This is a genomic window from Halalkalibacter flavus (genome assembly GCF_036663575.1).
GTDB classification, from domain to species: Bacteria; Bacillota; Bacilli; order Bacillales; family Bacillaceae_D; genus Halalkalibacter; species Halalkalibacter flavus.
Genome location: NZ_JAWRVK010000012.1, coordinates 1 through 113,652 on the forward strand (window position 1 = coordinate 1; position 113,652 = coordinate 113,652).

121 protein-coding genes, 4 riboswitches and 1 other annotated feature are annotated in these 113,652 nt (G+C 37.7%); of the genes, 91 read left to right on the top strand and 30 right to left on the bottom strand.

Annotated features, from left to right (window positions below; translation table 11 throughout):
• Positions 1-246: 246 nt before the first annotated feature.
• Positions 247-1,479 (bottom strand): aminopeptidase, encoded by a 1,233-nt coding sequence (locus tag SAY88_RS09825; RefSeq protein WP_332631448.1) that lies wholly within the window; start codon positions 1,477-1,479, stop codon positions 247-249.
• A 122-nt stretch (positions 1,480-1,601) separates the two neighbouring features.
• Positions 1,602-1,645, top strand: a riboswitch (PreQ1 riboswitch).
• A 232-nt stretch (positions 1,646-1,877) separates the two neighbouring features.
• Here SAY88_RS09825 and queC point away from each other — a divergent pair.
• The 4 genes from queC to queF are packed head-to-tail and all read left to right on the top strand — an operon-like array spanning position 1,878 to position 4,187.
• Positions 1,878-2,546: a 7-cyano-7-deazaguanine synthase QueC gene (gene queC, locus SAY88_RS09830; protein ID WP_332631451.1), complete on the top strand. Its 669-nt coding sequence runs from the start codon at positions 1,878-1,880 to the stop codon at positions 2,544-2,546.
• Complete coding sequence (queD, locus tag SAY88_RS09835) at positions 2,543-2,968, top strand: 6-carboxytetrahydropterin synthase QueD (RefSeq protein ID WP_332631453.1); 426 nt, start codon at positions 2,543-2,545, stop codon at positions 2,966-2,968. Before queC ends, queD begins: the two co-directional genes overlap by 4 nt.
• Complete coding sequence (queE, locus tag SAY88_RS09840) at positions 2,965-3,672, top strand: 7-carboxy-7-deazaguanine synthase QueE (protein ID WP_332631454.1); 708 nt, start codon at positions 2,965-2,967, stop codon at positions 3,670-3,672. Before queD ends, queE begins: the two co-directional genes overlap by 4 nt.
• Positions 3,673-3,689: 17 nt before the next feature.
• A complete protein-coding gene (gene queF / locus SAY88_RS09845) occupies positions 3,690-4,187 on the top strand; it encodes a preQ(1) synthase (protein ID WP_332631457.1) in 498 nt (165 codons plus the stop codon).
• Positions 4,188-4,412: 225 nt separating this feature from the next.
• Here the strand turns inward: queF and SAY88_RS09850 are convergent, their stop codons facing one another.
• Positions 4,413-5,234 carry a UTP--glucose-1-phosphate uridylyltransferase gene (locus SAY88_RS09850; RefSeq protein ID WP_332631458.1) on the bottom strand — a complete coding sequence of 274 codons (822 nt, stop codon included), beginning with the start codon at positions 5,232-5,234 and terminating at the stop codon, positions 4,413-4,415.
• A gap of 260 nt (positions 5,235-5,494) precedes the next feature.
• Between SAY88_RS09850 and SAY88_RS09855 the strand changes: the two genes are divergently transcribed.
• A complete protein-coding gene (locus SAY88_RS09855) occupies positions 5,495-6,775 on the top strand; it encodes a UDP-glucose dehydrogenase family protein (RefSeq protein ID WP_332631461.1) in 1,281 nt (426 codons plus the stop codon).
• Positions 6,772-7,722 carry an NAD-dependent epimerase/dehydratase family protein gene (locus tag SAY88_RS09860; protein WP_332631464.1) on the top strand — a complete coding sequence of 317 codons (951 nt, stop codon included), beginning with the start codon at positions 6,772-6,774 and terminating at the stop codon, positions 7,720-7,722. The genes SAY88_RS09855 and SAY88_RS09860 overlap by 4 nt, the downstream gene beginning before the upstream one ends.
• Positions 7,723-7,866: 144 nt before the next feature.
• Here the strand turns inward: SAY88_RS09860 and SAY88_RS09865 are convergent, their stop codons facing one another.
• The 4 genes from SAY88_RS09865 to SAY88_RS09880 all read right to left on the bottom strand — a co-directional run bounded on the left by SAY88_RS09865 (position 7,867) and on the right by SAY88_RS09880 (position 14,015).
• The gene (locus tag SAY88_RS09865; protein WP_332631466.1) at positions 7,867-9,786 is read right to left on the bottom strand and encodes a glycosyltransferase family 4 protein; all 1,920 of its coding nucleotides are present in this window, start codon (positions 9,784-9,786) and stop codon (positions 7,867-7,869) included.
• Positions 9,783-10,880 (bottom strand): CotS family spore coat protein, encoded by a 1,098-nt coding sequence (locus SAY88_RS09870; RefSeq protein ID WP_332631469.1) that lies wholly within the window; start codon positions 10,878-10,880, stop codon positions 9,783-9,785. The genes SAY88_RS09865 and SAY88_RS09870 overlap by 4 nt, the downstream gene beginning before the upstream one ends.
• A 112-nt stretch (positions 10,881-10,992) precedes the next feature.
• Positions 10,993-12,918, bottom strand: a complete 1,926-nt coding sequence (locus SAY88_RS09875; protein WP_332631471.1) for a glycosyltransferase family 4 protein — start codon at positions 12,916-12,918, stop codon at positions 10,993-10,995.
• Between the two features lie 5 nt (positions 12,919-12,923).
• Positions 12,924-14,015 (bottom strand): CotS family spore coat protein, encoded by a 1,092-nt coding sequence (locus SAY88_RS09880; protein WP_332631472.1) that lies wholly within the window; start codon positions 14,013-14,015, stop codon positions 12,924-12,926.
• 297 nt (positions 14,016-14,312) lie between these two features.
• Between SAY88_RS09880 and SAY88_RS09885 the strand changes: the two genes are divergently transcribed.
• The 3 genes from SAY88_RS09885 (at position 14,313) to SAY88_RS09895 (ending at position 15,898) form a co-directional block, all read left to right on the top strand.
• Positions 14,313-15,314, top strand: a complete 1,002-nt coding sequence (locus tag SAY88_RS09885) for an AimR family lysis-lysogeny pheromone receptor (RefSeq protein WP_332631473.1) — start codon at positions 14,313-14,315, stop codon at positions 15,312-15,314.
• 5 nt (positions 15,315-15,319) lie between these two features.
• Positions 15,320-15,487 carry a hypothetical protein gene (locus SAY88_RS09890; RefSeq protein ID WP_332631475.1) on the top strand — a complete coding sequence of 56 codons (168 nt, stop codon included), beginning with the start codon at positions 15,320-15,322 and terminating at the stop codon, positions 15,485-15,487.
• 159 nt (positions 15,488-15,646) lie between these two features.
• Entirely contained in the window at positions 15,647-15,898 is a 252-nt protein-coding gene (locus SAY88_RS09895; RefSeq protein WP_332631476.1) for a hypothetical protein, read from the top strand.
• 210 nt (positions 15,899-16,108) lie between these two features.
• Here the strand turns inward: SAY88_RS09895 and SAY88_RS09900 are convergent, their stop codons facing one another.
• From SAY88_RS09900 to SAY88_RS09910, 3 genes are all read right to left on the bottom strand, one after another.
• Positions 16,109-17,392 (bottom strand): ATP-binding protein, encoded by a 1,284-nt coding sequence (locus tag SAY88_RS09900; RefSeq protein ID WP_332631478.1) that lies wholly within the window; start codon positions 17,390-17,392, stop codon positions 16,109-16,111.
• A 133-nt stretch (positions 17,393-17,525) separates the two neighbouring features.
• Complete coding sequence (locus tag SAY88_RS09905) at positions 17,526-18,041, bottom strand: manganese efflux pump (RefSeq protein ID WP_250096334.1); 516 nt, start codon at positions 18,039-18,041, stop codon at positions 17,526-17,528.
• Positions 18,042-18,135: 94 nt separating this feature from the next.
• The gene (locus SAY88_RS09910) at positions 18,136-18,372 is read right to left on the bottom strand and encodes a hypothetical protein (protein ID WP_431308855.1); all 237 of its coding nucleotides are present in this window, start codon (positions 18,370-18,372) and stop codon (positions 18,136-18,138) included.
• A 117-nt stretch (positions 18,373-18,489) separates the two neighbouring features.
• On the opposite strand from SAY88_RS09910, the gene SAY88_RS09915 reads away from it, so the two are divergent.
• The 3 genes from SAY88_RS09915 (at position 18,490) to SAY88_RS09925 (ending at position 20,710) form a co-directional block, all read left to right on the top strand.
• Positions 18,490-19,611, top strand: a complete 1,122-nt coding sequence (locus tag SAY88_RS09915) for a cysteine desulfurase family protein (protein ID WP_332631479.1) — start codon at positions 18,490-18,492, stop codon at positions 19,609-19,611.
• Between the two features lie 71 nt (positions 19,612-19,682).
• Complete coding sequence (locus SAY88_RS09920; protein ID WP_332631480.1) at positions 19,683-20,327, top strand: nitroreductase family protein; 645 nt, start codon at positions 19,683-19,685, stop codon at positions 20,325-20,327.
• Positions 20,328-20,419: 92 nt separating this feature from the next.
• Complete coding sequence (locus SAY88_RS09925) at positions 20,420-20,710, top strand: hypothetical protein (RefSeq protein ID WP_332631481.1); 291 nt, start codon at positions 20,420-20,422, stop codon at positions 20,708-20,710.
• 171 nt (positions 20,711-20,881) lie between these two features.
• Here SAY88_RS09925 and SAY88_RS09930 read toward each other — a convergent pair whose 3' ends face one another.
• Positions 20,882-21,469 (bottom strand): hypothetical protein, encoded by a 588-nt coding sequence (locus tag SAY88_RS09930; protein ID WP_332631483.1) that lies wholly within the window; start codon positions 21,467-21,469, stop codon positions 20,882-20,884.
• A 293-nt stretch (positions 21,470-21,762) separates the two neighbouring features.
• On the opposite strand from SAY88_RS09930, the gene SAY88_RS09935 reads away from it, so the two are divergent.
• The 4 genes from SAY88_RS09935 to SAY88_RS09950 all read left to right on the top strand — a co-directional run bounded on the left by SAY88_RS09935 (position 21,763) and on the right by SAY88_RS09950 (position 26,888).
• Complete coding sequence (locus tag SAY88_RS09935; protein ID WP_332631485.1) at positions 21,763-24,600, top strand: 2-oxoglutarate dehydrogenase E1 component; 2,838 nt, start codon at positions 21,763-21,765, stop codon at positions 24,598-24,600.
• A 15-nt stretch (positions 24,601-24,615) separates the two neighbouring features.
• The gene (odhB, locus tag SAY88_RS09940) at positions 24,616-25,875 is read left to right on the top strand and encodes a 2-oxoglutarate dehydrogenase complex dihydrolipoyllysine-residue succinyltransferase (protein ID WP_332631487.1); all 1,260 of its coding nucleotides are present in this window, start codon (positions 24,616-24,618) and stop codon (positions 25,873-25,875) included.
• 149 nt (positions 25,876-26,024) lie between these two features.
• Positions 26,025-26,225 carry a DUF6501 family protein gene (locus SAY88_RS09945; protein ID WP_332631489.1) on the top strand — a complete coding sequence of 67 codons (201 nt, stop codon included), beginning with the start codon at positions 26,025-26,027 and terminating at the stop codon, positions 26,223-26,225.
• A gap of 60 nt (positions 26,226-26,285) precedes the next feature.
• A complete protein-coding gene (locus tag SAY88_RS09950; protein WP_332631493.1) occupies positions 26,286-26,888 on the top strand; it encodes a DedA family protein in 603 nt (200 codons plus the stop codon).
• A 134-nt stretch (positions 26,889-27,022) separates the two neighbouring features.
• On the opposite strand, the gene SAY88_RS09955 is transcribed toward SAY88_RS09950, so the two are convergent.
• A complete protein-coding gene (locus SAY88_RS09955) occupies positions 27,023-28,615 on the bottom strand; it encodes an ABC-F family ATP-binding cassette domain-containing protein (RefSeq protein ID WP_332631496.1) in 1,593 nt (530 codons plus the stop codon).
• Between the two features lie 148 nt (positions 28,616-28,763).
• Positions 28,764-29,021, bottom strand: a complete 258-nt coding sequence (locus SAY88_RS09960; protein WP_332631499.1) for a hypothetical protein — start codon at positions 29,019-29,021, stop codon at positions 28,764-28,766.
• Between the two features lie 86 nt (positions 29,022-29,107).
• Here SAY88_RS09960 and recQ point away from each other — a divergent pair, with 86 nt between their 5' ends.
• From recQ to SAY88_RS09985, 5 genes are all read left to right on the top strand, one after another.
• A complete protein-coding gene (recQ, locus tag SAY88_RS09965) occupies positions 29,108-31,219 on the top strand; it encodes a DNA helicase RecQ (protein WP_332631502.1) in 2,112 nt (703 codons plus the stop codon).
• A 101-nt stretch (positions 31,220-31,320) separates the two neighbouring features.
• Complete coding sequence (locus SAY88_RS09970) at positions 31,321-32,166, top strand: DegV family protein (protein ID WP_332631505.1); 846 nt, start codon at positions 31,321-31,323, stop codon at positions 32,164-32,166.
• A gap of 32 nt (positions 32,167-32,198) precedes the next feature.
• Complete coding sequence (ytxJ, locus tag SAY88_RS09975; protein WP_332631507.1) at positions 32,199-32,537, top strand: bacillithiol system redox-active protein YtxJ; 339 nt, start codon at positions 32,199-32,201, stop codon at positions 32,535-32,537.
• A 325-nt stretch (positions 32,538-32,862) separates the two neighbouring features.
• The gene (locus SAY88_RS09980) at positions 32,863-33,063 is read left to right on the top strand and encodes an SCP2 sterol-binding domain-containing protein (protein ID WP_332631616.1); all 201 of its coding nucleotides are present in this window, start codon (positions 32,863-32,865) and stop codon (positions 33,061-33,063) included.
• A gap of 38 nt (positions 33,064-33,101) precedes the next feature.
• Complete coding sequence (locus SAY88_RS09985) at positions 33,102-33,185, top strand: hypothetical protein (protein ID WP_332631618.1); 84 nt, start codon at positions 33,102-33,104, stop codon at positions 33,183-33,185.
• Between the two features lie 39 nt (positions 33,186-33,224).
• Here the strand turns inward: SAY88_RS09985 and SAY88_RS09990 are convergent, their stop codons facing one another.
• Positions 33,225-34,763 carry a hypothetical protein gene (locus SAY88_RS09990; RefSeq protein WP_332631509.1) on the bottom strand — a complete coding sequence of 513 codons (1,539 nt, stop codon included), beginning with the start codon at positions 34,761-34,763 and terminating at the stop codon, positions 33,225-33,227.
• A gap of 165 nt (positions 34,764-34,928) precedes the next feature.
• Here SAY88_RS09990 and SAY88_RS09995 point away from each other — a divergent pair, with 165 nt between their 5' ends.
• From SAY88_RS09995 to SAY88_RS10005, 3 genes are all read left to right on the top strand, one after another.
• Complete coding sequence (locus SAY88_RS09995) at positions 34,929-35,816, top strand: DUF4349 domain-containing protein (protein ID WP_332631511.1); 888 nt, start codon at positions 34,929-34,931, stop codon at positions 35,814-35,816.
• 76 nt (positions 35,817-35,892) lie between these two features.
• Complete coding sequence (locus tag SAY88_RS10000) at positions 35,893-36,351, top strand: divergent PAP2 family protein (RefSeq protein WP_332631513.1); 459 nt, start codon at positions 35,893-35,895, stop codon at positions 36,349-36,351.
• Between the two features lie 479 nt (positions 36,352-36,830).
• A complete protein-coding gene (locus SAY88_RS10005) occupies positions 36,831-37,025 on the top strand; it encodes a hypothetical protein (protein ID WP_250096351.1) in 195 nt (64 codons plus the stop codon).
• 205 nt (positions 37,026-37,230) lie between these two features.
• Here the strand turns inward: SAY88_RS10005 and SAY88_RS10010 are convergent, their stop codons facing one another.
• The 3 genes from SAY88_RS10010 to SAY88_RS10020 form a co-directional block, all read right to left on the bottom strand.
• Complete coding sequence (locus tag SAY88_RS10010; protein WP_332631516.1) at positions 37,231-37,752, bottom strand: hypothetical protein; 522 nt, start codon at positions 37,750-37,752, stop codon at positions 37,231-37,233.
• 164 nt (positions 37,753-37,916) lie between these two features.
• A complete protein-coding gene (gene bshB2, locus SAY88_RS10015; RefSeq protein ID WP_332631517.1) occupies positions 37,917-38,585 on the bottom strand; it encodes a bacillithiol biosynthesis deacetylase BshB2 in 669 nt (222 codons plus the stop codon).
• A 16-nt stretch (positions 38,586-38,601) separates the two neighbouring features.
• Positions 38,602-38,949 carry a YojF family protein gene (locus tag SAY88_RS10020; RefSeq protein WP_332631519.1) on the bottom strand — a complete coding sequence of 116 codons (348 nt, stop codon included), beginning with the start codon at positions 38,947-38,949 and terminating at the stop codon, positions 38,602-38,604.
• 141 nt (positions 38,950-39,090) lie between these two features.
• Between SAY88_RS10020 and SAY88_RS10025 the strand changes: the two genes are divergently transcribed.
• The 9 genes from SAY88_RS10025 (at position 39,091) to SAY88_RS10065 (ending at position 45,181) form a co-directional block, all read left to right on the top strand.
• Complete coding sequence (locus SAY88_RS10025; protein ID WP_332631521.1) at positions 39,091-39,462, top strand: Rossmann-fold NAD(P)-binding domain-containing protein; 372 nt, start codon at positions 39,091-39,093, stop codon at positions 39,460-39,462.
• A 37-nt stretch (positions 39,463-39,499) separates the two neighbouring features.
• Positions 39,500-40,060: an NAD(P)-dependent oxidoreductase gene (locus SAY88_RS10030; RefSeq protein WP_332631523.1), complete on the top strand. Its 561-nt coding sequence runs from the start codon at positions 39,500-39,502 to the stop codon at positions 40,058-40,060.
• 35 nt (positions 40,061-40,095) lie between these two features.
• Positions 40,096-40,893, top strand: coding sequence for a S1C family serine protease (locus tag SAY88_RS10035; RefSeq protein ID WP_332631525.1), 798 nt, complete (start codon positions 40,096-40,098; stop codon positions 40,891-40,893).
• Positions 40,894-41,005: 112 nt separating this feature from the next.
• Positions 41,006-41,572, top strand: a complete 567-nt coding sequence (locus tag SAY88_RS10040; protein WP_332631526.1) for a hypothetical protein — start codon at positions 41,006-41,008, stop codon at positions 41,570-41,572.
• Between the two features lie 66 nt (positions 41,573-41,638).
• Positions 41,639-41,944, top strand: a complete 306-nt coding sequence (locus SAY88_RS10045; protein ID WP_250096358.1) for a metal-sensing transcriptional repressor — start codon at positions 41,639-41,641, stop codon at positions 41,942-41,944.
• 82 nt (positions 41,945-42,026) lie between these two features.
• A complete protein-coding gene (gene copZ / locus SAY88_RS10050) occupies positions 42,027-42,233 on the top strand; it encodes a copper chaperone CopZ (RefSeq protein ID WP_332631528.1) in 207 nt (68 codons plus the stop codon).
• Positions 42,234-42,332: 99 nt separating this feature from the next.
• Entirely contained in the window at positions 42,333-44,771 is a 2,439-nt protein-coding gene (locus tag SAY88_RS10055; RefSeq protein WP_332631530.1) for a heavy metal translocating P-type ATPase, read from the top strand.
• Positions 44,768-44,905, top strand: a complete 138-nt coding sequence (locus SAY88_RS10060) for a hypothetical protein (RefSeq protein WP_332631532.1) — start codon at positions 44,768-44,770, stop codon at positions 44,903-44,905. Before SAY88_RS10055 ends, SAY88_RS10060 begins: the two co-directional genes overlap by 4 nt.
• 69 nt (positions 44,906-44,974) lie before the next feature.
• On the top strand, positions 44,975-45,181 hold the full coding sequence (locus tag SAY88_RS10065) for a YwbE family protein (RefSeq protein WP_332631534.1): 207 nt from the start codon (positions 44,975-44,977) through the stop codon (positions 45,179-45,181).
• 61 nt (positions 45,182-45,242) lie between these two features.
• Here the strand turns inward: SAY88_RS10065 and SAY88_RS10070 are convergent, their stop codons facing one another.
• Complete coding sequence (locus SAY88_RS10070) at positions 45,243-46,664, bottom strand: hypothetical protein (RefSeq protein ID WP_332631536.1); 1,422 nt, start codon at positions 46,662-46,664, stop codon at positions 45,243-45,245.
• A gap of 176 nt (positions 46,665-46,840) precedes the next feature.
• Here SAY88_RS10070 and SAY88_RS10075 point away from each other — a divergent pair, with 176 nt between their 5' ends.
• From SAY88_RS10075 to desB, 14 genes are all read left to right on the top strand, one after another.
• Positions 46,841-47,269 carry a MarR family winged helix-turn-helix transcriptional regulator gene (locus SAY88_RS10075; protein WP_332631537.1) on the top strand — a complete coding sequence of 143 codons (429 nt, stop codon included), beginning with the start codon at positions 46,841-46,843 and terminating at the stop codon, positions 47,267-47,269.
• 17 nt (positions 47,270-47,286) lie between these two features.
• Positions 47,287-48,687, top strand: coding sequence for an MATE family efflux transporter (locus SAY88_RS10080; RefSeq protein ID WP_332631538.1), 1,401 nt, complete (start codon positions 47,287-47,289; stop codon positions 48,685-48,687).
• A 231-nt stretch (positions 48,688-48,918) separates the two neighbouring features.
• A complete protein-coding gene (locus tag SAY88_RS10085) occupies positions 48,919-50,037 on the top strand; it encodes a DEAD/DEAH box helicase (RefSeq protein ID WP_332631539.1) in 1,119 nt (372 codons plus the stop codon).
• A gap of 111 nt (positions 50,038-50,148) precedes the next feature.
• Positions 50,149-50,249, top strand: a riboswitch (purine riboswitch).
• A 98-nt stretch (positions 50,250-50,347) separates the two neighbouring features.
• Positions 50,348-51,685 (top strand): 5'-deoxyadenosine deaminase, encoded by a 1,338-nt coding sequence (locus tag SAY88_RS10090; protein WP_332631541.1) that lies wholly within the window; start codon positions 50,348-50,350, stop codon positions 51,683-51,685.
• 35 nt (positions 51,686-51,720) lie between these two features.
• Positions 51,721-52,116, top strand: coding sequence for a gamma-glutamylcyclotransferase family protein (locus SAY88_RS10095; protein ID WP_332631542.1), 396 nt, complete (start codon positions 51,721-51,723; stop codon positions 52,114-52,116).
• A 160-nt stretch (positions 52,117-52,276) separates the two neighbouring features.
• Positions 52,277-52,666, top strand: coding sequence for a hypothetical protein (locus tag SAY88_RS10100; protein ID WP_332631543.1), 390 nt, complete (start codon positions 52,277-52,279; stop codon positions 52,664-52,666).
• Positions 52,630-53,385 carry a GerAB/ArcD/ProY family transporter gene (locus SAY88_RS10105; protein ID WP_332631619.1) on the top strand — a complete coding sequence of 252 codons (756 nt, stop codon included), beginning with the start codon at positions 52,630-52,632 and terminating at the stop codon, positions 53,383-53,385. Before SAY88_RS10100 ends, SAY88_RS10105 begins: the two co-directional genes overlap by 37 nt.
• Positions 53,382-53,789 (top strand): Ger(x)C family spore germination protein, encoded by a 408-nt coding sequence (locus SAY88_RS10110; RefSeq protein WP_332631544.1) that lies wholly within the window; start codon positions 53,382-53,384, stop codon positions 53,787-53,789. Before SAY88_RS10105 ends, SAY88_RS10110 begins: the two co-directional genes overlap by 4 nt.
• A complete protein-coding gene (locus SAY88_RS10115) occupies positions 53,759-53,929 on the top strand; it encodes a Ger(x)C family spore germination C-terminal domain-containing protein (RefSeq protein WP_332631545.1) in 171 nt (56 codons plus the stop codon). The genes SAY88_RS10110 and SAY88_RS10115 overlap by 31 nt, the downstream gene beginning before the upstream one ends.
• A gap of 120 nt (positions 53,930-54,049) precedes the next feature.
• Positions 54,050-54,364 (top strand): hypothetical protein, encoded by a 315-nt coding sequence (locus SAY88_RS10120; RefSeq protein WP_332631547.1) that lies wholly within the window; start codon positions 54,050-54,052, stop codon positions 54,362-54,364.
• Positions 54,365-54,373: 9 nt separating this feature from the next.
• Complete coding sequence (locus tag SAY88_RS10125; RefSeq protein WP_332631548.1) at positions 54,374-55,498, top strand: GerAB/ArcD/ProY family transporter; 1,125 nt, start codon at positions 54,374-54,376, stop codon at positions 55,496-55,498.
• Positions 55,495-57,096, top strand: a complete 1,602-nt coding sequence (locus tag SAY88_RS10130) for a spore germination protein (RefSeq protein WP_332631550.1) — start codon at positions 55,495-55,497, stop codon at positions 57,094-57,096. The genes SAY88_RS10125 and SAY88_RS10130 overlap by 4 nt, the downstream gene beginning before the upstream one ends.
• Positions 57,093-58,283, top strand: a complete 1,191-nt coding sequence (locus tag SAY88_RS10135) for a Ger(x)C family spore germination protein (protein ID WP_332631551.1) — start codon at positions 57,093-57,095, stop codon at positions 58,281-58,283. Before SAY88_RS10130 ends, SAY88_RS10135 begins: the two co-directional genes overlap by 4 nt.
• 64 nt (positions 58,284-58,347) lie before the next feature.
• Positions 58,348-59,445: a Delta(10) desaturase DesB gene (gene desB, locus SAY88_RS10140; RefSeq protein WP_332631552.1), complete on the top strand. Its 1,098-nt coding sequence runs from the start codon at positions 58,348-58,350 to the stop codon at positions 59,443-59,445.
• Positions 59,446-59,558: 113 nt separating this feature from the next.
• On the opposite strand, the gene SAY88_RS10145 is transcribed toward desB, so the two are convergent.
• Entirely contained in the window at positions 59,559-60,278 is a 720-nt protein-coding gene (locus SAY88_RS10145) for a 3-ketoacyl-ACP reductase (protein ID WP_332631553.1), read from the bottom strand.
• A gap of 175 nt (positions 60,279-60,453) precedes the next feature.
• On the opposite strand from SAY88_RS10145, the gene SAY88_RS10150 reads away from it, so the two are divergent.
• Both SAY88_RS10150 and rbsK read left to right on the top strand, forming a co-directional pair.
• Positions 60,454-60,936 carry a GNAT family N-acetyltransferase gene (locus tag SAY88_RS10150; protein ID WP_332631554.1) on the top strand — a complete coding sequence of 161 codons (483 nt, stop codon included), beginning with the start codon at positions 60,454-60,456 and terminating at the stop codon, positions 60,934-60,936.
• 33 nt (positions 60,937-60,969) lie between these two features.
• Positions 60,970-61,845 carry a ribokinase gene (gene rbsK / locus SAY88_RS10155; RefSeq protein ID WP_332631555.1) on the top strand — a complete coding sequence of 292 codons (876 nt, stop codon included), beginning with the start codon at positions 60,970-60,972 and terminating at the stop codon, positions 61,843-61,845.
• A 46-nt stretch (positions 61,846-61,891) separates the two neighbouring features.
• Here the strand turns inward: rbsK and SAY88_RS10160 are convergent, their stop codons facing one another.
• Together SAY88_RS10160 and SAY88_RS10165 are read right to left on the bottom strand one after the other, a co-directional pair.
• Positions 61,892-62,395: a DEAD/DEAH box helicase gene (locus SAY88_RS10160; protein WP_332631556.1), complete on the bottom strand. Its 504-nt coding sequence runs from the start codon at positions 62,393-62,395 to the stop codon at positions 61,892-61,894.
• Between the two features lie 93 nt (positions 62,396-62,488).
• Positions 62,489-65,092 (bottom strand): SNF2 helicase associated domain-containing protein, encoded by a 2,604-nt coding sequence (locus SAY88_RS10165; protein ID WP_332631558.1) that lies wholly within the window; start codon positions 65,090-65,092, stop codon positions 62,489-62,491.
• A gap of 272 nt (positions 65,093-65,364) precedes the next feature.
• Positions 65,365-65,510: riboswitch (FMN riboswitch) on the top strand.
• Positions 65,511-65,705: 195 nt separating this feature from the next.
• On the opposite strand from SAY88_RS10165, the gene ribD reads away from it, so the two are divergent.
• From ribD to SAY88_RS10195, 6 genes are all read left to right on the top strand, one after another.
• A complete protein-coding gene (gene ribD / locus SAY88_RS10170; RefSeq protein ID WP_332631560.1) occupies positions 65,706-66,791 on the top strand; it encodes a bifunctional diaminohydroxyphosphoribosylaminopyrimidine deaminase/5-amino-6-(5-phosphoribosylamino)uracil reductase RibD in 1,086 nt (361 codons plus the stop codon).
• A complete protein-coding gene (gene ribE / locus SAY88_RS10175) occupies positions 66,792-67,448 on the top strand; it encodes a riboflavin synthase (protein WP_332631561.1) in 657 nt (218 codons plus the stop codon). It abuts the gene before it with no gap.
• Positions 67,449-67,469: 21 nt separating this feature from the next.
• Entirely contained in the window at positions 67,470-68,690 is a 1,221-nt protein-coding gene (locus SAY88_RS10180; RefSeq protein WP_332631562.1) for a bifunctional 3,4-dihydroxy-2-butanone-4-phosphate synthase/GTP cyclohydrolase II, read from the top strand.
• An 81-nt stretch (positions 68,691-68,771) separates the two neighbouring features.
• Entirely contained in the window at positions 68,772-69,239 is a 468-nt protein-coding gene (gene ribH / locus SAY88_RS10185) for a 6,7-dimethyl-8-ribityllumazine synthase (RefSeq protein WP_332631564.1), read from the top strand.
• A 241-nt stretch (positions 69,240-69,480) separates the two neighbouring features.
• On the top strand, positions 69,481-70,410 hold the full coding sequence (locus SAY88_RS10190; RefSeq protein WP_332631566.1) for a manganese-dependent inorganic pyrophosphatase: 930 nt from the start codon (positions 69,481-69,483) through the stop codon (positions 70,408-70,410).
• 308 nt (positions 70,411-70,718) lie between these two features.
• Positions 70,719-71,075: a GNAT family N-acetyltransferase gene (locus tag SAY88_RS10195; protein ID WP_332631568.1), complete on the top strand. Its 357-nt coding sequence runs from the start codon at positions 70,719-70,721 to the stop codon at positions 71,073-71,075.
• Positions 71,076-71,101: 26 nt separating this feature from the next.
• Here the strand turns inward: SAY88_RS10195 and SAY88_RS10200 are convergent, their stop codons facing one another.
• Positions 71,102-71,626, bottom strand: a complete 525-nt coding sequence (locus SAY88_RS10200) for a DUF309 domain-containing protein (protein ID WP_332631569.1) — start codon at positions 71,624-71,626, stop codon at positions 71,102-71,104.
• A gap of 194 nt (positions 71,627-71,820) precedes the next feature.
• On the opposite strand from SAY88_RS10200, the gene SAY88_RS10205 reads away from it, so the two are divergent.
• The 3 genes from SAY88_RS10205 (at position 71,821) to SAY88_RS10215 (ending at position 74,190) form a co-directional block, all read left to right on the top strand.
• Positions 71,821-72,588 (top strand): segregation/condensation protein A, encoded by a 768-nt coding sequence (locus tag SAY88_RS10205; RefSeq protein ID WP_332631570.1) that lies wholly within the window; start codon positions 71,821-71,823, stop codon positions 72,586-72,588.
• The gene (gene scpB / locus SAY88_RS10210) at positions 72,585-73,172 is read left to right on the top strand and encodes an SMC-Scp complex subunit ScpB (protein WP_332631571.1); all 588 of its coding nucleotides are present in this window, start codon (positions 72,585-72,587) and stop codon (positions 73,170-73,172) included. Before SAY88_RS10205 ends, scpB begins: the two co-directional genes overlap by 4 nt.
• 106 nt (positions 73,173-73,278) lie before the next feature.
• Positions 73,279-74,190 carry a superoxide dismutase gene (locus SAY88_RS10215; RefSeq protein ID WP_332631573.1) on the top strand — a complete coding sequence of 304 codons (912 nt, stop codon included), beginning with the start codon at positions 73,279-73,281 and terminating at the stop codon, positions 74,188-74,190.
• A gap of 59 nt (positions 74,191-74,249) precedes the next feature.
• On the opposite strand, the gene SAY88_RS10220 is transcribed toward SAY88_RS10215, so the two are convergent.
• Both SAY88_RS10220 and SAY88_RS10225 read right to left on the bottom strand, forming a co-directional pair.
• Positions 74,250-75,827, bottom strand: coding sequence for an alkaline phosphatase family protein (locus SAY88_RS10220; RefSeq protein ID WP_332631574.1), 1,578 nt, complete (start codon positions 75,825-75,827; stop codon positions 74,250-74,252).
• A gap of 18 nt (positions 75,828-75,845) precedes the next feature.
• The gene (locus SAY88_RS10225; RefSeq protein WP_332631575.1) at positions 75,846-76,526 is read right to left on the bottom strand and encodes a DUF421 domain-containing protein; all 681 of its coding nucleotides are present in this window, start codon (positions 76,524-76,526) and stop codon (positions 75,846-75,848) included.
• A 249-nt stretch (positions 76,527-76,775) separates the two neighbouring features.
• Here SAY88_RS10225 and SAY88_RS10230 point away from each other — a divergent pair, with 249 nt between their 5' ends.
• The 10 genes from SAY88_RS10230 (at position 76,776) to SAY88_RS10275 (ending at position 82,460) form a co-directional block, all read left to right on the top strand.
• Complete coding sequence (locus SAY88_RS10230) at positions 76,776-76,979, top strand: DUF1657 domain-containing protein (RefSeq protein ID WP_332631576.1); 204 nt, start codon at positions 76,776-76,778, stop codon at positions 76,977-76,979.
• An 85-nt stretch (positions 76,980-77,064) separates the two neighbouring features.
• Entirely contained in the window at positions 77,065-77,268 is a 204-nt protein-coding gene (locus SAY88_RS10235; protein ID WP_217228442.1) for a DUF1657 domain-containing protein, read from the top strand.
• 86 nt (positions 77,269-77,354) lie between these two features.
• Positions 77,355-77,792 (top strand): hypothetical protein, encoded by a 438-nt coding sequence (locus SAY88_RS10240; protein ID WP_332631577.1) that lies wholly within the window; start codon positions 77,355-77,357, stop codon positions 77,790-77,792.
• Between the two features lie 14 nt (positions 77,793-77,806).
• A complete protein-coding gene (gene spoVAC / locus SAY88_RS10245; protein ID WP_332631578.1) occupies positions 77,807-78,286 on the top strand; it encodes a stage V sporulation protein AC in 480 nt (159 codons plus the stop codon).
• 3 nt (positions 78,287-78,289) lie between these two features.
• Entirely contained in the window at positions 78,290-79,306 is a 1,017-nt protein-coding gene (gene spoVAD, locus SAY88_RS10250) for a stage V sporulation protein AD (protein WP_332631579.1), read from the top strand.
• Positions 79,303-79,653: a stage V sporulation protein AE gene (spoVAE, locus tag SAY88_RS10255; RefSeq protein WP_332631580.1), complete on the top strand. Its 351-nt coding sequence runs from the start codon at positions 79,303-79,305 to the stop codon at positions 79,651-79,653. The genes spoVAD and spoVAE overlap by 4 nt, the downstream gene beginning before the upstream one ends.
• A gap of 13 nt (positions 79,654-79,666) precedes the next feature.
• Positions 79,667-79,873 (top strand): DUF1657 domain-containing protein, encoded by a 207-nt coding sequence (locus SAY88_RS10260; RefSeq protein ID WP_034631763.1) that lies wholly within the window; start codon positions 79,667-79,669, stop codon positions 79,871-79,873.
• 14 nt (positions 79,874-79,887) lie between these two features.
• Positions 79,888-80,748 carry a DUF421 domain-containing protein gene (locus SAY88_RS10265; protein ID WP_332631581.1) on the top strand — a complete coding sequence of 287 codons (861 nt, stop codon included), beginning with the start codon at positions 79,888-79,890 and terminating at the stop codon, positions 80,746-80,748.
• Positions 80,749-81,035: 287 nt separating this feature from the next.
• Positions 81,036-81,515, top strand: a complete 480-nt coding sequence (locus tag SAY88_RS10270; protein WP_332631582.1) for a DUF421 domain-containing protein — start codon at positions 81,036-81,038, stop codon at positions 81,513-81,515.
• A 138-nt stretch (positions 81,516-81,653) separates the two neighbouring features.
• Positions 81,654-82,460 (top strand): potassium channel family protein, encoded by an 807-nt coding sequence (locus SAY88_RS10275; protein WP_332631583.1) that lies wholly within the window; start codon positions 81,654-81,656, stop codon positions 82,458-82,460.
• 52 nt (positions 82,461-82,512) lie between these two features.
• Here SAY88_RS10275 and SAY88_RS10280 read toward each other — a convergent pair whose 3' ends face one another.
• Positions 82,513-83,178, bottom strand: a complete 666-nt coding sequence (locus tag SAY88_RS10280) for a DUF421 domain-containing protein (protein WP_332631584.1) — start codon at positions 83,176-83,178, stop codon at positions 82,513-82,515.
• 139 nt (positions 83,179-83,317) lie between these two features.
• Here SAY88_RS10280 and SAY88_RS10285 point away from each other — a divergent pair, with 139 nt between their 5' ends.
• Positions 83,318-83,527: a DUF1657 domain-containing protein gene (locus tag SAY88_RS10285; protein WP_332631585.1), complete on the top strand. Its 210-nt coding sequence runs from the start codon at positions 83,318-83,320 to the stop codon at positions 83,525-83,527.
• A 60-nt stretch (positions 83,528-83,587) separates the two neighbouring features.
• Here SAY88_RS10285 and SAY88_RS10290 read toward each other — a convergent pair whose 3' ends face one another.
• Positions 83,588-84,217 carry a hypothetical protein gene (locus SAY88_RS10290; RefSeq protein WP_332631586.1) on the bottom strand — a complete coding sequence of 210 codons (630 nt, stop codon included), beginning with the start codon at positions 84,215-84,217 and terminating at the stop codon, positions 83,588-83,590.
• Positions 84,218-84,433: 216 nt separating this feature from the next.
• Here SAY88_RS10290 and SAY88_RS10295 point away from each other — a divergent pair, with 216 nt between their 5' ends.
• Positions 84,434-84,649: a DUF1657 domain-containing protein gene (locus SAY88_RS10295; protein ID WP_332631587.1), complete on the top strand. Its 216-nt coding sequence runs from the start codon at positions 84,434-84,436 to the stop codon at positions 84,647-84,649.
• 58 nt (positions 84,650-84,707) lie between these two features.
• Here the strand turns inward: SAY88_RS10295 and SAY88_RS10300 are convergent, their stop codons facing one another.
• Positions 84,708-85,070, bottom strand: a complete 363-nt coding sequence (locus tag SAY88_RS10300; RefSeq protein WP_332631588.1) for a DUF4363 family protein — start codon at positions 85,068-85,070, stop codon at positions 84,708-84,710.
• An 89-nt stretch (positions 85,071-85,159) separates the two neighbouring features.
• Between SAY88_RS10300 and SAY88_RS10305 the strand changes: the two genes are divergently transcribed.
• A complete protein-coding gene (locus SAY88_RS10305; protein WP_332631589.1) occupies positions 85,160-86,023 on the top strand; it encodes a DUF421 domain-containing protein in 864 nt (287 codons plus the stop codon).
• A 54-nt stretch (positions 86,024-86,077) separates the two neighbouring features.
• Here SAY88_RS10305 and SAY88_RS10310 read toward each other — a convergent pair whose 3' ends face one another.
• The gene (locus tag SAY88_RS10310; protein WP_332631590.1) at positions 86,078-86,791 is read right to left on the bottom strand and encodes a DUF421 domain-containing protein; all 714 of its coding nucleotides are present in this window, start codon (positions 86,789-86,791) and stop codon (positions 86,078-86,080) included.
• A gap of 205 nt (positions 86,792-86,996) precedes the next feature.
• Here SAY88_RS10310 and SAY88_RS10315 point away from each other — a divergent pair, with 205 nt between their 5' ends.
• The 12 genes from SAY88_RS10315 (at position 86,997) to SAY88_RS10370 (ending at position 100,191) form a co-directional block, all read left to right on the top strand.
• Entirely contained in the window at positions 86,997-88,145 is a 1,149-nt protein-coding gene (locus SAY88_RS10315) for a D-alanyl-D-alanine carboxypeptidase family protein (RefSeq protein WP_332631591.1), read from the top strand.
• Entirely contained in the window at positions 88,138-88,731 is a 594-nt protein-coding gene (locus tag SAY88_RS10320) for a nucleoside recognition domain-containing protein (protein ID WP_332631592.1), read from the top strand. Before SAY88_RS10315 ends, SAY88_RS10320 begins: the two co-directional genes overlap by 8 nt.
• On the top strand, positions 88,732-89,265 hold the full coding sequence (locus tag SAY88_RS10325) for a spore maturation protein (protein WP_332631593.1): 534 nt from the start codon (positions 88,732-88,734) through the stop codon (positions 89,263-89,265).
• 190 nt (positions 89,266-89,455) lie between these two features.
• On the top strand, positions 89,456-90,067 hold the full coding sequence (locus tag SAY88_RS10330) for a DUF421 domain-containing protein (protein ID WP_332631594.1): 612 nt from the start codon (positions 89,456-89,458) through the stop codon (positions 90,065-90,067).
• A gap of 11 nt (positions 90,068-90,078) precedes the next feature.
• Positions 90,079-91,371: a voltage-gated chloride channel family protein gene (locus SAY88_RS10335; protein ID WP_332631595.1), complete on the top strand. Its 1,293-nt coding sequence runs from the start codon at positions 90,079-90,081 to the stop codon at positions 91,369-91,371.
• Positions 91,372-91,597: 226 nt separating this feature from the next.
• Entirely contained in the window at positions 91,598-93,013 is a 1,416-nt protein-coding gene (locus tag SAY88_RS10340; RefSeq protein WP_332631596.1) for an NAD-dependent succinate-semialdehyde dehydrogenase, read from the top strand.
• Between the two features lie 142 nt (positions 93,014-93,155).
• Positions 93,156-93,884 carry a pseudouridine synthase gene (locus SAY88_RS10345; protein ID WP_332631597.1) on the top strand — a complete coding sequence of 243 codons (729 nt, stop codon included), beginning with the start codon at positions 93,156-93,158 and terminating at the stop codon, positions 93,882-93,884.
• A gap of 80 nt (positions 93,885-93,964) precedes the next feature.
• On the top strand, positions 93,965-94,492 hold the full coding sequence (resA, locus tag SAY88_RS10350) for a thiol-disulfide oxidoreductase ResA (protein WP_250094788.1): 528 nt from the start codon (positions 93,965-93,967) through the stop codon (positions 94,490-94,492).
• Positions 94,493-94,507: 15 nt separating this feature from the next.
• Positions 94,508-96,139, top strand: a complete 1,632-nt coding sequence (gene resB / locus SAY88_RS10355; RefSeq protein WP_332631598.1) for a cytochrome c biogenesis protein ResB — start codon at positions 94,508-94,510, stop codon at positions 96,137-96,139.
• Positions 96,140-96,217: 78 nt separating this feature from the next.
• Positions 96,218-97,408: a c-type cytochrome biogenesis protein CcsB gene (ccsB, locus tag SAY88_RS10360; RefSeq protein WP_332631599.1), complete on the top strand. Its 1,191-nt coding sequence runs from the start codon at positions 96,218-96,220 to the stop codon at positions 97,406-97,408.
• Positions 97,409-97,693: 285 nt separating this feature from the next.
• Entirely contained in the window at positions 97,694-98,407 is a 714-nt protein-coding gene (locus tag SAY88_RS10365; protein WP_250094791.1) for a response regulator transcription factor, read from the top strand.
• Between the two features lie 2 nt (positions 98,408-98,409).
• Positions 98,410-100,191 (top strand): ATP-binding protein, encoded by a 1,782-nt coding sequence (locus SAY88_RS10370; protein ID WP_332631600.1) that lies wholly within the window; start codon positions 98,410-98,412, stop codon positions 100,189-100,191.
• A gap of 58 nt (positions 100,192-100,249) precedes the next feature.
• On the opposite strand, the gene SAY88_RS10375 is transcribed toward SAY88_RS10370, so the two are convergent.
• Positions 100,250-100,423, bottom strand: a complete 174-nt coding sequence (locus SAY88_RS10375) for a hypothetical protein (RefSeq protein WP_332631601.1) — start codon at positions 100,421-100,423, stop codon at positions 100,250-100,252.
• Between the two features lie 13 nt (positions 100,424-100,436).
• A complete protein-coding gene (gene metE / locus SAY88_RS10380; RefSeq protein WP_332631602.1) occupies positions 100,437-102,716 on the bottom strand; it encodes a 5-methyltetrahydropteroyltriglutamate--homocysteine S-methyltransferase in 2,280 nt (759 codons plus the stop codon).
• Between the two features lie 124 nt (positions 102,717-102,840).
• Positions 102,841-103,028, bottom strand: a riboswitch (cobalamin riboswitch).
• Positions 103,029-103,269: 241 nt separating this feature from the next.
• Here metE and SAY88_RS10385 point away from each other — a divergent pair.
• From SAY88_RS10385 to SAY88_RS10415, 7 genes are all read left to right on the top strand, one after another.
• Positions 103,270-103,857, top strand: a complete 588-nt coding sequence (locus tag SAY88_RS10385; RefSeq protein ID WP_332631603.1) for a cob(I)yrinic acid a,c-diamide adenosyltransferase — start codon at positions 103,270-103,272, stop codon at positions 103,855-103,857.
• Positions 103,858-104,069: 212 nt separating this feature from the next.
• A complete protein-coding gene (locus SAY88_RS10390) occupies positions 104,070-104,981 on the top strand; it encodes a VanW family protein (protein ID WP_332631604.1) in 912 nt (303 codons plus the stop codon).
• Between the two features lie 176 nt (positions 104,982-105,157).
• Complete coding sequence (locus SAY88_RS10395) at positions 105,158-106,633, top strand: spore germination protein (RefSeq protein WP_332631605.1); 1,476 nt, start codon at positions 105,158-105,160, stop codon at positions 106,631-106,633.
• Between the two features lie 14 nt (positions 106,634-106,647).
• Positions 106,648-107,760, top strand: coding sequence for a GerAB/ArcD/ProY family transporter (locus tag SAY88_RS10400; RefSeq protein WP_332631606.1), 1,113 nt, complete (start codon positions 106,648-106,650; stop codon positions 107,758-107,760).
• Positions 107,738-108,844 carry a Ger(x)C family spore germination protein gene (locus SAY88_RS10405; protein ID WP_332631607.1) on the top strand — a complete coding sequence of 369 codons (1,107 nt, stop codon included), beginning with the start codon at positions 107,738-107,740 and terminating at the stop codon, positions 108,842-108,844. Before SAY88_RS10400 ends, SAY88_RS10405 begins: the two co-directional genes overlap by 23 nt.
• 90 nt (positions 108,845-108,934) lie before the next feature.
• On the top strand, positions 108,935-109,858 hold the full coding sequence (locus SAY88_RS10410; protein ID WP_332631608.1) for a peptidoglycan DD-metalloendopeptidase family protein: 924 nt from the start codon (positions 108,935-108,937) through the stop codon (positions 109,856-109,858).
• A gap of 76 nt (positions 109,859-109,934) precedes the next feature.
• On the top strand, positions 109,935-110,324 hold the full coding sequence (locus tag SAY88_RS10415; RefSeq protein WP_332631610.1) for a hypothetical protein: 390 nt from the start codon (positions 109,935-109,937) through the stop codon (positions 110,322-110,324).
• 45 nt (positions 110,325-110,369) lie between these two features.
• Here SAY88_RS10415 and serA read toward each other — a convergent pair whose 3' ends face one another.
• Positions 110,370-111,992, bottom strand: coding sequence for a phosphoglycerate dehydrogenase (serA, locus tag SAY88_RS10420; protein WP_332631611.1), 1,623 nt, complete (start codon positions 111,990-111,992; stop codon positions 110,370-110,372).
• Between the two features lie 75 nt (positions 111,993-112,067).
• Positions 112,068-112,292: a binding site (T-box leader), on the bottom strand.
• A gap of 185 nt (positions 112,293-112,477) precedes the next feature.
• Between serA and SAY88_RS10425 the strand changes: the two genes are divergently transcribed.
• Entirely contained in the window at positions 112,478-113,530 is a 1,053-nt protein-coding gene (locus tag SAY88_RS10425) for a M14 family metallopeptidase (protein WP_332631613.1), read from the top strand.
• The last annotated feature ends 122 nt before the right edge of the window (positions 113,531-113,652 follow it).

The following is a 113,652-nucleotide window of genomic DNA, read 5'->3' on the forward strand; positions in this document are numbered from 1 at the left end:
GGGATTTTTTTGATTGTAGTTAAATCAATTTCCAATTTTCTAGTTTTAGGGTGTTGACATATTACCGCTGTGCTAAAGTAATAAGTTTTTAAAACATATAAGATTAATATGTTTTCGCGATTATAAATACCAAAAATTTCGAATATTTACAACATTTTTTACATAGTTTATGTTAAAAATTATGAAATCAAACTAAAAACAGCAATCCCTTGTTTGAAGGATTGCTGTTATATCTAAATGATTTTATCAAAACGCCCAATTCCCATCGTGGAAGATCGGTTCACGCTTTCCGTCTTCGTACACTCCATCGATGTTCATATCCGCTGAACCGATCATGAAGTCAACGTGTGTTAGGCTTGTGTTTAAACCATTTTGTTCGAGTTCTTCCTTGTTCATGTCTTTTCCCCCTTCAATGCAGAATGCATAGGCTGAGCCAATAGCTAAGTGGTTTGATGCGTTTTCATCAAATAGCGTATTGTAAAAGAGGATATTCGTATCAGAAATAGGTGATTTATGCGGGACGAGGGCTACCTCTCCAATAAAACGTGCACCTTCATCGGTGTCTAGCAAACGCTTCAATGTTTCATATCCTTCTTCTGCTTTAAAATCAACCACTTTTCCGTCTTTAAACGTAAGGGAGAAGTTATTTATGAGCGTTCCGCCGTAATTTAATGGCTTCGTACTAGATACGGTTCCATTTACACCCGTTTTCTTAGCTGATGTAAAAACCTCTTCTGTTGGCATATTTGCTACAAACTGGACCCCATCCTTATTCACGCTTCCACCACTTACCCATAAATGAGTTTCAGGTAATTCAATTACTAAATCTGTTCCTTCAGACGTGTAGTGAAGAGCATGGTAGTGCTTTTCATTTAACGCATTCATTTTATCATCAAGTAATGATAGATGCTCTTGCCACGCTGAAACAGGATCGGCTTGATTAATACGAGTGGCTACAAAAATTGCTTCCCATAATTTTTCAACGGCTTTCTCTTCAGAGTCTTCAGGGAATACTTTTTTTGCCCATCCTAAAGAAGGCACTGCAACGATAGACCAGCTAATTTTGTCAGACATAATGTATGAGCGGAAACCTTCCATTGCTTTGCCGCTTGCTTTGTTTGCATTTGATACTCGTTCAGGGTCTGCATCTTTTAATAAATCTGGGTTTGATCCGGTAATGCTTAAGAAAGCAGCTCCATTTTCGGCCATTTCTTCATAGCCTTTTGCCACCCATTCTGGAAACTCATGAAACGCTTCATCTGGCGCTAGCTCATATTTTGTTTTTGTTAGCTCTTCATCGTTCCATTCAACATGAACATTTTTTGCGCCAGCTTCATATGCTTTTTTTGCTACCGCACGAACGTATTCTGCAGCATTTAAAGGTGTTCTAACGACAAGTGTTTGCCCTGGTTGAATGTTAACTCCGACTTTCACCGCAAGTTCTGCATATTTTTCTAAATTCTCTTGAAAGGTTGACATATCATCAGTCCTCTTTTCTATTATGTATAAATTTACCTGCATTATCTATTTTATCAACTTTGCAACTATGTGAAAAGAATAGCGACATAGAATACTTTTGTGATATTATATAAAGTGGAAAAAGACAAGAGGTTCGCAAACTCCCTCTATAAAAAACTAAGGTGTTAACTGTACAGCCAAAAGAGTACAGTTTTCTTGTCGTTTATAAAAAGACAATATTTTGTTCGTAATTAGAATAGGTACTTTCTAATTACGCTATTCATAATGTCCCCTAATAAATAGACAATATGAGTGGAGGAGAACAAATATACCCGTTTGGAGTTATCGAATGCTCTTTCTTCAAGAAGAGTTTATGTTGAAGTTCGACTGTAAACTTTTAAAAAAAGGAGAAATGAGACATGAGAAATGAAAAAGCGGTCGTTGTTTTTAGTGGTGGTCAAGATAGTACTACTTGTTTATTGTGGGCTCTTGATCAATTTAAAGAAGTAGCAACAGTTACTTTTGACTATGGACAGCGCCATCGTGATGAAATTGAATGCGCACGTGAGATTGCCGAAGAATTAGAAGTTTCCTTTCATGTACTTGACATGACTTTAATAAACCAACTATCAGCTAACGCTCTTACTAGACATGATATAGAGGTAAAAGAAGGGGAGAACGGAGAACTACCATCTACATTTGTTCCTGGTCGTAACCACTTATTCTTATCGTTTGCCGCAGTATACGCACAAGCTATTGGAGCACGACATATTATTACCGGTGTATGTGAAACAGATTTCAGCGGATATCCTGATTGTCGAGATAGTTTTGTTAAATCATTAAATGTCACGCTAAATCTAGCAATGGATGAGCAATTTGTCATTCATACACCGCTTATGTGGTTAAATAAAGCTGAAACATGGAAGTTAGCTGACCAATTAAATGCGCTTGATTTCATTAGAGAAAAAACATTAACTTGCTATCATGGTATACGTGGTGATGGATGCGGAAACTGCCCATCATGTGATTTGCGCAAGAATGGGTTAGAAACCTACCTTTTGGAAAAACAAAGGGGGATTGACGTATGATGCAGCAATTCTACCCTCAGGTGCCTCACACGTATCGCTATGAGTTAAATAAAGATATGCATGTAGCAGCTGCTCACTTTATCCCAAATGATGCAGCGGGCCAATGCAAAAATATGCACGGACACACATATTTTATTAATATTACAATTGGTGGAGATACTCTAGATGATTTAGGGTTTCTCATTAATTTCAAACGAATCAAAGAAATCGTTCATAAACGCTTTGATCATACTGTTTTAAATGATCATCCTGAATTTAAAGAAGTATTTCCGACAACGGAAAGAGTAGCTGAGCAAATTTGGAATGCTGTTCAAACAGAGTTGCAAACTCAGGTTAACAAACCGAATTGCCTGCAAGTTGTCGTTCGTGAAACACCGACTAGTTATGTCGTTTATCGGCCGAAACCGGAGGAGTTAGCATGAAGATTCCGGTAATGGAAGTGTTTGGTCCAACGATACAAGGGGAAGGGATGGTCATTGGTCAAAAGACGATGTTTGTTAGAACTGGTGGCTGTGATTATTCCTGTTCCTGGTGTGATTCTAGCTTTACATGGGACGGATCTTCCAGAAGTGAGTTATTGGAAGCAGAGTCAATTATTGAGCAATTAAAACAAATCGGTGGTGATTTATTTTCCCATGTAACGATTTCAGGAGGAAATCCTGCGCTGCATAAAGGCATTGCAGAACTTGTGGACCTTTGTCATGAACAAGGCTGGAAAGTGGCAATTGAAACGCAAGGATCTATTTGGCAAGCTTGGATGAAAAAAATTGACGATATCACCATATCACCGAAGCCGCCAAGTTCATTGATGGAAACCAATTATGAAAAGTTAGATTTGTATGTAAAAGAACTTGTAGATAGAAATGTAAGTTTAAAAGTGGTGGTCTTTGATGATGAAGACTTTTGTTTTGCAGAAACCATTCATTTACGCTACCCACATATACCGTTTTATTTACAAATTGGCAATGAGGACGTAGCTACGACAGATGATCGTGCTTTGTTGTCTTCATTATTAAAACGCTATGAATGGTTAATTGAAAAAGCGACAAAATCGCAAGTTATGAATGATGCAAAGGTATTGCCACAGCTTCATACCCTCATTTGGGGAAACAAACGTGGCGTATAAAGAAGGAGAGAAAAACTATGAGTGGAAGAAACAAAGAAGAACTAGAAGGGGTAACGTTACTTGGAAATCAAGGGACAGCCTATGACTTTTCTTATAACCCTTCTGTCTTAGAAGTGTTTGAAAATAAACATCAAAATCGTGATTACTTTGTAAAATTTAATTGTCCTGAGTTCACATCATTATGCCCGATGACGAATCAACCAGACTTCGCTACAATCTATATTAGCTATATTCCTGATGTGAAGATGGTTGAAAGTAAGTCATTAAAACTATATTTGTTTAGTTTCCGTAATCATGGTGATTTTCATGAAGATTGCATGAATATTATTATGAATGACCTCATTGAGTTAATGGACCCTCGCTATATTGAAGTATGGGGCAAATTTACTCCACGTGGTGGAATTAGCATAGATCCATACACGAATTATGGTAAGCCTGGTACTAAGTATGAAAAAATGGCAGAGTATCGAATGATGAATCATGATTTGTATCCAGAGACAGTTGATAATCGATAATGCTAATTCGACTTAAAAGTGATGAAATTGGCTGACCAGAATATTTATGAAAATGTAAGCATGACCAACTAAATCCGTGATTAGAGTACCTTTTTGGAAAAAAGGTACTCTTTTTAAGACAAAAATAAATTGACTGGCGACATATCAGTGGAAGAATTTCTTCTTTTATATCCCTAACATTTAAAGTAATAAGGGTTAGATCTAGGCGATGACTCTTTGTATTTATCAATCAGTCCCTAGACTCTTCATCATCCGCATTTGCATTAATAAATTGTAATAGTCATCTCCAGAACCGATATCGTATCGTTCTCCTTTTATCTCATAGCCATAACTCTTACTTGTTTCGAGCATCTCTTTCAGAGCGTCAGTTAACTGAATTTCACCGCCGCTTCCTGGTTTTGTTTTAGATAAATACATAAACACACTTGGGTCTAATACGTAACGACCAATAACCGCTAAATTTGATGGTGGAGATGTTTTTGGTTTTTCGACAAGGTCGTTTATCTCATGTAATTGATTTTTGAATGGTGTTCCACCAATAACTCCATAGTTTTTTAATGATTCCTTGTGAACTTCTTTTACTCCAATTACATTTGACTGGACTTCATGATAGGCGTTCATTAATTGCCCAATGACAGGCTTTTCTTCTATAAAGATATCATCGGGTAGAAGAACAGCGAAAGGTTCATCGTTAACAAATGGTTTCCCTAAGCGAATGGCATCACCAAGCCCTCTTGCGACAGGTTGACGAACAAATTGAATATGGACATCTGGAACAGAAATCGATTTTATTAAATGACTTTTATTGTTTCTTTCCAAAAAAGTTTCAAGTTCTAGAGATCTGTCAAAATAATCTATGATCATATTTTTGTTTCTTGAAACAATAATTAATATCTCCTCGATGCCTGAAGAAATAGCTTCTTCAACTATATAATGGATAGCTGGTTTACCATCAATAGGGAACATTTCTTTTGGAACCACTTTTGTAATTGGGAGGCTTCTCGTACCGTATCCTGCTGTTGGAATAATAGCCTTCTTTACTTTCATTTATTTCCCCCCTATACTTATGACTTTTTTATCCTATTCGGTCAAGCAAGGAAGAGAAAGTTGTCTTACGGAATTAAACTTATAAACATAGTATTTTTTATAGAATTGGGTCTTTTCGAAAGATGTCAGTTAAACATTAATTTGAAGGTAACAAAGGAAGTAGACGAATGTTTATTTTCCTATAACTAATTCACTACTTAGGCCCTTTTTCAATAATATATATAAGATCAATTTAATTTCTGTTAAGAGGAGTCGACGTTATGGATGTATGTGTGATTGGGGCAGGGTATGTAGGTTTGACAACCTCTACTGTATTGTCAAATTATGGACATCAGGTTCATTGTGTTGATAAGCAAAAAGAAAGAGTAGAAATGCTAAGAAGAGGCGAGATACCTATTTATGAACCAGGGCTTGAAGAAATGCTTGTGAAAAATACAAAGAAAGGCAATTTGTTATTTACGACAGACTTAGCAACAGCTGTAAAAAAAAGTGATTTAATCTTTATTGCAGTTGGAACTCCACAGGACAATGATGGGAGAACGGACCTTCGTTTTTTTGAAGGTGTTACAAACGAGCTAGCTCCTTTAATAGATACGTATAAACTCGTTATTACGAAAAGTACTGTGCCTCTTGGGACGAATGAAGAGTTGGAGCGAAAACTAATTGAAAAAGGTGTATTAAAAGAAAACTTTGACGTTGTTTCTAATCCGGAATTTCTTTGTGAGGGTACAGCTATCCATGATATGCTTTATCCAGATAAAATTGTTATAGGAGTTAAAGAACATAGGGTTGTACAAACATTACAAAAGCTGTATCGCTTTATTGATGCCCCGTATATCGTTACTAGTCTAAGTGGGGCGGAAATGATTAAATATGCCTCTAATGCTTTTTTAGCAGTGAAAATATCGTTCATAAACGAACTTGCGAAAATTGCAGATGTTTATGATGTAGATATTACAGATGTAGCACTAGGAATTGGTATGGACCCAAGAATAGGTCATCATTTCTTACAAGCAGGGTTAGGCTATGGCGGCTCATGCCTACCAAAAGATTTGTCTTCCCTAGAACATCAATCAATCAAAAAAAATATTACCCCGCATCTATTACAAGCCGCCCAAACAGTAAATAACAGTATCATAGACCATTATATTGCTAAACTCGAAAAAGAAATTCCCAATTACCAAAATAAAAAAATCACTGTATGGGGTGCCACATTTAAGCCGAATACAGATGATTTAAGGCATTCTCAAGCAATTAAATTAATTGACCGACTTGTAAAGGAAGGCTCTCAAATTCATTTATATGATCCGATCGTGTCTCCGGACATTCACAATACGATCACATACAAGGATATGTATGACTCGATTAAAGATTCAGATATCCTAATTATTGCAACTGAATGGAAGCAATTTATCGAGGCAGACTGGAAGAAAGTTAGTGCACAGATGCGTGGTGACATAGTATTAGATTGTCGAAATTGTCTCCAACCATATAAGCTGAGAAAAAATGGATTAATGTATTTGGGGGTAGCTAGACCATGAAAATACTAGTTACGGGTGCAGCAGGCTTCATCGGATCAAATCTAGTCGAAAGGTTACTTGAGGATCAAAAAGTGGAGGTGATTGGGATTGACTCATTTATCGGTCCTACTCCAGAAAACATTACGAGACAAAATCTAAAGTCGTTATTAAATCACCCGCGTTTTACCTTTTATGAGGAAGATCTTTTAAATGTAAATTGGAGATCATATCTTACTGATGTAGATTATGTGTTTCATTTAGCTGGGATGCCTGGAGTTCGTTCCAGTTGGGGGCCAGATTTCCAAAGCTATGTAACGAATAATATAGATGTAACACAAAGGTTGCTTGAAGCAAGTAAGCATTTTCCTATAAAGAAATTTATTTATTCATCAACCTCTTCCGTCTATGGAGAAAAAACAGGGAAGGTGTCTGAAGATGCAATCTTAGAACCAATGTCTCCTTATGGCATAACCAAATTAACGGGAGAATATTTATGTCATGTTTATCGTCAAAGTTTTAGGGTTCCTACTGTTATATTAAGGTATTTCACAGTCTATGGTCCAAGGCAAAGGAGTGATATGGCCTTTCATAAATTTATTAAAAATATGATGACAGGCCAACCAATTACCATCTATGGAGATGGCAAACAAACTCGCGATTTTACTTTTATCCGAGATTGTGTCATTGCAACTGCATCTGTTTTACACGCAAAAGGAGTCATAGGAGAAACAATTAATATCGGTGGGAAAGAAAGAGCGTCAGTTTTGGATATTATTTACGAATTGGAAAGATTATTAAATAAAAAAGCAACCCTTCATTTCGTTGAAGCTGCAATTGGAGAACCAAAGCATACGTGGGCAGATATAAAAAAAGCGGAAACACTGTTAGAGTATAGGCCAAAAGTTGATTTAAAGACAGGGTTAACGGAAGAGGTTAAATATCTTGAAAGGATCTATTCTAATATTTAAAAAAGAAAAAAGTCAGCGTGGAAAGAGGGCACTAAAAGGGTGATTTTCCCTTTTCAGTGACCTTGCAGCGTGCGAAGCCATTGCTCGGGGTTATTCCAAAAGGTCAAAACCGTCTGGAATAACCCCTTCTGACTTTTTCGTGATTTAGAGGCTCCTTCTGCGCCTATGATTACGTTGTCTTTTAGACTCTAATTTTTGGAAAAGTTTAGCTGTAGTAATGTCATTAACTGTTTCAATAAATTCTTTTTTCTTCTCAGTTGGAGAATTTTGACTCTTCAGAAGGCTGTAGATATCGGCCATGACGGAATTCACTGCATCTTTATCATCATCTTTATCTGCTTCGGCTTTTTGCTGAACCCTTGCTAATAAGATATCTAACAAGTCTTCTTGTTTCGGTAGTTCGGATAAAAATAGTTTCCGCAGCCGCCTCTTTCTTGATAAAGGATTCTCCGAGAGTTCAATGACGTTTGACTCTGAGGAATCCTCATCATCCGAAGCGACTTGTTCATTTAGATCTGCAATGACGTCCTGGATAGGAGTAGCCTTTTCCTGAGAGGATAACGAAACTGCAGCATTCACGAAAGAGTCTTCGTCATCGGAAGCAACTTGTTCATTTAGATCTGCAATGACATCCTGGATAAGAGTAGTACTTTCTTGAGAGGATAACGAAACTGCGGCATCCTCGAAAGAGTCTTCGTTATCCGAAGCGACTTGTTCATTTACATCTGTAATAACGTCCTGGATAGGAGTAGTCTTTTCATCAGAGGATAACGAAACTGAATCAGTCTCAAAAGCCCCTTCGTCATTTGAAGAAACTTGCTTATTTAAGTCCTCAATTACTTCATCTAATTGCGATGGGTCAATAGAGTTCAACTCTGTTACTTGATCCACTTCTTTAATCGCAATTCCTTGTATGATTCTATTTTCAACCTCATCCCACACACTTTGAATTTCATCAATTACTCGATCCCATGTGTAGTGTTTTTCAGCTAGCTTTCGACCGTTAGAGCCTAGCCTTTCACAAAGAGAAGGGTTAGAAAGCAAATTAGTGAGGTGTTCGACAAATGGTTCTGGTTGCTCAGGATCATTGATTACAAACCCATTTTCATTTTGGTTGATAACTTCTGCATTTCCACCTCTATTGGTCGTAATGATAGGTAGACCTGAAGCCATAGCCTCATAATGAACCCGTGCTAGAGGCTCTTGCCATTGAGAGGTACAAACAAAAACATCTGAAGCGGCAAACCATTCTTGAATTTTAGTAGGGTGGACAAATCCAGTATTTATGACTGGGATAGGTAAACGTGCTGCAAGGGCACGGACATAGCCGATATAGTCCGTTACTTCATTAACACTAAACCATTTACTCCCAACAATAACAAGAGCCGCATCAGGATGTTTTTTAGCTACATCAGGCATTGCACGAATAAGAACATCGACACCTTTATTTGGAGAAAGTCTACCTGCAAATAAAATCACTTTTTTGTTTTCGAGATTATGTTCTTTACGAATCATTTGCCGCATTTTTTTTGCTTGATCTGATTTTGGTGGAACGAATTGGGAGATATCAACTCCGGAATAGATCGTTTTTAATTTGGCTTTTGCCTTTGGGAACCGATCTGAAATGGTGCGACCAATATAATCACTGACTGTGATTATTTTATCTAGTTCTTCAACCACTGAGGTAGCTTCTTCTTGATCTATTTTTTCAGGCTTGAACATATCATTGTGCATACTCAATATTATTCTAGCATGTGGGGCCGATTCTCTTACTGGGAGAACAAGTTTCGGTCTATTAAAGATATGAATCACATCAAACGTATTATCATTAAGAAATTGTTTGACTCCTTCACGGTATACTTCAACGAGTCCACCAGGTTTTCTAACATAACGAATGTTGTTAACTGTTTCATCTTCGGGAAGAGAAGAATCTGTTGTTCCTAAGATGGTTAGGTCGTGTTTATTTTTTAAATGAGAAGAGACGCCGTCGATATAGGTTTGGATTGCTCCCCCCCTAACTGCTGGAACCGGAAGCTTTTCAGTACAGATTAATAGTATCTTCATTCCGTAAATGCTCCTTTCCATTCTTTCAGCTCTTCTAACACGGGCCATTTTGATTGATCGAGTTCAATAATATTCTTAACGACAGTATTTACTTCTTCATTTAGAAAAACGGTAGGGTTATAGGCCATATCTTTTACTTGTAAATAAAATTCATTTGGTAGACACATGTCGATCCAAAGAATATGATAAAGATCTTTATCAATTGGATTTGTTTCATGATATGCTTCAATCATGCCCTTTATCCATTCTAAGTCCCAAGCTCCAAGCTTTTCCATTTGATTTGTTATTAACTTTCGTAAATCCCTTATCGGAAGGTCATACGCAACACCGTCTAAGTCAATTAGCCAAACTCCGTCAGGTCCAAGCTGACCATTTGCCCAACCATAATCTTGATGGACCAATCCCCATTCTTTATTACCTTTTTTTACTAACTTGTCATAATTAGAACTTTCTAATTGACTTAAAGCTTTCTTTGCTTGATCTTCAAACATGTCTAACACAGAAAGAATGGTTGAACTAGCCGGCATTTCTGGATAGGCAGTTGTGATATCCCGAAACCAGTTCATTTTCTTAATCATCTTTTCATATTTCTTTGGCCAACGATAAAGTCGGGATGGTTTTTCTGTTCCATAAGGAGGCTCATATCCTTTTGAAAGGCGGTGAAAATCTCCAAGGCCAGCGCAAAGTAATTTTGCTCCTTCTAAATCTTCCGAGGCTTTAGTGAGGTTAATCCATTCGGCTATAAACCAAAGCTTTCCACCCATTTCAACATAGTCGTCCCTAGTTTTTGTCTTGAAAATAGGCGGAACTCTAGCACTCTTTTCTTCAACTAAATAAGCCTGTGCGCCAAGACTAAACAAACTTCTTGTTGGACGCCGATGTAAGACCTTTAAACTAAATGGGCCACGATTTGTTTCTATCTTCCAAATCAGTCCCCCTTTATCGGCTTTTGTTGCAATAACCTCAAGGTTGCTAACAGTGAGATCGTAATGTGTCAATACTTGATATGCCATATCTTCAATATAGGAAGGTACATAGGAGTCGTCATTTAATGTACCGTCTACATCCCAAGGTGTGATGAGTTTTTCGGACATTTTTTTCCCTCCATTCCTTTTATCATTACTAAGGTATTCATCTATAGGAAATTCGTATAGATAAGCACCTATTTTAAATAAAAGAAAGGAGGGATTTTGAACTGTTTTGCATTTATGAAGATGAATGTCTTCTTTTGTACAATTTACTAAGCAATTTCGCTGTTGTTAACGCGTTTATTTGATCGAATAGCTCTTTTGAATTTTCTTTAGGTTGAGGTAATGAATTATTGTGAAGTAGATTATAAACTTGGCTGAATCGATCTTTGTCTGCTGATTTTTTGCTTCGTTGTTGTAGATTATATAACTCAGTAGCATTTCGCTTTGTTACGAGCTTGGATTTAGGACGAAGCGTTCTTTTTCTAGTTCTTTTCCTTCTTTTATTAAGATTCTCTAATATTGCTTTTATATCTAGCAAGTTGTTGAATGTCATATCATCTGAATATTGTTGTTTGGACATGTTGTTTACTAAGTCAAGTATATGTTGTACAGTCGTTTGTTCATCGTTATTTGTTAAATAAATTTCTTCTAGATTATCTAGGAGATTAGACTGTTTATCTGTTGCGTTATCTACAACATCGTCTTCAAGTGAATTGTTGTCAGAACCGATTTCTGAAGTAGGGGTTTCTTCAAAAGTAGGTTCAGAACCGATTTCTTCTTCTGAGTCCCCTAGGTTATCTATCGTAGAAATCTCTTCAATAGCCTCTTCGTTTTCAAATACACTTTCATTTTTTACTTGCAGATGCTCAACTGTAGAGCTGTCCTCAAGAGTGGGAGTGCTAACTATTGCCACTTCTTCTTCGGATTCTGCAACATGTTGCTCTACAGGATCAACGGTGCTCTCACTGTTGCTTTGTTCTTCCGAGATTACAGGAATATTGTTTTCGATCTTATTTTTAATGTCATCCCAGACACCGGAAATATCAGATATCACTCGATCCCATGTAAACTTTTCTTCAACTAATTTTCTACCGTTCAACCCGAGCTTTTTCGAAAGTTTAGGGTCTGAGAGAAGCGGAATGATAAGGTCCGCGAAAGCTTTCGGATCCTCAGGCTGTTCAACAACAAAGCCATTTTCATTTGGTGTAATGACTTCGGGATTTCCACCACGTTTTGTTGTAATGACAGGAAGTCCAGAAGCCATTGCTTCATAATGTACTCTAGCTAGTGGCTCTTCCCATTGAGAAGGGCAAACAAATACATCGGCAGCTGCAAACCATTTTTGAATTTCACTAGGAGCTACAAAGCCTGTATTCACAACTGGAATAGGAAGCCTAGAAGCGAGCGCGCGCACATAGGCAACATAATCACTGACTTCATTCACACTAAACCATTTACTTCCAACGATAACAAGGGCTGTATCAGGATGTTTTTTTATAACCTCTGGCATTGCTTGAACAAGGACATCTGCTCCTTTATTTTTTGAAAGTCTTCCGGCAAATAAGATAACCTTTTTTCCTTCAAGATTGTGCTCGTTTCTAATTGCTTGTCGCATGTCTCGAGCATCTTTTGAATGAGGGGGAGCAAATCGATTGATATCTACCCCTGAATAAATGGTCTGGATCTTTGGGGCGGCTTGAGGAAATAAATCAGTAATTGCTGTACCAATATAATTACTAATTGTAATAATTTTATCGAGTTGTTCTATGGCAGCGGCGGCTTCCTCTGGTTCAATTTTTTCCCTTTTAAACATGTCATTGTGCATACTTAACACAATACGAGCGTTTGGTGCACATTCGCGAACGGCAAGGACCAATCTTGGTCTATTAAATATATGGATTAGATCAAAAGAGTCTGGTTCGCTTTGTAAAAATTGTCTTACACCATCTCGATAATCCTCAAGTAAGCCTCCAGGAGTACGGACATAGCGAACATTGTTTACTTTCTCATCCATTGGCAATGAAGGGTCAGAAGAACCGAGAATGGTAAGTTCATGTTTTTTACTTAAACTTGAGGATACACCATCAATATACGTTTGAATTGCCCCGCCTTTAACTGCAGGTACAGGCAGCTTTTCTGTACAAATCATTAATATCTTCATGTTGATTAAACCCCTTTCCACTCCCTTAGTTCTTCAATTGCTGGCCATTTTGATTTGTCTGTTTCGGCAATCGTATTGCAAAGGGTCTCAACTTCAGTGTCTAGAAAGACCATAGGCTCATAGACCATTTCCTTTACATTTTTGTAAAACTCATTTGGTAGTGACATGTCTATGAGAAGTATTTCATATAGTGCATCTTCAATTGGATTGGCTTCGTGGTAGGATTCAATCATACCTTTCATCCAATTGACATCCCAGTATCCCATATCATCCATCTGCCCGGTAATAAGTTTTCGTAAATCCCTTATTGGTAGGTCATACGCGACACCGTCTAAGTCGATAATCCACATCCCATTCGGTCCCATTTGTCCGTTTGACCAACCATAATCTTGGTGGACTAATCCCCAAGCTGTATTTCCTCGTGCAGCTAACTCATAATATGAAGATTGTTGTAATTGTTCATAAGCTTTTTTTGCTTGTTCTTCAAACATATCAACATGGGCTAAAATTGCTTTACTAGCTGTCATCTCTGGATAAACGTTGGCGATGTTTCGGAACCAATCCATCTTCTTTATTGTCTTTTCATAAGATTTAGGCCAACGATGAATTCGCGAAGGTTTTTCAGATCCTTTTGGAGGGACATAGCCTTTTGATAAGCGGTGAAATTCTCCTAGCGCATGACAGAGTAATTTTGCTCCTTCTAAGTCATTGCCAACTGGGTAAAGTGGTTCGACCCATTCAGCAACAAACCAAAGCTTTCCTCCCATTTCAACATAAATTTCTCCTGATTTTGTTTTGTACAAGGGAGGCACTCTAGCGCCTTTTTCTTTCACTAAATACTCTTGAGCTCCAAGACTAAAACGACTTCTTCCAGGACGTCGGTGTAAAATTTTTAAGCTAAATGGGCCTTTATCTGTATCCATTTTCCAAATTAGGCCACCTTTGTCCGCTTTTGTTGTGATAACTTCAAGATTACTTACTTTTAGGTCGTAATGAGTTAAGACAACTTCAGACATATCCCAAATATATTGCGGTACAAAAAAATCATCTTCAAGAGTACCATCTATATCCCAAGGCACGATAAGTTGTTCTGACATAATAATCCCTCCAGTTTCAATTAAGGTCACTAGTACCATATTCATAAAAAGACGCAATCGTATAGATAAGCACCTAACTATGTAGAAAAAGCATGATTATTGTGGAAAAAATAGGTAGGACATTAGTTTAATAAAATACTAGACTATTCAATTAAACAGGGATAAAATGTTAATTGAATAATAAATAAGTTCTGAATTTTTGAAGAAGATTAATAATTTTTTAGACCTTAATTGACTTAAGTAGATAAGGTAGCATATATTTGGATTAATAAATATAATATAAAGGTATGATAGCTAATGGTTATGAAAGAGATTACTGCAGAAACTTTTAGTGAAATTGACAATCTAGAAGAGTTTGTAAACAGCGTAGATCCTAACTCTTATTTAGCTAGAGTATCACTGGAATTCTTAGTCATTAATAGTAAATCCGATTTAGTAGAAACGTTAATTGGTAGATTACTAGATAGCTCTAGTGAGGAGAGTAGGGAATGGGCAGAGGTTTATAAGATTGATCACCTCGTCTACAAACAAGAAATGAATCTGATCGAAGCTATCCAACAGTTAACGTATACAACCGTAAGAGCTCCAGAACTCTCAACATTAATTAAAGTCTTTCAGCTATATAATTATTCAAGTCAGAAAGAATTCGAAATGATTGCTTCATTAAGCGAATTAGTGAATGCAGAGATCTGCAGGTTAGAGGAAGGGTTTATGAAGACATCGTTGTTGTGCCGTTATATGGTTACAATGCAAAGTGTCTATTTACATTTAAACGATGTAGAGAAGTCGAGAGAATGTGGGGAAAACATTGTTGAATTTGCCTTGACACCTACAATGAAATCTGTAGCTTTACTTGGACTAGCGAATTCATATATTCTAAACGATAAAGCGCAAGCAGTGAATTATTTTAAAAAATCGTTAGCTCTTTCTGAAGAACTTAAACATGAGGCATTAAAAACAGTTATAAACAAAAATTTAAACTTTACTTATTGTTATTGGAAAGAGTTAGAAAGCGTCAATTTAAATTTCATGAAACTATCTAACTTAGATAATAAACAAGAGTTTGCATATTATTTAATTCAGAGTGGCAAACCAGATGATGCTCTAAAATTGCTTGATGAGATTGAATCTAAAATAGTCAATGATTACTTAAAAGCCTTTAATTATTATTATAAAGGCTTAATATCAGGAGATAGAGTTTTTTTTGAAAAATCAAGTAGGTTTTTTGAACTGTCTGGAGACTTTTATTATAGACAACTTGCTACTAATGAGTTGGATAAGATAATTAAAGGGAGATGAGCCAATTGAAAAGATTAATCATTAGTATGTTAATTTTAGCTATTCTAGTAATTGCAATTCCTAAAACTGATTTCGCAGCACCATCCGATTATATAAGGATAAATAGTGAGCCTGTTGAGATAGCTGCACCAAGTGATTATATTCGAATTAATTCAATTAATGCTGTAATGTAATGAGATTCAACTATTTAAATACATAATTTTAAATCCATCTAAATTAGATGGATTTTCTTCTGCCAAAAGGACAGATTTCCTTAAATATTTCAATCCTTGATTCCTCCTATCTAAACTATTATGATTATAGTAAATTTAGTATGGAAGAAGGTAAGGTCGATGAATATCCCTAAATATCCGATGGATTTTAATGATAGCATAAGAAGTAAGAAAACTAGTGAGGAAGACCTTAATCATAAAATTAACGCTGAAATAGAAAAGATGATCCAGTTTATGCATGAGAATCATACTAACAATCATTCTGTCGCTTTTGAGGATGTATTAATTATTATCGATCGAATATATGAGGATGATGACAGTTATTTTGAGATTTCTGTTGCAAAACAACATAGTAGAGGAATTGTTAGATAAAAAAGTTAACTTCTTAAGTATGTAAAATTAAACAACAACATGGTAAATAGAATGTAACAGGAAAAAAACAAGTGAAAGTCTCATTGGGCTTCCACTTGTTTTTTTTTTTTTTTTTGTAAGGAACTGGTAATAACATTGCTATTTCCGAGGCAAGCGCAGGAATTGATAAAAATGGACAGAATATTCTGCTGTTTGTCGATTGCTCTGTTTTTAATTGTTTGGTGTATGTAAGGGCAATTCAATGGTAAATGTTGTCCCGGTTCCTTCCTGACTTTCAACTGTTAGTGAGCCCTCATGTGATTCAATGATCTTCTGACATACTAACAAGCCAAGGCCAGTTCCTTTTGGTTTCGTTGTGTAAAAAGGCTCTCCTAATTTCTTTATGTTTTCTTTAGAAATTCCGGGACCTTCGTCCTTTACGGAAAGAATGACATGCGAGTCGGTCTTTTCTACTGTAATCGTGATTGTACCTTGATTCATTACTTCAATTGCGTTTTTAATTAAATTAATTAGAACTTGCTTAATTTTGGTGTCCTCACAATAAATACAGAGGTTATTCGTTTTGAATTCAGTAAAAATGGAAATGTTTTTTATAATAGCTTGAGTTTCTAATAACATTTTCACATCATTTATAAGCGGCAGAATTTCATGTGAATGCCGCAAGTCTGAATGAGGTTTGGCTAAAATAAGCATTTCATTGGAAACTTGTTCAATTTTATCTAGTTCTTCTTCAATAATCTTGTAATATATATCTTTGTTAGTAGATTCTTTAATAAGCTGAAAGAATCCTTTGATAGACGTTAAAGGATTTCGTATTTCATGAGCTATACCAGCTGCAAATTGACCTGCCATTGATAGTTTTTCAGAACGGATCATCAAATCTTCTGTCTTTTTCTCACGTTTGATTTGCTCATAGATAGAAGGGAAGGCAACCGATTTTTGATCTCGATTATAGAGATTAGATGGTACTAACGATGTATCCGTCATAAAATATTCATGGTAATATAACATATCTTCAAGCATGGCAGCAGATAATTTTTGACCATCATAAGCACAAACCATTAATGTGTTATCCATCTTCTTTACGAATTCGTTACAAGTGCATTCATACGCTTTAAGTAGCTCAGCTTGAACATCGTAACTACTATTAACATTTCCCCATATTCGTATAGGTTTCTTAGATTGCAAGAAAGGCTTTATATACTGTCGGTAGTTCCGAACGGTTTGCTCGATACCATCTTGAAAACAATAATAATGATCTGCATTCAAAAAAAGTATTTGATCGGAGTGCTGTTTTGTTTCTAACAAAGGAATCAATTTATTCATATGTTCTTTTGAATCAATAAATACGATCTGTTGGTCCTTATCTAGACCTTCTTGAATAAAACTGATAGCATTATTTACGTATGCATCTAATTGACTATAACTATAAAGTATATGACAACCTGAAGATAGACGTAAGTTTGAGGTTAATTCAAAATCTCGTGAAGACATACGAAAATTATTCCTTTCCATTTAAGCCTTTTTATTAATAGTAATAGTTTGTAAAAGAATTGTCTAACTAATCTTATAAAGAGGTTACCCCACAAGGTATGATTTTAACCTTTTGGGATAACCCCTAAAATTGTTAAAAAAGTAGCTTGCTTATGCCTAGCAAAAGGAAAAGGATACTCGGAATATAGGCCATATATCGAATAATAAATCGACTTTTGATTTCGTGACCATGGATGACACCGATGATAAATGCGAAAAAGATTATCATTCCTGCCATTGGTGCAAACCAAAATGAACGATCCGACAATCCGGCTTGAATGCCGTATCCGAAACTATCAACATTCATTAAAAGTGCGATCATCACGAAATAAGAACGTCGATAAAGAGGTATTTCATAGATAAGATTAAACACTGCTATTCCAATAAGAAGTATTCCTGCCATCGTTTGAATAATCGAAGTAGGAACTAAATCACCGATAAACCGCCCAATGCCCATGGAAAAGAAAACGACAAAAGCTGAAAAAAGGGCAATCATTGCCACGACAAGTAAAGGAATACGGATTTTCTTTAGTCCAAATAAAAATCCGATTGCGAAGGCGTCAATGCTAACAAGCATGGAGAGAAGAAGAAGCAAAATAAAAGCAAGCATATACTCACCCCAATGAAAGTCGTTCAAGTAAATATATGCATGCCTGTCTTGTTTAGAATCGCGTGGAAAAAATAGGTGAAAAATTGGGAACTGGCTATTTGTAGCCGTTTTGCAATTCTTGAGCAACTGCATATAGAAGTTGTTGATATTCAGAAGGGTTTTGAAACTGTATCGGTTCCCAGTTTTTCTTTACCCAAGCAAGAAGTTCATGACCACTTCGAAAGGTACGGTCACTTGTATCAAAAGTCTGAAGCTTAAAGATGCCATCTTTGGGTTCAACAGTAACGTAACATGGAACCTTACTTTCGTTTGATTCTAATTTCATCTCCACATGAATCAACTCCTATTTGAGTTTTCTTTAGCGTGTTTCGAAAACGAATAGTTATACATGATGTACCTCAAGCTGATACACTGTGGTTATGAAAAGAAAGCGGAGGTTTAATAACTAATGAAACAAATTTATTTAGATTACAATGCGAGTACCCCCCTTATGCCAGAAGTGGTTGAGGCTATGACACCTTTTTTAAGCGAGCACTATGGAAATCCATCGACGAGTCATTTTGCTGCAGTAGAAGCAAAAAAAGTAGTTGAAAAGGCAAGGGGACAAGTAGCAAGCCTAATTGGAGCTCAAATGGAAGAGATTATCTTTACTAGTGGCGGGAGTGAATCGAATAATCATGTAATTAAGAATGTCTTTGAAAAGTATCAAAGTAAGGGAAGGCATATGATTACGACAACAATTGAACACCCGGCTGTACGTGAACCATTACGGTATCTTGAGAAATTTGGGGCAGAGGTCACTTATGTGGATGTAGATCAATTTGGACAAGTTTCTGTAAAAGAGATAGAGAAGGCCATTCGTCCAGATACGATTCTGATCACAGTTATGCATGCGAATAATGAAGTCGGGACGTTACAACCGATTGAAGAGATAGGGGAACTTGCTCGTGAAAGAGGGATTCTCTTCCATACAGATGCAGCACAATCTATAGGGAAAGTTCCTGTCGATGTAGAACAGCTACATGTTGACTTTTTATCAATAGCTGGACATAAATTGTATGCGCCAAAAGGTGTAGGTGCACTTTATATACGTAAGGGTGTGAAGATTGATCCGTATATTCATGGAGCGGGTCATGAGAACGGCATGAGGGCAGGGACAGAAAATGTTCTCTTACTCGCAGGACTAGGAGCTGCGAGTGAAAGTGCAAGTCGTTATTTAGAGGAGGGGACAGATATTCTTAAGCAAAAAAAATATTTCCTTTCATTGCTTAAGCAAGCTTTTCCTCATCAAATTCGAGTGAATGGCCATCCCGACGAATGTTTGCCAAACACTTTAAATGTGAGTTTTGCAAATAGGATCGGTCAGGATATATTGGATGCAGTTCCAGAGGTTGCTGCTTCAACCGGATCAGCTTGTCATTCAGGTGAGGTGACATTATCACCTGTTTTAAAAGCGATGGGCGTAAAACCAGAGGATGGAAAAGGAACAATCCGTTTTAGTCTTGGCAGGAATACGACAAAGCAACAGTTAGAAGAGACGGTCAGGTTACTTCAATATCGATTAGGATAAGCATTTAATTTTACAGAAAACGTATTTCTTCGATAGTATAACAGGTACAAGAATAAAAGGAGTGTCACATCATGTCTATAAGATTACGTCAACAAGAAAAAAATGTTTTGGATAATATAATGGAAGAACGTCATTCGGTAAAACATTACGAGTCTAATTATAAGATCTCAAAAGCAGAGCTTGAGGAAATGCTCACAGCAGCGATTACTGCACCATCTGCTTGGAATTTACAACATTGGCGGTTCTTAGTTATAGAAGATCAAAAGAAACAAGAGGAGCTCCTCCCTATTGCTTATTACCAACAGCAAATTGTAGATGCATCTGCTGTAGTTGCCGTGTTAGGAGATTTAGAAGCAAACAAAGAAGCTGAAGGAGTCTACCAAGAAGCTGTCAAACAGGGATTCATGTCTGAAGAAATAAAAAATACACTCGTTGATCAAATCAACGGAGCGTATAAAAGAGGGGGCAGCTTTGCTCGAGATGCGGCATTTCTAAATGCATCGTTAGCGGCAATGCAGTTTATGCTAGCAGCAAAATCAAAGGGCTATGATACTTGCCCAATCGGTGGCTTTAAACAACAGGAATTTATTAATAAATTTCATGTGCCCGATCGCTTTACACCTATTATGCTAATTACTGTTGGGAAAGCTGCAAAAGAAGCGTATCCTTCCTCAAGAAAAACATTGGACAAGATAGTTACGTACAATTCATTTTAAATTATAGTTCAGAGGTTGGCTAGTTCATAGAGAACCAGCCAACCTATAAATAGTTTGATTTAGAATAAGAGTTAGAAAGTGAGAAAAAGACAATGATTGATTTGACGTTTGAAAAGTATACAGAATGTACGTTTTCTAATTTACGAATAATTGACTCATATAATGTTCAACAATGGAAACATTATATTGTTACATTTGAAGGAAATACCCCTGAGGGATTACAGGAGCCAGAAGCACTTGTTATTGTAGGACAGTCAAATGACATTTTACAAATTATCTTACGAGAAGAGGGGTGTGATTCTCCGCTATTTCAATTTACAGAGAATGAAAAGAATCAAATTTCAAATTGGTTTCAAGCGCATCGGAATCATCAACCTAAATAAAGAGGGGGGGTGCAAAAAGTCCGAAACAGCGGAGGCAATGGCTCCGTTCACTACGCGCCTTGAGAGGAGAAACCCACTCCTCTCAAGGCTTTTAAAAGATGTAGCGACTACGCTCATTGCTTCGGGGGTGTCTCAAAAGGTCAAAAAACAAACCTTTTGAGACACCCCCTTCTAATTTTGTAAAGTTTTGAAATAGTCGACTACTGCGGAGGGATCTGACTGCAAGTCCATACCCAATTTCTTTAACGCTTCTTCATGCGTACGTTGAAAAAGAGACTCTTCATGTTTAATCATATGCGTCCAAGATTGAAGCGACTCTTTTTCCTTCTTGTTTAAGTGAGCTTCAATTGAAAGGCAAATAAAAGAACGACAAACGGAGTTTTTAAATGAAGGGTCAAGTGAACACCCTTTTTCATATTTGAAATATTGACAAACCGAATAAGCATGTCGTAGGTCATCTGCTGCTAATTTTGAAAGTGACTCTTTGTTTGCAATGTGTGCATAGTCAGGGTGCACTTTTGCTTGAACTGTTATATGAAATGGCGAGATATGAGCTTTGGGATGTCGTAATATATGATTTTGAAAAAAGACTTCATCTCTGTTTATCATTTTAGCAATTTCAAGTAAGTAAAATGTTGGACTATAAGAACAACATCCGACTTTTGGAATGTTGTTACTTGGTGGTTGAAAATATTCATCTTCACATTGTAGGCATGCAGAAGAAAGGATTTGTTTGTTGATTTTGTCGAACTGAATCATTAATTTCATTCCTTTTTTTGAAGACTAAATAAAAAAGTGAAAAAAATTCCTTTTTTTATGGAAAAACTAGATTTTCTTTAAAAAAAGATTTACACTTTTTAGTGTAGAGTACTTCTAATTTCTACTCTTTATATTGTAACGTTCTTTGTCAAATGAGTGAATGAAATAAATCTATGAATAAGTAGATATATTCTTTAACAAATGTGACAATTATGTTAAAATGGTAATGAAAGCGTTACAATTATAAAAATTCATAGATTTAACTTGAAGTTAAACTAGGAGGTAATCATCTTATGTCAAGCAAGGGGCACAAAGCGGAAGAGCCATGGCAAGGGTTTCATGGTCCAAATCTTGGCGTAGCAATTGAGCTTTACGAAGAGTATTCCAAAAATCCAGAAGCTGTAGAAGAAGATTTGCGAGAATTATTTGATATTTGGGGTCCACCACCTTCAGAAAATGAAAGTAAACCAAGTGCTACCCCAGATGTTTCTGCTGCCTCACCTAATATGGTTAGGAATTTTGTCAATGCAGTTAAGTTAGCGGATATGATTCGAAGAAAAGGGCATTTAGTTTCAGACACAAACCCGATTTTCAAACAATCAGGATATCCTCAAATTTTAGAGTTGAGTCACTATAATTTAACTGAAGAATTCTTAAAGCAAGTACCTGTTGATATGATCTGTGAACATGCACCAGCACATGTAAAAAATGGGTTGGATGCAATTAACTACTTAAAAGAAGTTTATACAAAAACCACTGCATTTGAATTTAACCATGTTCATGATATGGAAGAAAGAGAGTGGTTAATTAAAATGGTTGAGTCTGGTATGTATGTACCAAACTTAACAAAGCAACAACGTCTTAATCTTCTGACAAGATTAACGCAAGTAGAAGGTTTTGAAAAGTTTGTACATCGTACGTTCGTAGGTGCAAAGCGCTTCTCAATCGAAGGATTAGATATGTTAGTACCAATGCTTGATGAAGCTGTTCGCGAAGTTGTTCATGAAGGAACGCAAAATGTTCTTATTGGAATGGCGCACCGTGGACGATTAAATGTGTTAGCTCATACGTTAAGCAAACCATACAAGATGATCTTCTCTGAATTCTTACATGCACCAAGTAAAAATTTAGATCCAGCTGGAGTTTCAGCAGGAATAAATGGTTGGACAGGAGATGTAAAGTACCATTTAGGTGCTGATCGTCAAATTAGGGAAGAGAATACAGCTGAAGCTACTGTATCACTAGCAAATAACCCAAGTCACCTTGAATTTGTTAGTCCAATTGTTGAAGGGTATGCAAGAGCAGCTCAAGAAGTAAGGACTTCAAAAGGTTTCCCTGAACAATCGGTTACAAAAGCGTATTCTGTCTTAATCCATGGAGATGCAGCGTTTCCTGGTCAAGGAATTGTTACAGAAACGTTAAACCTTAGCCGATTAAATGGTTATCAGACTGGCGGGTCTCTTCATATAATAGCAAATAACAACATTGGATTCACAACTGAGACATATGATTCGCGTTCTACTACATATGCCAGTGATCCAGCGAAAGGGTTCGAAATTCCAATTGTCCACGTCAATGCGGATGATCCAGAAGCTTGCTTAGCTGCAATCCATTTAGCTGTTCAATATCGCAAGCGTTTCAAAAAGGATTTCCTCATCGATTTAATTGGCTACCGCCGTTTTGGTCACAATGAAATGGATGAACCTGCTGTGACACAACCGGCAACATATAACATTATTCGTAAGCATCCAACAGTACGTTCAATTTATGCAAATCAGCTTACAGAGAAGTCAGTTATTGATAATGAGTATGGAGATAAGTTAGATAAAGAAACTCAAGATTACTTACAATCTCAATATGATGATGTGATTGCCAACAAATCAAATCAACCAAAAGAGATGTCACCACCTGATTATGTCGTCAATGGCTTACCTAGAGTAAAAACGAGCGTTCCATTTAATACGCTTAAGGAAATTAATGAAGATTTGTTAGCTTGGCCAGAGACATTTAATGCAAATGTTAAGCTTGAGAAAATTTTAAAGCGTCGTCTTCAAGCATTTGAAGAAAATGCAAAAATCGATTGGGCGTTAGCAGAAACGTTAGCGTTTGCTACGATTTTACATGATGGTACTCCAATCAGGTTAACAGGGCAAGATTCAGAGCGTGGGACGTTTGCTCACCGTCATTTAGTGTTACATGATCGTGAAACAAATGAAGTGCATACTCCATTACAGACGTTTGAAAAAGCAAATGCATCATTTGCAGTATACAATAGCCCGCTTTCAGAACAAGCGGTTGTCGGTTTTGAGTACGGTTATAATGTGCAAGCTCCAGAAACGCTTGTTCTATGGGAAGCTCAGTTTGGAGATTTTGCAAACGGAGCACAAGTTATGTTTGACCAATGGATTTCAGCAGGTCGTGCTAAGTGGGGACAAAAATCTGGTCTTGTTGTTTTATTACCGCATGGATATGAAGGTCAAGGACCAGAACATTCAAGTGGTCGTGTTGAACGATTCCTTGTTCTAGCAGCAGAAAATAACTGGACGATTGCTAACTGTACGTCAGCAGCACAGTATTTTCATATTTTAAGAAGACAGGCAAAAATTCTTGAAAAAGATTCCGTTCGTCCACTTATTATTATGACGCCAAAAAGCTTGCTCCGGAATCAAGTTGTTGCTTCTTCACATGTTGAGTTTACAGAGGGAGAATTTAAGCCTGTATTTGAGCAAGAAGGGCTTGGTCAAAAACCAGAACAAGTAGAACGACTTATTTTATGTAGCGGTAAGATAGCGATTGATCTTGCTGATCGTATTGAAAAAAATAGCGATCAAAACTGGGATTGGCTGCATATTGCACGAGTAGAAGAGTTATATCCATTTGCGAAAAAGCCAATTAGAGAATTGTTCGCTCGTTTCAAAAATGTAAAAGAAATCGTTTGGGTGCAAGAAGAACCAAAAAATATGGGGGCTTGGCCATATATCGAATCTCGTATTCGTGAAATTACACCTGAAGGAACAGCCGTAAGTTACATCGGTAGAACGCATCGTTCTAGTCCAGCAGAAGGTGACCCAGTCGCACATAAAAAAGAGCAAGAACGTATTGTAACAGAGTCTTTGACACGTAAACAATAAGAGGAGGCCTTTTCCGTGATTGAGATTAAAGTACCAGAACTTGCAGAGTCGATTACAGAAGGAACCATTGCTCAATGGTTAAAACAAGTTGGAGAGCACATTAACCAAGGTGAATATATTGCTGAACTTGAAACTGATAAAGTTAATATTGAAATTGTAGCGGAGCACTCTGGTGTTATTAAAGAATTTAAAAGAGAGCCAGGTGACACAGTTGAAGTTGGTGAAGTAATTGCAGTCATCGACGAAAGTGGTAGTGCTGTAGGTGAAACGAAAACCGAAGCTGTTCAAGAAGAGCCTAAAAAAGAAGCGGTACCAGCAGCAAAAGCAGAAGTAGAAGCAAGTACACCATCTTCTACAGACCGCCCGCTTGCATCTCCTGCAGCTAGGAAGTTAGCGCGTGAGAAAGGAATCGATTTAAGTACGGTATCAACTGGTGACCCGTTAGGTCGTGTCCGTAAGCAAGACGTGGAATCTCATGGAACAAAGGCTCAGGCAACACAGTCTGCATCTGCTCCTTCAGCACCTAAAAAGAGCCCTAGCCCTGCAGCGCCTGTTGCGTCTGATGACTCAGCTAAGCCAGTAGAACGAGTGAAAATGACTCGTCGTCGTCAAACGATTGCAAAACGTTTAGTTGAATCACAGCAAACAGCAGCGATGTTAACAACTTTTAATGAAGTTGATATGACAGCAGTGATGGATGTTCGTAATCGCCGTAAAGATGCATTTGTTGAGAAAAATGGTGTGAAGCTTGGCTTTATGTCTTTCTTTACAAAAGCAGTAGTAGGCGCGTTAAAGGAGTTCCCATTACTAAATGCTGAAATTCAAGGCGATGAGTTATTAATTAAAAAATACTATGATATTGGCTGTGCCGTATCAACAGATGAAGGCTTAGTAGTTCCTGTCCTGCGTGATGCAGATCGCTTAAGCTTTGCAGGAATCGAAAAAGGAATTGGTGAACTAGGTAAGAAAGCACGTGATAATAAATTATCAATTGCTGATTTACAAGGTGGTACATTTACGATCACAAATGGTGGTGTTTTCGGATCACTAATGTCTACACCGATCTTAAATGCGCCTCAAGTTGGAATTTTAGGAATGCATAAAATTCAATGGCGTCCTGTAGCTCTTGATAAGGAACGTTTTGAAAATCGTCCAATGATGTATATTGCTCTATCATACGATCACCGTATTGTTGATGGAAAAGAAGCTGTAGGATTCCTTGTAAAAGTTAAGGAACTTTTAGAAGACCCTGAATCACTTTTACTTGAAGGTTAAATAGAAGAAAGAGGCTGACTTAGGTCGGCCTCTTATTTTGGTTAAATATTAAAGTTTCGTAACAGCTACGTAAATAAGTTGGCAATTTTTTAGGATAGTCAGTATAATGGAAGCATACATATAGAATAGTGGAAAGAGAGTTGAGTTTTTTGATACATCAAACATGGTCTAATAAACAAACGATCCGCACGATTGAGTGTGTTCATACAGATGCGAAAAAATATATGGTTAACCGTGCATTAACAAAAGGGAAGTCTTACGAATTAAAGAATGAAACAGACGAGTTTTATTTTGTAATTGATAATACTGGGAAAATTGGCGGTTATTATAAAGATTACTTCAAAGGATAAGGCAGCGGTTGCTGCCTTTCTTTTTCTTAATGGGACAAGAAAACAAGGAGGAGGTGTTCGATGGATACATTGATTTTTATTGATTTTATTAAGCAATATGGCTACATTGCATTGTTTTTTACTGTAGCAATTGGCTTGTTTTTCTTCCCTGTACCAAATGAAGTATTGTTAATGAGTGGTGGCTTACTTGCAACAACCAAACTATTAGATCCTGTTCCTACTTTTCTTGTCATTTTTAGTAGTATTATTTTACATGGAACGATCCTGTATGTTATAGGGAATGCAGTGTACCAACATTCGAATTTTGATAAGAAAAGTCAATCAATCTGGCATTCTCGTGCTGAAAAAGGAAGAGAGTTACTAGATCAATATGGTCTCAAAGCCGCTAGCTTTAGTTATTTCTTTCCTTTTATTCGTCATGCAGTCCCATTTAGTATTGGGATGTCAGGCATTTCGTATCGCCTTTTCGCTATGATTGGTTTTAGTTCTGCATTTATATGGTTATCAATCTATTTCTTCATTGGTTATTATTATGGCTCTTCAATCAAAGATTGGAACAGTTTTATCCAAAATTTAATTTATACATTATTTGCCCTATTTACCATTGTTATTGTTGTGCAAGTAATAAAAAGACGAAAACAGCAACAGCGCCGCATGCTTTAGTTTATAAAGCGTGACGACAGCTGTTTTCTTTTTGTCTAACCATGTATTAAATCTCATTTAGATGAGCGTCCATTATAAGATCTACTATTTAATTTAATAAGAAAAAGGATGACTCTAAAGCCATCCTTTCAACCTTATTTCTTTGTTGTTTCTAAATATTCATTAAATGTCATTTGCTTATCAATGACACCATCAGATGTTAATTCAATCACGCGGTTTGCAATTGTTTCATTAAATTGATGGTCATGAGAAGTGAAAATCATCGCACCTTTGTAATTTATGAGCCCGTTGTTCACCGCTGTAATAGACTCTAAGTCTAAGTGGTTGGTCGGCTCGTCAAGAAGAAGAACATTTGCACCGCTAAGCATCATTTTCGATAGCATACAGCGAACTTTTTCTCCTCCAGATAAGACGTTTGCTTTTTTCTTGACTTCTTCCCCAGAGAAGAGCATACGTCCAAGGAATCCACGTAAAAATGTATCACTGTCATCTTCAGGTGAATATTGGCGTAGCCAATCAACTAAGCTTAAGTCACTTCCTTCAAAATAAGCAGAGTTATCTTTCGGGAAGTATGCTTGCGACGTTGTGATGCCCCATTTATACGTTCCACTATCTGGTTCCATTTCTCCAGTTAAAATTTTAAAAAGAGCGGTTTTGGCAATTTCATTATCACCGACAAGGGTAATTTTATCTTCTTTATCCATCGTAAAGCTGACATTGTTAAGGACTTTTTCACCATCAATTGTTTTTGTAATTCCTTCTACACGCAATACATCATTTCCAATTTCACGTCCAAGAGAAAAATGAACATATGGGTATTTACGTGATGATGGTTTAATGTCATCTAGTTCTATTTTATCAAGCAATTTTTTTCTTGAAGTTGCTTGTTTAGATTTTGATGCATTTGCACTAAAGCGGGCAATGAAGCTTTGAAGTTCCTTAATTTTTTCTTCTTTTTTCTTATTTTGGTCTTGTGCCATTTTTTGAGCAAGTTGACTTGACTCATACCAGAAGTCGTAGTTCCCAACATAGATTTGGATTTTGCCGAAATCTAAATCAGCAATATGTGTACAAACCTTGTTAAGGAAGTGACGGTCGTGTGAAACGACGATAACCGTATTCTCAAAGTTAATAAGAAATTCTTCTAACCATTCGATCGCTTTAATGTCTAAGTGGTTGGTCGGCTCATCTAATAGAAGCACATCTGGTTCTCCGAATAATGCTTGAGCAAGAAGCACCTTTACTTTTTCAGAACCTGTTAAGTCAGCCATCTTCTTTGAGTGAAGTTCTTCCGAAATACCAAGCCCTTTAAGAAGAATAGCAGCTTCAGATTCTGCTTCCCAACCATTCATTTCTGCAAATTCACCTTCAAGCTCTGCGGCCTTAATACCATCTTCATCAGAGAATTCTTCCTTCATATAAATCGCATCTTTTTCTTGCATGACTTGATACAGGCGAGCATGTCCCATAATTACTGTTGTTAAAACTTCTACTTCTTCGTACTCGAAGTGGTTTTGCTTTAACACAGCAAGTCTTTGTCCTGGCTTCATATGAACATCACCTTGCTGTGGTTCAATTTCACCTGAAAGAATTTTAATAAAAGTTGATTTTCCAGCACCGTTTGCGCCAATTAATCCGTAACAATTTCCTGGTGTAAATTTAATATTTACTTCATCAAATAACTTGCGGTCGCCGTATTGTAATCCAACATTTGTAACGGTTATCATAAATATGTATGCCTCCAATGTCCATAATCGAATGAATTATACCATTCATTGTGGACAAGGGGCTAGTATTCTAACGATATTTTTGAAATAAACCTACTTTTGTCTTTACTCGACCGATGATTTGGATCATGGTACGATGGAAGGTGTGTTATATATACCAGAAAAAATAAACGGCTAATCCAGCTATTGTTGCGAGCATCGTAATGGTTAGCAGTTTCGTTGACCGCGTTGTATAGTTTACAATGATCGCTCCTAAAAGAACAGCGAAGTAAAGCGAAAAGTCCAGAGGGAACAAACGAATCGCTGTAACAAATCGTTCACCTGTAAATAACATGATGAAAACAGGTGCAAACATAATTAATGAAACAATGATTAAACAGAATGTATTTTTTTGTTTTAATGTCATGTTCATGATATCACCTCAGAGTGTTATTCATTTATAAAGTGTCCAACGATCACTTTCTCATTCAAAATAGAAAAGAGGAACTGTTGATGGAGAAAAATAAACTGCAGTTAGCGCAGGAAAAGTTGAAATCGATATATGGATATGATCAATTTAGAGATGGACAAAGGGTCATAATCGAACAAGTGTTAAATGGCATTGATACAATTGGTATCATGCCGACAGGAGGTGGAAAATCACTATGTTATCAAATTCCTGCTTTAGTTTTGCCTGGAGTTACGCTTGTGATCTCCCCGCTCATTTCATTAATGAAAGATCAGGTTGATGCCTTGAATGAGTTGAATATACCTGCGACGTATTTAAATAGTACATTAAGTGCAAGTGAAGAGAGTGCCCGGCAATCGCGTATTAAGGAAGGCCATTACAAACTTGTCTATGTCGCTCCTGAGAGGTTGAATCATCCATCTTTTCAACATCTGCTTGAGCACATTTCACTCTCATTAGTTGCCATTGATGAGGCGCACTGTATGTCTCAATGGGGGCATGATTTCAGGCCAAGTTATTTATCTATTTCATCATGGCTTGATGAGTTATCTCAAAGAGTTACAGTCTTGGCATTAACGGCAACAGCGACAAAGCAAGTTTGTTTTGACTTACAACAATTTTTACATATCGATAAAGAAAATGTGATAACAACTGGCTTTGAACGAACGAATTTAACATTCCAAGTAAAAAAAGGAGTAAGCAAACAAAAATTCATGTCTTCTTTCTTAGCAGCAAGAAGGAATGAATCGGGGATTATCTATGCTTCAACAAGAAAAGAAGTTGAGCAAATTTTTGACGAACTGACATCAAAAGGCTTTGATGTTGCTTGTTATCATGGAGGAATGTCTGAGAGTCAGCGCTCAGCTAATCAAGAGGCTTTCATACATGATGAAGCTAAAATTATTGTAGCAACAAATGCTTTTGGAATGGGTATAGACAAGTCGAATGTACGGTATATTCTTCATTACAATTTACCGAGGACGATTGAGGCTTACTATCAAGAAGCTGGAAGAGCAGGGCGTGATGGAGAAGCAAGTGATTGTGTTCTATTATTTAGCCCACAAGATGTTAGAACCCAATCCTTCTTAATTGAACAATCTGATCGTACGGATGATAGAATGGAAATGGAATATAAAAAATTGCAGCAAATGACTGGATTTTGCCATACGGAACGTTGTTTGCAACAATATATTTTACACTATTTTGGTGAAGATACTAATAAGACTTGTGGAAAGTGTTCGAACTGTGTTCAAGCAGGTGAGAAGGTAGATCGAACGAAAGAAGCTCAGATGGTTTTTTCAACAGTTAAACGAGTGAGAGAACGTTTCGGAAAAACGATGATTGCTCAAATTCTAGTCGGATCATCAAATCAAAAAATTAAACAATTACAGTTAAACGATGTTTCAACATATGGTTTAATGAAGGATTGGACTCAAAAAGATGTGGCTGAATTTATTGACATTTTAATGGCGGAAGAATATTTACGAGCAACGGGAACTTCATACCCAACGATCGAATTAACAGAGAAAACGTTGCCAGTATTAAAAGGTGAGGAACAACTTTTTATTACTGAAACGTTAGCACAAGTAGAGCCACAAGAACAAGATGATGTTTTTGAAGCATTACGTCAATTGCGTAAGCAGCTCTCTACCGATAGCAATATACCTCCATATATGGTTTTTTCAGACCGCACTTTAAAAGAAATGAGTCGATATATTCCTGTAACGATGGATGAGTTGTCTGAAATTTCCGGTGTCGGTGAACAAAAAAAAGAGAAGTATGGACAAGCTTTTTTAGAGGTATTAGTACAATTTAAAAATAATCAGCCTGTATTGAGTGAAAGACAATCGAAAAAAAGCAGCGGTGCTTCAAAAAAAGGGCAATATTTAGAAACCGCAAAACGTTTTAAAGAAGGTGCATCAATCGAGCAGTTAGTTGAAGCCTTCTCTTTAACGGAGCAGACGATTGTCAAACACTTAATTCGTGCAGAGCAAGAAGGAATAGAGTTACATTTAGCTCAATTTGTAAAGGAGGAACATCGCTTCCTTATAAATGAAGTAGCAGCTGAGGTAGGAACAGATTTTCTTAAGCCAATTAAAGAAAAGCTCCCAGACCATATCACGTATCAGGAAATCCGGTTCACTTTAGGAAAGTAATAACGGATAGGTACAAAGTTTTATGATATGATGAGTCGGAATAGGGAATTTTATGTAATTTTTTCATAGACGTCATGAAGCTATAAAAGGGGAATGTAGAAATGACAATTAAGATCGTAACAGATTCAACTTCTGATTTAACGAAAGATCTTATTCAAACTTACGGGATTGAGGTTGTCCCATTATCTATTTCAGTAAATGGACAAACTTATTTAGATGGGATCGATATAACAAAAAGTGATTTTGTGAAATTATTGACTTCATCTGAGGAGCTTCCAAAAAGTTCGCAACCTTCTGTTGGTTATTTTGAGGAGACATATCTTCGGTTATTAGCCGAACCTGATACAACACACATCATATCAATCCATCTTACGGAAGGAATGAGTGGTACATTTAATTCTGCAAGAACGGCAGCGGATATGATCGGAGAAAATGTAACGGTTATTAATTCACAGTTCATCTCTCATGCATTAGCTTTTCAAGTGATTGAAGCTGCAAAGATGGCTAGCGATGGACATAGTGTCGAAGAAATTGTTGCCAGGTTAGAAGAAGTTCGTGAGCATACTTCTTTATATTTAATGGTGGATACATTAGAATATTTAGTAAAAGGGGGTAGAATTGGCCGAGGCAAAGCATTGCTTGGATCCATCCTGAAAATCAAGCCAATTGCCTCTCTGGCTGATGGAGTATATACACCCGTGAACAAAGTACGTACTCATATACAAATGATTGAATATTTTAAGAAACAATTCATCGAGGAAACATCGTCATTAAAGGTAAAGGCAGTCGGGATTGCTCATATTGAGGCGGAATCACTGGCAAATAAATTGAAAGATGCATTACAACTGAAACAAATCCCAGTGACAATTACAGAAACGTCTCCTATTATAAGTACACATACAGGACCTGGAGCAATTGCACTTATGTATTATTCAGAAAAAGACTAAATATATATAATTGGAAAGGATAGAACAAAGTTATGAGTATTCGCGAACTAATTAGTATTGACGACTGGAAAGAGCTTTATCAATCATCAGGAGAAAAGCCTGTTTTACTGTTAAAGCATAGTACAACTTGTCCAATTAGTGCTGAAGCATTCAAAGAATTTCAAGCGTTTCAAAAAGGAGCAGAGAATGAATTTAATTATGCTTTAGTAAAAGTGATTGAACAACGTCCTGTATCTAATGCCATTGCAGAAAAAACAGGAGTCAAACATGAATCACCTCAATGTTTCCTTATAAAAGAACAAGAAGTAACGTGGGTGGATTCACATTGGTCCATTACAAAGAGAGCGATTGAAAAAGCTATAAACCAATAATGAAAAAGAGTGACAACATAGGTAAAGCTATGAATCACTCTTCTTTTTTTGACTTGTTTTAGCCATTTGAATATAAGTAAAAATTAAACAACCAGTTCCAAGAAACGTACAAACATACTGTAAAATTCTCATCGTATCCAAACAAAACACCTCCGATGGTCTCATTGGAACGAAAAAGAGAATAACTCCCTTTTTCTGATCTTTCTACATGGTTTTACTATATCTAGAATGAATCGATCTTATTCGTTAAAACAAAAAGGAATCGCTTATTAGCGAATAAAGAGTAAGGAAAAAGAGTGATAGGAGGATGATGAGATTGAATGCGGTGGGGGAACTAAGAGAGTTGATTGAAAAAATGAATAATCATCCTGAGTATATTAGCAAAAAGAAGGACCGTGTGTTCCAATTTGATTTAAAGGATGAGGGTACGATTCAAGTTGTACTAAGAGATGGAAAAGCAAACTTATATGAAAGTCAAGACGAGGAAGCGGATGTTACATTGCAATTATCGGAAAAGATCTCTTGAAATAGTTAGCAGATGAACGGAACACTACAGTAACATTTATGACAGGGAAGGTAAAATTAGATGGAAAGATAGGATTGGCATTAAAGCTACAAGAAGTTGTACGGGTGTATCAAAAAGTATAATAAATAAGAGACGAACATGTCGTCGTCTCTTATTTAATGTTAAGCAAAAAGTAATGCGTAAGATACGCCAATAACGCCAATAATCGCTAAAATATAAACAGGCTTAATTGGCATCTCTCCATCTTTTTCCATAGCTTTCCCGAACATATAGAAAACAAGTGGGTGTACTAAAAATGGCATAGAAAAGATAAAAGGAATGAGTAAAGCTGCATCCGTACCAAACATCTCACCTTGAATGGCAGCAAATAATCCAAAATGGGAAATGGCCGATGTTTGCGCCATAGCTGTATATTCAAAAGACATTGTACTAAAGCTTAAAAGCGCTAATCCCCCAAAAACGGCACAAATTTGCCAACCAAATGAAAATTGCATTAGAGCTTTTACTTCTTTTCGATCATCCCCATTGGCTTTACGTAAATTTAAGAGAGCTAAAATCGTTAGTCCGATTCCAATTGCTACAATGATGGAAGAAGGTCCAATCCATAGAGAGCCGCGCTCAGCACTGATTGCAAGTACTGAAAATACAAACACATGTCCAAAGAATGGAATATTAATCATAATTGGTGCGCGTTGAGCCGCAACTTTTCCAAAATCTCCTGCAGTACAAGCTCCTGTTAAACCAGAATGAGAAAGAGAACCAGCCATACCAGGTGCTAAGTTTCGCGTGTTTGCTGTTTTAGCAATAAGCATAATTAAGGCAATTCCCCCAAACATCCAAAAAAGTTGTCCGAAAAATCCATACGCTAATACAGAGTTCATCCCTTGAATTTCAAAGGCATCACTAATGCGAGACCCTCCAACCATGAAGTTCGCCGCAAGTACAACTGGAATCCCGGCAAAAAGTAGGGCACGTATAGTTGGACCAAATGTCCAATTGTGGAAAATTGCACCGAGGGCAGCTGAAATCATCATAGCGAAAAAGATTTGCGGTAACGCAATAATGGAAACAAATGCCTGAGCAACATAAAAGGAAATAAGTAAAACGACAATGATTAACCCAAGTTCTAGCAAACCTTTCCGAATATACAAATGCTTATTTCTTATGGTAGCTTTATTATCGATTAATATTACAGCGATAATGAGACCTATATAAGCAATAAGAGGATTATAGACAGCCAGCCCTTCAGCAGCCTGTCCCTGTAAGAGCATTCTGGTAAATCCTTCAATTCCAAGCAATAAGAAGAATGCACGAACAATGTAAAAGAATTGAGTGCGTGTTGTTCCAAGAATTGTTTCTTCATCTGATGGAACGACAATGTCAGAGACTTCAAGCTCCTTCTTGCTTAGAATTTTTCGTAACTCCTGTCCTCCAACAAAGAATGATACCGTTAAAGCAATAATGGTCGTACGAGCCATTAAATCAACAAATGGAAACTCAACTAATCCAGGTGTAGCGATTCCGACAGAAACTAAAAGAAAACCAAGCAATAAGCCGAAGATAACAATAATAAGTACAGGAGAAAATCTTGTACCAGCTACAATTGTTCTTGATATTAGTACCATAGGAACAAGGAAAAAGAGCAAAATCCAAAATTGATTTAAGACTTGTAAATGAGTAATTTGATCAACAATTTCCATGAAAGTAACTCCTTATTTATTTTTGCTTTTAAAGCTTACCCCATAATGGTGCGGGGAGTAAACTTTTGTAAGCCTATACATGAATTTAACAGAATAGTAAATTAACCAAGTTGAAACCATCTAGTAGCTCCAGTCGTCTCATGTGTAGATTTGGAGGTGTGTATAATGGGAAAAATAAAGGGTTTCCTTGGAATTGTTTTTTTAGTATTGGTTATAAGTGCTTGTAGTAGTCAGGAAGAGGTAAATGATTTGGCTGTAAGTGACCAAGTATTTGAAGAAGCAGAAGTTGCAACTTCTTCCGAAAGCATGAATATGGATAGAGGAATACTGAATCAAGTAAGTACAAAAGCAGCAGAGCGCATGGTCATTTATCAAGGATATTTGACTCTAGAAGTGAAAGACTTCTACCTATCTAGAGACAAGATCCAAGAAAGGACTGGTCAGTTAGGCGGCTATGTTGTTGAATCACATCATCATGAAGGGGCTGATGGCAAGCTATTTGGGACCATTGTCCTTCGCGTGCCGAAGCAAGATTTTGTGCCGTTTATCGAATATATAGGAACGACAGATGTCAAAATCGTTGAACAAAGCACACATGGCAATGACGTAACCGAAGAGTACATTGATTTAGGATCTCGATTAAAAGCCAAAAGTGTTGTGGAAGAGCGACTGTTAGGCTTTATGGAACAGGCTGCTAATACGGAAAATTTATTAAAGATTTCAAACGATTTAGCGAAGGTTCAAGAAGAAATCGAGCATATGACGGGAAGAAAGCAGTTCTTAGAAAATCAAGTTGAACTTTCGACAATAACCATAGCAATTAATGAGGTTTCTATTGGAACATCAAGCATTCAAGGAGACGAATTGAATACATGGGAACGATCAAAAAAACTATTTATTGATACAATTAATGTAGCTTTACTAGCAAGCTCAACCATTGTAGTCTTTTTGATTGGTTTAAGCCCGGTTTTTGTGCCGAGTTTGATTCTAATTTTGATTATCATGATATATTACAAAAGGAAAAGGAAAAACAACGATCAAACGATGGATTAAAAAAACAAAATTTGTTGCAGTCTGCCAAGTGTATACTTTTCGCTTCAATTCAAACGATATAGATGAGGTGAAATAGATGAATCGACCAATGGTAACTGCTCTAACAACAATCGGAATTGCCCAATCATTAAAAATACCTATACACAAAGCAAAAACAGGGAAGTGGGATACAGGTTTGTTATTTGAAACCGGTGGGATGCCGAGTTCCCATTCAGCCGGGGTAACGGCATTAGCTACTTTTGTTGCTCTTGAACGTGGCATTTCTTCAGTTGACTTTGCTTTGTCTACTGTGTTTGGTTTAATTGTTATGTATGATGCACAAGGAATTCGCAGACAAACAGGTGAATTAACAATAAAAGTAAATGATATGAGTGAAGAAGTAAATCGTTTAACAGGATTGCATGCCCCCCACAAAAGCAGGGATCAGAGTAAAAAGTTAAGAGAGCGTCTTGGGCATATGCCTGAAGAGGTACTAGGAGGAGCGCTTTTAGGTATCGTAACCGGTACGCTTGGGTATATGTTAACTGGTAAGTAAACGATATAGGTTTATTATTTCCTTTATATAACTCTGTTACTGCAGTTAGGAACAGGCGAAAAAAGAAGGCGCTGATAAATTCCTTTATAGTGCCTTCTTTCGCTATATTAAGGTACCATCAAATTATGAGCGAGCCAAGATAAATAAAAAACCGTAACGATCCCTACCAACCCAATAATGCTATATTTGTCAAACATTCGGATATTATCTTTTTCGTTTTTCCCATACATAATTTTCACCTTTTTATAGCCGTTTATTTTAACTTTCTTTCTTATGTTTTAACTTTAACGCAAGGTGTATACAGTATTTGAAAATAATTGCGGCTATACACGAAAACAATGGAGTGTACAGCTACTATAATTGAGCAGAATAATTTCCAGTTAGATGAAAATCCATTTTTGGTTGTTTTTTCATATTTATAAAGAAGGAAACTGTCTCCTTATGCCGAATTAAGTTAGGTAAAGGGGGATGATACATAAATGTGTACTATTAATTTTTACATTGACGATAACTTAGTTAGGACAGCAAGTGGCGAAGAACTAGAAAAGGAAATGCCCAACTGGGATGGTAAATTTCATAAAGGTGAAAAAATGCTTTTTAAAGGTGAGGATAAGTTAATTAAGAATATAAAGGTCGAGTTCTCTGAGGGTACAATTAGTCTATTTTTAAAGTAAGTCACTCCTAGTGAGTGGCTTTTAATGTACTAAAAATTAAAACGATCTCTTTTAACTGAGTAAATGTAATCAACAGGTAGGACAGACATCACACTAATAGGTTTTTATGGACATCCTACTTTAACTAGGCAAGAAGAAGTAGCTAAATAATTCATTTGCTTCTGTTGTGACCATATGGTGACTACTACAAAAAAAAGACCCCATTTTACCAATGGGGCTGGCAAACAATTGATCCACTGCAGTTCTCGTGGTCAACCTCAATATCAAAATTATGCTTATCATAAAAATGGATGAGTCTGTCAAGATGGTCAAAGTCACGTTCGGCGAGATCGCCTTTGATGTATTGGACGTTTTGATCCTGTGCATGTTCCTTTAAATAGTCCATGCAAATTGAGCCGTAGCCTTTGTTTTCTTCGCCTTTGATGTCGCCAATGAAAATCGTTGATTGATCCTCATATTTGGCTTGGATTGAGAAATCCCAGCTTCCACGAAAGGCGGATTCACAGTCATTTAGCATGATCTTACATGCATGCCCATCATCTACAATAGACACAATCACCCATTTTTCTTCTTTTGTTTGTTCTATTCCTAAAATTTGTCGTTTTTTTGCAATTTCTTTAACGTTCGCTTGCATACGAAACATTTGAAACTCTAAATCTACTAAGTTTTGCTCTAGTTCTACAGGGTCTCTTTTCTCCTCCTCGGCCCCTAACTTAGTTAAAAGCACCGAATCACCTCTTTTATTTGTCTACTACTATTTTACAAGTTATATATTATAACGGCATAGTGGGAAACGTGCAAGTCCTTATAACCTAGATCTAATTGAAGTACCAATAAAAAACAGGTACAAATCACGAAAATCTGTACCTCAAATGTAGTTCGTGTTTTCGTTTATTTAAATGAATACGTCCAAAATCGCTCTGTTTGTAACCATTCAAGAGCCACTTTATCACCACTTTCCCATTTTGGTTCAAGCTCTTTAAGCATCCATTCTGTTTGTGAAAGATGTGCTCGCATTGCTGCTTTCTTTTGTTCGGCAAATGGAGTGATGTCGTTTACGATATCAGCCGGACCAATTTCTTGTTCATGGCCATTGGAGAAGGCAACACAATGGACGGTAGGGCGCTCGCTTTCTTCCATCCGTTTGACAGCTTCGATGACTGCGCGCGCCGTCGCCTCGTGGTCGGGATGAACCGAGTATCCAGGATAAAAGGTAATAACTAATGATGGGTTCAGCTCTTCAATTAGGTTGCTCATAATAAGAATCATTTTTTCGTCGTCTTCAAACTCGACGGTTTTGTCTCGAAATCCTAACATACGTAAGTCATCAATTCCCATTGCCTCGGAAGCTTTAATTAATTCTTGTGTTCGGATTTTTGGTAGTGATTCCCTCGTTGCAAATGGTGGAGTGCCAAGATTTCTTCCCATTTCACCAAGGGTTAAGCAAGCATATGTAATCGGTGTTCCATTGGCAACATGCATCGCAATCGTACCTGAAACACCAAATGTCTCATCATCTGGATGGGGGAATATGACGAGGATCTGTCGTTCTTTTTTCATGTCAAATCATTCCTCTCTATTCAAAAGGTGTTTTGCTAATTTCTAATGCAACGGCTAACTTTCCATCGTTTCCGTGACCAGCAAGGAGAAGACGTCCTAATTCATCTTGCTCATAATGTGTTAACCCTTCAGCGTATACCCAACCGATTTCAAGCTTTAAGCCCACTCGGTACGGACCATCTCCGATTATTTTGCCGTGCTCATACGTGATCTTTGCATTTCTTATGTAGGCACTTGCTGAGAAAAAAGATGAATCATTATGAGAAGCGTAGGCACCGTTTGTTGTCTCTAAGTGTAAATACACTTCTTGGTTAGCGTATGAATGAATCAAGGTCTGTACTTCCTGTATTGTGATAGCCTCCATGCGTTCCTCCTACATTTACATTCTTTTCTTAATAGTATAATGCAAATGAGGGTGAACAACCAATAAAATCGCCTGTCATGTTGTGTTATCTCTTTTTCTTTTTTGTTAAAATGGAATAGATGATTTTTGAGAGGGAGTGTCGTGTTGAAAGAGGTAGCCGTTTTAGGGAAAATCCCTACTATTGCATATGAAAAGTTAAGCAAATATTTTCAAGTTATTATGAATGAAAGTGTTACACCAATGACAAAAGATGAAATTATACAAATGGTTCAAGGAAAAGAAGCGATTTTATCCATTTTGTCCGATACGATTGATCAGGAAATTATGAATGCTGCTCCTGATTTAAAGATTATTGCGAACTATGGTGCAGGGTTTAATAATATTGATGTAGAAACAGCGACCAAGAAAAAGATCCATGTAACCAATACTCCTGTTGTCTCAACATACGCAACGGCAGAATTAACGATGGGTCTTTTGATTTCATTATCAAAATCGCCTAGTAGAAGGCGATAAACTTACGCGAACTGGTTATTTTGAAGGATGGGCACCTTTGTTCCATCTTGGTACAGAGCTACGTGGAAAGACACTTGGTATCTTTGGAATGGGGAACATTGGAAAGAAAGTCGTACAAATGGCGAAAGCATTTGATATGAAGATCATTTATCATAATCGAACGCGCCTTTCAAACGAGGAAGAACACTTATTAGACTGTACATATCTTGATAAAGAGGCACTTCTACAAGAAGCAGACGTGGTGAGCTTACATATGAGTTTCCACCCTTCTTTAAAACATTTTATAGGGGAAAAGGAACTTGCGTTGATGAAGCCTGAGGCATTTTTATTAAATTTAGCCAGAGGTCCGCTTGTCCACGAAGACGCCTTAGTATGTGCTTTAGCAAATAAAAGAATTGCTGGAGCGGGACTTGATGTATTTGAATTTGAACCGTCAGTTACCGAACGGTTAAAGACGTTAGACAATGTCATTTTAACTCCACATATTGGAAATGCGACGGTGGAAGCTAGAAGAAATATGGCGGAAATGGCTGCTGATAATATTATATCTGTGTTACATGGTGGCGAACCGAAAACCCCAATTAATGTAGTTGAATGAATTAGCAGCTATCATGTTGTAGAGTAGGTGATTTTATGAAAGATGATTATAGGTCTGAAGAAGAGGAGGAGTACGTCCCGAAGCCTGAGGATTTTCTTTTTGAGGAAGAGAATACAGAAGAAGAATTAAAAAAGAAACAATCAAAGAGAAACCTCGTCCGCATAGTAGGTGCTGGGATTGCTATTCTTCTTATTTTGCAAGTTTCCAACATTTGGTTTAACCTTTTTTCATCTGATTCCCGTGAATTAGTTCGGACGTCTGAAGAGTTAAGTCAACAAGAACACATTGCTAATTTTAAAGAAGCGGTAGTGACCATTCAAGGTAGCGGTGGAAGAGGGACAGGTTTTGCGATTTCACCTGATGGGTTTATATTAACGAATCATCATGTTATCCATAATCGGGAGCCGCTTGCTGTCGTATTTCCGAGTGGAGACATCTTTCATGCACAAATCATTCATTCTGAGGAAGACCTCGATGTTGCTTTGTTGAAAATTGATGGTAATGACGTACCATATTTGCCACTGCGTACGGAAGATGCAAAAGAGCAGGAGAAAATCTATGTGATTGGTAGTCCACTATCCCAAACACAGATTGTCAATAAGGGGGAAATCTTAAATGAGGAAGCCCCATATCAAGTGTTGAAGATTTCAAATGCAATTTTCCCTGGACATAGTGGTAGCCCTGTTTTATCTGAGGAAGGAGAAGTGGTCGGGGTGGTCTATGCAAGATCGCTTCCTTCTATCGGTAGTCAAGAAGAGGGACACGGGTTAGCTATTCCGATCGAACAAATTGTTGCTGAAATAGCTGAGGTAGAAGCACTCACGAATGAATAGTAGGCTCCATCTATTTGGGTGGGCCTGCTTTTCTGTATGAATAAACCAACACTTGTACTATTCGTTAAACTAGTGAAATAGGATAATAAGAAGAGGGATGGGGGGGGTATTTATGTCAACTGGTTTGCTTTTATTTTTCATGGCGTCAACCGTTCTTTTTCTTTGCTATTATTTGGTGATTGTTCAAAACCGTCATGAGTCACAAATGAATCTTATGATGACAGCAATGGCCGGAGGAATGACTGCTGGTATTTTATTTGGGACAATTATGGGTTTATTGTTAAGAGGAGATTTTATTCAGTCTACGATACTAGGAATTGTAATTGGAATGACAATAGGTGCTTTTATCGGATTGCCTCACCAGTTAATTACAACACTTGAAGGAATGTTAGCTGGTTTAATGGGCGGGATGATGGGGGCAATGATTGGGGAAATGTCTCCAATCGGCCAAGAAGATACGCTATTAAAATTTTTATTTATGATTAGTTTAATCGTTTTAGTAATTACGACTCGAATGTTCCACGCTGAATCTAAATCATTTATTGTGACTTTTTTAAGAAACCCTCTTATTGTATTTCTCCTTGTTTTGTTTGTCTTTTTTGCTCTAGAACAAGTGGATACTTTCTTTCCAGATGATCAAATCGATTCAAGTGAACATAAGCATTCCGTTTTAGGTTAGTCGTTGACAAGCAGTGTTTTTTATATGATAGTAGTATTATAAAAACAGGTGAAAGGAGATTCGCCAATGTCAAAAAAAATTGAGTTGAAGCAAATAGATCATCGACATTCCCGTGAAAAAGAACAGTTGGTGAATCGACTCAAACGAATCGAAGGGCAAGTAAGGGGAATTCAAAACATGGTAGAGAATGATCGATACTGTGTGGACATTCTTATTCAAATTTCTGCTATAAATGCAGCGATGAAAAAGGTAAGCTTGCAGTTAATGGAAAACCATACGAAGCACTGTGTAGCGGATGCAATTAAAAGCGGCAGTGGAGATGAATCAATTGCTGAGCTTATGGATGTCATTGAACGATTAACAAAAACGTAGTTTTAATTTTTTGTTATGTTGCTTACCCTAGGTGGGTATGGTACGATAGGTGTATCTTAATCAAGTAAAGGTGATGAAGAACATGGAAAAAACAACAATTCAAGTAAAAGGAATGTCTTGTAATCATTGTGTATCTGCAGTTGAGGGAAGTGTCGGAAAACTTGATGGAGTTCGTTCAGTCGAAGTAAACTTAGCAAATGGTACAGTCGTTGTAGATTACGAAGCAAGTAGCTTGTCACTTGATGCGATTAAAGAAGAGATTGAAGAGCAAGGGTATGATGTAGTCTAGTTCCTAAAGTAACGTGCCACAAAGGCACGTTTTCTTGTATGAAAAATATACCCTATAGGGGTAAGAGATAAGGCCTTTTCTAAGAGAGGGAGGGGAAGAATGATGGCAAAGGTAGAAATAACATTTTCCATCGGAGGTATGACCTGCGCTGCTTGCTCTGCAAGAGTAGAAAAAGGGATAAGAAGATTGGATGGGGTTCAAGAAGTCAATGTCAATCTGGCAACAGAACGAGCAAATGTTACTCTTGATACAGTTGAAACGAGTGTCAAACAAGTAACGGACAAAGTTGAAAAACTCGGATATGAAGTGAGAGTTTTAAAGGCTGACTTTCATGTAACAGGAATGACCTGTGCTGCTTGCTCAAGTCGGATTGAGAAGAAGTTGAATCGCCTCCATGGTGTTCAACAGGCAACAGTAAATCTAGCACTTGAAACAGCAACGGTCAAATATTTAGATGGAGCAGTTACAACTTCTGAAATGAAAAAGGCTGTTGATAAACTAGGATTTGGATTAGAAGAGAAAAATGAAGAGACTACGCAAATAGATGCAAAACAAAAAGAAATGGAAACCCAATTAGGCAAATTTTTATTTGCTGCGATTTTAACCTTGCCTTTATTTTGGTCGATGGTGACGCATTTTGAGTTTACATCGTTTATTTGGATGCCTGAGATGTTTATGAATCCTTGGGTACAATTAGCTCTGGCAACACCTGTTCAGTTTGTTGTTGGAGCCCAGTTTTACGTCGGTGCATATAAAGCATTGCGAAACAAAAGTGCGAATATGGATGTCCTTGTTGCCTTAGGAACATCAGCTGCATATTTTTATAGTATTTATTTAGGAATTGAGGCTATGGAGCACGGGATTGTGATGCCTGATTTATATTTTGAAACTTCTGCTGTCATCATTACACTTATAGTGCTAGGGAAGCTTTTTGAAGCACGGGCGAAAGGAAAAACAAGCCAGGCGATTCAGAAGTTATTAGGACTTCAAGTGAAAACAGCAACAATTATTAGCAATGGTGAGCCTATTACTATTGCTCTTTCAGATGTGAAAGTCGGAGATCATTTACTTGTAAGACCAGGAGAGAAAATTCCTGTAGATGGGAAAATTATTGAAGGACATTCAGCTGTAGATGAATCGATGATTACGGGGGAAAGTATCCCTATTGACAAACAAATAGGTGATGAAGTCATTGGTTCAACGATGAATAAAAATGGTTCGTTAACAATGGAAGCAACAAAAGTAGGAAAAGATACGGCCTTATCGCAAATTATAAAAATCGTTGAGAATGCCCAAGGGTCAAAAGCCAACATTCAGCGGATGACGGATAAAGTTTCGGGGATTTTTGTTCCAGTTGTTGTTGTCATTGCTGTTGTTTCGTTTTTTGTTTGGTATTTACTTATTACACCAGGGAATTTAGGTGCTGCATTATTTCCTACCATTTCGATTCTCGTTATTGCTTGTCCTTGTGCTCTTGGACTTGCAACACCGACCTCGATTATGGCCGGTTCTGGTCGTGCTGCTGAACTAGGGTTGCTTTTTAAAGGTGGGGAACATCTTGAAAATACACAGTCGATCCAAACGGTCGTTCTAGATAAAACAGGCACGGTTACTAAAGGTGAACCAATGTTAACGGATTTTCTAAGTGAAGAGATCGTAGAGAAGGATGAACTACTACGAATGGTAGCTTCAGCCGAAAGCAAATCAGAGCATCCTTTAGCACAAGCGATTGTACAATATGTAAAAGGGTTAAAGCTTGAACTATTAGAAATAAGTCATTTTGAAGCAATTCCTGGTCACGGAATTCGTGCTCTTGTAAATGGTTTTACAGTGATCGTTGGAACGAGAAAATTACTTGAAGATGAGAACATTGATTTTGAAAAGGCAAATGAGACGATGCTCGAGCTTGAAAATGAAGGGAAAACGGCTATGCTAATCGCTGTCGATGGTCAATATGCAGGCCTTGTGGCGGTTGCAGATACGGTAAAAGACACATCGAAACAAGCTATAACTAGGTTGAAAGAATTAGGGCTTGAAGTAATTATGTTAACAGGAGATAACAGCCGAACTGCTGAAGCGATTGCCAAGCAAGTAGGAATCGAAAATGTTGTTGCCCAAGTGCTGCCGCACGAAAAAAGTGCAGTTATCGAAAGGCTGCAAAAAGAAGGAAAAAAGGTTGCGATGGTGGGAGATGGGTTAAATGATGCACCTGCACTTGCTGTTGCAGATATCGGAATGGCTATTGGAACAGGGACAGATGTTGCAATTGAAGCAGCAGATATTACACTCATGCGTGGAGATTTAAATAGCGTAGCCGATGCGATTATGATGAGTCGAAAGACAATGGTAAATATTAAACAAAATTTATTTTTTGCCTTTGTATATAATTCATTAGGAATTCCAATTGCTGCTCTAGGTTTATTAGCCCCTTGGGTAGCAGGTGCTGCGATGGCATTTAGTTCAGTATCTGTTGTCTTAAATGCTCTACGACTACAAAAAACAAAGCTTGTTCAAACGGAAATGGAGAGTTCAAGATGACGAAAACAGTTCGCACCTGGGTAATTTCTGCTATTGCGATTTTACTTTCTGTCATAGGTATATACAATGTAGTTGCTGATACCGAGGCTGATCATCCTCATCTTCCAGATGACAGTCATGAGGAAAGTCATTAATAGATGGTGAAGTGTACACTTTTTTGTGTATACTAGAAGTCAATAAATTAGTTGAGATGAGGATTTCATATGACAAAGTCAGGACAAGAGAGAAAGAACATTCAACCAGGTATTGAAGTGGATATTGTCCTAAAGCAAGATCAACGTACGGGAAAAACGACTAGAGGAATCGTAAAAGACCTTTTAACAAAATCACCGCATCACCCTCATGGAATAAAAGTCCGACTTCAGGATGGTCAAGTAGGCCGGGTGAAAGCAATTATTAAAAATAGCTGAGCAAAAACTATTTGCTCAGCTATTTTTTTATGTTGAAATCGTACGAGAGAACTAGATTCATTTAAAATAAAAACAACGCAGCAATGGTTGAAACAATGAGCCCTAGCATTACAGGGATAAACGCTTTTCGGACGAGGTCCATTACAGGGACTTTTGCAAAACCGGCTACAGCTACTAATGAGGACCAGGCGATTAGAGTTCCTCCACCTACCCAGATGGAACCCATTTGACCGATGGCAGCAAGTGTAGCAACATCAATTCCAACGCTTTCACCTAATGCTCCTGATAACGCCCCTACTAATGGAAGTCCTGAGAAACCTGAGCCATCTAAGCCTGTAATCATTCCAATTAATAGAATGCCAAATGCGGCCAAAATAGAACTTTCAGGAATCACTTGCTGACCAGCTTGAACGAGGTCAAACAAGAAAGAAGGTGCTTGGTCAGCTTCCATCCCAAAGATTTTTGCTGAAAATTCTCCACTTCCTATAAAGAAGAAGCCAGCTATAGGGATCACTGGTCCCATTGCTTTAAAGGCAAAGACGAAACCTTTCACTAAAAAATCACTTACATTTGCGAGTGATTTTCTGAAATTATAGAAACTAGAAGCTACTACTAATAAGATAACAGCGGTCCCGCCGATTAATGAAGCACCAGCACCACCTTCCATATCCGGTATTGCGTCAGTAAACATTGAAAGCACCATATAGATCACAATAATTAGAAAAGAGATTGGTACTAACAATGCAAAGAACACTCGGTGTTTTTGAGTAGTGCTAGGAGTAATGGCTTCCTCTTCCATTTCGGGATTTCCTGCTTTTTCCCATGTAAGAAGATGCTCGCGTGAAGGAGCTTTGATTGACTTCCTAATGGAGAAATATGCATACGTTAGCGCAACAGCACCAGTAATGAGTGATAAAACTAACGCTCTGTCAGCAACAGGTCCGACATCAATACCTGCTGATGTTGCATTTAGCATCGGAGCAATTTGAATCATATAATCAGCAGATAACGCCATCCCTTGGCCGGCTAAAGAAATTGCAATGGCAGCACCAATCGGGGGCAAACCAGCCCTTATTGCAACAGGAATCAACAAGGCACCGATTAATGGGACAGCAGGTGTTGGCCAGAAAAATAGAGAGATCGCATAAGTGACAAAGACAATCACCCAAAAAGAAATATGCCCATTTTTCATAACACGTTGAAAAGGAGTGATCATTTGTTCATCCGCACCGATCGCTTTTAAAGAATGAAGTAAGGCAGTCATGATCGCGATAATGAGAAAAATATTAAAAAGCTCAGCAGCAGCAGTTAAACTTGCTTGAAAAATCGATTGAAGCCCAATGGAAAATGAGCCAGTATAAACCCATCCTACAAAGAAGGTCATTAACACAGCTGGCACGACGACATTCTGCCTGAAAAGCATTGTTATAATAATAATGAATGTGCCAATAAGGTAGATCCAATGAGGGGCAGTTAATTCCATAAGTTTTGCTCCTTTCTTTTGCAGTAAAGCCAAAACTTACAATAATATATGACAGGGACTAGGCATGGGTGTATTCAGCAAAAATATGAAACTATTTAGTTGTTCGAAATAAATAGTTGAATGTTGAGTGAAATGGGTGTAAGATTTTATTAGAATAGTTAGGGGGCTAAGTAATTGTGGATAGAAATTTAGAAGATCGAATTGGATATCAAATTGGTATTGTGGCCCACCTTATGCAAAATCAATTTAATCAAAAGTTAGCGGAATACGGGGTAACTCATGCCCAGTTTAAGGTGCTATATCAATTAACAGAGCATAGTGAACTCTTACAGTCTGCTTTACAAAACCGTTTATACATTAAAGCTTCTACAATGAATGGAATCATTGATTCTATGTTGAAAAATGGGCTGATTAATAAGAAAGAAAGTGAACAAGATAGACGGTCGAAAATTATTAGTTTAACGGAAAAAGGGAGAGACCTGGAAGAAAAACTATGGAATGAAATGGGCCAAATGGATGAAAAGCTTATGAATAATTTTTCTGACGAGGAAAAACAGTTGTTTTTCTCTTTTTTACGTAGAGTAGCATTTTTTTATAAAAATTAGAAAGTTGGTTATTACGAATGAAACAAAAGATGCAAAGTGAGCGACTTGGAACCGAACCGATTCCGAAGTTGTTAAAAAACTTGTCCATCCCGGCTATGATTGGGATGTTTGTGATGGCATTATACAATGTTGTCGATACGATTTTTATTTCATATGGAGTAGGAATTGATGCGGTTGCAGGGGTAACCATTGCTTTTCCGATCATGATGATTATGATGGCAGTGTCTGCTGCTATGGGGATTGGGGGAGCTTCTGTTATCTCTAGAAGATTAGGGGAGAGAAGAGAAGAAGAGGCGAATCATGTATTTGGGAATATTATTTCTGTCATTCTCATTATTAGTGTGTTAGGAATGATTGGCGCATTTACGATACTAGAACCAACTTTACGATTATTTGGAGCCACTCCTGACATATTAGGCTATTCATTTGATTACATGTTTCCCATTTTGTTAGGAACTTTTTTCTTCTCTTTTGCGTTTGCAACGAATAATATTGTTAGGTCAGAAGGCAATGCTCAATTTGCAATGATGACGATGATCATTCCAGCTGTCATTAATATTATATTGGATCCTATTTTTATTTTTGGATTTAACATGGGTGTTCAAGGGGCTGCCATTGCGACCGTTATCTCTCAAGCTTCAGTGACAATTGTTATTTTACGATATTTCTTAACAGGGAAAAGCTCATTGCAGCTACGGATGGCAGATTTGAAAATTAAGTTTGCAATTGTGAAAGAAGTAGTTGCAGTAGGGTTACCAGCATTTGCGCAACAGGCAGCAGGTAGTGTGATGATGATTGCGATCAATTCGATGCTCATTCGTTTTGGAGGCGATCTCCATGTTGGGGTATTTGGGATTATTCAACGAATTATTATGTTTACAGTCATGCCAATGCTTGGTGTTATGCAAGGAATGCAGCCGATTGTTGGGTATAACTACGGAGCTCAAAATTTTGATCGTTTACGTGAAACCGTCGTACTAAGTTTAAAAGTTACATTTTATATTTCGGTTTTCATTTTTATTTTAATTATGACTGTGCCTCATTTGTTGATGATGATATTCACGTCTAATCCAGTTGTCATTGATGCTGGTGTGGAGTATTTACGGATTATGTTTGCAGCCTTCTTCTTAATCGCTATTCAAGTAATTAGTAGTGGGTTATATCAAGCACTAGGTAAGCCAAAGCAAGCATTAATCTTATCATTATCACGACAACTGATCTTCTTAATCCCACTCGTGCTAATTTTGCCGCATTTCATTGGTGTTTATGGTGTCTTTTTGGCCTTTCCTATTTCAGATTTCTTTGCTTGCCTATTAGGAGCTATATTAATGTATCGTGATCGAGACATCTTTTTTGGAAAAGGGAGAGGAAGAGATAAGACGGAGGAAAATGCTGTTCCTGTATCACCAGGAACGTAAAGCCATGTATGAAGGAGGCCACTGGAAAAAGGTGAAAACCGTACCTTTTTAGGGGCTTTGGAAAACCACCCTTTTTCAGTTCCCTCGTATGAAGAGTACTGTTGGAAGAAAAAATAGACGAAAACAGAGAGTAACTCGCCATGAGCTACTCTCTGTTTTTAAAATGGTACAATGATGTAAGTTTACGTAAAAATAAAGCACATGCTGTTAAGTTAGAAAGTAGGGAAATAAATGAAGGATTTTCAAGCATTAGGTGTCAGTCAAGAATTACATGCAAGGTTAAAAGAGTACGGCATTACAAGTCCAACGCCGATCCAAGAAAAAGCAATCCCCTTTGTTCGTACTGGAGGGGATCTCATAGCTCAAGCACAGACAGGAACGGGTAAAACATTAGCGTTTCTTCTCCCAATTATTGAGAGCATTGATCCAAACAAGTCAAATGTTCAAGCGTTAATTGTCGCACCAACAAGAGAACTTGCTCTGCAGATTACAAATGAAGCAAAAAAGATGGTAGAGCACTTACCTACAATCGATGTGCTGGCCGTTTATGGAGGTCAAGATGTTGAACAGCAGCTACATAAATTAAAAGGAGCGATACAGATTATTATTGCAACACCTGGTAGGCTTCTTGATCATATTAGGCGGGAAACAATTGATCTAAGCGAAGTAAAGGTCCTTGTGTTAGATGAAGCAGACCAAATGCTGCATATGGGCTTTTTACAGGAAGTAAGAGAAGTGATTCGACAAACTCCCACCGTTAGGCAAACGTTGTTATTTTCAGCTACGATGCCTGAGGAAATCCGTGAACTAGCAAATGAGTATATGAAGCAGCCTGAAAATATTTATGTTGAACAAAAAAATGTGACGATTGACCGAATTAAACAGATGATTGTTGAAACAACGGATCGAGCGAAGCAAGATACACTGAGAACGGTTATGAAACAAGAACAACCGTTTTTAGCGATTATTTTCTGCCGTACAAAACGAAGAGCAAGCAAGTTAAATGCAGCCCTATTAGCGAATCGATATCTCGTAGATGAATTACATGGTGATTTGTCTCAGGCTAAACGTGAAAAAGTGATGAAAGCATTTCGGGAATGCCAAATTCAATATTTAGTCGCAACGGATGTCGCGGCCCGTGGATTAGATGTGGAAGGGGTGACTCACGTCTTTAATTACGACATTCCACACGATGTTGAAAGCTATATTCACCGCATAGGGAGGACGGGCCGTGCTGGAGAGGAAGGACGAGCTTTTACATTTGTTGCACCGAAAGATCGCCGTCACTTAGAGTTAATTGAAAATGGAATCGGAAAGAGGTTAGAACGACAAAGAATTGATCGTACTTAAAAGATGTCTTAAAAACATATAGGTTACAATAATTATGAAAAAACACGGGAGATTTTCTGACCTGTTTATAGAATACATTTATTTTTTTTCGTATAGTAGCAGTGTAGTCAACTAAATAACTGCTTCTATTTTCGTATAACCTTGAGTAATATGGACCAAGGGTTTCTACTTGGAACCGTAAATTCCTAGCTACGAAAAAATGTGTATGATTGCTGCTTGAAAAGGTGAAAAGGGAACCATTTTCAGTGGACTATTGCACATTTTTTGTAGCTTTTTTGTGCGGCTATATTCTTAATTTGGGGTGGTTTCCTTGAGTAAAATATTACTTAAACAAGCTGAAATCGTGACGATGAACGAAAGTGATGATATTTTTGTTGGAGATATTTTAATTGAACATGATCGAATAAAAGAAATAGGAGTAAATTTAGATCCGCCAACTGTAGATAAAGTGATTGATGCTTCTAACAAGACAGTCATTCCCGGATTTGTTCAGACGCATATTCATTTGTGTCAAACCGTGTTCCGTGGAAGGGCCGATGATCTAGAATTGTTAGATTGGTTAAAAAAACGGATTTGGCCACTAGAGGCAGCACATGATGAGGAATCCGTATACTACTCAGCTCTGTTAGGTATCGGTGAATTGATCCAAAGTGGGACGACATCTATTGTTGATATGGAGACAGTACATCATACGGATTCAGCTTTTCAAGCCATTGCTTCAAGTGGAATACGGGCATTATCAGGGAAAGTCATGATGGATAAAGGAGACGAAGTGCCAAAAGTATTGCAAGAAAATACAAAACAATCGGTTCAAGAAAGTGTTGATTTGTTAGAAAAATGGCATAACTATGATGATGGTCGAATAAAGTATGCCTTTTCGCCTAGGTTCGTTGTATCTTGCACGGAACCTCTCTTAAAAGAGGTTGCCAATCTTTCAGCTCATTATGGAGTCAATGTGCATACTCATGCTTCGGAAAATCGCGGTGAAATCAAAATTGTTGAACATGAAACGGGAATGAAAAATATTGAGTATTTGGATCATATCGGCCTAGCTAATGATCGCCTTATTTTGGCTCATTGCGTCTGGTTAAGTGAGAATGAAAAGCGAATTATTAAAGAAAAGGGGATCCATGTGAGCCATTGTCCAGGCTCTAATTTAAAACTAGCATCAGGAGTTGCTGAGATTCCAAGTTTACTAAATGAACAAGTTTCAGTAAGTCTTGGTGCGGATGGGGCACCATGCAATAATAATCTTGACATGTTTAATGAAATGCGTTTGGCTGCCCTTATTCAAAAACCACTTCATGGACCTACGACAATGGATGCTAAGACAGTATTAAAGATGGCGACAATTGGTGGAGCAAAAGCGATTGGTTTGGAAAGTGATATTGGAAGTATTGAAGTCGGTAAGAAAGCAGATTTAATCATGTTAGATTTGCACAACTTTCATACGTACCCGTCCTTTAATGTTGATCCGATTTCTCGTATTGTTTATTCAGCTACTAGAGCTGATGTTATTACATCAATTATCAATGGGAACATCGTTATGGAGAACCGTATAATGAAAACGTTGGATAAGGCTATGGTTTTAGCAGAAGCAAATCGATCGATTCAACGAATGACAAAAAGAATGGTAAACATTGTTTAGTTTAGATGTTTAAGGTTAAAAGGGAAGTGATCGTTTTGAGTGAGCAAACTTATTTGGTATTTGTTTATGGGACATTAAGGAAAGGAGGAGCAAATGCTCATTATTTAAATGAAGCAAAAGTCATTTCTTTAACATCATGGGCTTTAGGCGAGTTACATGATACTGGGTACGGATATCCAGTCTTAAAAGACAACCCAGAACGTAAAGTATCAGGTGAATTATATGAAGTTACAATCGATGAATTAGTGCAGATCGATCAATTAGAAGACTACGTATCTGGCCGTAAATCAAATGAATATGACCGAGTGGTGAGGACTGTATATACAGAAGAGGGGGAAAGAGAAGCGTTTGTTTACATTGCAGGGAAACAACTATCAGATTGTTACAATACTATTGAGGAAAACGATTGGATTTTATATAGAAAATGTTGAAATTACAGTATTGGATACTATTTTCTTTAGAAGTAGGAAGAATCACTTTATGTGATTTTTCCTACTCTTTGTCATTTTTATGACGTTTTTGTAAGTACATAATTCAATAATGAACTGGGAACATTTTACTTATGGACCAAATTATATGGAGGGGTGTTTAATGAGGCGTAAGAGAAAAGGTTTCAAGTTTAAACAGTTATTTCCCCCTCAACCACATGATGATAATAAAGCAAATCAGGACATTAAAGAGCCTATAACAAAAGATGCGATCAAAAAAAGCTTAGCCGATGTTGATGACTTTGTTATGAAAGAAATAAAAATTGGTGATAAAACGGTAACAATCGTTTATTTAAATACGATTGTCGAAACGTCTATTATCGATGAATTAGTATTTAATCCGCTAAACCAGTCAACATCCACTAAAGCAGATGAAATTTTTAAAAATTATACGACACAACTGTTGGCCAGGAATATGTTCGTCTCGTTCAATCGATCGTCCTGCCTACGTTTACGATTGCATCATTTACTATTAGCCTTTTTTTTGTTGTAACCTGTATCGTCTTAGGGGGAATTAAGTCTGTTGCTCGCTTTTACATGTTTTCCTTTTTTTTGACCGGTTGGATGATCGTCTTTCTTCAGTGGCCATTACAAGCAGGAAATTGGCTTCACGTTGTTCCTACATTTGAAGTAAGTGGAACTGCTTGGCTAGAAGCTCTATATGACGGCTCCATTGCGATGTTTGGCTACGGATTGATCATGTTTTACTTCCCGTATATAAAAAACCAAAAAAAAGCTTTCCTTTATGCGTCTTTAGGTATTTGGATTGCTGTTACGTATTACTTTCTCGTTTCAATAGCCGCTGTTGCTTACTTTTCACCATGGCAAATAGATAATTTGCTATACCCTGTGTTAAATCTATTTCAAGCAATCCAATTGCCGTTTGTGGAACGGATTGAAAATTTTGGTACTACACTGTGGGTGTTTCTAGTACTTTCAACATCGGCTACGTATTTATGGGTAGCAGAAAAAGGGATGGATGCCCTTTTTAACAGACATAAAAATCGAACGTGGCATGGCTATGTTGTAGTTCTAGTAGCCACTGTCAGTATTATCGGACCCATCCCCATTCATATTCAAGATTTAATTTTTGATGATTTGAGTACTTATTTTGCTTATGCATTAAACACATCACCAATCTTGCTGCTTCTCATTCATAAAGTGAAAAATAAGTTGAGGAAGGAGACGAAAGAGAAAGGAGTGGCTTCATGAAGAAAGCAGCACTATTAATGATGGCTATTTTATTGCTATTTGGTTGTGCTGACCCTAATTTGGAGCATCCAGTAATTGAGGACTTAGGAATGGTGATGATGGATGTGTCAACTTTAACAGAAAAAACCCTTACTTCTGCACAATTGCGAGTCGTGTTATTTAGCGAAGAGTTTGCAAGAAAAAGAGGAGTAATGAAAGAGCTAGAAAATCTTTATCGTGATCCACAAGTTGGCTCAAATGTTTTTGTAGCTGTTGTGAAAGGAACTGTGGAGGATATTTTGACAGCAACGTATAAAGATAAACCTGAAATTAACAATTATATAAATGAATTATTAACCGTGGAAGTATTGTTGATTACGATGGAACGAGGTATTTGTCTGTACGAGATAACAGGGAGGAAGTAGAAGAAGAAGCGAGTAAGCATCTTGAGCAAAAGGTGTTACGAGCTCTTGCATCTTTTCAAGAAGCTGAAGTGGACCCGATTGGGTTTGGCGATTATTTCCGATTAAACAATGCAAAAGAATGGTCTAAAAAAAGTGGGTAGAAGGATTTAGCCGAGCAGATATAACAACCCATGTAGAATTAAGGATCGTTTCAACAGGTACACTAAAGTAAACTAGCACTAGCTAAGGTGCTAGTTTCTTTAGTGTATATTGGTGGATAAATGGAAAGGTTACATAAATCTTGCTGTACAGGAAACGATAAAAGGGTAGAACGACGGAAACTTGAGGTGAACGAAGAAGTGGTTACCTTAATCTTTTTTGTTATTTTAGTTTCAATGGTCCTCTTGATGGCGGTGTTTGACACGATCATTTACGGAATGTCTTTTTTAGAAAGCATTATTCATATTTATCCATTTGAATTAGGGACGAGACGAACGATTGTGACAGCGGCTGCTGTCGTAGGGTTATTGGTTGCTGTATATATTGACTACAAAGAAAAGAAAAATCAAAAGGGGCAACAATCTGTAAACAAGTGAGTGAGTGCTATGAAGGCAAATGGGAACGAAAAAATATCATTATGGCAATTATTTATTTTAATCACGATTTTTGCGATAGGAACAGCCGTAGTGGTAGGTACAGGGGAAGAAGCTAAGCAAGATGTATGGATTTCTGAAGTAATTGCAGCATCGGTGGGGGTAATCATTGTATGGAGTTACTTTCAACTAATCTCATTTTCTGATCAGAAAAATTTATATGAAATGCTTTTTTTTGCATTTGGAAAAATTCTCGGTACATTCATGTGCATACTTTACGCGCTTTATTTTTTTTATATTGCTTCAAGAAATATTCGCGACTTTGGGGAGCTAATGAATATTACCATTTTGCCGTTTACTCCGATGGAAGTTATCGTAATTGCAATGATGCTTCCTGTTATGTATACCGTCTATTTAGGTCTTGAAGTGCTTGCTCGTGTGACGGAGGTTATTTCTCCATATATTATCGGGATATTAATTGTTGTAGGACTCTTACTTTTTTTTAGTGAAGGCCTGCAATTTACTCATTTACTTCCTATTCTAGGGGAAGGGTTTGGTCCTGTTTTTGAGGCGGTATTCCCTACATTGCTAACGTTTCCTTATGGTGAAGTCATTGTTTTTACCGTTATAATGACAGCTACAACCCGATTTTCACATGTAGGAAAAGTAGGGGGCGCAGCCGTAGCGGCAAGTGGCCTATTAATCATATATGCCAATGTTATTCAAGTTGCTGCTCTTGGAGTTGATTTGAAAACGAGGACGCTGTTTCCATTAATGACAGCCGCGAGAGAGATTATGTTAATGGAGTTCATCGAGCGTGTAGATATATTGGTCGTCTTTATTTTAATGTGTGGGGTTTTTATCAAAGTAAGTGTCTTCTTCTATGCGGGACTAAAAGGATTGGAGTACATTTTTTTAATTCCCATTAATAAATATATTATTCCTATTGGTATGTTGATTCCGTTCTTTGCCGTATTGAACTCCGTAAACATTGTAGAACATTTTGAAGAGGGCTTGGTTATTGTTCCTTATTTGCTACATCTTCCATTACAATTTGGAATACCAGTGCTGTTGTTTTGTATCATTTGGATGAAAAAAAGAAAGAATAAATCAGTTTCGGGAGGGATCGCATCGTGAAAAAAGTATTTAGACAGATCATCTCCTCCATGAAAGTCGATGGTACGAATCACAAAACGACTCCTGAAGACCTAGTAGATGATCAAAATGGTTTAATTAGCATATCACCGTCCATAAAAAAAAATGAAGAAGAATTTAATCAAACGTTCGAGAAAAATTATGATTTTTATATGGAAAAAGTCTTTGTCGGTAAGCAAGAAGGATTACTTCTTTACTTGACTAGTATGGTTGATCTTCCGACTGTAGCTGAGACGATTCGGCCGGCACTTGCTAATGCATACAGAAATCAAAAACAGGTAACAACAGTTTCACAGCTTGAAAATTTTCAGAAAGAATTTTTTTCTAGTAACAATTGCATTGTTATAGAATACAACCATGAAGTAAGCTGGTATATTCTCTCAGGTTTTACCGTCATTTTAATTGATGGATTATCAAAAGCGATTGCAATCAGCACGATTACGACAGAAAGTAGAGCAGTCGAACAGTCGAAAACACAAACGATCGTTCGTGGTCCGCAAGATAGTTTCACAGAAGTGAAAGCGACAAATGTTAGTTTAATTAGAAGAAGAATTAAAAATCCTCACTTGAAAGTTGAACAATTCACTGTAGGAAAAGATACACAAACAGCAGTTTGTATTGCCTATTTGGACAATGTTGCTAGCGAGGAGATCGTAAGACAGGTTAGACAACGAGTTAAGGATATTAAGGGCAGTGCGATCTTTGATTCTGGTAATATTGAAGAATTTATTGCAGATCGTGTCATTACTCCCTTTCCGATGTTGTATCATACTGACCGTCCTGATACGGTATCAGCAAATATCGTAGAAGGAAAAGTCGCTGTCATTGTTGATGGAACCCCGTACGTTCTTTTGGCACCTGTTGTTTTCACTGACTTTTTCCAAGTAAGTGAAGATTACTATCAAGGTTTTATGATGGCATCGATGCTACGATTGCTTAGGTATTTGGCGTTTTTAATTGCATTGTTGTTACCATCTTTCTATATTGGTTTAACAACATATCATCCGCAATTAATTCCAACAGGGTTAATTATTAGTATTCAAGCGCAAAGGGAAGGGGTACCTTTTCCTGCTGTTGTTGAATTGTTATTAATGGAAGTAACATTTGAAATTTTGCGAGAGGCTGGAGTTAGGATGCCTCGGGTTGTAGGTCAGACAGTTTCGATTGTTGGAGCTCTCGTTATCGGTCAAGCAGCCGTTGAAGCAGGAGTTGTTTCTCATTTTCTTGTTATTACTGTCGCTTTAACGGCAATGGCAGGGTTTGTTGCACCTGTTTATTCCTTTGCGAATTCCACTCGTTTGCTCCGGTTTGCATTGATCTTCATGACAGCAGCGCTCGGGTTATTTGGAACGATCATTGGGTTTTTAATGATCATTGCTCATTTAGCAAGCTTACGATCATTTGGTGTTCCGTATTTAGCACCAATGGGCCCATTTATTTTAGAGGACCAGAAAGATGTGTTTGTGCGTTTGCCGATACAACTGATGAAGCGTAGACCTAATTACTTGCATCCAAAAGCCGATGTGAAAGAACCAAACGCTAATCCACTACCTTCTAAGCAAAAGGAGGAAAGTTCATGAGAGGGAAAGGAATCTTACTCGTCCTTTCTGTAATCGTTATTCTATCGGGCTGCTGGGATCGTAAAGAATTAGATCAAGTGTCTCTAGTTACAGGATTAGCTCTAGAAGTAAGTGATGATGAGGCGTTTAGCTTAACGATTGAAGCGATCAATGCGAGCGAGCTAAATGACCAAACTGCAGAAGGGATGACTCCGACAATTACGTATGAGCTCAAAGGACTAACAATGGCTGAATTGCTTAATAAAATGAATTTGGGAATTACAAGGGAGTTGAATTTTTCGCATACGAGAACGTTAATCATCGATGAGAAGGTAGCAAAAGAAGGAATATCAAGGTTTTTACAGTTTTTAGAGAAAAGCGGACAATTTCGTAATGATTTTCAAATTATTGTCGCAAGAGGAGTCAGGGCAAAGGACATTATAACAACGACTTACCCTATTCAGAAAGTCCCTTCGTTGAAAATGTATGAGCAATTTCGTACGATCAAAGATAATTGGGGAGGGTACCCAGATTCAGCTCTTACCGATTTTGTGTTTGCCTTGACTTCACCGGGGAGACATCCGGTAGCAGCTGCGGTTACGATTAGGGGAAATCCTAATGAAGGTCGTAATGTCGACGATAACAGAGAGCTAGATTTAAATGCGGTAATTGAGTATGACGGTATGGCGATGTTTCATAAGGATCGCTTAGTCGGATTTCTATCGGCAGAAGACACACGAAACTATATGTGGACTCAAGATATTGATCAAACTACGGCAACTGCTGATTGCGGCGAGGATGGATTCTTTGCATTGCAAGTTTATAATTCCCATACAAAAGTGACTGCAAATTATGATGGTGATGCTCCAGCTTTTACACTACGAATCATCATTGAGGGAGATATCCACGATAATCAATGTCCAGATTCCTTAGGTGAGATTAGCACGTACGAAAGATATCAAAGCATTATGGAAGACCATTTAGAACAAAAACTTACAACAACGATTACGAACGTACAGAACAAGTATGGGGTTGATGTATTTGGATTTGGCGAGCATTTAAGCAAGCAACAATATAAAAAATTCAAAGAACACAAAGATGATTGGGATGAGGAATTTAAAAAAGCCAAAATAAGTGTTAATGCTAAGGTTTATATAAGAAGAGATGGGATGAGGACAAAGAGTTTTATTGAACAAGTGGATGAATAAGGGTAAGATTAGAAGTGTGAAGATATCAAACTGTAAAAGGTGTATTTGGAAGGGTGTTTTTTATTTGCAAGATTTACATTCGTTTGGCTGGTATGCAGCAAAATTAAAACCTCACCTGCCGAAAAAAGCGTTTCAACCAGTTCCTACTCGGTTATGGGGTGGACTAGCTTATCTAGTCATTACGGTAGTGGGATTACTTACAATTGGGCTGTTAGACGTATTTCCACTGTTTTATGTACCTATCTCGATTGTTATTGGAGCAAGCTTTGCTGCTTTAGGGTTTTTAGGTCATGAAATTTTACATGGCACGGTAGTTAGAAAACCTTGGCTAAGAGATTTTTTAGGGGCTGTTGCCTTTTGGCCGTTAAGTACAGGGCCAAAGCTGTGGAGAAAATGGCATAACTTAACACATCATGTTCATACACAGCATGAGGAGCATGATCCAGATTCCTGGCCGACGCTAGAGAGAATCATGAAAAGTCGATTCCTGCGCTGGGTGTATAAACTCCCATTACCTGTTCGCGCTTTCTTTAGCTTCTGTTCGTTGTCATTTCAGTTTACAGTACACTCTGTAAATATGTTTGTGATCTATCTGAAGGAGTTTAATCCTAAGAAGCGCCCTGCAGTAATGATCGAAGCAATCGTTCCTTGGATGACATGGATTGGTTTGCTCGTTTGGGTTGGACCGGTTAAATGGATATTTATGTTTTTGCTCCCATTGTTAATTGCCAACCTTATCGTGATGGCCTATATATCAACAAATCACCGCTTAAACCCAACGACAGAAGTGAATGACCCATTAGCTAATAGCTTAACGGTTACGGTTCCAAAATGGGTTGATGTTCTGCATTTTAACTTTTCTTATCATACAGAGCATCATTTATTTCCAGGGATGAGTTCTAAATATTATCCTCAAGTTAAAAAATTAATTAAAGAACATTGGCCAGAGCGCTACCATGAAATGCGTTTTGATAAGGCCTTAATTGCATTATGGAAAACTCCAAGACCTTATCAAGATCGTGTACTTGTTGATCCAAGTAGTGGAGAAGTATTCGGGGCTTTAGGTGAAGGGTTGGACACAACAAACATAAAGAAAGTGGCAAGAAAAGTAAGGGAATCTGATCTTGTTTCTTCCTTATCTAATTCGGAAAATCAAAAATAATTAATTACTACCAGAGAAGGACTATGTCTTTCTCTTTTTTTGTAAGTACACAGACAGCAGTTCAAGAAGTGACCATTAAAGGAAAATACCCCCTTAATGGTCGTTTGATCGTTCTATGGATTTGTTGACCATAGGCCAGCAGATTTAATAAATATACGTGGATGGAGTTTTAGCTGGGCAACCATATATTCAGCAAGGTCTTCAGGTTGCATTACTTTTTCTGGGTTGCCATCTGTTAAATTTTCTCTAAACGCAAGTTCAGTTGCGACTGTACTTGGCGTTAGTGCTGTTACACGTATATTATGTTTGCGAACTTCAAGGGCTAGTGATTCAGTAAGTCCGAGTAACCCAAATTTTGAAGCGCTATAAGCACTTGTAACTGGAGCACCTTTTTGTCCAGCTGTTGATGAGATATTAATGATATCTCCACCATTTTTTTCTATTAATTGCGGAAGTACGGTACGAGTCACATAGTAGACTCCAAGTAAGTTAATGTCAATCATGCTCTTCCACTCTTCTGGAGTAAGCTCTAGAAAAGGTCCAAACTTTCCTGTACCTGCATTATTAATTAAGATATCAGCAGGTCCGAGATTACTCGTTACATGGTCGATCGCTTGTTCAACTTGCTCTAGTGATGAGACATCGACAGTAGCATAAGCTGCCTTTACGCCCATCGCCTCTATTTCATTCGCAACCTCAACAAGGTCAGACTCGGTTCGTGCAAGCAACCCAACCTGAACACCTTCTTTTGCTAACGCAATGGCTGTTGCTCGACCAATCCCTTTTCCTGCTCCTGTAACGATGGCAACTTTTCCTTGAAGTGACTGTGCCATGACAACATCTCCTTTTCTTATGTAGAATAGGATTGTATTTTACAACTTCAGCATACTAGAGTCAAAAAAGATGCTTGCTTAACAATAAGAGGACTGAGGTGAAAATCGACGTTGAAAGTGAAGTTTTGTTGGAAGTAACTTTTACTTTTTCGATTCCCATCAAAGGAGAAGAAACATGAATATAATAGAACTTGTTCCATACGTAGAAGACATGGAGGAAATGCTCGAGTACTACCGCCTTAAAGATGGTCAAGAGTTGTTCGTCTTACATCCAAAGGAAGCCATTGATATTTGTAAATATGAAAAAGAAAGACGTCCGTTTGTTTTACAAGCTCGAGGTGAGATTGTTGGCTTCTTGGTTCTCCACAGTGGAGGGGGAGTCCGTTCCTTTAGTGAATATGAACATGCGGTGTTAGTTAGAGCGTTCTCGATTGATGCAAGAGAGCAAGGAAAAGGGTATGCGAAAAAAGCTATTTCACAATTGCCGTCACTCGTTGCTACACATTTCCCTATGGCGAACGAAATCGTCTTAGCTGTAAATCAAAAAAATGAACCTGCAAGGTCACTGTATGAAAGTGTCAATTTTAAGTATACTGGAAGGTGCATTGAAGGAAGAAGTGGTTTGCAGGACGTGATGCATTTTCCGCTGACTAAATGAAAAATAGCTAATATAGACAAGGAGGCCTAAATAGTGAGCAAGAGAAAAATTACCGTGATAGGCAGTATTAATATGGACTTAGTGACGATAACCAACATTCGCCCACAAGTCGGTGAAACGGTACTAGGGGAATCCTTTTCAACGGTTCCGGGCGGAAAAGGGGCGAATCAAGCCGTTGCAGCAGCACGACTCGGTGCGGATGTAACCTTAATTGGCTGTGTTGGATCTGATGCGTTTGGACAGGAATTGAGAATTCATCTTATGAATGAAGGAGTTTCTTTTCGTGAGGTGCAGAATGAGACTAAGAAACATACAGGGATCGCGTCTATTACGATAAGTGATCAGGACAATAGCATTATTGTCGTTCCTGGTGCAAACAAAGAAGTAACTCCTACTAGAATAGAGCCGTTTATCGAAACAATTGTAGGTAGTGATATGATTTTGCTACAATTAGAAATTCCAATACATACAGTTGAATATGTCATTAAAAAGGCAAGTCATAATAATGTTCCTGTCATTGTAAACCCAGCTCCGTTTCAACCGTTATCGATGGAGACGTTGGAGAAAGTAACCTATATTACACCGAATGAGCATGAGAAGAAAATGTTACAGGTTGTGAATATGAAAGAGAAGGTAGTTGTAACAAAAGGGAGTAAAGGCGTGTCTATTTGGGACAATGATGAATTTATTGATATCGCCAGCTACAATGTTGATGTCGTCGATACAACCGGTGCTGGAGATGCGTTTAACGGAGCTTTAGCTGTTGCCTTAGCCGAAAGGTCCTCATTAAAGGATGCCTGTCGATTTGCAACGGCTGTAGGAGCATTAGCTGTAACGAAGCTTGGGGCTCAGAGTGGAATGCCAACTAGAGAAGAAGTTGTTGCTTTTCTTGAAAGCCAAAAGAGGTAATCTCAAAAGGTCAAAAACAGACCTTTTGAGACTTACACTAGTTTTCTTACAAAGTTAGCAATTGTTTAATGTCTTCCACGCTTAGCGATTGCAAAGTCTCTTCCCCTGGCTGGATAATCGAGTCAACAAGTGCTTTCTTTTTCTCATGCATGGTAAGTATTTTTTCCTCAATCGTCCCATTGGCAATTAATTTTATGACTTGGACATTTTTTGTTTGACCGTATCGGTACACCCGATCAGCAGCCTGCTCTTCTATTGCTGGGTTCCACCATGTATCGTAGAGGATGACCGTATCACCGCCTATTAAGTTAAGCCCAGTGCCTCCAGCTTTTAAAGAAATTAAAAACAGTGACTTTTCACCATTATTAAATCGTTCGGCCATTTCTACTCGAGCTTTTGGTGGGGTTTGTCCATCAATATAATGATACGTCCAACCTTTCTCTTCAAACGATTTTCTAATTAAGCTAAGCATGGAAGTGAACTGTGAAAAGATGACCATTTTTTGCTCTGATTGTAAGCCTTCCTCTACATATTCAAGTAAGCGTTCCATTTTCCCTGATTGATAAGTGGTATGTGGTTCAATGAGGTTTGGGTGGCAGCAAATTTGACGCAGCCGAGTTAGGCCTGCGAGAATTTCAATCCTCTATTGTTGAAATTCATTGCTCTTAATGGCAGCGTCCACATCATTGGTCAGCTGTTTCACTTGTGCCACATACATTTTCTTTTGGTCTGGACTTAAATCTGTATATTGGACAGACTCAACTTTGTCAGGCAGTTCAGATAAGACATCCCGCTTTAACCTACGCATAATAAATGGACGGACACGTTTTGAAATCGTCTCATTTGAAAGTTCTTTAAATTGCTTTTTTGTACCTAGCATTCCTGGTAAGATGCTATGAAAAATTGAATATAGCTCATCTTGATGGTTTTCAATCGGTGTCCCGCTTAGCGCAAAACAACTATTGGAATGAAGGGTACGGACAGCTTTTGTTGTCTTCGTTGCGTCATTTTTTATTGCTTGAGCTTCATCTAAAATCATTGTAGAGAAAATACGAGATTCGTAAAGATCGTAATCTCGTTGAATTAATGGATAGGATGTAATGAGAACGTCAAAATCCTTTGCAATAAGTTCTTTTCTAACTTGTTTTGTTCCAGCAACAACGGCCACTTTTAAAGATGGAGCAAATTTAGCTAATTCCTTTTCCCAATTATAAATTAGACTAGCTGGAGCAATAATCAACGCTTGAAAGTTTGGATGTTCTTCTTTTTCACCTTGAATATAGGCAATGGTTTGAACCGTTTTTCCTAACCCCATGTCATCCGCTAAAATACCTCCTAGCCCAATGTGAGAGAGGGTACGTAGCCAGCGGTAGCCATTTATTTGATAATCACGTAACTCTGCTTGCAGGCTAGAAGGAGTATGCCAATCACTGAATTCAGGTGACTGTATGTCAGATAAAAGCTGATGAAGCTGTTTTGATATTCTTGTCTGTCCATTTTGCCGATCTAGCTCAAATGCCTTATGCAAGGGGATCGTCATTTCTTTTTGTAATTTTTGTTTTGGCGATGCCACCGTATTAATAACTTGCTTGACTGAATCAAAACGACTGTGATTCAGTTGGAGGTAAGATCCAGTTGACAATTTATAGTATTTTGCATTTGTTTGTAAGGCGCGAAGGACATCGATTATGTCTTCCTCTGCGATGCCATCCATAGAAAAGGTAACATCAAGCCAGTTTGTCTCATTATTCACATCAAGCTGGACAGATGGTGTGGAACTTGGTGTAGCAATGACGCTTCGTACAGCAGAAGTTGTATAGACTTCAATTTCTTTTTGCAAAATAGGAAGTTGTTCAAATAAAAATGGAACAATCGTTTCCCAACTAGTTAAAGTAAGCTGTCCGTCTTCTATATGGAAATCTGTTTCTTTTAAAGTAGCTAAGATCGATTCTTCTTTTTGAATGTCTCGAGTAATGATTTTCTCATTTATATGATTTGATTCCTCAAATGGATTACGTGCATGTTCACCATATTCAAACGAAACTTTTCCTGTGAGCGCTCCATCATGTAAATCGAGGTAAAACTTAGCCATAAGAGGTTTTGTTTCAATCTTGTCATATAGTTCTTCTGACAAATGCACGGTCCCGATCGTTTTAAGAGTAGGAAGAACATAGGAACAGAACGCTTCAAGTTGTTTTGTTGGAATAACATCAATTGTGTCCGTATCGTCAGCTTGTTCTGCGATAATGTGGAAATGTTTCGCTTGATCTTCGCTTAGCTGATAGATGTTATTTCCGTGAATCAGTGTGCGAAACTCTACATCAACAAAGTCAAATTCGTCTACATTCTCACTAATTAATTGAACGTGTGAATCATCCTCGTCAGACTCTAATTTAAAAGTTATTATTTGATTATTTTCAAGCGGCTTAATTTTAATCTGTTCTGATTGAAGTGTACCGTCTATTGTTAATACAACCGGCTTGTCTACTAGTTGTTCGAGAAATAAAGGCAAACTAACTGCAGGAATTTCATATGAGCGCTTTTGGCTAGATCGATAATAATAATCATCTTTATTAGCAGCGATAATTTCTAAATGAGTATATACCTGTTTCAAAATGCTCGCATCACTCTCATCTATTTGGTGGCAACTAGGGTCGTACGAAAAATTAGCTGTAAATGTATAGGATTCTCGATGCATAAAAGAGTGTAAAAACTCTTCAATGTTTTTAACAACATAAAGACGCTTAGTTCCAGCTTTAAGTCTAAGTTCAACTCGATCTAGCAATGAGCTGAAAGAGTGAGAGAATAAGAGCTCATATTCGACTTGCAGAGGTTCCTTATTAATCGTCGTTTGCTTTTGATTCTTTGTGAAAACGTCTTGAAACTTTTCAAGCATTTTACTGCGAAGTTGATTCGGTTGTGAAGAAGGAATGGGGATGATAGACTCTTTCTCTTCTTGCCATTCTTTAATGGCAAATAACATGGCAACGATGTGCTTGCACGCACCTGGATACGTTATTGCCGCTTCACAATCACAAGTATAATAAATTGATTCCGGTCCTTTAAATGTAATTTCACATTCGTACAATAACGATCCATCTATAAATGCATAAAACGTATTGGAAGCTGGTTCAAAATTTAGGTCAGCCACTCGCTCCAGCCGGAAGTAATTAATTCCTCTGTTAAAGGTAGATTGATTTGTTGCTATTGATAGAATATAGGTAGCAGTGAGCCACGAATAAGTCATAAAAAAAGTGCCTCCTCTAAAAAACAATATAACTATCATAACATGATAGATGGAAATGGACGATCAGCTAGATAGTACGACAAAAAATTACTATAACAATAGATCGCTATGCTAGAAAACTTTTAAGCTAGTTTATTTGCTTAAGTGAAAATTCTTGATTTATTAAAAATTAAGTGGTACGATCCTTTTATTAAAGGGACTTTTTTCTAATGATTATTTTGTTTTTTAACCTGGAATGAAAATAGTTCACCATTACAGATTCATAATTGAATAAGTTTCTTCGGGGCTGGGTGGAAATCCCGACCGGCGGTGATGAAGCATTGCTTCTTAGTCCGTGACCCGACTCTTATTATAAGAGTCGGTGGACCTGGTGAAACTCCGGGACCGACAGTGAAAGTCTGGATGGGAGAAGGAACGAAACGGTACAGTAAAGGTTTCTGTCGTAATGTTTTTTGAAAAAAACGTTACTTTTAAGGGGAGTGGTCTATCCTTTTTTGTACCGAGTAACGTCAACTTTGTTGTACGTTTATTTCGTGATATTTTTAACATGTAAGCCCTGAGGTCTATTTCCTCAGGGCTTTTTCTGTATTTACTTGTAATGTGAGGGATCAGCATGAATGATGTTTATTATATGAAGCTTGCTCTTGACCTTGCTAAGAGCACAAAAGGGCAAACATCCCCTAATCCAATGGTTGGGTCTGTTGTCGTGAATGATGGTGCAATTGTCGGTGTTGGTGCCCATTTAAAAGCTGGAGAGGGCCATGCCGAAGTTCAGGCACTTGCAATGGCAGGGGAAAAAGCAGTAGGGTCGACGATTTATGTTACGTTAGAGCCGTGTAGCCATTATGGGAAAACACCGCCATGTGCAGATCTCATTATTGAAAAGGGTTGTAAAAGGGTTGTTGTTGCGACGAAAGACTCAAACCCCGAGGTGTCAGGTCAAGGTATCGCCAAACTTAAGGAAGCAGGGCTTGAGGTGGAGTTTGGCATTTGTCAAGAGGAAGCCAATGAGTTAAATGAAGTGTTTTTTCATTTTATGAAAAATCAAATTCCATATGTCACCCTGAAATCCGCTACGACTCTTGATGGAAAAACAGCGACTGTAACTAGAAAAAGCAAATGGATTACAGGTTCAGATGCTAGAGAAGATGTTCATCGCTATCGCCATGAGCACGATGCGATCCTCGTAGGCATTGGAACGGTGTTAGCAGATAATCCTTCTTTAACAACACGCCTGCCAAATGGTGGGAAAAATCCAATTCGAGTCGTGTTAGATCGGTCATTACGCATCCCAATTGAAACTAAGCTTGTTCAAGACCAAGAGGCCCCAACTTGGATACTAACGACAGAACAAGCGTCAAAAGCGAAGCAATTAGAACTTGAGCAATTGGGTGTAAACGTCTTTCGTTTACAAGATGATTCGGTTGAATCGGTTTTAGCTTTACTAGGGACAAAAGGCATCACGTCTTTATTTGTTGAAGGTGGCGCTGAGGTTAATGGGAGCTTTTTGAAAGCTCGGGCTGTTAATCAAGTAATAACGTACTTAGCTCCAAAGCTTTTTGGAGGCAAAGAGGCCCCAACTGCAATCGGCGGTGTTGGCTTTCATGAAGTAGAAGAAGCACTTGAATTAGAAATTAAAGAAGTGACAACGATAGGAACAGATATAAAAATCGTCTCACGTGTGAAAGGTAGTGAGTAAATGTTTACAGGTATTATTGAGGAAGTAGGACAAATTCAAGAAATGCGGTCAAGCGGTGAGTCGATGGTTATGAAAATAGGCGCGAACCGTATTTTGAATGACGTGAATCTTGGTGACAGCATTTCTGTTAATGGTGTTTGCTTAACCGTTACATCCTATACATCTACTCATTTTACTGTCGATGTCATGCCGGAGACGGTTCGGGCAACTAGTTTACGTGGGCTTGGTCGAGGTTCTCGCGTGAACTTAGAACGTGCCATGAGTGCAAAAGGTCGTTTTGGAGGACATTTTGTTTCTGGTCACGTTGACGGTACAGGAACTATATTAGCGAAAAAACCTGAACAAAATGCGGTTTACTATCGTATTGGCGTAACAGAAGAGCTACGTCATTATATGATTGAAAAAGGATCAGTTGCTGTTGATGGCACGAGTTTAACGATATTTGCTGTGGATAATGAAAGTTTTACGATCTCGATTATTCCTCATACTATTGAAGAAACAATAATCGGAACAAAAGGGGTCGGAGATATCGTTAATATCGAATGTGATATGGTTGGGAAATATATTGAACAATTTATTTCTAGACGATCTGAATCATCTAAAAAGCCAAGTTCTTCATTAACAGAAAGTTTTCTTTCTGAACACGGATATAAATAAGAGGATAGGATGGTGAGACCGATGGGTGAAAAAAAAGGAGAAGAAAGATTGTTTGATCCAATTGAAGAAGCGATTTATGAATTAATGCAAGGTCGTTGTGTCATTGTATGTGACGATGAAGACCGTGAAAATGAAGGCGATTTTCTTGCTATTGCGGAAAAAACGACTCCTGAAGTGATCAATTTTATGGTCACACACGGACGTGGGCTTGTATGTGCACCGATTACAGAAGAGCGTGCGAAACAGCTTGATCTTGTTTCAATGGTCGATCATAATACAGACCCACATGGGACGGCGTTTACTGTTAGTGTTGATCATTATACAAACACAACGGGGATCTCAGCGAAAGAGCGTGCAGATACGATAAGAGCTCTTGTTGATGATAATGCAAAAAAACATCATTTTAAGCGTCCAGGTCATACGTTTCCACTCGTAGCGAAAAATGGTGGTGTCTTGCGTCGTGCCGGTCATACGGAAGCTGCGATTGATCTAGCTCGTCTTTCAGGTGCAAAACCTGCAGGAGTCATTTGTGAAATTATGAATGAGGATGGCACAATGGCACGAGTACCTGAGCTACGAAAGATTGCGGATGAGCATGAATTAAAGATGATTACGATTAAAGATTTAATTAAATATCGTCACCGCAAAGATAAGCTTGTACAACGAGAAGTAGAAATAAAGCTTCCAACAGATTTTGGTGATTTCCGTGCAATCGGATTTTCTGATATTATCGATGGCAAGGAAAGTGTTGCTCTAGTAAAAGGAGAAATTATAGAAGGGGAACCGACGCTTGTTCGAGTTCATTCAGAATGTTTAACAGGGGATGTATTCGGCTCACACCGTTGTGATTGTGGACCCCAATTGCACGCTGCTTTAGCTCAAATTGAACAAGAAGGTCGCGGGGTTCTTTTGTATATGCGCCAAGAAGGCCGTGGTATTGGATTAATGAATAAGCTAAGAGCTTATCAACTGCAGGAAGAAGGGTATGATACAGTTGAGGCAAATGAAAAGCTTGGTTTTCCTGCTGATTTACGTGATTATGGCATTGGAGCACAAATTCTACGCGATCTTGGTGTAAGACAGATGCGCTTATTAACAAATAATCCACGTAAAATTACTGGCTTAAAAGGGTATGAGCTTGAAGTGGTTGAACGTGTTGCACTTCAATTGCCTCATAACAAAGACAATGAGAGATATTTAAAGACAAAGTCAGAAAAACTAGGGCATATGCTTCATTTTTAATAAGGAAACAAGGCTGCATCACGCCTTGTTTACTACATAAAAACCATACAAAAAACATCATTCTTGAGGAGGAAAAGAAAAATGGGACAAATTTTTGAAGGACATTTAGTTGGAACTGGGTTAAAAGTAGGAATCGTCGTTGGACGATTTAATGAGTTTATAACAAGTAAATTATTAGGTGGTGCACAAGATGCCCTAAAACGCCACGGCGTAAACGAAGCAGATGTGGATGTTGCTTGGGTACCAGGTGCATTTGAAATTCCTTTTGCAGCAAAGAAAATGCTTGATACAGGTAAGTACGATGCTGTTATTACATTAGGAACTGTTATTCGCGGGGCAACACCACATTTTGATTATGTGTGTAATGAAGTAGCTAAAGGAGTAGGTTCGCTTGCTCTTTCAACAGGCAAACCAGTTATTTTTGGAGTTTTAACAACTGATACAATTGAACAAGCGGTAGAGCGTGCTGGTACAAAGGCTGGAAACAAAGGCTGGGATGCTGCCACAGCTGCGATTGAAATGGCGAATTTAGGAAAAAGCTTCGAATAGTTAGTTGCATTGAGGTAATCTTAAAAGAACGGAATCTATGTTTCCCCACCTAAACGTAAAGGTATGGGGCGCAGTTCGATTTCCTTTTTTAGATTGCCTCTTTTTCCTTTTACATGACTTTTTTATTTCTCTTGTTTATTTCTAGTAAGAAAATTGATAAAATGAATGGTGGTTGTACATACCCTTCTAAAGGGATAAGGTTTCAAGGAATTATATTTTATACAAAAAAGGAGCAATAAAAATGGAAAAAGTTTTGATTTTTGGACACAAAAGCCCGGATACAGATACGATTACCTCTGCAATTGTTTACGCAGATCTTAAAAACAAATTAGGTGTAAATGCAGAGCCTGTACGCTTAGGCGAAATTAATGGCGAGACACAATATGCGTTAGATCACTTTGGAGTAGAGGTCCCACGGTTAGTTGAAACAGTTGCAAACGAAGTGGAAAATGTTATTTTAGTCGATCATAACGAACGTCAACAAAGTGCTACAGATGTTGACTCGGTACGTGTACTTGAAGTAATCGATCATCATCGTATTGCAAATTTCGAAACTAGTGATCCGCTATATTACCGTGCAGAGCCTGTTGGGTGTACGGCTACCATCTTAAATAAGCTGTACAAGGAACATGGTGTGGCAATTGAGAAAAACATTGCAGGTTTAATGGTATCTGCTATTATTTCTGACTCTTTGTTATTTAAATCACCAACGTGCACGGATCAAGATATTGCTGCAGCACGTGAATTAGCTGAAATTGCTGAAGTAGACTTAGACAGCTATGGTCTTGAAATGCTTAAAGCAGGTGCTGATGTAAGCAGTAAATCTGTTGCTGAACTTATTTCTTTAGATGCTAAAGAATTTACAATGGGAACAAACAAATTAGAAATTGCCCAAGTTAATGTTGTAGATACGAATGATGTTTTCAATCGAAAAGCAGAAGTTGAAGAAGCATTAACAGCTGTTATTGAAGAAAAAGGGTTAGATCTTTTCTTATTAGTTGTTACAGACATTTTAGAAAATGATTCAAAAATTCTAGCATTAGGTAAATTAACAGATGCAGTAGAAAAAGCGTACAATGTAACATTAGAAGGCAATACAGCAGTCCTAAAAGGTGTCGTATCACGTAAAAAGCAAATTGTTCCTAAATTGGATACAGTTTTAGCGAAGTAATTAGGACTGAAGATTTAATAGTAGGGTAACTAAAAAGCGCCAATAGCCCATTATCCAATGGCTATAGCTTTTTAGTTACCCTTTTTACTTTCCATATATTTTAGTCTTATAGAGGATCGTTGAAATTTTTTAAGATAATTGGATTTTGATCAATAACAACCTTCATGTTTATTGCATATAGTAAAAACAAAACAAAATAAATGTTGAAAAAATTAAGACGAAATCTGCTGAATTGTGGTAAAATAAATTTTGGTGAAAGCGCATACGATAACAACTCATCACCTGAGTTAGAATGTGAGAGGTCTATTATGCTTGTACCTTATAAGTCTACGAATCAAAAAATTGCTATGGGGCTTCTTTCTTTTATGCCAAAGGAGAAAGACGTTAAAAAACTAATAAAAACAATGGAACGTTATGAAAATGATCCTGATTGGAAGTTGTATTTATGGAAGGAAGATGATTTTGTTGGTGTGTTAGGTATTTCAGTCGAAGATGGAGAGGCAATGTTGCAACATCTTTGTGTAAATCCTTCACACCGCAGGGAAGGAATTGGCAAAACAATGCTCCAGGAGTTAAGGAAAATACTTCCTTGTGATTTGAAGCCGACAAAAGAAACAAAAAGTTTTCTATTAGCCTGTGCTGAAGAAGGAGAGAAAAGCGTATAATCACTTTTCTCTTCTTCTTTTTTAATTTATTTTTGGTTCTTTTTTAAAGCTAGCTGGCGGGCTCTCTCTGAAATAACATCAGACCGATCCCGCAGGATATGTTTATGAATAATATCTTCATTTTTGATTTTTTTTTGCAGGTTCCAATTAATTCCTAACTTCTGACAGCGTTTTTGACAAGAAATAAGTACATCGTCTTTTTTAAATGGCAAATCAATATCTGCAAAAGCTCCATTAGTAGAGGTAGCAAGATCCTTTTGATGAACTAGTCGTCTTACTAATTCTGTACCATCTAAGCCAAGTTCCGATAGGGAGGCTTTGTTTTTTGCAAGAATCTTTATTGCTTTGTCATACATCCGACTAGCACCATTTAGATTGCCTCTACGATGATGGTAAAGACCAACGGCAATTTGAATAAGCCCGACCCAGTGAGAAGTGCGGTTTTTCGGGTCATGTTCTTTCCAATATTCTTCTAGGACTTCATGACATTCAAAATAATCTCGTTCGACGTGAAAATAAATAAGGTAGTCAAGATAAGCAGAAGGGTACATTAGGAATCTCCTTTTTCGGACATTTATTTGTAAATAGTTTAACACAAAATATTATAGCGTTCCCTTTACGAGTTTCGAATTAAATCATTCATTCATTTGTTTCGTAAAAGAAGCGTTCAGCTTAGGTTCCACGCATCTGTAAAGTATGTTATAATCTCCTCTATCAATAATTATATTAAGCTAGTGGTGGTTAGATGAATCCTTATAGTGTGAAGCTTGATACATTCGAGGGTCCTCTTGATCTACTTTTGCACTTAATTAATCAAGCAGAAGTTGATATTTATGATATTCCTGTTGCCGTTATTACGGATCAGTATTTAGCATATATTCGCGCTATGCAGGATCTAGAATTAGATATTGCTAGTGAATATTTGGTAATGGCTGCTACGTTGCTTGCAATTAAAAGCAAGATGCTTCTCCCGAAACAAGAGGAGGAGCTTTTTGATGATGAATGGCAACTAGAAGAGGAAGAGGATCCACGAGATGAGTTAATGTATCGACTTATTGAATATAAGAAATATAAAGAAGCGGCATCAGAATTAAAAGAAAAAGAACAGGAACGTAGTCTTGTACATACGCGGCCACCTGAAGATTTAGAGCCGTATATATCTGAAGAAGAGCGACGTGATATTGCCATTTCAGGCGTTTCTTTGTTTGATATGCTTAGTGCGTATCAAAAGTTAATGAAGCGAAAAGAATTAAAAGCGCCACGGACAACAACTGTTAAGAGTCAAGAATATTCGATTGAAGATCGAATGCAGGAAATTGTAAAAGAATTAAGGGCACGATTCAATGGTTTTTGTCACTTTCATGATTTGTTTCCAGTTCCTGAACGTAGTCATATTGTTGTTAGCTTTTTAGCGATTTTAGAACTGATGAAGACAAAAACGATTCGTTGTGAGCAATCCGGTAATTTTTCAGACATCATGATTTACAGTACAGAGGAGGGAGTTCGCAAATGAAGATTCAGGAACTGCATGGAGCCATTGAAGGTTTATTGTTTGTAGTTGGGGATGAAGGGATGACAGTAGAAGATGTCGCGACTGTACTTGAAATAGAAGTACACACGATCCAAGAAGCGATTCTCTCTCTTCAATTGTTATATACCGAGCAGGAACGTGGGCTACAAATTGTTGAAATGGCTGGGGCGTTCAGGTTAACAACGAGACCGGAGCACGCACCTTATTTTAAAAAGCTAGCTGCATCTCCTCTCCATTCGAGTTTGTCACAGGCAGCTCTTGAAACGTTAGCGATTGTAGCTTACAGACAGCCAATTACGCGAATGGAAATTGACGAAATTAGAGGAGTGAAATCAGATCGAGCAATTCACACTCTTTCCTCTAAATTGTTAATAAAAGAAGTAGATCGAGCGCCAGGTCCCGGAAGACCGATTTTATATGGAACAACGAAATTTTTCTTAGACCATTTCGGGTTAAATAATTTAGATGAATTGCCACCTTTACCTGAGAATATTGACGAACATTCACTTGAGGATGAGGCAGATCTATTCTTTAGGAAATTTGAAGAAACGCTAGAAACAGAGTAGATGTTGATCTGAAGCATTCACAATTTTTTTTGTAAACAAACACACAGAGGCATCCATCTAACATAGTATAGAACGTTACTGCTATGTTACGAGGGAGGAATGCAGTGTGAATGAACAAGAAAAAGCGATTTACGATTGGGCCAAAGAGGTAAAAAACATTTGGAATCAATATGGTTCCGAAGTGGAAGCACGGGTTGGATATGATAAAATTAAACCTTTTATAAACTCATTGGTAATGTTACTTAATGAATGTGAACACCCGAATGAACAAAGAGGACATAGCGATGAAACGAATTTAGACAGTCTTGCTGCTGAAGTGTATGAAAGGTGGGGGGAATTAGCACCTACTCGTGCAGAAGCGGCTAGAGCAGATCAAGCTGCCTTTAATCCAGTTCCGATTGGTGGACATAAATTACCGCCATTGCCATATGCATATAATGCATTAGAACCCTATATTTCAGAGGAAATTATGCGTCTCCACCATCAAAAACACCATCAAAGCTATGTGGATGGCCTTAATAAAGCTGAAAAGGAAATGCAAAAAGCAAGAAGGAGAAGCGACTATGATTTAATTAAGCATTGGGAAAGGGAAGCGGCTTTTAATGGAGCAGGACATTATCTCCATACAATTTTCTGGAATATTATGAGTCCTCGCGGCGGGGGAAGACCAAGTGGAGAACTAGCTCAACAAATAAATCGAGACTTTGGCAGTTTTCGTAAAATGAAAGAACATTTTTCAAACGCAGCAGAAAAAGTCGAGGCAGTTGGCTGGGCCCTCTTAGTATATTCACCACGAACGCATCGCTTGGAGATTCTACAAGCAGAGAAGCACCAAAATTTAAGTCAGCAAGATGTCATACCGTTACTTGTTCTAGATGTGTGGGAACATGCCTACTACTTACAATACAAAAATGAACGAAAGCCATATATAACTAATTGGTGGAATGTCGTAAATTGGCCAGAAGTGGAGAGGCGTTTTCTTGAGGCACGTCAATTAAGGTGGAAAACATACAAATAAATCAGAAAACGTATTGAAGAGGTGCCTCATCAAGATTGAGACACCTCTTTTACTACTTTTCAATCATCAAACAGTCCAAGAAAATATTCTTTTAAAGCCTCCATCCGTCGTTCATCTAGCTCCTTCTCTGTTCCAGATACAATAATAGAGGTAATTGTATCATTTTTATGGAGACCGCCATGTTCGCCACCTTCATTATGAACAGGTGCGCCTTCAGACTTTAGTGTATATCCAGGCTTTGCAGTCACGATCATTGATTCAGAATGACTGTTAAGTGCCCCGTACAGTTGATGAAAAATATCGGGGTAATCGCCATAGGCAATCGTTCCATCTGATTCGTTAACTTTAATATCAGCAATTTGTTCATTGCCTTGAAAAGACCACGTTTGTCCATATTGATCATGCCAACTTCCGCCTTCTTTAACCCTTAAAAACCCTTCTGTTCCTACTTGATACAAAATTAATTCATTACCATCGAGCCAAGCAAGGTGATCAATTCGATTATCTTCATGTAATTGATCTGCAATGTCGATAAAATCTAAGTTTGGTTCAATTGCATATAAGTATGCTGATCGGTGGTTGTTTGCTATGACAATATCACCGCTAGATGGTTCGTCCATAAGTGGTGCTACATAATAAGGGTCAAGCAAAGGTTCTAATTCAATAGCAGCTTTTTCTTTTTTATCTGTTAACAGATCTTGTCCGTGGTCGCCCATGATCACAAAGATGTTTTCGCGAAGAGCTTCGTCCCAACTGTCATATGCATTTAAAATTTCTTGCAGGTACCCATCTGTTTTTGCAAAGTATTCTGGACTAACAGGACCGTGATAATGAGCATCTTTATCATAATTCGGAAAGAAAACCATCAGAAAATCAGGTTGTTCATTTTCTTGAATCAGTTTTACGGTTACTTCTGCTGAGTAGGAGTCGTTAAGACCAAACTTTTGATAAAAGCTTTCGTCTAATCTTGCTCCTTGAACCGCTTTTGGTTTTACCGCTTGACCGAAAGCGAGCAGGTCAGGTCCTTTTGTTTCTATTTTATCTGGCAGATGCAATAACGATTTCATATAGCTCGGTACTGTTACTCTGTGAGTTTGATTACCGCGATAAACAAGAAGGTTGATGGAACCACTCGTCCGACCGTTCTGTTTTAAGTCTTCATAAATGGTGCTTACTTTTGGTGATATATGGTTTGTGTTTAGATGAGCTAATGTGTTCATTAGTGTATCGTTCATGCCTAATTTCCAATACTTTGATATTGTAGATCCATAATCGACAATGACATCGCCATTAGGATCGTACCAAACAAGACCTGGAACATTATGTTCCTTTGGTGAAGTTCCAGTCACTAATGTGCTTTCAATAGATACGGACATAGACGGAAATGGAGCGACTAAATCATGATAGATCTGTCCGCGTTCGGCTAAAAAGGATAGAGCAGGAAGAGAGCCGCGTTCCATTGTTTCCTCAATAACTGGTTTTGTCATTGAATCGATCACAACGACTATGACGTTCTTCCCTTTATCAAGAGTACCTGTTTCAGATGATTGTGCCAAGCTCGCTCCCTCTGGACGTTCTTGTTGACATCCTGCTACGAACATACATGCAATCAGGGTGTATATTACTATGATTCTCATACGACTCACCATCCATTTTTAGTACGTCTGAATTTCAAAGCCTTCCCCATTTTGCCATTCTGCAACGAAGACTGCAGATGGCCCTGCGATTCCTCGGTTAAATAATTCATCCAGTAACCATGATTTCTCTTTATTTATTTGCCTTAACCCCTCCTCAATTACTTCTCCATCTAGAATAAGGAGGACAGGCAAATGAACAGGTTGTGCGGGAATTTGTAAATCACGATTAACTGGATAATCTAATGGTTGTTTACGCATTACATTAACTGCCCCGTTTGTCTCTAGAATTCCATATTCTACTTCTCGAATAGAAAAGACACCTTTATCACGTAATAAGTGCAGCAATTGATCTAGATCAAGTTTGTTCTTTTTAAGCTCTTCATATTGGATCTTCCCTTGAGAGATAATAAGAGAAGGGGTTCCTTCAAGCCAAGGTCTAGACTTTCGCATTTTTTGCGTAATCATTTCAATCGTATAAATTAAAGTTCCCCATACCACTACTGCATAAAGAACATAATGGAGGCCGATATCTTTATCATAAATTGCATTTCCGACAAGCTCACCCAATACGAGGGCTGAGATGAAATCAAATGGTGTTAGCTGAGTGATTTGATTTTTACCAAGAACTTTGGTCATGACTAGTAGAGCAAAAAACCCGACAAAGAGTTCTAAAGTTAAATGGAAGAAGTTCGTATTCACACTACTACCCCTTTGTTCGTGATCACATTATCTTTTAGTGTGAGCGAACAAAGGGGTATTTATGAGGAAGAATTTAATTCAGTCAGCCAATGGTCAAAAATGCTTGACGAGAAATTTTGAAGATTGATGAAGCTTGTGAAGCAAGGCTTTCTTGACAATATTTGTTTCTTATAGTTTTCATTCAACTTTCCATCCTACTAGTGAAGGATCCACCTTCACCATAAACGAAACGATCTAGGGGGAACGACATTGACAGTAGCGGTTAAATTTAAACAAACATTAGCAGGATTAAAAAGTGCACAGGCGAGTTTAGAAACATTTGCTCTTGATACGGAAAATCAGCAAGCTAAGCAGTTATACCAACAAATGGCTCAGCAAACTCAAAGCGTCATTGATGGATTAGAACCTCGCTTGCAGAAAATCCAAGAAGAAGAGCCCCAATACAAACAATAACGTTTAGAGTTGACAAAAATTGTAACTCATAGATACGAGCATTTTACTTAATCTAACAATACAAACATTTGAGGAGGACGTCACCGTGACTGTCGCAGCAAAATTTAAACAAACAATAGCAGGATTAAAAAGTGCACAAGCAAGTTTAGAAACATTCGCTCTTGATACAGAAAATGAACAAGCGAAACAACTTTTTCAACAAGCCGCCCAGCAAACACAACAGGTTGTTGATGGATTAGAACCAAGGTTGCAGCAAATTGAGCAAGAAGAACCGCAATACAAACAATAACGTAAAAAAGGTATCCCCAAAGGACAAAAACACCTTTTGGGGGATACCCCCCTTACTACATAGCGGTAAAAAAGGAGGAGTAAATCATGAAAGGATTCATAATTGGAATGGTCGTTTTATGCTTACTCGCGGGGTGTCAAAACCTAACAGGTGCTACTCCGGATGTGAAACCTATGCAATTACAAGAAAACGCTATAATCAATCAAGATCAAGCGGATGAAGCAAAAAAAATTGTTCTATCCATGGAGGAAGTTGTTGAAATCAAAGGAGTCTCTGATAATGATGACAACATTTATTTAGCCCCTAGAGTAAAACACTTTGACCGATTTAGGCTAAAAGAAATAAGAAAAACAGGATTCAACTCTGTCAAAAAACGCTATCCTGATGCAACTGTATTCTTATCAACGGATCAAAAGATTTTTATGGAACTAGAAAAGTTAGAAAAGGAATTAAAAAACCGAACAATAAGCGAACAACGGCTAAAAAAAGAATTAAAAAAGCTTGAAGATATGATGAAAGGGTAAAGGGGCGAAATCAAATGTCGTCAAGTAAAGGAAAAAATGTTACTCCAGCTCAGCAAAAATATCAAATGTTGCAGAAGAAACATGAATTAAAACGACCAGTCGTTAAAAACTGTTTCAGGGCATTTTTGGTTGGCGGTTTTATTTGTCTAATTGGTCAAGGACTTCATGTTTTTTATTATACTTTTTTTGATTTTACACAGAGAACAGCGGGTGATCCTACTGTGGCAACATTAATCTTTATTTCTGTTTTATTAACGGGGTTTGGAGTGTATGACCGAATTGCTCAGTTTGCTGGTGGAGGTACGGCTGTGCCTGTAACAGGGTTTGCTAACTCTGTAGCTTCAGCTGCTATTGAACATCGTACAGAAGGTTATGTTCTTGGCGTTGGAGGCAATATTTTTAAATTAGCCGGTTCTGTTATCGTTTTTGGTACAGTCGCAGCTTTTGTCATTGCTCTTATTAAAACGATTCTCATTCAATGGGGAGGGTTGTAGACAATGTTACAAGGTCATCAAACATGGGAGTTTGAAAACAAACCTGTTATTTTGTCAACTGGTACTGTTGGTGGCCCTTTTGAAGCAGGCGGGAAATTGGCAGATGATTTTGACTTATTACATGATGATTTATGGCTTGGGCAAGATTCTTATGAAAAAGCGCAAAAGGTATTAGTTGAAGAGTCTGTGTCACGAGCTATTGAAAAAGCTCAGCTAAGAAATGAAGATATTCAATTTATGTTTGCTGGGGATCTGATAAATCAAATTACTCCATCTAGCTTTGCAGGACGTACATTAGCAATTCCTTATTTTGGATTGTTTGGTGCTTGTTCAACATCAATGGAAGGATTAGCGTTAGCTTCATTTATTATTAATGCAAAAGGGGCCGAGCGAATTATTGCAGCAGCTTCGAGTCATAATGCTGCGACAGAAAAGCAATTTAGGTACCCAACAGAATATGGAGGGCAGAAGCCACCTACAGCCCAGTGGACAGTGACAGCATCAGGGGCTGCTTTGGTTTCCACCGTTGGGAATGGACCAGTTGTTACATCGGCTACGATAGGGAAAGTAATTGATATGGGACTGTCCGACCCGTTTAACATGGGGGGAGCAATGGCTCCAGCAGCAGCTGATACGATTGTTTCACATTTCCGTGATCGGGATTTACCGGCTGATTATTATGACTTGGTCGCAACAGGTGATTTAGGAAAGGTTGGACTTCCAATTGCAAAAGAGTTAATTGAAGAAAAGGGACTAAAGCTACCTGAAGATACGTTTCAAGATTGTGGATTGATGATTTATCGGGAAGGACAGCCAGTTCTTGCTGGTGGGAGCGGCGCTGGATGCTCTGCTTCAGTAACGTATGGTCATTTGTTAAACCGCATGAAAAAAGGCGAACTAAAGCGAATCTTAATCGTGGCAACTGGAGCCCTATTATCACCAATGTCTTTTCAGCAAAAGGAAACGATCCCGTGTATCGCACACGCTGTTTCATTTGAAGCAGGAGGTGGCCTGCAATGATTTTTATCTCGGCCTTTGTTGTTGGAGGACTAATTTGTGTCATCGGACAAGTGTTAATGGATGTGTTTAAATTAACCCCTGCACATACAATGAGTACACTTGTCGTATCTGGTGCCGTTCTAGACGGGTTAGGACTATATGAACCACTAATTGATTTCGCAGGTGCAGGTGCAACCGTTCCAATAACAAGCTTTGGGAATGCTCTAGTACATGGAGCGATAGCTGAAGCTGAAGCGAATGGGATAGTTGGTGTCCTAACAGGGATTTTCGAGGTGACAAGCGCGGGGATCTCAGCAGCAATTATATTTGGGTTTCTCGCTTCTTTAGTATTTAGACCAAAAGGATAAAGGAGAATGATTCATGACAGTTGGAAGCAAAGTTCAAGGGTTGCTTATCTCATTACAGTCCATTGATGCCACATTGACATCGCTCGCATTGAAAACAAAGGAGCCGAAAGCTCGTGAAGCATTTCACCAAGGTGCTTTAAAAACAAGAACAGTTATTCAAGAAATTAAAAAAAGAAAGGGTCAAATTGAATTTGATGAACCAACTTATCAACAAACATAAAGGAGGAGGTCTAAATGCTAGGATGGGTTGAAGTTGCGCTACGAAGTTTTGTTGGATTTCTATTATTAATTGCCATTGCGCGGCTTTTCGTTCGCAAACCCTTAGGTGAGGCCTCACAGTTAGAATTTGGTTTGATCGCCTCAGTAGCCGTGATCCTAGCTATTGGTTCGATTCAACTAGCCATCCCAATTGGATATTTATTAGTTGCTTTACTAATCTGGGCTGGGGGCGCAATTGGAATCATGCTGCTTAGCGTTAAAAATGCTTCGTTCAGATCGGCTATTTATGGAAAAGGAATCCCGATTATGAAGGATGGCAAGATTCTAGAAGACAATATGAAGAAACAGCACTTATCCACGGATGAATTGTTACGAAAACTAAGAGGGAAACAAGTTTTTCAAGTGGCAGACGTTGAATTTGCTGTATTAGAAGGAAATGGTGAGTTAAATGTTCTTGTAAAAAAAGAACAACAGCCGATTACAGCGAAAATGCTCGATCATCAAGTAGCCCCAATCAAGGAACCAGAAACCGTTATTATGGATGGAAAGGTGTTACATGAACCATTAGCAACAAGAGGGTTAAACCAAGAATGGTTAAAGGCAGAATTAGAAAAAATGAATGCAATAGTTGAGAATGTATTTATGGCTCAAATTGATGAATACGGTCAATTAACAATCGATTTATTTGATGATGTTCTGCAAGTTCCACAGCCCACCGAACTACCTATGTTAGAAGCAAACTTAAAAAGTGTTATAGCTGATTTAGAGACATTTACTCTTGATACGGAAAATCCTCAAGCGAAAAAGAGCTATAATTGGTGTGCGGAACAAATGAAGCAAGTTCATGAGAATGTTTCTCCATTTACAAAAGTGTAAAATAATTTAATGATCTATTTTGTAAGAAAATATTACTATATGGCGAAAACCTTTCGTTTCTATAAATGATTACGAAAGGTTTTTGATTATGCAATTTATTATTCGTTATAAAATAGAAATATTGCTCTATATTTGAATCGCAAACCATTCCTTGAGGGTTAATTTTCTGTCCGTACTAAAAAATTCTTTCAACATTGAGAGTTTATTATGCTTATTTGGGGATAATGAAAATAAAATTAGTCGACTGTTATTGATGTATAATTATATTTTCGAAAGGGGAGGAAGCATTGGAATACATTATTTCATTTACTAAAGCACTAGGTATGTTTGTAATTGGATTAACGGCATTTCGCTTCATGGGAAGTCAAGCAGTTAGCAGATTAACTGATTTTGACCTGGTTGTAGCAATTGCCATAGGTGCGTTAATCGCTAAACCATTGGCAGATCCTGAATTAAATCCATGGATTGCAGCCATAGCTATTTTTGCACTAGTTATAGCTCAAATTGTCATTAGCTGGCTGTCTCTAAAAAGTATCATCTTTGAGAGAATTGTTTCTGGTAAACCTATCAAAGTAATTGAAAATGGTTCATTTGTTATGAATGGGTTACGAAAAGCAAGGGTTAGCAAAAATGAATTAAATGAGGAATTGCGAGTGAAAGGATATAAGTCTGTTTCCGAAGTGCAACAGGTTATTCTAGAACCCAATGGTAAGTTTAGTGTATTTGCTAAACCAAATCAGGACGTGACCAACAAGGAGAATCCTTAAACGTTTAAATTTGCTGATCCTGTATTACCTAGCTTCCTCTTAACAAAAAAAGTCAATGAAATCAGAATTCTATCTGCAGGGCAGATATGTGCCGTATTCTTGTCAAAATTATAATTGGAACATCAAGGAGCTATTATAATGTTATTTGCACTCATTAAAAAAGTACTTCATAAAACAATCAAAATAAAACACTGGAAACTATTATTAATGGGTGTTATTTTTTTTATTTTGAGTTCCTTTATTATTTATCTATTAGAGCCGAATGAATATAAAAATCCATTTAACGGATTTTGGTTTGTAATGACTACTGTATCGCAAGTTGGTTTCGGTGATTATATTCCTAAAACAATCTTAGGAAAACTTTATACTGTTATATTGTACCTTTTTGGGGTAGGTTTTTTTGCTATTATTATTACTAAGTGGGTTGACTTAGTAAATAACTATGAAGAATCAAAGGAGAAAGAAATAATGGGGTATTCAGGAAAAGATCATATGGTGTTGATAAATTGGTCGCAAAAAGCTAAAGAAACAATTGGTGAGTTGTTAAATCTGCATCAAAATATTGATATTGTATTAATTGATCAATTAAATAATTCACCTATAAATGATCCCAACGTTCACTACGTTAAAGGGAGTGCTACAAAGATTGATACTCTTAAAAGAGCCAATGTGCTTGGTGCTCAATCGGTATGTATTTTTGGACCTGATAATATAATGGATAACATCGCAGCTGATGGAAAGACTTTGTTAATTGCATCTACGATTAAACAATTGGCAAACCAAAAAAAGTCCAACCTATACATTATTGCAGAAATTTCTGATGAAGACCATATTACTAATACGAACCTTGATTGTATAAACGAATTCATTTTATCTAATAAGCCATTTTCTAACTTAATGGCGAAAACAGCCTTACATAAGCAGCATGATATTGTGAGAACGTAAAATTTAAAACTTTTTTACAAGTGCTTTTTTGAACTACCAGCCAAGCCTAGATTTATTTATATGGATAAATTGATAATGAATGGTTATGACTTCTAACATATGCGTAAAAAATAGTATTAAAGCTATAGTATCCATTATGTTCTAATTCTGAAAGTAACCATTCTTCTGTTTTATTTATAAAAGTCAGGCTTTCATATTTCACTTTACCTTCAGCAATAACAGTTATTGGTAACCCTGTATATTCAGGATTTAAGTCTAAGTCTCTCGGAGTTAGATAACGTAAATTATTTTTAGGAATAACACTTATATGACCATTTGGTTCTAAAATAGCATATTCAATTTCTTCAATTACTGGGTATCCAAATGTACGAATCGTTGATAATAGTTCCGTTATAGAATAGCGAACTTTTTTCAAATTCTTTTGAACAATTTCACCATTTTTAATTAATATGGTTGGTTCGCCAATAGTGAAACGACTAAGTCCTTCGTAGAGGCTTAATTTAGATAATGTAAGATAAAGAGATCCAATCAAGGTAATACATATTATCGCATGAAAGAAGCTTTGAACCTTGATGGCTCCCAATGCTGCATAAGATAGAAAAATAACTGTTACTAAATCATAGGCTGTCCACTGTGATAATAGTCCTTTGCCAAGTAGACGCATAACAATAAAAACTAAAAGAAATAATCCAGCCAATTTTAAAGTCTCAAGTACCATTAGATCAAACCTTTTTGTAATCTTTAATTACTATTATGTTCTTTTGCAGCACACATTATTTAAAGTTTGTATAGAAACGATTTTTCAAACCATATTAAGCTTGTACCATCATTAATTTATACTTAGGGGGCAAAATGAAATGACTGTTCAAACGCAGATTCAACAAGCTTTAGCTTCTGCCCAAAGTGTTGAAGCAAGCTTGACACAGTTCAGCTTGGAAACGGAAAATCAGCAAGCAAAACAATTGTTCAAACAGCTAGCCCAGCAACAAAAAAACATTGTACAACAATTAGAAACTCGCTATGATCAAGTCCTTCAAGAAGAACCGCAATTTAACCAAAATCAATAAAATGAAGATAAGTATAAGAAAAGCGACAGGTACCTTCTGTGGCTTTTCTTATAGTTTACTTTACTGGTTATTTAGCAGCCTATACGAAAGGAACGTATAAATCAAAAAAATATATACATCAAAGAGGTAGACAATACTCCACATGTAACTAATGATATTGAAAACTGGACTATGAAACAATCCTTGGTGCGGGTGTTGAAGCCATTCATTAAAATAAAACAATTGATAGGCAGGTAAACTATTTGATGTGTTGATATCTATGGCGAACCACGCAATGTGTATAGCAATAAAAGCAATGGTATGTATGAAAAATAACTGTCGCCGAAACTTTATATAGGGCCTGAGGTGATCGATTTTTTCAACTGTATTAAGTAACTTACGATGTTTTTCAAATTTGTTTTGTATATATTGATCCATGCGTTTAAAATCTGCGCTTCCTAAAGTGCTTGCATAAATAATAAAAAGTATAATAACGATTTGAAAAAAAGAAACTTTGCCTGTGAAATAGTAGTTAATGCCAGCTAATAAGCCTTGAAAAAGAGTACATAGGATAATGAGTGTCAAACACCACTGACTAACACGATCTAATTTCAACCTGTAACGACAAATAAAAAACAATAGTGCCGCTAACCAAGTAAGCCCTTCTGAAAGAATAAATAAAATCCACCCATTTTCATATAGGAAAGGCACTTTATTCCCCCCTAATGCCTGTCTAAGTTTATCTACCTATATGATCAAAAAGGCAACATTATTCTGGAAAATTAGTTTAGTTTTATGTCAACAAAGCTCACATGAATTTTGGCTATCAAAAACACAAAGGCATAGGTAAAGGCCTAATCTCCATAGTAAATAAAATGATCATAGGAGGAAAATATATAGTCATGGCTCGAGAAGGAGGAGATAAAAGTGACAGTAGGAACACAGGTTAGACAAGCATTAGCCAATGCCAAAAGTGTACAAGCAAATTTTGAAACATTTGCACTTCAAACGAAAGATGAAATGGCCAAAGAAAAGTATGCCAAAGCTGCGACACAGATTCAAGAAATTATTGATGGACTTGAAACACGGATGGAGCAAATTGAGCAGGAAGAACCAAGTTTTAAAATGGATTCAGAAGTTTGAAGTTACTAGCATTAAATGTAGGGCTAACTCAAGGTTTTGAGCTGGCCCTGGGTCCTTTTTACATGTTATAGATAAAATTCATCCGATAGTGAATTTGTCTTAACCGTATTAAGCTCTCTACTTGATCCTCATCTTTCACATTTTCTTTCAACAATTCAACTTCTAATTCAATGTCTTTATAATCATCTAGTGCAGCTAAAAGCTGTACCTTCCATTTTCGCTTTGAATATGTATTTTCGAATTCTCTAATGTTTTCGAGGGCATTGTCCCATTCTTCTTTTTCAATCAAATGCTGTAGCTCTGAAATTTTGATGAATAATAATTCATCTTTTTCCGTTTTAACAAAATCCCCAACATTACAGCCTGAAATCGTCATGAAAACCAGACATAGTCCCAATATAAAAGTGATTCTTTTACCCATATTAGTTCTCCTTATATCTATAGTATGCTTACTCTTACTTTACCCAATAATAAAAAAAGTACGCTTTCCTTAGAATAAGAGGTGGGATAATGACAGAGTTAGAAACGGTTTTAATTAGAGGTGTTACCGGTATTCTTTTTATGCTTTTTTTAGCTAGGTTGATGGGAAAGAAACATCTCAGAGACATGACATTTTATGAATATATAGTAGGGATTTCAATCGGGAGTATTTCGGCGGAATTAACGTTTGGAACTGAGGTGAGAATGTCTAACTTCCTTCTTGGAATGCTAATCTGGGCTATCATTCCAATTGTAATTTCTAAGATTGAATTGAAGTCATTTCGCTTTCGGACAGTAACGGAAGGTCATCCCACCATTTTAATTAAAAACGGAAAAATCCTTGAAGAAAATCTAAAAAAAGAGAATTTAACGGTAGATGAAATGATGATTAGTCTACGTCAAAAAGATTTCTTTAAACTTTCCGATATTGAAACAGCTGTTATGGAGAAAAATGGACAAATAAGTGTTATGAAAAAAAGCGAGTTGCAGCCATTAACTCCAAAGGATATCGGAAAAGTTGTTGAACGGGAACGTGAACCGCGAATTGTCATAATAGATGGGAATGTGATGGAAAGAAGTTTAAGTGAATATGGTTATACGAAAGAATGGCTGCTTGGTGAAATAATGAAACAGGGAGCAAAGAGTTTTTCTGATGTATTCGTTGCTCAAATTGATTCGATGGGAAATGTGTATATTGACTTGTATAACGATACAATAAAAATGCCACAAATCAAACAAAAGCTATTAGTAGCAGCAAATATTAAGCAGCTTCAAGCTAATTTAGTTAACTTTTCGTTGCAAACAGAAAATGCAACTGCAAAGGAAATGTACAAAGGGTATGCTAAACAAATGGATAAATTGTTAGACGATATGAGTGGATATTTAAAAGAGTAAAGGACAATAAAAAAGATGTTCCCAGGGGTGGGAACATCTATAAATCGAAGAATTTCAGTGCTGAATTCGTTGATACTTGTCGTCTTTATTTGTGTATGAAAGGTGCAGTTCTCCTTCATTATTTATTGTACACAGAAAAATACTTTCAGTTCTTGCAATTCCCTCGTTATGCAAACGCAACCGAATGGATTCTTTTGTTACACCGAGTTCTGTTAAAATTTCTTCTTGAAAATTCCCTTCAATAATAATGGGATAGGAAATTCCACTACTCTTCTTTTTAATCCCTAAATCTTCAATGCTTGGAGAGGAGCTCTCAGGCTTCTTTTGGACACTAAGCTCCCCATTAGCTTCAATAACACCAATCTTAACCTCATTAATATCAAAAACATCTTTCTGACGGAGTAGCTGGAATATATTGTCGATAGAATACTGAATCGATTGTAAATTATGGACTAATAACTGTCCATCTCGTATGACTACCGTTGGCTCAAATGTGATAAACTTCCCGAATTTTCGTTTTTTTATGGATAGTTTTGCGATCGCTTTTTGGAAAAAACCAATAACGACGATCGCAAAAGCTGTATGAATATGACTGACAGAAGGATCAGCTAAATCCGCGCCTGTAACACTTGCAAGCGTAACAAAAATGAGAAAATCAAAGATAGGTACTTCCCCAATAGACCTTTTTCCCATGAATAAAGTCATTGCTAGCAATAACGGGAAAATAGTTAAGATACGACCAAAAATATTAGCAAGTTCTAATAACATATTTTACTCGTCCTTCTCATTTAGATAGTCTTATTCATTATTTCCTAATCTTATAAAGATAAACAAGTTCGTTTATGATTCCGAAGGTCATTGTCATATCATTGGTTGTCCTGCATAGACTTGGCTAATAAGAGATGAAAAAAGACAGGCACGTAATGTGTCTCATCAGGAGATAACATTATAATGACAGGACGGGGATCAGAAAATGGGAAAAAAACTTGGACTTATCGTCATTGCTATCTTATTGGTTATTCCAATTTTGCCACTTCATGCAAACGCAGAGCAACGTAATTTCTCGGTTTCTGCACAGGCTGCTGTCCTAATTGAGCAGGAATCGGGACGAGTTTTATATGGGAAAAACGAACATGAGCCACTTAGAATTGCAAGTATTACAAAGATCATGACTGCTATCCTTGCGATTGAATCAGGAAAAATGGAAGAGATGGTAAAAGTATCTTCCCGTGCAGAAGGAACAGAAGGATCTTCTATTTATTTACGCGCAGGAGAAGAGATTAAACTGAAGGATCTCGTTTATGGACTCATGCTTCGTAGCGGCAACGATTCAGCAGTGGCAATCGCCGAACATGTTGGTGGTAGCCTTGAAGGGTTTGTTTATTTAATGAACGAAAAAGCTGGGCAGTTAGGAATGAATAATACGATGTTTCAAAATCCACATGGCCTTGATGACCATGAAGATCACTATTCTTCTGCCTATGATATGGGATTGCTGACACAATATGCAATGGACAATCAAATGTATCGTGACATTTCCTCAACGAAAAATTACCGTTCAGAAGGAGAGCAAATCCGTGTTTGGCACAATAAGAATAGACTCTTAACCGAACTTTACAAATACTCAACAGGGGGAAAAACCGGTTATACAAAACGAGCAAAGCGTACTCTTGTATCAACAGCGGAGAAAGATGATGAGAAATTGATCGCTGTAACATTAAATGCACCTAGTGATTGGCATGATCATATGAACTTATTCAACTGGGCGTTTGAAACCTATGACTTAGAAGTGTTAGTAGAAGAAGGAATTCAAGAAGGTATTGAGGATGAATTTTATAAGGATCATGTATCTGCACCTTACTCATTTAAATATCCATTGTCACAATCTGAACAAGAAGCCCTCTCTAAAGAGGTAACTCTTTATAAACCACCTAGTGAGGAACGAAAGAATAACTACATTCCACCACAACCTGTGGGCAAGGTAGAATTATTTATTAATAACAAAGAAATTGGGCAGGTCCCATTGTTATACGACCCTCCCGAAATAGAAGAAAAGAAAGGATTTTGGACCCGCTTTCTCGATCTTTTTTCTTTAACCATTGGGGTGAGAAGTAGTGATTAATAAAATTTGGGTAGCGATGCTTGTCATTGGAATTGCCTTTGGGGCAGTAAATGGTCGAATGGAAGAAGTGAATGAAGCCATTTTTGCTGGGGCGAAGGATGCTGTGACCATTTGTCTTGGTTTGATTAGCATCCTCGTCTTCTGGCTTGGTTTAATGAGGATTGCACAAGAAGGAGGACTTTTAAAAGTTCTTGCTAAGCTTATGCGTCCAATTGCTACTAGAATATTCCCTGAAGTTCCGGCCAACCATCCGGCCATGGGTTATATTTTATCGAATATGACAGCTAACCTTTTTGGGTTGGGAAATGCCGCAACTCCTATGGGGATTAAAGCGATGCAGCAGCTAAAAGAATTAAATGGGGGACGAGACTCAGCTAGTCGATCGATGATTACGTTACTTGCAATTAATACGGCTAGTATTACATTAATTCCAACAACGGTGATTTCCATTAGAATGAGTTATGGGTCTGTATCACCAACAGAAATTGTCGGGACGACTCTAGTAGCAACGACTTGTTCGACAATTGGTGCGATATTAATCGATCGGTATTTTTATTTTAGGCGAGTGAGGAAGGGGCGTGTCTAGATGGAATGGATCACAGTCATTTCGATTTGGTTTATTCCTGTCTTAATCGCGTTTGTCCTTATGTATGGAACGTACAAGCAGGTACCAACATATGAAACATTTGTTGAAGGAGCAAAAGAAGGTTTTGGGATGGCGATCTCTATCATTCCCTATCTAGTAGGGATGCTCGTGGCTATATCTGTTTTTCGGGCCTCAGGTGCAATGGACTTTATTATCGAATTGATGAAGCCTGCCCTTCAGGCCATTGGTGTCCCTTCAGAAATCGTTCCACTGGCAATGATTCGACCGATTTCTGGAACGGGTGCTTTAGGGATGACATCTGATTTAATTGCTACTTATGGACCAGATTCTTTTATAGGAAGACTTGCATCAACAATGCAAGGTAGTACAGATACGACATTTTATGTGTTAACAGTTTATTTTGGAGCAGTTGGAATTAAAAAGATGGGAGATGCATTGAAGGTAGGTTTGTTAGCTGATATTGTTGGGATCATTGCTTCTATTCTTATTGTAACGTACGTGTTTGGAGTGTAATAATATTTGAAATTAAAATACGATATAATGCTTTGCTTCTTAGTTGAAGTGAAGCATTTTTTTGTGAGATGAGTTTATAGAACGGTGGGATGGTTTTAAACATAATAACAAAAGCTAAAAGGTAAAGTTAGACCCTGTTCTTTACATAAATAAGGGTAAACTAAGGGGGTAAACTAAGGGGGCATTCTAGTTGGATTTACATTTTATTTGGAAAGCAATTGTTATTGTTTTTGGCGGAGTATTAATATTACGTTTAGCGGGCAGAAAGTCGATCTCTCAATTGACGGTCGCACAAACGGTCATGATGGTAGCAGTAGGCTCATTAATTATTCAGCCTGTAGGTGATAGGAATATATGGATTACTATGCTAATTACATTATTACTTGTCCTAACGCTTCTTTTCATCGAATATATCGTGTTGAAATTTGATGTTCTTGAGTGCTTTTTTTATAGCAAATCGGTTATTGTCGTAGAGGACGGAAAATTAAACGAAGAAAACCTAAAAAAACTAAGGTTAACTGTTGATATGCTTGAGGTTAGAATGAGACAGCTGGGAATCCAGAAAATAAGTGACCTTCAGTGGGCAACAATTGAATCAAATGGTCAATTAGGATATATGCTAAAACCTGAAAAGCAATATGCTACTAAAGAGGATATTCAAATGCTACTATCTCTACTTCAAACGAACATGCCTAATTCAGCTATACAAACGCCAATCACCCAATCAAGTGAACCGCCGAACTTATTTACGGAAGTGAAAAATAAAGAACATAAAATTGAACATCCAAAGCATTTGAAATGAGGGGAGAACGTATGAATGTAGTACTAAAGTCTAAAACGTTGATTTTAACCCTTTCAAAATGGATCGTTTTAGGGGCTGTCATTGGGATAATCATAGGATCGACAACGGCTATTCTTTTACATACAAATGATTTACTGGGAGATACAAGAGAAAAAAATTCATGGCTTATTTTTTTCCTCCCTTTAGGTGGGCTAGTTCTGGGTTATATCTATATGAACTACGGCAGGAAAGCTGGGAAGGATTTATATAAAGGAAATAATCTCGTAATAGAAGGGGTTCATGGAAAAACGAAGATGTTACGAAGGTTAGGTCCTCTCGTTTATTTGGGAACATTTATTACAATTTTATTTGGGGGATCGACTGGAAGAGAAGGGGCTGCCATCCAAATGGGGGGGAGTGCAGCTGAAGCAATAAATCGCTTCTTCAGAGTAAATCTAATTGATACAAAAATTTTGTTGATGAGCGGAATTAGTGCTGGCTTTGGGGCAGCTTTTGGAGCTCCAATAACAGGAGCAATCTTTGGAATGGAAATGACCACTTTAGGAAAAATGAAATATGATGCAGTTGTACCTTGTCTTGTAGCAAGTTTTGTCGGTCATTATATAACTGAAAAAGCTTGGGGAGTAGAGCATGAATCATTCATTATACAAACAGTTCCAGAGCACTCCGTATTTTCATTTAGTAAAGTAATATTATTAGCCATTATTTTTAGTCTTCTAAGTGTTCTATACTGTCAATTGAGGCACGGGATTCATAAAGTTTCTGAAAAATACACAAAGAAAAACCATATGGTAAGAGCGTGTGTAGGGGGAATTATTATTGTAGTGTTAACTATAATATTAGGTACAGTAGACTACAACGGACGTGGATTAGATATGTTGGAACAATCTTTTAAAGAAGAAGTCCCTCCTTTTGCCTTTCTAGCTAAACTCGTATTTACTGCAGTTACATTAGGAACCGGCTTTGTCGGAGGAGAAGCAATCCCTTTATTCTTTATGGGGGCAACTTTAGGAAATGCCCTTTACGGTCTTTTTGATTTGCCACTTTCTTTCCTTGCTGGAATTGGTATGATTGCTACATTTGCTGGAGGAGCTAATACTCCCATTGCAGCGTTTTTGTTGGCTGTTGAGTTGTTTGATGGAAAAGGAATAGAGTATTTTTTTCTTGCTTGTCTAACAAGTTATATTGTTTCGGGGCATCATGGACTTTGGCCTTCTCAAACTATATATGAGCCAAAAAGCAGATTGTTTAGTATTCCAACGGGAGAGTCGATTAATAATATTGAACAAAATAAAAAATCATAGACTCTTTTTTTATTTGTTTGAATAATGTTGCAGTAGCGTTTCTCCTTTTTGAATGGGTGCCTCTTAGTAAAATTCAAATATTATGGAGGCCTCTAAATCTGAATTAGTGAAGGGGAGCAACTCTAGTGCTTATTAGAGTTGAAAATCTTGCTTTGACTAGTAATCTATGGTAAAAATTTCATTAAGAGAAAGACAAGAACGTATTAAGTAAAGGAGGAGAACCAACATGAACAAATGGGGGCTATTCATTGGTGGTGAATGGGTTTCACTCAATGAGCAAATAGATGTAATAAATCCATCTACAGGTGAGTTAGTTGGGAAAGTACCTAAAGGGGGAGCTTTAGAAGCAGAACGTGCCGTTGATGCGGCTCACGAAGTCTTTTCAAAATGGTCTACTCTAACCGCGAATGAACGTAGTGAATTGATGATGAACTGGCATCAATTAATTAAAGAGGAAACAGAAGAGATTGCCAAGTTAATGACAGCGGAACAAGGAAAACCCTTAAAGGAAGCAATCGGAGAAGTAGGGTATGCCAATAGCTTTCTATCTTGGTATGCAGAAGAAGGAAAACGAATTTACGGAGAAACGATTCCAGCTTCGGCTTCGAATAAACGACTTTTTGTTCATAGACAACCTGTTGGTGTTATTGCTGCGATTACACCATGGAACTTTCCGGCTGCTATGATTACAAGAAAAATAGCACCGGCACTTGCTTCTGGTTGTACGGCTGTGATTAAGCCAGCGGAACAAACGCCTCTAACGGCTTTATATTTAGCTAAACTTGCTGAGAAGGCTGGAATTCCTGCGGGTGTAATTAATGTAGTTATTGGTGACCCGAAAGAAATTGGCCAAACATGGATGAGTGATGAGCGTGTTAGAAAAGTGACGTTCACTGGTTCAACTGAAGTCGGTAAGCTTCTGATGAGACAAGCGGCTGATACAGTAAAGAAATTATCTCTAGAATTAGGTGGACATGCGCCATTTATTGTTATGAATGATGCTGATTTGGATTTAGCAGCAGAAGGGGCAATTTCTTCAAAGTTCCGTAATGCTGGGCAAACCTGTGTATGCGCTAACAGAATCTATGTACATGAAGATGTTGTTAAACCATTTTTAGCAAAGTTTATTGATAAAGTGAGAAATTTATCGGTCGGCGATGGTTTGCAAGATGGAAATGACATCGGCCCGCTAATTAATGAGGATGCGGTTGCGAAAGTCGTTGCGCAGGTTCAGGATGCAAAAGATAAAGGGGCTCAAGTATTAATTGGTGGAGAGACGATTGCTGGATTGTTTTATGAGCCAACGGTTATTGCTGGGGCGACTGATGAAATGATTTGTATGATGGAAGAAACATTTGGCCCAGTGGCACCAGTTTCTACTTTTTCCACAATTGATGAAGTGATAGAGCGTGCCAATGATTCTCGTTTCGGTTTAGCAGCTTACCTTTATACACAAAATCTATCGAATGCGATTCGAATGAGTGAGGCGCTTCAATATGGAATTGTAGGTGTCAATGATGCTCTTCCTTCAGTTGCTCAAGCTCCATTTGGAGGCTTTAAGGAAAGTGGATTAGGGAGAGAAGGAGGACATCACGGTATAGAAGAGTTTCTAGAGACGAAGTATATTTCAATGAGAATTTAAACATAATGGTGTGATAGGAGCAACGAACGCTATGGAGAGCTGTCAAATCTCCATAGCGTTTTCTATTTATATAATAGGTTGAAATTTCTTTCGCTTGAGAATTAATTATTGGAAGAGTATGATGGTACATGAGGTGAACGAGATGGAACGGTTACAGAAAGTAATTGCCCAAGCTGGAATAACATCACGGCGTAAGGCAGAACAATTAATCATTGATGGAAAAGTAAGAGTAAACGGCAAAGTAGTACGTGAGTTAGGAGTAAAAGTAACGCCGAACAAAGATGAAATCGAAGTAGAAGGTGTTCCAATTGATAAAGAGGAACCAGTATATTTTCTTTTGTATAAACCAAGTGGTGTTATATCGAGTGTGAAAGATGAAAAAGGTCGTAAAACAGTAACGGACTTTCTTGAAATCGAACAACGTGTGTTTCCAGTTGGGAGACTTGATTATGATACATCTGGCTTGATTTTGCTGACGAATGATGGGGACTTTGCTAATTTGCTTATGCATCCTAAATTTAAAATGGAAAAAGTATATGTAGCGAAAGTAAAAGGTATCCCATCGAGAGAAAAGTTAAAACAACTACAAAATGGTATCATGCTTGAAGATGGAAAAACAGCCCCTGCGAAAGTGAAAATGATGTCAATAGATAAGAAGAAACAAACAGCCATTATTCGATTGACAATTCATGAAGGGAGAAATCGCCAAGTACGTCGTATGTTTGATGCGATTGAACACCCTGTAATGAAATTAAAGCGTGAGCAGTATAGCTTTTTAGACTTAAGGGGGATGAACCCTGGCGATGTTCGACCACTTAAACCTATTGAAGTCAAGCATTTACGTGAATTAGCTGTCACGAAACCGTCATAAAGCTCCCATAGTTACATACAGTTTCTAACGTTATAATAGAGGAAATAGCGTATGGTGTTTTTGGAAAGGGGGATTTGTTGTTGAAACAAAAAAGATTAATAATGAGATCGAGTATTTTGGCGATTATTGCGTTAGCGCTTGCCTATACATTTTACTCCAACTTTATGGCAGATCGGAGTGTGGCTAAAGCTGGGGATTTGTCTGTTAATTTTGTATTGCATGACTTAGAAGGTGAACGTATTGAACTCGAGGAATTTAAAGGAAAAGGTGTCTTCTTAAATTTTTGGGGAACGTATTGTCCTCCGTGTGTAAAAGAAATGCCGATTATGGAAGAGCTATACGCTGAATATAAAGAGAAAGGCGTCGAAATTATTGCCGTTAATGCCAATGAGCCTAAACTTACGGTTGAACGATTTGCAAATCGTCACGGCTTAACATTTCCAATTGCAATCGATAATGGATTAAATGTCATTGAAGCATATGGAATTAGGCCGTTGCCAACAACTGTATTGATCGATGAACATGGAGTGATTGTACGAGTGTTCACAGGTGGTATGACAGAGCAAATGGTGCGAGATTTCATGGAAGAGATTAAGCCTGGAACATAATTGAGGTGTGGGGAAATGAGTAATTTAACGTGTGAGTGCGGCCACGTAAACCCACGTGGAACGATTGTTTGTGAATCGTGTGGGAAGCCGCTTGGAACGAATGACAAACAAGAAAAGCTACTAGATATGAAATATGAAGGCGTGGCTAGAAGGTCTCAAACGTACACAACAACCTTTATAGATAAAGTTTGGATGTTTTTCTCTTCTGTAAAAGTAGGAATATGGATTATTGTCATCACTCTTCTTGCTTCAGCATTAGGGACAATCTATCCGCAAGAAATGTACATCCCGCCTTCTGTTAGACCTGAAGATTATTATGCAGCGGAATACGGATTTACGGGCCAATTGTATTATCAATTAGGCTTTCACAATTTATATAGTTCATGGTGGTACATGCTTCTAATTGCTAGTTTAGGGGTATCCATTTTAATTGCTAGTATTGATCGTTTTTTTCCGTTATACCGTGCGTTAAAAACGCAAAGGGTAACAAGGCATGCGAATTTTTTAAAAAGACAACGTGTGTTTGGGACGTCTGAAGTAAAAGACATTGATGAGTCGTTTGATGTCGTAAAAAAGAAGTTAAAAGAGAAAAAGTATAGCATCTCTGAAGAAAACGGGAATCTAGTTGCAGAAAAGGGAAGGTTTGCGCGCTGGGGGCCATATATTAACCACATTGGTTTGATCATCTTTTTGATTGGTTGTATGCTGCGCTATTTTCCTGGTATGTACGTTGATGAGCATATGTGGATTCGAGAAGGAGAAACCACGGTCGTTCCAACTACAGGCGGGCAGTACCATATTGGGAATGAAGAGTTTATTATAGAACTTTACGATGAAGATGATTATGTATTCGGAGAGGCGATGCAAAGAGCTGGAGGACCGATTGTTCGAACGTATCAAACTAACGCTGTTTTATACGAGAGAGAAAATACAGGAGCAGTTGGTTCTGAAGGAGATTTAGTAGAAATAGATCGAGCGGAAATACGAGTAAATGAGCCTATGAAGTTTGATGATTTTGCCCTCTATCAAGTTGATTACAAGCTTCATGAATTAAACAGTATGAGTTTTGTACTTGAGGACAAAGAAACCGGTGAAACGTTTGGTCAAATTGATATAGATTTATTTAATCCAGAGTCCGTTTATGATCTTGGTGAGGGGTATAGAATTGAAATAAGAGAGTATTTTCCAGACTTCGTGATGTCTAGCTCCAATGTCCCTTCAACTCGCTCGCAAATTCCAGATAATCCAGTGTTTATATTTGAGATGTTTACACCTGATACCCCAGAGGGAGAAGTTAGTTTTGTTGGAATTCGGACAAACCTTGAACCGATGGGGGAAAATGATTTCAAGATGACCTTTGTAGATGTAGAAACAAAGCATGTCTCTGCTCTAATTGTCCGGAAGGATTATACGCTCCCTATCTTGATTATCGGTGGATTTATCTTTATGATTGGTCTTGTTCAAGGTTCTTACTGGGCACACCGTCGAATTTGGTTCCAACGAATAGATGGAAAGGTTTGGATAGCTGGTCATACGAATAAAAACTATCTTGCACTAAGAAAAGAAATTGATTACGTAATCTCTGATACATCCTTATCTGCTCCGGTCGATCAGGTGGAAGAAGAAGAAGTAAACAACAAAAGTTAAATTAAAATATTTTAGGTTTTAGGAAAGGGATTGGGAATGGAGACATTCCTAGCCCTTTTTGTGAGGAGGATACATCAAATGGCAGCAATTAGTTCAAATTTCCTACTTTTTGCCTTTTTCGTCTATCTATTAGCGACGATTGCGTTTACTGTCTCTATTACAGGGAAGAAATGGCGTGACAAACAAGGGGAAATGACCGGAAACAGGTGGGGTTTTTTCGGCTTCCTATTGTCAATTTTAGGTTCTTTATTATCAATTGCGTATTTTATCACACGCTGGATTCATTCAGGACATGCTCCAGTTAGTAATATGTTTGAGTATATGACATTCCTTGGAATCGCGATTGGCTTTGCATTTGTTATTATTTATGCTATTTATCGCTCTAATTATCTTGGGTTGTTTACAATGCCAATTGTTATGCTCATTATTGCATATGGCTCAATGTTTCCTGGTGAAGTGGCCCCGCTTATTCCTGCCCTTCAAAGTATTTGGCTGAAAATTCATGTTATTACAACCGCAATTGGTCAAGGGATCCTTGCTATAGGTTTTGTAGCAGGCCTTATTTACCTTATTCGGACGATAGATTTTACTGAAGCAAATAAACAAACTCGATCATTGGAATTTGTTTTGTATGCCATTTTAAGTTTAGTTGGTTTTATTTTAATGGGTTCTATTTTTAATGCAATGAATTATGAAGCGAATTTTGCATACATCAATGAAAATGGAATGGAAGCAGAAATGACGTATACTCTCCCAGCCTTAGTTGGTCCGAATGAGGGGCAACTTTTAACGGAAGGAGTTATGTCACCAATTGTTCACGCTCCGGCCATTATTGTAGCTAATGACTTAAATACAGTTATTTGGTCTCTATTCTCAGGCTTTGTCCTGTATTGGGTGTTAAGGTTCGTTTTACGGAAACGAATTGGTGCAGCAATCCAACCGATATTAAAGGGAGTTAGCCCTCAAGCAGTTGATGAAGTAAGTTATCGTGCCATTGCAATTGGCTTCCCGATATTTACCCTAGGTGGACTAATCTTCGCCATGATTTGGGCCCAAATTGCTTGGACACGCTTCTGGGGGTGGGATCCGAAAGAAGTGTGGGCACTCATTACATTTCTTTTCTATGCTGCCTATTTACATTTACGGTTATCAAAAGGATGGCATGGAGAGAAATCAGCTTGGCTATGTGTAATTGGGTTCGCCATTATTATGTTTAACTTAGTGTTTGTTAACCTTGTTATCGCAGGTTTGCACTCATACGCCTTATAACATAAGAAAAGTCCTCACTAGTTGAATTACCTACGAAAAGGCTTCGATCGACCTTTTTCTGTACCTCAATGAACAAGGCGTGGCTCTGACGTTGCTTGCCTGCTATGAGACCTCAATCATAGCAGGCTTTTAATAAAGTAAAGTTACTTATTGCACCTTCCTTGAAGCCCTTAGAAAAAGTTTAGGTTGACTTTTTAAGAAGGAATGTAGATGCGTGGTTTTCCTTTCATCTTGTTATACATGATAAAATTGATAAATACAGCTCGATAGGAGGAGGAATTAGATATGGAAAAAGAAGCACGAATTTTAGTAGTGGACGATGAGGATCGAATTCGCAGATTGTTAAAGATGTATCTAGAGCGTGAAAACTATGAAGTAGAAGAAGCAGAGAATGGTGAGCAAGCATTAGAATTGGCTCTTGGTGAGGAGTACGACTTAATCCTTCTAGATATTATGATGCCTGGAATGGATGGAATAGAAGTTTGCCAAGAACTGAGGAAAACAAAGGCTACACCAGTGATGATGCTGACTGCAAAAGGGGAGGAAGCAAACCGAGTGCAAGGATTTGAAGTAGGGACAGATGATTACATTGTTAAGCCATTTAGCCCTCGCGAGGTCATCTTGCGAGTAAAGGCATTATTAAGACGGTCTTCTTCAACTAAATTTTTGCAAACGGACACACAAGCAAAAGATGTATTGGTTTTTCAACATTTAATGATTGATAATGACGCACATCGAGTGACAGTGTCAGATGAAGAAATTAGCCTGACTCCGAAAGAATATGAACTGCTTCATTATTTGGCTCAGTCGCCTGATAAAGTGTTTTCTAGAGAGCAGTTATTAAAAGATGTATGGAATTACGACTTCTTTGGAGATCTACGTACGGTTGATACGCATATTAAACGGTTACGTGAAAAATTAAATAAAATTTCACCTGAAGCTGCTTCAATGATTTCCACTGTATGGGGGATCGGTTATAAATTTGAGGCTGTGAAGTAAGAATGTTTTGGCGAAGTGTCGTAGGGAAGCTTTGGTTTACCATTTTAGCTTTAGTCTCTGTTGTCCTTAGTATTTTGATGGTGCTGATGCTTCAATCATTTGAGAGATTCCATGTAAATGAGGCAGAGTCGCAGCTTGTTAACCATGCGACAATGATTGCTTCTATGTATGAAGGCTACGAAAATGAAAGAGATGCACTTTATACGATTGATCAATATGGGCAGGCTTTTGATACCCATATTATTATCCTTGTAGATGGAGAGAAAACATGGAGCACAGATGAAGCTGAAGCTCATCAAGTAACGCTGGATACATTTTTTACAGATGAGACATTATCACAAGTGTTTTCTGGTGAAAAAGTCGTGATGACAGAAGGAGACTTTATTTTTGTTGGAGATGGAGAAGAAGTTCATTCCGAGATTATGGTTGTAGGCGTTCCGCTGTCTCCTGAGCGATTTGATGATGGGGCTGTATTTCTGTATCAATCATTAGCTGCGATTGAAGAGGCGTCGAATGAAACAAAGCAAATTATTTATTTCTCCGCTGGTATTGCGTTAGTTCTAACAACGATTTTTGCTTTCTTCTTATCGACTCGAATTAATGCACCTTTGCGTAAAATGAGGGAAGTAGCTTTAGAGGTGGCTCAAGGTAAATTTGACACAAAAATACCGATCCTTACTCATGATGAGATTGGTCACCTAGCAATTGCATTTAACCGAATGGGTCGTGAATTAAATACGAATATTAATGCCTTAAACCAAGAGAAGGAGCAACTTTCCCGCATTTTAGGGAGTATGGCTGATGGTGTTATTACGTTAAATAAGAAAGGCCGGGTTGTTTTGACTAATCCACCGGCTGAGCGATTTATTCAATCTTGGTACTATGAGCAGGGAATGAAGCATGATAGTGATGAACCACTACCAGCTGCACTACAAACATTGTTTGAGAAGGTTGTTTTGTTAGAAAAAGAACAAGTAGCTGAAGTAGAAATGCAAGGGAGAAGCTGGACGGTTTTAATGACACCATTATACGATCGTCAGGAGATACGGGGAGCAGTCGCTGTTCTTCGAGATATGACGGAAGATCGCAGGCATGATAAACTTCGTAAAGACTTTATTGCCAATGTCTCACATGAGCTACGGACACCTATCTCAATGTTGCAAGGGTATAGTGAAGCAATTATTGATGATATTGCTGGCTCTGATGAAGAGAAAAAAGAAATTGCTAAAATCATTTATGATGAGTCTTTACGAATGGGTAGATTAGTAAATGAACTTCTTGATATTGCTAGAATGGAAGCTGGACATGTTGAACTGAATAAAGAAGAGTTGGATATTCAGTCATTTGCAGAACGTGTTATTCGGAAATTCCATGGTTTAGCTAGAGAGCAAGGAATTGATGTTTCATTAGAGATGGTTGACGTGACAACGATAAAATGTGATCCAGATCGAATTGAGCAAGTGTTAACAAATTTATTGCATAATGCAATTCGACATACAAGTGAAAATGGTAAAGTCAAGCTAATTATTCGCGGTTATAATGAAGGATGTAAATTTGATGTTGTTGATACAGGCTCAGGCATACCGGAAGCAGATCTGCCATATGTGTTTGAACGCTTTTACAAAGCGGATAAAGCTAGGACGAGAGGACGTGGAGGGACAGGTCTTGGTCTTGCAATTGCGAAAAATATCGTAGTAGCGCACGATGGCCATATATCCGTTCACAGTAAAATGAATGAAGGAACGACATTTTCCTTCTTCATTCCAGGGAATAGACAATCTTAGGTAATAATAGGTCTTCCTCTACTATTATAGTTGTAGAGGAAGATCTTTTTTATCCTTATTAGGTCGATAACTTATAATAAGCAGCAATCCAGCGTTCTTTTGTTTTCGAATCAGTGAATGAGAGATAATGAAATAATGTCAGTAAGCTTTTGCGGTCCATATTTTTAATAAAAACAAGAATAACTTTCTCATCTTTTGTTTGCTTTAAAAAGGTGATTAGTTCATATCTCATTTGCAGCTCCTTCTTATTGAGTGACTTGTTTGGTTAGCTGATTTCTTGCAGATTTCGCAGCCTTCACCATAACCTCTAAAGCGGCAACCGTTTCTTTTTCGCCGCGTGTTTTTAACCCGCAGTCTGGATTTACCCAAAAGAGTTCAGCTGGTAAAACCGACAGTGCTCGTTCAATAGTTGAAGTCATTTCACCTTCACTTGGAACACGAGGACTGTGAATATCGTACACGCCAAGTCCGATTCCTTTGTCATAGACATTTGTCTCAAATGCTGAGATGATTTCCGCATGACTTCTTGATGTTTCAATGGAGATAACATCGGCATCAAGTTCTTTTATAGCTTCGATAATTTCATTAAAATCGCTGTAACACATATGTGTATGAATTTGTGTCGTTTCTGCTACATCTGATGTGCTCATACGGAAGGCTTCAACGGCCCAATTTAAATACGCATCATGTTTTTCTTTCTTTAATGGTAGACCTTCTCTTAAAGCAGGTTCATCAACTTGTATCATGGTAATTCCCGCATTTTCTAATGATTGTACTTCTTTTAGTAAAGCTTCTGCAATTTGATAGGCCACTTCTTTGTGCGGGATATCGTTACGAACAAAGGACCAATTCAAAATTGTAACTGGACCGGTTAACATTCCTTTAACTGGACGGTCGGTAAGAGACTGAGCATAAAGTGTTTCATTAAGCGTCATCGGTTTATCGAGTGATACGTTACCGAAAATGATTGGTGGTTTAACGCAGCGTGATCCATATGATTGCACCCAGCCATTTTTAGAAAAGGCAAATCCATTTAACTTCTCACCAAAAAATTCAACCATATCATTTCGTTCAAATTCTCCATGTACGAGTACATCAATATCTAACTCTTCTTGAATGCGAATCCATCTTTCAATCATGGACTTGATGTTAGCCTCGTATGTATCATTTGATAGTTCGCCTTGTCTCCATTTAAATCGAGCTTTTCTGATCTCCGTAGTCTGAGGAAAGCTACCAATTGTTGTTGTTGGTAGAAGAGGCAAATTCCATTTTTGGTTTTGTAATTGATATCTCTCCTGAAATTCCTTCGTTCGTTTTGTAGGAAGCCCGGCAGTTTCCTTTCTTAAACGCCAATTTGATTGGTTTAGTTTTTCAAACGTCTGTTGGTGACGGTTCAATAACGATTGTGATGCCTGAGATGGGTCATTTATCACCTCTTTTAGTAACCGTAACTCATCAAGTTTTTCGTCGCCAAAAGCTAAAGCTTCTTTAACAATTGGATCTAGCCCTGTTTCTTGGTCCAAACAAACAGGAACGTGCAGCAAGCTAGAGGATGGTTGTAGAATTTGATTTTTAAACGGAACAAGCTTGTTAAGCCTATCTAAAAATTGATGACTTTCTAGCAGATTGCTTCTCCAAATATTCCTTCCATCAATGATTCCTACCCCTAATACTTTATCTACAGGAAAACCAAATCGTTCAATAGCATCAATGTTTTCTTTATAGCCATATACAAAATCGAGACCAATTCCTTTAACCGGAATTTGTACTAATTGTTCATAGTGAGAAACGGACTCAAAATACGTTTGCAATAAGATATCGACATTGGGTACGTTTGTTACAATTTCACGGTAAAGGTTAGAGAAAATCTCCATTTCCTCGTTTGTTATATCCATAGCAAGATATGGCTCATCTACTTGTACGAGTTTCGCACCGGCATCAGCAAGTTCAGACAACAATTGTGTATATACTGGAACAAAACTGTTTAAGATGCTAGCAAACTCTTCTTCTTTATAGCCTTTTGCTAGTTTTAAGAAAGTAAAAGGTCCAAGAATAACGGGTTTACCAATAATATTTAATTCTTTTTTCGTTTCTAAGAATGCATGAAGCGGTTTGTTTTCAACTAATTCGGGTTCTTTATCTTCAATTTCTGGAACGATGTAATGATAGTTAGTGTTAAACCACTTCGTCATTTCGCATGCATGTGCTCCTTGGGTACCTCGAGCCATGGCAAAATATGTTGATAAAGAAACAGGGCCTGACGTATGGGCAAAACGTTTCGGCACTAATCCAAACATAGAAGCCGTATCAAGCACATGATCATAGTAAGAGAAATCACCGACAGGAATGTAATCAATACCTTTATCTTTTTGCTTTTGAAGGTGGTGCAGGCGGTACTTTTTCATTCGTGTGGAAAATATTTCCTCGCTGATTGTAGAATCCCAAAATGATTCTAATGTTTTTTTCCATTCACGGTTCTCACCAATACGAGGATAACCTAAATTACTGCTTTTAACTGTTTTCATGAAATAGCCTCCTAAATAATGTTATAAACGAAAAAAATGGATATCATTACCGAAAATAGGGTAACGATATCCATAGAAAAATCAATGATATATTGTTAACACCTCCCTATCTCCCGTAGGTAAAGCAGTGTTGTTAAAATAGGCAGGTCTCCTGGCTCTAGAATCAACGTCATCATGGTCTTCCCAGCCATTGGCCAGTGACAATTCATAATAACTCCTCTATTACAGTGGCGGGACCGCTCCGGATTTTCACCGGATTCCCTTTTAAACTTTGAATCAACATTCAAAGTACCTATTTTCAACATATGAAATTGTTTTAAACTTTATCTTAAGAGGTGGTTGATTGTCAATAGTTTCTTTATTTTCACATTTAGAAAATCTAGTGTTTTTATGTGGATACAAAAATCATGTATACTAAAATGAATGGAGCGTCTCAGGTAATACTACTATCTTGGATAGAACGTACATATTTTTTAGGAAGCGTGTTAAAAAAGCGATTTCATAAAAGGGTAATATTTTAATGAGATAATAATAGGATGAAGGAGGATGTTAGATGAAGTTATATACACGTACAGGTGATGAGGGGAAAACGAGTGTGATAGGAGGAAGGCTTGATAAGGATGACACTCGAGTAATTGCATACGGTACAACAGATGAATTGAATTCATTTATCGGTCAGGCTGTGGCGCAGTTGGACGAAGAACAGTTTCCTGATATAAAAATGGAGTTAATAAAAATTCAACATGAATTGTTTGATTGCGGTGGAGATTTAGCGATGATAAGGGCGACAAAAGAATACCCTTACAAAGCCAAACAAGAAATGATAGATTTCTTAGAGAAGCGAATTGATGTTTATGTTGAAGAAGCTCCTGAATTAGAAAGATTTATTTTACCTGGTGGTGCGGATGCCGCGGCTACACTGCATGTGTGCCGAACTGTTACAAGGAGAGCTGAACGTTATGTAACAAGGCTACAACGCGGGTCAGAGGTGAATCCAATTGTATTAAAATATCTAAACCGGCTTTCGGATTATTTCTTTGCTATTGCCCGAGTCGTCAATGCTAGGCTTGGGGTAAAGGATGTAGAATATGAAAGAAGTGCAATTGTTTTTAAAGGAGGAAAGCGAAAGAAAGAGCAGTAATATGAAGCCATACTATTAGAAAGGCCACTGAAAAAGGTACTGTTTTCACCTTTTTTCAGTGGTCTCTGGTTTTTACCTTTTTCCGTGCCTTCCTATTGCTTAGTGGGATTTGTACTCGATTTTTAACAAGAATTGTGTATTTGCCTGGAATGATTCATATTTCCTCTCATATATTGGTAAATGTGTTGGAACAAGTTAGAGGGGGATATGGGATGAAAAAAAGTTGGCTTGTTGTTCTTTTATTATTAGCTGGGTGTAGCAATGATGTTTCGGCTGAAGGACCGAAACCTGTTGCTGCTCATTCTACTTATTTTCAATCAGAATTGAATTGGAAACAACCTGTATATTGGAAGCTTAATTTAATTGATGAATGGAATGACCAACAACATGATGTCGTTCTAAATGACTATGGATATATGTTTAGTCATTCGCTTGATAAAGAAGCTTTACAACAATTAGCTAGAGAGTTAGCTATGCAAATAGACAAAGCGATGGAAAATCCACGCATCCTTCCAAATGGGGAATTTGCTCCAGGGAAAGAACGAGTGGTTTTATCTGAGCAGGAGCTTGTTGCCCAATTACAAGAATTAGAAGCAGGAACAAAAGATTTAGTGATGCCGATTTCTGTCACTGCACCTTCTGTTTCAGAAGAAGATCTAGTTGGGATTGATCAACGAACGATAGGTGAATTTAAAACACATTTTAACCCTGCCGTTTCAGGGAGATCTCAAAACGTGAAATTATCAGCCGAGGCCATTTCAGGAGTTGTTTTAGGTCCAGGTGACTCGTTTTCATTTAACCAAACAGTTGGAGAGAGAACAAGAGAGCGGGGGTATCAAGAAGCGAAGGAAATTGTTAATAAAGAGTTCGTTATCGGTATTGGAGGAGGTATATGCCAAACGTCATCCACGTTGTTTAATGCAGTCGATAAGGCTGGTTTAGAAATGGTTGAAAGATACACGCATTCTAGAGAAATTGGTTATGTAGCTCCTGGCAGAGATGCAACTGTTTCGTGGGGAGGACCGGATTTTAGGTTTACAAACCCTCATCCATACCCTGTACTAATAAAGTCAGATGTTAGTTTAGAGCGAGGAGAAATCCTTGTGACTGTCCATACGCACTGAGAATGTAAGCATGCTGATGCTTATGTTCTTTTTTTATGGGAACAGAAGGTTTTTTTGATTATGTTATTTAGAATGTTAGCTTGCAACCGCATAATTGTTCTGATTCCATTTCATACTAAAAGCGACAATGTATGGGGAATTCGGAAAGGGTGATAGAAGTGCTTGGAAGATGGCTGTTGAAACAAATTCAAGATAAACGAAAAGAAACACTTCAAGATGCGTTACAGATGTTTCAACAATCAAGTGATTTTGTCATGCATGATTTATCGATCGCCTCCAAAGGGTTTCATATTGCCTATTTTCAAACATTAATTGATACAGATCGTCTAAATAAGGACATACTTCCATTTATCACGGAGTCAGAAAGTCAAACATTAGAGGAAATAGTAAGGGACATTCCCATTCAAGCAAAAGAAATCACTAAATCACCAAATGATTTACGTAAGAAGGTTATGCAAGGTTTTATTGTCATATTTGAAGGGGGAAATCCATCAAAATGTGCAATAGTTGAAGTGGCGCTGGATTCGGGTCGGGAAGTAGCTCCCTCTGAAAATGAATTTACTGTAAATGGTCCACAAGAGTCCTTTATTGAGTCAATAGACACAAATATTAATTTAATCCGGAAACGATTGCCTTTGCCGCAACTAAAAATAAAAGAAATGAAACTTGGAAAAATGACACAAACTCGTGTTTCTTTGTTGTATATAGATGGCATTGTTGACAAAGAAAACTTAAAAACGGTCGAACAAAGATTGTCAGACATTGAATTTGACCAGGTGATTGATTCAAATAGCCTAGCTCAAATGATTAGTGATAATCAGATGTCTGTTTTTCCACAAATGATTAATACACAAAGGCCAGAGCGTGTTGCAGCAGCCATAGCGGAAGGAAAAGTCGCCTTTTTAGCGGATGGATCACCAGAAGCGATCTTCGGTCCGACAACGTTGGTTGAATTTTTCTCATCGTTAGAAGACTACTATATGTCTTGGCACATTTCATCAAGTGTACGGTTATTACGTTTCTTTGCTGTTGCTTTTTCCGTTTTTGCAACTCCTGTATATGTAGCGGTGCTGACATTTCACTATGAATTGATTCCTAGAGATTTGCTCTCAACAATTATTGCATCTAGGAGTAATATCCCTTTTCCGCCGATTATTGAAGCAATTTTTCTTGAATTAACAATTGAGCTATTACGAGAAGCAGGGGCTAGATTACCGACAAAAGTTGGTCAGACTATTGGGATCGTTGGAGGGATTGTTATTGGACAAGCGTCGGTCGAGGCTGGTCTAACAAGCAATATTCTTCTTATTATCGTTGCTTTAGCAGCCCTTGCTTCCTTTACAACACCTGTTTATCAAATGGGCAATACAATTCGTTTAATTCGTTTTCCTATCCTAATAGCCGCTGCTTTTACTGGAGGAGTTGGGATTGCGTTTTTTGCTTTAGTCACAATAGCGCATCTTTTGCAATTGAAGTCACTAGGAAGACCTTATTTTGAACCGATCTTCCCACCTAGATTAACAGATTGGAAAGATGCATTTGTACGACTACCTTTTAACTGGATGTCGTCACGTCCGGTTTATTTAAGACCACGGGATAAAGGTAGGTTTAATTTCTCAAGAGCTAGTAAGAAACATGATATTGATGAATAGTTGGAGGTGAACAAATGGACAATCCTATTAAAGAGAAATATTTAGTTTCAGGGTTTTTAACGTTATTTTTGATTAATGGCATGCAAGTGGGGATGGGGGTTTTAAGCTATCAACGAACGGTCGTTAAAAGTGCTGGGTATGATGCGTGGATCTCGGTCTTAATGGCGGGGATGGTTGTCCATCTGGTTATTGCCTGCATGTATATTTTGCTAAAGCGTTCAAATGGCGATTTAATTTCTATTCATCAGCAAATATTTGGGAAATGGCTTGGGAATACGTTAAGTTTTTTTGCTTGTTTATATTTTGTTGTATTAGGAACTACTGTTTTGCGTGGATATATTGAGATTGTTCAAGTTTGGATGTTTCCAGACCTTCCTACTTGGGGCATGGCTATTGTAGCCGCTGCTTTTTTTTACTATGTTGTTTCTGGAGGATTCAGGACCGTTGTTGGCTTAACTTTCTTAGGTGTCATTATCCCGATTGTATTAGTTCCGATTCTGCTATTGCCATTAGAATTTGCTAATTTTATTAATATGCTTCCTATTTGGAAACATTCGATTGTGGAGCTTGCATTAGGGGCTAAAGAGACGACCTTAAGCTTTCTTGGCTTTGAGCTGTTGCTACTTTATTATCCATTCCTAAAAAACAAAGAGCTTACTCAAAAATGGGCCCACTTTGGAGCAGCGATGACTACGATATCGTATACGGGTCTCATGGTTGTTAGCCTAGCTTTTTATAGTGAAGAACAGTTGAATCGGACGATTTGGGCAACCCTTACTCTTTACAAAGTCGTGCAATTGCCGTTTTTAGAACGATTTGAGTATATTGGTATATCTCTATGGATGTTTCTCATTGTCCCAAATATTGCGCTTGCTTTATGGGCTGCAAGTCGTTGTGCAAAACGAATTTTTCAAATGAATCAAAGAATAGCACTAGTTATATCTTTAGCTTTAATGGTTATAATCGTATTATTAATGCCGACTAGGCAAGAAGTGGGTTTAGTTGATATGTGGGTTGGTGAAATTGGATTTTATCTCGTTTTTGTCTATATACCGATACTAGTCGTTTTGCAAGCGATTGTATTGAAGTTCAGGAGGGGCAGTCATGAACAAACGACTACTATGTAGTTTATTAGTACTGCTGTTGTTTGTTCTATCAGGATGTTTAGAGACAAGGGTTGTGGATGAAGTTTCAATGATTCGTGCAGCAGCATTTGATTTTGATAAGGAAAAGGGATTAAAATTTACGGTTACGTTTCCAACGTTCCCAGAACAAGGACAAGAACAAGAATTGCAACAAGGGATTATTTCTGCAACGGGAGAAACGGCAAAAGGAACGAGAATATCATTAAACAAACAATCTCAAAAGCCAGTAAGGTTTGGGCAACTAAGGCTGTTACTTTTTAGTCAGGAGTTAGCTGAACAAGGAGTGGAAAATACTGTTAGACCCATGTATCGTGATCCTTCCGTTGGAAATCGCATATTACTAGCAGTTGTAGAAGGAAATGATGCTGGAGCTCTACTTGATTCTGATTTAGGAATCGGTGAATTGGCAGGGGTTTATATACCAGAGCTTATTGAACAGAATTATGATACAAGTATATTGCCTCCTACAAATATGCATGAATTTCTTTTTAGTCTTTATAATGATGGACGTGATCCTTACTTGCCATTGCTAGAGCAAACGGATGATCGAATATCAGTAATAGGGACGGCGTTGTTTGATGGAGAAAGGTATCATTCCAAACTTGATCTGAATGACTCTTTTATTTTAAAAATGATGATCGATACAACAAGGCAAGCAGTTCAGCAATTTGAAGTAGAGTATGAAGATGAACAAAGTTATGTTGTACTAGAAAAGCTACATAGTGATGTGAAAAGGAATTTAGATAAATCAGGAGACGTGCCTGTATTTACTCTCGATATATCCATAAAGGGGGCTATCGAAGATTATAACGGAAAGATGAATTTAGATCAGGCCGATATTATCAAAGAAATGGAACAGTCTATTGAAGAACAAATAGCAAATCGAGGTCAGGAATTATTAGTTCAATTTCAAGAAGGAGGTATAGATCCGGTTGGGATGGGAGAAAAATACCGGAGCACTACTAGAGATTGGGATCCAGAAGAATGGGAAAGTTCGTTATATGCAAGTGCTGAATTTAATGTACATGTAAATGTAAAGATTATTCAATCAGGAGCAATTGAGTAAAAAGATTATGGAATAAAACGATTCAAGCTTCAATAGGATAACTATGTGAAACAATGGGTATGATGAATAGATACAAATAAGGAGGAAAGTATGGTTGATTTTATTAAGCGAATTTGTATTGCTCTGGCCCTAGCTACGTTTATTGGCCTACTATTTATAAGTACATCAACATCTTTTGCCCAAACAAAAGAAGAGGTGCCGGAAGAGCTCTTTGAAGCTCTCATCTGGCCCACTGTCGGTGAAATAACCGATACATATGGGACAAGATGGGGCAAGCACTATGGAATTGATATTGCTGCTCCAGAAGGAACGGTTGTTGTAACGATCGCAGATGGTACGGTCAGTAGATCGTACTATTCTGATACATATGGAAATGTCGTTTTTGTAGACCATGAAAATGGACTTGAAACGGTGTATGCTCATCTACATGAAAGAATGGTGGAAGAGGGAGAAGCTCTAACAGAAGGGGAGAAAATTGGTACAGTTGGTACAACTGGAAGATCTTCTGGAAATCACCTGCATTTTGAAGTACATAAAGGAAAGTGGAATGTCGAAAAATCTGAGTCAATAGATCCGTTTCTAGTTCTATCAAAAGAGCCTGAGTATATGTTTGCATCATTAGGAGATGACTCTCCGTATGGGGAAGACTGGAAGCAGCGCGAAATTGTTTCTGTTATGAGTCCAAACCAATTGGAAGAGAGAGATGATCGTTTCGGTTCATATGATAAGCTAGTCGAAGTAACCGTGAATGCAGGAGACACATTATGGAGTCTTTCAAAAAAATTGGGGGTCTCCGTAGATGAGTTAAAAGAGTGGAATCACCTCTCTAGTGACGTTATTACAGTTGATGATACACTTGTTGCGTTTCAAACCAATCAGGTCCACGTCATTCAATCCGGAGAAACGTTAACCTCTATTGCAAGGAGCTATGGAGTGACGGCTGTAGAAATCATAGAACAAAATGATTTACAAACGGATGTGATCATTCCAGGTCAGACCATCGTTATAAATTAATGGACAAGCTTGTGAAAAACTTGTCGAATATGGTAAGATTAAGGCAAGTTATTGATTGATAGGGATGAAATTTTTAATGGAATTGGAACAGGTTAGGGCGGATACGGAGTTATTCCAATGGCTCAACAAACAGACTGATTTGAATAGCTATCAAGTGGACTTGGTTGATGGTTTTATCTTTATGCTCAAAAAAATTAATCAGCACGAATCGATTCGAATGATTAATGAGAAAGAACTACATCCCCGCTTCTGGCGTTCACATGATCGCACGTTTGGATACGGATTGATGAGCCAGAAGACGAAACAAAAGGGTGCACATTTGTATCAATTTTATATTGATGTCGCTTTTGCTGAGGGATTGGTACGCCGAAATCAAAATCGATTAACAGTAACAGAATTAGGGAGAGCGTATTTATTAAGAGATGTGGAAGAGCAGTTGGATGTACTATTCACATATATTTGGTAGCTAAGAATGAAGCAGGGACGAATATAAGTGTCCCTGCTTCTTTTGTTAGCACTCAATTGTTTCAGCAAAGTGAATGCCGTCAATTTGTTTAAGTTCCAGAATAACCTTATCGTCAACAAGTTTATCGACAGCGACCATCATAATCGCTTCTCCACCTTCTTCTTTCCGACCAACTTGCATCGTAGCGATGTTCACTTGATGTTCCGCTAAAAGTTGACCCATACGACCGATTACTCCTGGTCTGTCATTATGTTGAATGTAGATTAAATGACCAGTTGGAGTAAAGTCAACATTGAACCCATTAATATTAACAATTCGTGGGCCATATTCTTTTATATACGTTCCTTTTAATTCAAATATCCGGTCTTCTCCACGGACAACTGCGTGGATGATGTTTGAGTAACCGTACGTATGATTGATTTGTTTTTCACCATAACTAATGCCTCGTTCTTTTGCAATTAAACCCGCATTTACATCATTTACTGCTGCATCAACGCGTGGTTGCAAAAAGCCTGCCATAAGACTACGGGTTGTAATAGATGTTTCTAAACCTGTTACAGTTCCTCCATAATTTACATCAATTTCTTGTACAGGTGTACGCATTACTTGAGAAAGAATATTCCCCATTTTTTTCGTGAGTTCATAAAATGGCTTAACTTTCTCATAGACTTCTTTTGAAAGTGTAGGTAAGTTTATGGAATTGCTAGCCGGTTCGCCTTCAAGGAAGCGCAATACCTCTTCAGAAACTTGAGCAGCTACATTCAGTTGAGCTTCCTTTGTTGAAGCTGCAATATGTGGTGTTCCGATTACATTTGGAAAAGCAATGAGCTCTTTATCTGTTGCTGGTTCTTCTTCAAATACGTCAAGAGCGGCCCCGGCAATGTGGCCGTTAGCTAAGAAATGTTTCAATGCCTGTTCATCAATGATTCCACCACGTGCGCAGTTAATTAAAAATGTACCAGGTTTTGTTTTAGCGATATTTTCCATGCCTAGTAACCCTTTCGTTTCCTTGGTTAGTGGTGTATGAACGGTAATAATATCTGACCCTGTAAGGACTTCATCAAGAGTTGCTGTCGTTACCCCAAGTTTTTCAGCACGGGATTTCGTTAAAAATGGGTCAAAAACGAGCAAAGACATTTCAAACGCTTTTGCACGTTGGGCCAATTGCGTACCAATCCGTCCAAACCCAACAATTCCAAGTGTTTTTCCACGTAGTTCAAATCCTTGAAAGGCTTTTCGATTCCATTCTCCTGCCTTTATAGAAGCAACGGCTTGAGGGATATTTCTAAGTAAAGACATCATCATGGCAAATGTATGTTCAGTTGTGGAAATGGTATTGCCATCAGGTGCATTTACGACGACTACGCCCCGTTTTGTTGCTGCGTCAAGATCAATGTTATCTACTCCTACCCCCGCTCTAGCAACAATTTTTAGATTAGTCATCTTAGTTAATAGCTCATCTGTCACTGTTGTTGCGCTTCGAACAAGCAGAGCATCAAATAGAGATAAATCATCAACCTCGTTTACGTTTTTTTCAACACATTTAACTTGATTGCTCTCTAGTAAAGGGAGCAATCCCTCTTTGCTCATGCTGTCTGAAACTAAAATTTGATATTTCGCTTTTGTTTGATTTCCTGTAGGACGGTCGACAATTACTTGATTCTTCATTCTCTACACTCCTTATCTTTTCAACTTATGTTAGTGAGATACGACAAAAAACCTTCTGCCCACACGACGGCTGTCGTGAGGGGCGGAAGGTTTAAACCGCGGTGCCACCCTCATTCATGCGCAAAGAGAGCGCATCTTAAGGAGATATGTCTCCAAGATAACGGATTATCCGAATGTACCTACTTACACTTCAGTACATGAACTCCGAAGGGCTATCAAGAATGGACCAAACTAGTTCGCAGCAACCACTAGTTCTCTGAATTGGTTTATCATTCTTTCATTCTTCATCATCGTTTCTTGTATGTTGAATTGTCAATAAAGATGAAATAGTACTAATTGTTTGATAATTTAACACAATGTCTTCAAGGTGTCAATATAAAATCTAGAAGTAAATAATTTTTTTTATAAAATGAAAACAAGGTAAATTTATTTCATTTGTATGGTTCAAAGTATTCGTACATATAAATGAGTCGAGGAGGGGTAGTATGAAACATATCGTTAAAAAAGGGGAAACCGTTAAAAAAATAGCGTATTTGTATAACGTACGTCCATTCGATCTATTGTTTTTCAACCCACATATTTATGCCGAAAATAGTTATGTACATCCAGGAATGGAAATTCATATACCAGCTATTCAAGCTGAACAAAACATTATTACTGATTGGGACAGTCAAACAGAATTTTCTCAAAGTGATTTAGAAAAAAGACTTCCTGATTTAAAGAATTTGGGTGTTCGAGTAGAAATCTTAGGTTATTCCGTCATGAATCAACCAATTTATGCCCTTTCAATAGGGAGTGGTAAGAAAGAGGTGTTTTATTCAGGGGGGTGGCATGCAAACGAATGGCATACGAGTAAATTCTTAACTCGTTACATACATGAACTTGCGACCTTTCACAAAAAAGGTGAGCTTATGTATGGATATGATGTATCAAAACTGTTACAAGACGTGACCCTTTATGTTGTACCATTAGTTAATCCAGATGGAGTAGATCTCGTTCTTCAAGGAATTTATCCAGATCATCCATTTTCCAAAGAGGTGCAACACATAAATAAAGGGGCTAAGAGGTTTGAGCACTGGTCGAGTAATATTAGGGGGGTCGACTTAAATCATCAGTGGCCAGCAGGATGGGAAGAGGAAGCAAAAGGTTCACCTCAAATACCTTGGGCAAGGCATTATAGCGGTAAGGGACCGTTAACTGAACCAGAAGCGCAAGCTGTATACCGATTTACAATGGAACATTCATTTGCTTATGTTTTAGCTTTTCATTCTCAGGGGCAAGTGATTTATTGGGGTTACCGTGGATTAGAGCCAAAAGAGAGCAAAGAGATGGTTCATCGATTATCATTAGTAAGTTCATATACACCTGTTCATACAGCTGAAAGTGATGGTGGATATAAGGATTGGTTTATTCAGGAGACAGGTAGAGCGGGCTTTACAATAGAAGTCGGTGTTGGCACCAATCCTTTATCTGTAGAAACTTTTGCAGAGATTTGGTCTAATAATTGCTTACTTGCACTAGAAGGACTTACTCTTTAGAACGTTGCAACAGAAAAAAGATAGCTCAATTTTGAGCTATCTTTCCAGATTGTCGAGAAACCCCACTTTTTTAAAGTGGGGTTTCTATTTTGACTTTATTTCATTCTCTAAGATTTAAGAAA

Bases quoted from the DNA above. Each gene is read 5' to 3' on its own strand.
- SAY88_RS09825 (WP_332631448.1), bottom strand. From the start codon at position 1,479: ATGTCAACCTTTCAAGAGAATTTAGAAAAATATGCAGAACTTGCGGTG.
- queC (WP_332631451.1), top strand. From the start codon at position 1,878: ATGAGAAATGAAAAAGCGGTCGTTGTTTTTAGTGGTGGTCAAGATAGT.
- queD (WP_332631453.1), top strand. From the start codon at position 2,543: ATGATGCAGCAATTCTACCCTCAGGTGCCTCACACGTATCGCTATGAG.
- queE (WP_332631454.1), top strand. From the start codon at position 2,965: ATGAAGATTCCGGTAATGGAAGTGTTTGGTCCAACGATACAAGGGGAA.
- queF (WP_332631457.1), top strand. From the start codon at position 3,690: ATGAGTGGAAGAAACAAAGAAGAACTAGAAGGGGTAACGTTACTTGGA.
- SAY88_RS09850 (WP_332631458.1), bottom strand. From the start codon at position 5,234: ATGAAAGTAAAGAAGGCTATTATTCCAACAGCAGGATACGGTACGAGA.
- SAY88_RS09855 (WP_332631461.1), top strand. From the start codon at position 5,495: ATGGATGTATGTGTGATTGGGGCAGGGTATGTAGGTTTGACAACCTCT.
- SAY88_RS09860 (WP_332631464.1), top strand. From the start codon at position 6,772: ATGAAAATACTAGTTACGGGTGCAGCAGGCTTCATCGGATCAAATCTA.
- SAY88_RS09865 (WP_332631466.1), bottom strand. From the start codon at position 9,786: ATGAAGATACTATTAATCTGTACTGAAAAGCTTCCGGTTCCAGCAGTT.
- SAY88_RS09870 (WP_332631469.1), bottom strand. From the start codon at position 10,880: ATGTCCGAAAAACTCATCACACCTTGGGATGTAGACGGTACATTAAAT.
- SAY88_RS09875 (WP_332631471.1), bottom strand. From the start codon at position 12,918: ATGAAGATATTAATGATTTGTACAGAAAAGCTGCCTGTACCTGCAGTT.
- SAY88_RS09880 (WP_332631472.1), bottom strand. From the start codon at position 14,015: ATGTCAGAACAACTTATCGTGCCTTGGGATATAGATGGTACTCTTGAA.
- SAY88_RS09885 (WP_332631473.1), top strand. From the start codon at position 14,313: ATGGTTATGAAAGAGATTACTGCAGAAACTTTTAGTGAAATTGACAAT.
- SAY88_RS09895 (WP_332631476.1), top strand. From the start codon at position 15,647: ATGAATATCCCTAAATATCCGATGGATTTTAATGATAGCATAAGAAGT.
- SAY88_RS09900 (WP_332631478.1), bottom strand. From the start codon at position 17,392: ATGTCTTCACGAGATTTTGAATTAACCTCAAACTTACGTCTATCTTCA.
- SAY88_RS09905 (WP_250096334.1), bottom strand. From the start codon at position 18,041: ATGCTTGCTTTTATTTTGCTTCTTCTTCTCTCCATGCTTGTTAGCATT.
- SAY88_RS09915 (WP_332631479.1), top strand. From the start codon at position 18,490: ATGAAACAAATTTATTTAGATTACAATGCGAGTACCCCCCTTATGCCA.
- SAY88_RS09920 (WP_332631480.1), top strand. From the start codon at position 19,683: ATGTCTATAAGATTACGTCAACAAGAAAAAAATGTTTTGGATAATATA.
- SAY88_RS09925 (WP_332631481.1), top strand. From the start codon at position 20,420: ATGATTGATTTGACGTTTGAAAAGTATACAGAATGTACGTTTTCTAAT.
- SAY88_RS09930 (WP_332631483.1), bottom strand. From the start codon at position 21,469: ATGATTCAGTTCGACAAAATCAACAAACAAATCCTTTCTTCTGCATGC.
- SAY88_RS09935 (WP_332631485.1), top strand. From the start codon at position 21,763: ATGTCAAGCAAGGGGCACAAAGCGGAAGAGCCATGGCAAGGGTTTCAT.
- SAY88_RS09950 (WP_332631493.1), top strand. From the start codon at position 26,286: ATGGATACATTGATTTTTATTGATTTTATTAAGCAATATGGCTACATT.
- SAY88_RS09955 (WP_332631496.1), bottom strand. From the start codon at position 28,615: ATGATAACCGTTACAAATGTTGGATTACAATACGGCGACCGCAAGTTA.
- SAY88_RS09960 (WP_332631499.1), bottom strand. From the start codon at position 29,021: ATGACATTAAAACAAAAAAATACATTCTGTTTAATCATTGTTTCATTA.
- recQ (WP_332631502.1), top strand. From the start codon at position 29,108: ATGGAGAAAAATAAACTGCAGTTAGCGCAGGAAAAGTTGAAATCGATA.
- SAY88_RS09970 (WP_332631505.1), top strand. From the start codon at position 31,321: ATGACAATTAAGATCGTAACAGATTCAACTTCTGATTTAACGAAAGAT.
- ytxJ (WP_332631507.1), top strand. From the start codon at position 32,199: ATGAGTATTCGCGAACTAATTAGTATTGACGACTGGAAAGAGCTTTAT.
- SAY88_RS09985 (WP_332631618.1), top strand. From the start codon at position 33,102: ATGACAGGGAAGGTAAAATTAGATGGAAAGATAGGATTGGCATTAAAG.
- SAY88_RS09990 (WP_332631509.1), bottom strand. From the start codon at position 34,763: ATGGAAATTGTTGATCAAATTACTCATTTACAAGTCTTAAATCAATTT.
- SAY88_RS09995 (WP_332631511.1), top strand. From the start codon at position 34,929: ATGGGAAAAATAAAGGGTTTCCTTGGAATTGTTTTTTTAGTATTGGTT.
- SAY88_RS10000 (WP_332631513.1), top strand. From the start codon at position 35,893: ATGAATCGACCAATGGTAACTGCTCTAACAACAATCGGAATTGCCCAA.
- SAY88_RS10005 (WP_250096351.1), top strand. From the start codon at position 36,831: ATGTGTACTATTAATTTTTACATTGACGATAACTTAGTTAGGACAGCA.
- bshB2 (WP_332631517.1), bottom strand. From the start codon at position 38,585: ATGAAAAAAGAACGACAGATCCTCGTCATATTCCCCCATCCAGATGAT.
- SAY88_RS10020 (WP_332631519.1), bottom strand. From the start codon at position 38,949: ATGGAGGCTATCACAATACAGGAAGTACAGACCTTGATTCATTCATAC.
- SAY88_RS10035 (WP_332631525.1), top strand. From the start codon at position 40,096: ATGAAAGATGATTATAGGTCTGAAGAAGAGGAGGAGTACGTCCCGAAG.
- SAY88_RS10040 (WP_332631526.1), top strand. From the start codon at position 41,006: ATGTCAACTGGTTTGCTTTTATTTTTCATGGCGTCAACCGTTCTTTTT.
- SAY88_RS10045 (WP_250096358.1), top strand. From the start codon at position 41,639: ATGTCAAAAAAAATTGAGTTGAAGCAAATAGATCATCGACATTCCCGT.
- copZ (WP_332631528.1), top strand. From the start codon at position 42,027: ATGGAAAAAACAACAATTCAAGTAAAAGGAATGTCTTGTAATCATTGT.
- SAY88_RS10055 (WP_332631530.1), top strand. From the start codon at position 42,333: ATGATGGCAAAGGTAGAAATAACATTTTCCATCGGAGGTATGACCTGC.
- SAY88_RS10060 (WP_332631532.1), top strand. From the start codon at position 44,768: ATGACGAAAACAGTTCGCACCTGGGTAATTTCTGCTATTGCGATTTTA.
- SAY88_RS10065 (WP_332631534.1), top strand. From the start codon at position 44,975: ATGACAAAGTCAGGACAAGAGAGAAAGAACATTCAACCAGGTATTGAA.
- SAY88_RS10070 (WP_332631536.1), bottom strand. From the start codon at position 46,664: ATGGAATTAACTGCCCCTCATTGGATCTACCTTATTGGCACATTCATT.
- SAY88_RS10080 (WP_332631538.1), top strand. From the start codon at position 47,287: ATGAAACAAAAGATGCAAAGTGAGCGACTTGGAACCGAACCGATTCCG.
- SAY88_RS10085 (WP_332631539.1), top strand. From the start codon at position 48,919: ATGAAGGATTTTCAAGCATTAGGTGTCAGTCAAGAATTACATGCAAGG.
- SAY88_RS10100 (WP_332631543.1), top strand. From the start codon at position 52,277: ATGAGGCGTAAGAGAAAAGGTTTCAAGTTTAAACAGTTATTTCCCCCT.
- SAY88_RS10110 (WP_332631544.1), top strand. From the start codon at position 53,382: ATGAAGAAAGCAGCACTATTAATGATGGCTATTTTATTGCTATTTGGT.
- SAY88_RS10120 (WP_332631547.1), top strand. From the start codon at position 54,050: ATGGAAAGGTTACATAAATCTTGCTGTACAGGAAACGATAAAAGGGTA.
- SAY88_RS10125 (WP_332631548.1), top strand. From the start codon at position 54,374: ATGAAGGCAAATGGGAACGAAAAAATATCATTATGGCAATTATTTATT.
- SAY88_RS10135 (WP_332631551.1), top strand. From the start codon at position 57,093: ATGAGAGGGAAAGGAATCTTACTCGTCCTTTCTGTAATCGTTATTCTA.
- SAY88_RS10145 (WP_332631553.1), bottom strand. From the start codon at position 60,278: ATGGCACAGTCACTTCAAGGAAAAGTTGCCATCGTTACAGGAGCAGGA.
- SAY88_RS10150 (WP_332631554.1), top strand. From the start codon at position 60,454: ATGAATATAATAGAACTTGTTCCATACGTAGAAGACATGGAGGAAATG.
- SAY88_RS10160 (WP_332631556.1), bottom strand. From the start codon at position 62,395: ATGGAACGCTTACTTGAATATGTAGAGGAAGGCTTACAATCAGAGCAA.
- SAY88_RS10165 (WP_332631558.1), bottom strand. From the start codon at position 65,092: ATGACTTATTCGTGGCTCACTGCTACCTATATTCTATCAATAGCAACA.
- ribD (WP_332631560.1), top strand. From the start codon at position 65,706: ATGAATGATGTTTATTATATGAAGCTTGCTCTTGACCTTGCTAAGAGC.
- ribE (WP_332631561.1), top strand. From the start codon at position 66,792: ATGTTTACAGGTATTATTGAGGAAGTAGGACAAATTCAAGAAATGCGG.
- SAY88_RS10180 (WP_332631562.1), top strand. From the start codon at position 67,470: ATGGGTGAAAAAAAAGGAGAAGAAAGATTGTTTGATCCAATTGAAGAA.
- ribH (WP_332631564.1), top strand. From the start codon at position 68,772: ATGGGACAAATTTTTGAAGGACATTTAGTTGGAACTGGGTTAAAAGTA.
- SAY88_RS10190 (WP_332631566.1), top strand. From the start codon at position 69,481: ATGGAAAAAGTTTTGATTTTTGGACACAAAAGCCCGGATACAGATACG.
- SAY88_RS10195 (WP_332631568.1), top strand. From the start codon at position 70,719: ATGCTTGTACCTTATAAGTCTACGAATCAAAAAATTGCTATGGGGCTT.
- SAY88_RS10200 (WP_332631569.1), bottom strand. From the start codon at position 71,626: ATGTACCCTTCTGCTTATCTTGACTACCTTATTTATTTTCACGTCGAA.
- SAY88_RS10205 (WP_332631570.1), top strand. From the start codon at position 71,821: ATGAATCCTTATAGTGTGAAGCTTGATACATTCGAGGGTCCTCTTGAT.
- scpB (WP_332631571.1), top strand. From the start codon at position 72,585: ATGAAGATTCAGGAACTGCATGGAGCCATTGAAGGTTTATTGTTTGTA.
- SAY88_RS10220 (WP_332631574.1), bottom strand. From the start codon at position 75,827: ATGAGAATCATAGTAATATACACCCTGATTGCATGTATGTTCGTAGCA.
- SAY88_RS10240 (WP_332631577.1), top strand. From the start codon at position 77,355: ATGAAAGGATTCATAATTGGAATGGTCGTTTTATGCTTACTCGCGGGG.
- spoVAC (WP_332631578.1), top strand. From the start codon at position 77,807: ATGTCGTCAAGTAAAGGAAAAAATGTTACTCCAGCTCAGCAAAAATAT.
- spoVAD (WP_332631579.1), top strand. From the start codon at position 78,290: ATGTTACAAGGTCATCAAACATGGGAGTTTGAAAACAAACCTGTTATT.
- spoVAE (WP_332631580.1), top strand. From the start codon at position 79,303: ATGATTTTTATCTCGGCCTTTGTTGTTGGAGGACTAATTTGTGTCATC.
- SAY88_RS10260 (WP_034631763.1), top strand. From the start codon at position 79,667: ATGACAGTTGGAAGCAAAGTTCAAGGGTTGCTTATCTCATTACAGTCC.
- SAY88_RS10265 (WP_332631581.1), top strand. From the start codon at position 79,888: ATGCTAGGATGGGTTGAAGTTGCGCTACGAAGTTTTGTTGGATTTCTA.
- SAY88_RS10275 (WP_332631583.1), top strand. From the start codon at position 81,654: ATGTTATTTGCACTCATTAAAAAAGTACTTCATAAAACAATCAAAATA.
- SAY88_RS10280 (WP_332631584.1), bottom strand. From the start codon at position 83,178: ATGGTACTTGAGACTTTAAAATTGGCTGGATTATTTCTTTTAGTTTTT.
- SAY88_RS10285 (WP_332631585.1), top strand. From the start codon at position 83,318: ATGACTGTTCAAACGCAGATTCAACAAGCTTTAGCTTCTGCCCAAAGT.
- SAY88_RS10300 (WP_332631588.1), bottom strand. From the start codon at position 85,070: ATGGGTAAAAGAATCACTTTTATATTGGGACTATGTCTGGTTTTCATG.
- SAY88_RS10305 (WP_332631589.1), top strand. From the start codon at position 85,160: ATGACAGAGTTAGAAACGGTTTTAATTAGAGGTGTTACCGGTATTCTT.
- SAY88_RS10310 (WP_332631590.1), bottom strand. From the start codon at position 86,791: ATGTTATTAGAACTTGCTAATATTTTTGGTCGTATCTTAACTATTTTC.
- SAY88_RS10315 (WP_332631591.1), top strand. From the start codon at position 86,997: ATGGGAAAAAAACTTGGACTTATCGTCATTGCTATCTTATTGGTTATT.
- SAY88_RS10325 (WP_332631593.1), top strand. From the start codon at position 88,732: ATGGAATGGATCACAGTCATTTCGATTTGGTTTATTCCTGTCTTAATC.
- SAY88_RS10335 (WP_332631595.1), top strand. From the start codon at position 90,079: ATGAATGTAGTACTAAAGTCTAAAACGTTGATTTTAACCCTTTCAAAA.
- SAY88_RS10340 (WP_332631596.1), top strand. From the start codon at position 91,598: ATGAACAAATGGGGGCTATTCATTGGTGGTGAATGGGTTTCACTCAAT.
- SAY88_RS10345 (WP_332631597.1), top strand. From the start codon at position 93,156: ATGGAACGGTTACAGAAAGTAATTGCCCAAGCTGGAATAACATCACGG.
- resB (WP_332631598.1), top strand. From the start codon at position 94,508: ATGAGTAATTTAACGTGTGAGTGCGGCCACGTAAACCCACGTGGAACG.
- ccsB (WP_332631599.1), top strand. From the start codon at position 96,218: ATGGCAGCAATTAGTTCAAATTTCCTACTTTTTGCCTTTTTCGTCTAT.
- SAY88_RS10365 (WP_250094791.1), top strand. From the start codon at position 97,694: ATGGAAAAAGAAGCACGAATTTTAGTAGTGGACGATGAGGATCGAATT.
- SAY88_RS10370 (WP_332631600.1), top strand. From the start codon at position 98,410: ATGTTTTGGCGAAGTGTCGTAGGGAAGCTTTGGTTTACCATTTTAGCT.
- SAY88_RS10375 (WP_332631601.1), bottom strand. From the start codon at position 100,423: ATGAGATATGAACTAATCACCTTTTTAAAGCAAACAAAAGATGAGAAA.
- metE (WP_332631602.1), bottom strand. From the start codon at position 102,716: ATGAAAACAGTTAAAAGCAGTAATTTAGGTTATCCTCGTATTGGTGAG.
- SAY88_RS10385 (WP_332631603.1), top strand. From the start codon at position 103,270: ATGAAGTTATATACACGTACAGGTGATGAGGGGAAAACGAGTGTGATA.
- SAY88_RS10390 (WP_332631604.1), top strand. From the start codon at position 104,070: ATGAAAAAAAGTTGGCTTGTTGTTCTTTTATTATTAGCTGGGTGTAGC.
- SAY88_RS10400 (WP_332631606.1), top strand. From the start codon at position 106,648: ATGGACAATCCTATTAAAGAGAAATATTTAGTTTCAGGGTTTTTAACG.
- SAY88_RS10405 (WP_332631607.1), top strand. From the start codon at position 107,738: ATGAACAAACGACTACTATGTAGTTTATTAGTACTGCTGTTGTTTGTT.
- SAY88_RS10410 (WP_332631608.1), top strand. From the start codon at position 108,935: ATGGTTGATTTTATTAAGCGAATTTGTATTGCTCTGGCCCTAGCTACG.
- SAY88_RS10415 (WP_332631610.1), top strand. From the start codon at position 109,935: ATGGAATTGGAACAGGTTAGGGCGGATACGGAGTTATTCCAATGGCTC.
- serA (WP_332631611.1), bottom strand. From the start codon at position 111,992: ATGAAGAATCAAGTAATTGTCGACCGTCCTACAGGAAATCAAACAAAA.
- SAY88_RS10425 (WP_332631613.1), top strand. From the start codon at position 112,478: ATGAAACATATCGTTAAAAAAGGGGAAACCGTTAAAAAAATAGCGTAT.